At 71.0% G+C, this 114,973-nt stretch carries 102 protein-coding genes, 1 tRNA gene and 2 pseudogenes (1 of these 105 cut by a window edge); 67 read left to right on the top strand and 38 right to left on the bottom strand.

Annotation, left to right across the window (positions count from 1 at the left end; genetic code table 11):
- The 5 genes from ACFVYR_RS23610 to ACFVYR_RS23590 all read left to right on the top strand — a co-directional run.
- Positions 1–658, top strand: partial view of a TraR/DksA family transcriptional regulator gene (locus tag ACFVYR_RS23610; RefSeq protein WP_384255913.1) — the 3' portion only. The gene continues 410 nt to the left of window position 1, outside the view; only the last 658 of its 1,068 coding nucleotides appear in the window; its start codon lies off the left edge, out of view; its stop codon occupies positions 656–658.
- Positions 659–737: 79 nt separating this feature from the next.
- Positions 738–1,367, top strand: coding sequence for a signal peptidase II (gene lspA / locus ACFVYR_RS23605; protein ID WP_384255910.1), 630 nt, complete (start codon positions 738–740; stop codon positions 1,365–1,367).
- A gap of 64 nt (positions 1,368–1,431) precedes the next feature.
- The gene (locus ACFVYR_RS23600; protein ID WP_384255907.1) at positions 1,432–2,373 is read left to right on the top strand and encodes an RluA family pseudouridine synthase; all 942 of its coding nucleotides are present in this window, start codon (positions 1,432–1,434) and stop codon (positions 2,371–2,373) included.
- On the top strand, positions 2,370–2,840 hold the full coding sequence (locus ACFVYR_RS23595) for a GNAT family N-acetyltransferase (RefSeq protein ID WP_384255904.1): 471 nt from the start codon (positions 2,370–2,372) through the stop codon (positions 2,838–2,840). The genes ACFVYR_RS23600 and ACFVYR_RS23595 overlap by 4 nt, the downstream gene beginning before the upstream one ends.
- Before the next feature lie 171 nt (positions 2,841–3,011).
- A complete protein-coding gene (locus tag ACFVYR_RS23590) occupies positions 3,012–4,598 on the top strand; it encodes a Na+/H+ antiporter (RefSeq protein ID WP_384255902.1) in 1,587 nt (528 codons plus the stop codon).
- Between the two features lie 18 nt (positions 4,599–4,616).
- On the opposite strand, the gene ACFVYR_RS23585 is transcribed toward ACFVYR_RS23590, so the two are convergent.
- On the bottom strand, positions 4,617–5,726 hold the full coding sequence (locus ACFVYR_RS23585) for a mechanosensitive ion channel family protein (RefSeq protein ID WP_384255899.1): 1,110 nt from the start codon (positions 5,724–5,726) through the stop codon (positions 4,617–4,619).
- 43 nt (positions 5,727–5,769) lie between these two features.
- Here ACFVYR_RS23585 and ACFVYR_RS23580 point away from each other — a divergent pair, with 43 nt between their 5' ends.
- Positions 5,770–6,339 (top strand): dienelactone hydrolase family protein, encoded by a 570-nt coding sequence (locus tag ACFVYR_RS23580; protein WP_384255896.1) that lies wholly within the window; start codon positions 5,770–5,772, stop codon positions 6,337–6,339.
- A gap of 13 nt (positions 6,340–6,352) precedes the next feature.
- On the opposite strand, the gene ACFVYR_RS23575 is transcribed toward ACFVYR_RS23580, so the two are convergent.
- From ACFVYR_RS23575 to ACFVYR_RS23560, 4 genes are all read right to left on the bottom strand, one after another.
- Positions 6,353–8,020 (bottom strand): alkaline phosphatase D family protein, encoded by a 1,668-nt coding sequence (locus tag ACFVYR_RS23575; protein ID WP_384255893.1) that lies wholly within the window; start codon positions 8,018–8,020, stop codon positions 6,353–6,355.
- Between the two features lie 83 nt (positions 8,021–8,103).
- Positions 8,104–8,904, bottom strand: coding sequence for a DsbA family protein (locus ACFVYR_RS23570; RefSeq protein ID WP_384255890.1), 801 nt, complete (start codon positions 8,902–8,904; stop codon positions 8,104–8,106).
- Between the two features lie 42 nt (positions 8,905–8,946).
- On the bottom strand, positions 8,947–9,633 hold the full coding sequence (locus ACFVYR_RS23565) for a hypothetical protein (protein ID WP_384255931.1): 687 nt from the start codon (positions 9,631–9,633) through the stop codon (positions 8,947–8,949).
- Between the two features lie 76 nt (positions 9,634–9,709).
- Positions 9,710–11,038 carry a DUF2252 domain-containing protein gene (locus ACFVYR_RS23560; RefSeq protein ID WP_384255887.1) on the bottom strand — a complete coding sequence of 443 codons (1,329 nt, stop codon included), beginning with the start codon at positions 11,036–11,038 and terminating at the stop codon, positions 9,710–9,712.
- 201 nt (positions 11,039–11,239) lie between these two features.
- Between ACFVYR_RS23560 and dnaE the strand changes: the two genes are divergently transcribed.
- Entirely contained in the window at positions 11,240–14,782 is a 3,543-nt protein-coding gene (gene dnaE / locus ACFVYR_RS23555) for a DNA polymerase III subunit alpha (protein ID WP_384255884.1), read from the top strand.
- Positions 14,783–14,935: 153 nt separating this feature from the next.
- Here the strand turns inward: dnaE and ACFVYR_RS23550 are convergent, their stop codons facing one another.
- Positions 14,936–15,115, bottom strand: coding sequence for a hypothetical protein (locus ACFVYR_RS23550; protein WP_384255881.1), 180 nt, complete (start codon positions 15,113–15,115; stop codon positions 14,936–14,938).
- Between the two features lie 359 nt (positions 15,116–15,474).
- On the opposite strand from ACFVYR_RS23550, the gene ACFVYR_RS23545 reads away from it, so the two are divergent.
- The 4 genes from ACFVYR_RS23545 to ACFVYR_RS23530 all read left to right on the top strand — a co-directional run bounded on the left by ACFVYR_RS23545 (position 15,475) and on the right by ACFVYR_RS23530 (position 19,484).
- Positions 15,475–16,719, top strand: a complete 1,245-nt coding sequence (locus tag ACFVYR_RS23545; RefSeq protein WP_384255878.1) for an NYN domain-containing protein — start codon at positions 15,475–15,477, stop codon at positions 16,717–16,719.
- Positions 16,720–16,782: 63 nt separating this feature from the next.
- Complete coding sequence (locus tag ACFVYR_RS23540; RefSeq protein WP_384255875.1) at positions 16,783–17,817, top strand: ABC transporter ATP-binding protein; 1,035 nt, start codon at positions 16,783–16,785, stop codon at positions 17,815–17,817.
- An 85-nt stretch (positions 17,818–17,902) separates the two neighbouring features.
- Positions 17,903–18,727 carry an ABC transporter permease gene (locus tag ACFVYR_RS23535; protein WP_384255872.1) on the top strand — a complete coding sequence of 275 codons (825 nt, stop codon included), beginning with the start codon at positions 17,903–17,905 and terminating at the stop codon, positions 18,725–18,727.
- A gap of 34 nt (positions 18,728–18,761) precedes the next feature.
- Positions 18,762–19,484, top strand: coding sequence for a DUF2567 domain-containing protein (locus tag ACFVYR_RS23530; protein ID WP_384255869.1), 723 nt, complete (start codon positions 18,762–18,764; stop codon positions 19,482–19,484).
- A 157-nt stretch (positions 19,485–19,641) separates the two neighbouring features.
- Here the strand turns inward: ACFVYR_RS23530 and ybaK are convergent, their stop codons facing one another.
- The 4 genes from ybaK to ACFVYR_RS23510 form a co-directional block, all read right to left on the bottom strand.
- Positions 19,642–20,142, bottom strand: a complete 501-nt coding sequence (gene ybaK / locus ACFVYR_RS23525; protein WP_384255866.1) for a Cys-tRNA(Pro) deacylase — start codon at positions 20,140–20,142, stop codon at positions 19,642–19,644.
- A 54-nt stretch (positions 20,143–20,196) separates the two neighbouring features.
- A complete protein-coding gene (locus ACFVYR_RS23520; protein ID WP_384255863.1) occupies positions 20,197–20,943 on the bottom strand; it encodes an LON peptidase substrate-binding domain-containing protein in 747 nt (248 codons plus the stop codon).
- A 2-nt stretch (positions 20,944–20,945) separates the two neighbouring features.
- The gene (locus ACFVYR_RS23515; RefSeq protein ID WP_384255929.1) at positions 20,946–21,917 is read right to left on the bottom strand and encodes a hypothetical protein; all 972 of its coding nucleotides are present in this window, start codon (positions 21,915–21,917) and stop codon (positions 20,946–20,948) included.
- A 226-nt stretch (positions 21,918–22,143) separates the two neighbouring features.
- Positions 22,144–23,658: an oxidoreductase gene (locus tag ACFVYR_RS23510; protein ID WP_384255926.1), complete on the bottom strand. Its 1,515-nt coding sequence runs from the start codon at positions 23,656–23,658 to the stop codon at positions 22,144–22,146.
- A 217-nt stretch (positions 23,659–23,875) separates the two neighbouring features.
- Here ACFVYR_RS23510 and hisD point away from each other — a divergent pair, with 217 nt between their 5' ends.
- The 10 genes from hisD to ACFVYR_RS23460 all read left to right on the top strand — a co-directional run bounded on the left by hisD (position 23,876) and on the right by ACFVYR_RS23460 (position 31,611).
- Positions 23,876–25,207 carry a histidinol dehydrogenase gene (gene hisD, locus ACFVYR_RS23505; RefSeq protein WP_384255860.1) on the top strand — a complete coding sequence of 444 codons (1,332 nt, stop codon included), beginning with the start codon at positions 23,876–23,878 and terminating at the stop codon, positions 25,205–25,207.
- Positions 25,204–26,325: a histidinol-phosphate transaminase gene (locus tag ACFVYR_RS23500; protein ID WP_384255857.1), complete on the top strand. Its 1,122-nt coding sequence runs from the start codon at positions 25,204–25,206 to the stop codon at positions 26,323–26,325. Before hisD ends, ACFVYR_RS23500 begins: the two co-directional genes overlap by 4 nt.
- Complete coding sequence (gene hisB / locus ACFVYR_RS23495) at positions 26,322–26,915, top strand: imidazoleglycerol-phosphate dehydratase HisB (protein ID WP_384255855.1); 594 nt, start codon at positions 26,322–26,324, stop codon at positions 26,913–26,915. Before ACFVYR_RS23500 ends, hisB begins: the two co-directional genes overlap by 4 nt.
- A 3-nt stretch (positions 26,916–26,918) precedes the next feature.
- Complete coding sequence (locus ACFVYR_RS23490) at positions 26,919–27,083, top strand: hypothetical protein (RefSeq protein WP_384255852.1); 165 nt, start codon at positions 26,919–26,921, stop codon at positions 27,081–27,083.
- Between the two features lie 17 nt (positions 27,084–27,100).
- The gene (gene hisH / locus ACFVYR_RS23485; protein ID WP_384255849.1) at positions 27,101–27,745 is read left to right on the top strand and encodes an imidazole glycerol phosphate synthase subunit HisH; all 645 of its coding nucleotides are present in this window, start codon (positions 27,101–27,103) and stop codon (positions 27,743–27,745) included.
- Positions 27,742–28,479: a bifunctional 1-(5-phosphoribosyl)-5-((5-phosphoribosylamino)methylideneamino)imidazole-4-carboxamide isomerase/phosphoribosylanthranilate isomerase PriA gene (gene priA, locus ACFVYR_RS23480; protein WP_384255846.1), complete on the top strand. Its 738-nt coding sequence runs from the start codon at positions 27,742–27,744 to the stop codon at positions 28,477–28,479. The genes hisH and priA overlap by 4 nt, the downstream gene beginning before the upstream one ends.
- Entirely contained in the window at positions 28,476–28,877 is a 402-nt protein-coding gene (locus ACFVYR_RS23475) for a RidA family protein (protein WP_384255843.1), read from the top strand. Before priA ends, ACFVYR_RS23475 begins: the two co-directional genes overlap by 4 nt.
- On the top strand, positions 28,874–29,629 hold the full coding sequence (gene hisF / locus ACFVYR_RS23470) for an imidazole glycerol phosphate synthase subunit HisF (RefSeq protein WP_384255841.1): 756 nt from the start codon (positions 28,874–28,876) through the stop codon (positions 29,627–29,629). The genes ACFVYR_RS23475 and hisF overlap by 4 nt, the downstream gene beginning before the upstream one ends.
- 116 nt (positions 29,630–29,745) lie before the next feature.
- Positions 29,746–30,327 (top strand): ArsR/SmtB family transcription factor, encoded by a 582-nt coding sequence (locus tag ACFVYR_RS23465; protein ID WP_384255838.1) that lies wholly within the window; start codon positions 29,746–29,748, stop codon positions 30,325–30,327.
- Positions 30,328–30,339: 12 nt separating this feature from the next.
- Positions 30,340–31,611, top strand: coding sequence for an MFS transporter (locus ACFVYR_RS23460; RefSeq protein WP_384255835.1), 1,272 nt, complete (start codon positions 30,340–30,342; stop codon positions 31,609–31,611).
- A gap of 32 nt (positions 31,612–31,643) precedes the next feature.
- On the opposite strand, the gene ACFVYR_RS23455 is transcribed toward ACFVYR_RS23460, so the two are convergent.
- Positions 31,644–32,279 (bottom strand): TIGR03085 family metal-binding protein, encoded by a 636-nt coding sequence (locus tag ACFVYR_RS23455; RefSeq protein WP_384255831.1) that lies wholly within the window; start codon positions 32,277–32,279, stop codon positions 31,644–31,646.
- An 82-nt stretch (positions 32,280–32,361) separates the two neighbouring features.
- Between ACFVYR_RS23455 and hisI the strand changes: the two genes are divergently transcribed.
- The 10 genes from hisI (at position 32,362) to lgt (ending at position 41,059) form a co-directional block, all read left to right on the top strand.
- Positions 32,362–32,757, top strand: coding sequence for a phosphoribosyl-AMP cyclohydrolase (gene hisI / locus ACFVYR_RS23450; RefSeq protein WP_384255828.1), 396 nt, complete (start codon positions 32,362–32,364; stop codon positions 32,755–32,757).
- A gap of 11 nt (positions 32,758–32,768) precedes the next feature.
- Positions 32,769–34,286, top strand: a complete 1,518-nt coding sequence (locus tag ACFVYR_RS23445; RefSeq protein ID WP_384255825.1) for an anthranilate synthase component I — start codon at positions 32,769–32,771, stop codon at positions 34,284–34,286.
- 7 nt (positions 34,287–34,293) lie between these two features.
- Positions 34,294–34,941, top strand: a complete 648-nt coding sequence (locus ACFVYR_RS23440; RefSeq protein WP_384255822.1) for a TIGR02234 family membrane protein — start codon at positions 34,294–34,296, stop codon at positions 34,939–34,941.
- 110 nt (positions 34,942–35,051) lie between these two features.
- The gene (locus tag ACFVYR_RS23435) at positions 35,052–35,276 is read left to right on the top strand and encodes an HGxxPAAW family protein (protein ID WP_384255819.1); all 225 of its coding nucleotides are present in this window, start codon (positions 35,052–35,054) and stop codon (positions 35,274–35,276) included.
- A gap of 122 nt (positions 35,277–35,398) precedes the next feature.
- Positions 35,399–35,824 (top strand): DUF2752 domain-containing protein, encoded by a 426-nt coding sequence (locus tag ACFVYR_RS23430; protein WP_384255817.1) that lies wholly within the window; start codon positions 35,399–35,401, stop codon positions 35,822–35,824.
- Between the two features lie 141 nt (positions 35,825–35,965).
- Entirely contained in the window at positions 35,966–36,775 is an 810-nt protein-coding gene (trpC, locus tag ACFVYR_RS23425) for an indole-3-glycerol phosphate synthase TrpC (RefSeq protein ID WP_384255814.1), read from the top strand.
- A 305-nt stretch (positions 36,776–37,080) separates the two neighbouring features.
- On the top strand, positions 37,081–38,364 hold the full coding sequence (gene trpB, locus ACFVYR_RS23420) for a tryptophan synthase subunit beta (protein ID WP_384255811.1): 1,284 nt from the start codon (positions 37,081–37,083) through the stop codon (positions 38,362–38,364).
- Positions 38,361–39,176, top strand: a complete 816-nt coding sequence (gene trpA / locus ACFVYR_RS23415; protein ID WP_384255808.1) for a tryptophan synthase subunit alpha — start codon at positions 38,361–38,363, stop codon at positions 39,174–39,176. Before trpB ends, trpA begins: the two co-directional genes overlap by 4 nt.
- A gap of 63 nt (positions 39,177–39,239) precedes the next feature.
- A complete protein-coding gene (locus tag ACFVYR_RS23410; RefSeq protein ID WP_384255805.1) occupies positions 39,240–40,019 on the top strand; it encodes a DsbA family protein in 780 nt (259 codons plus the stop codon).
- Positions 40,020–40,111: 92 nt separating this feature from the next.
- Entirely contained in the window at positions 40,112–41,059 is a 948-nt protein-coding gene (gene lgt, locus ACFVYR_RS23405) for a prolipoprotein diacylglyceryl transferase (RefSeq protein ID WP_384255803.1), read from the top strand.
- A gap of 100 nt (positions 41,060–41,159) precedes the next feature.
- On the opposite strand, the gene ACFVYR_RS23400 is transcribed toward lgt, so the two are convergent.
- The 7 genes from ACFVYR_RS23400 to ACFVYR_RS23370 are packed head-to-tail and all read right to left on the bottom strand — an operon-like array spanning position 41,160 to position 49,003.
- Positions 41,160–41,999, bottom strand: a complete 840-nt coding sequence (locus ACFVYR_RS23400) for an HpcH/HpaI aldolase/citrate lyase family protein (RefSeq protein WP_384255800.1) — start codon at positions 41,997–41,999, stop codon at positions 41,160–41,162.
- Positions 41,996–43,183: a CaiB/BaiF CoA transferase family protein gene (locus ACFVYR_RS23395; RefSeq protein ID WP_384255797.1), complete on the bottom strand. Its 1,188-nt coding sequence runs from the start codon at positions 43,181–43,183 to the stop codon at positions 41,996–41,998. Before ACFVYR_RS23395 ends, ACFVYR_RS23400 begins: the two co-directional genes overlap by 4 nt.
- Complete coding sequence (gene rbsK / locus ACFVYR_RS23390; RefSeq protein WP_389612504.1) at positions 43,180–44,091, bottom strand: ribokinase; 912 nt, start codon at positions 44,089–44,091, stop codon at positions 43,180–43,182. The genes ACFVYR_RS23395 and rbsK overlap by 4 nt, the downstream gene beginning before the upstream one ends.
- Complete coding sequence (locus tag ACFVYR_RS23385; RefSeq protein ID WP_384255791.1) at positions 44,088–45,419, bottom strand: ADP-ribosylglycohydrolase family protein; 1,332 nt, start codon at positions 45,417–45,419, stop codon at positions 44,088–44,090. Before ACFVYR_RS23385 ends, rbsK begins: the two co-directional genes overlap by 4 nt.
- The gene (locus tag ACFVYR_RS23380) at positions 45,416–46,606 is read right to left on the bottom strand and encodes an ADP-ribosylglycohydrolase family protein (protein WP_384255923.1); all 1,191 of its coding nucleotides are present in this window, start codon (positions 46,604–46,606) and stop codon (positions 45,416–45,418) included. Before ACFVYR_RS23380 ends, ACFVYR_RS23385 begins: the two co-directional genes overlap by 4 nt.
- On the bottom strand, positions 46,590–48,104 hold the full coding sequence (locus ACFVYR_RS23375) for an ADP-ribosylglycohydrolase family protein (protein ID WP_384255921.1): 1,515 nt from the start codon (positions 48,102–48,104) through the stop codon (positions 46,590–46,592). The genes ACFVYR_RS23380 and ACFVYR_RS23375 overlap by 17 nt, the downstream gene beginning before the upstream one ends.
- On the bottom strand, positions 47,996–49,003 hold the full coding sequence (locus ACFVYR_RS23370; RefSeq protein WP_384255788.1) for an ADP-ribosylglycohydrolase family protein: 1,008 nt from the start codon (positions 49,001–49,003) through the stop codon (positions 47,996–47,998). The genes ACFVYR_RS23375 and ACFVYR_RS23370 overlap by 109 nt, the downstream gene beginning before the upstream one ends.
- A gap of 285 nt (positions 49,004–49,288) precedes the next feature.
- Between ACFVYR_RS23370 and ACFVYR_RS23365 the strand changes: the two genes are divergently transcribed.
- The 3 genes from ACFVYR_RS23365 to ACFVYR_RS23355 all read left to right on the top strand — a co-directional run bounded on the left by ACFVYR_RS23365 (position 49,289) and on the right by ACFVYR_RS23355 (position 56,378).
- Positions 49,289–50,020, top strand: coding sequence for a VIT1/CCC1 transporter family protein (locus ACFVYR_RS23365; protein ID WP_384255785.1), 732 nt, complete (start codon positions 49,289–49,291; stop codon positions 50,018–50,020).
- Between the two features lie 330 nt (positions 50,021–50,350).
- Positions 50,351–54,925 (top strand): glutamate synthase large subunit, encoded by a 4,575-nt coding sequence (gene gltB, locus ACFVYR_RS23360; protein WP_384255782.1) that lies wholly within the window; start codon positions 50,351–50,353, stop codon positions 54,923–54,925.
- Positions 54,918–56,378, top strand: coding sequence for a glutamate synthase subunit beta (locus ACFVYR_RS23355; RefSeq protein ID WP_384255779.1), 1,461 nt, complete (start codon positions 54,918–54,920; stop codon positions 56,376–56,378). The genes gltB and ACFVYR_RS23355 overlap by 8 nt, the downstream gene beginning before the upstream one ends.
- Here ACFVYR_RS23355 and ACFVYR_RS23350 read toward each other — a convergent pair.
- The gene (locus ACFVYR_RS23350; RefSeq protein ID WP_384255776.1) at positions 56,375–56,587 is read right to left on the bottom strand and encodes a hypothetical protein; all 213 of its coding nucleotides are present in this window, start codon (positions 56,585–56,587) and stop codon (positions 56,375–56,377) included. The genes ACFVYR_RS23355 and ACFVYR_RS23350 overlap by 4 nt on opposite strands.
- Positions 56,588–56,775: 188 nt before the next feature.
- On the opposite strand from ACFVYR_RS23350, the gene ACFVYR_RS23345 reads away from it, so the two are divergent.
- From ACFVYR_RS23345 to ACFVYR_RS23335, 3 genes are read left to right on the top strand one after another with little or no spacing between them, the layout of a single operon-like run.
- The gene (locus ACFVYR_RS23345) at positions 56,776–58,077 is read left to right on the top strand and encodes a sugar ABC transporter substrate-binding protein (RefSeq protein ID WP_384255774.1); all 1,302 of its coding nucleotides are present in this window, start codon (positions 56,776–56,778) and stop codon (positions 58,075–58,077) included.
- A gap of 38 nt (positions 58,078–58,115) precedes the next feature.
- Positions 58,116–59,111, top strand: a complete 996-nt coding sequence (locus ACFVYR_RS23340) for a carbohydrate ABC transporter permease (RefSeq protein ID WP_384255771.1) — start codon at positions 58,116–58,118, stop codon at positions 59,109–59,111.
- On the top strand, positions 59,108–59,941 hold the full coding sequence (locus ACFVYR_RS23335; protein ID WP_384255768.1) for a carbohydrate ABC transporter permease: 834 nt from the start codon (positions 59,108–59,110) through the stop codon (positions 59,939–59,941). The genes ACFVYR_RS23340 and ACFVYR_RS23335 overlap by 4 nt, the downstream gene beginning before the upstream one ends.
- A 32-nt stretch (positions 59,942–59,973) precedes the next feature.
- Here ACFVYR_RS23335 and ACFVYR_RS23330 read toward each other — a convergent pair whose 3' ends face one another.
- The gene (locus ACFVYR_RS23330; RefSeq protein WP_384255765.1) at positions 59,974–60,798 is read right to left on the bottom strand and encodes a chitosanase; all 825 of its coding nucleotides are present in this window, start codon (positions 60,796–60,798) and stop codon (positions 59,974–59,976) included.
- A 134-nt stretch (positions 60,799–60,932) separates the two neighbouring features.
- Here ACFVYR_RS23330 and ACFVYR_RS23325 point away from each other — a divergent pair, with 134 nt between their 5' ends.
- The 3 genes from ACFVYR_RS23325 (at position 60,933) to ACFVYR_RS23315 (ending at position 62,809) form a co-directional block, all read left to right on the top strand.
- A complete protein-coding gene (locus ACFVYR_RS23325) occupies positions 60,933–61,160 on the top strand; it encodes a hypothetical protein (protein WP_384255763.1) in 228 nt (75 codons plus the stop codon).
- A 22-nt stretch (positions 61,161–61,182) separates the two neighbouring features.
- Complete coding sequence (locus ACFVYR_RS23320; RefSeq protein ID WP_384255760.1) at positions 61,183–62,286, top strand: hypothetical protein; 1,104 nt, start codon at positions 61,183–61,185, stop codon at positions 62,284–62,286.
- A gap of 166 nt (positions 62,287–62,452) precedes the next feature.
- On the top strand, positions 62,453–62,809 hold the full coding sequence (locus ACFVYR_RS23315; RefSeq protein ID WP_384255758.1) for a hypothetical protein: 357 nt from the start codon (positions 62,453–62,455) through the stop codon (positions 62,807–62,809).
- Between the two features lie 8 nt (positions 62,810–62,817).
- Here the strand turns inward: ACFVYR_RS23315 and ACFVYR_RS23310 are convergent, their stop codons facing one another.
- Together ACFVYR_RS23310 and ACFVYR_RS23305 are read right to left on the bottom strand one after the other, a co-directional pair.
- Positions 62,818–63,585: an SDR family NAD(P)-dependent oxidoreductase gene (locus tag ACFVYR_RS23310; protein WP_384255756.1), complete on the bottom strand. Its 768-nt coding sequence runs from the start codon at positions 63,583–63,585 to the stop codon at positions 62,818–62,820.
- On the bottom strand, positions 63,582–64,526 hold the full coding sequence (locus ACFVYR_RS23305) for a tyrosine-protein phosphatase (protein WP_384255753.1): 945 nt from the start codon (positions 64,524–64,526) through the stop codon (positions 63,582–63,584). Before ACFVYR_RS23305 ends, ACFVYR_RS23310 begins: the two co-directional genes overlap by 4 nt.
- 421 nt (positions 64,527–64,947) lie before the next feature.
- Here ACFVYR_RS23305 and ACFVYR_RS23300 point away from each other — a divergent pair, with 421 nt between their 5' ends.
- From ACFVYR_RS23300 to ACFVYR_RS23290, 3 genes are all read left to right on the top strand, one after another.
- The gene (locus tag ACFVYR_RS23300; protein ID WP_055556530.1) at positions 64,948–65,151 is read left to right on the top strand and encodes a cold-shock protein; all 204 of its coding nucleotides are present in this window, start codon (positions 64,948–64,950) and stop codon (positions 65,149–65,151) included.
- A gap of 142 nt (positions 65,152–65,293) precedes the next feature.
- Positions 65,294–66,937 (top strand): DEAD/DEAH box helicase, encoded by a 1,644-nt coding sequence (locus ACFVYR_RS23295; RefSeq protein ID WP_384255751.1) that lies wholly within the window; start codon positions 65,294–65,296, stop codon positions 66,935–66,937.
- Positions 66,938–67,043: 106 nt separating this feature from the next.
- Complete coding sequence (locus tag ACFVYR_RS23290) at positions 67,044–67,967, top strand: pentapeptide repeat-containing protein (RefSeq protein ID WP_384255749.1); 924 nt, start codon at positions 67,044–67,046, stop codon at positions 67,965–67,967.
- Between the two features lie 58 nt (positions 67,968–68,025).
- Here the strand turns inward: ACFVYR_RS23290 and ACFVYR_RS23285 are convergent, their stop codons facing one another.
- Positions 68,026–68,949, bottom strand: coding sequence for a hypothetical protein (locus ACFVYR_RS23285; protein ID WP_389612490.1), 924 nt, complete (start codon positions 68,947–68,949; stop codon positions 68,026–68,028).
- 192 nt (positions 68,950–69,141) lie between these two features.
- On the opposite strand from ACFVYR_RS23285, the gene ACFVYR_RS23280 reads away from it, so the two are divergent.
- Positions 69,142–69,939, top strand: coding sequence for a S1 family peptidase (locus ACFVYR_RS23280; protein ID WP_384255743.1), 798 nt, complete (start codon positions 69,142–69,144; stop codon positions 69,937–69,939).
- A gap of 143 nt (positions 69,940–70,082) precedes the next feature.
- Entirely contained in the window at positions 70,083–73,208 is a 3,126-nt protein-coding gene (locus ACFVYR_RS23275; protein ID WP_384255741.1) for an endo-alpha-N-acetylgalactosaminidase family protein, read from the top strand.
- 47 nt (positions 73,209–73,255) lie between these two features.
- Here ACFVYR_RS23275 and ACFVYR_RS23270 read toward each other — a convergent pair whose 3' ends face one another.
- Entirely contained in the window at positions 73,256–75,007 is a 1,752-nt protein-coding gene (locus ACFVYR_RS23270) for a beta-galactosidase (protein WP_384255738.1), read from the bottom strand.
- A 165-nt stretch (positions 75,008–75,172) separates the two neighbouring features.
- On the opposite strand from ACFVYR_RS23270, the gene ACFVYR_RS23265 reads away from it, so the two are divergent.
- From ACFVYR_RS23265 to ACFVYR_RS23230, 8 genes and pseudogenes are all read left to right on the top strand, one after another.
- On the top strand, positions 75,173–76,081 hold the full coding sequence (locus ACFVYR_RS23265) for a helix-turn-helix domain-containing protein (protein WP_384255736.1): 909 nt from the start codon (positions 75,173–75,175) through the stop codon (positions 76,079–76,081).
- An 11-nt stretch (positions 76,082–76,092) separates the two neighbouring features.
- The gene (locus ACFVYR_RS23260; RefSeq protein ID WP_384255733.1) at positions 76,093–76,482 is read left to right on the top strand and encodes a chorismate mutase; all 390 of its coding nucleotides are present in this window, start codon (positions 76,093–76,095) and stop codon (positions 76,480–76,482) included.
- A 57-nt stretch (positions 76,483–76,539) separates the two neighbouring features.
- Positions 76,540–79,089: an aminopeptidase N gene (gene pepN, locus ACFVYR_RS23255; protein ID WP_384255731.1), complete on the top strand. Its 2,550-nt coding sequence runs from the start codon at positions 76,540–76,542 to the stop codon at positions 79,087–79,089.
- Positions 79,090–79,280: 191 nt separating this feature from the next.
- Positions 79,281–80,135: an NAD(P)H-binding protein gene (locus ACFVYR_RS23250; protein ID WP_384255728.1), complete on the top strand. Its 855-nt coding sequence runs from the start codon at positions 79,281–79,283 to the stop codon at positions 80,133–80,135.
- A 184-nt stretch (positions 80,136–80,319) separates the two neighbouring features.
- A complete protein-coding gene (locus ACFVYR_RS23245; RefSeq protein ID WP_384255725.1) occupies positions 80,320–81,753 on the top strand; it encodes a pyridoxal phosphate-dependent decarboxylase family protein in 1,434 nt (477 codons plus the stop codon).
- Complete coding sequence (locus ACFVYR_RS23240) at positions 81,750–83,189, top strand: lysine N(6)-hydroxylase/L-ornithine N(5)-oxygenase family protein (protein WP_384255722.1); 1,440 nt, start codon at positions 81,750–81,752, stop codon at positions 83,187–83,189. The genes ACFVYR_RS23245 and ACFVYR_RS23240 overlap by 4 nt, the downstream gene beginning before the upstream one ends.
- A 361-nt stretch (positions 83,190–83,550) precedes the next feature.
- Positions 83,551–84,237: pseudogene (locus tag ACFVYR_RS23235) on the top strand (IS5 family transposase); the annotation flags it as partial.
- Positions 84,238–85,027: 790 nt separating this feature from the next.
- Positions 85,028–85,690 carry a hypothetical protein gene (locus tag ACFVYR_RS23230; RefSeq protein WP_384255720.1) on the top strand — a complete coding sequence of 221 codons (663 nt, stop codon included), beginning with the start codon at positions 85,028–85,030 and terminating at the stop codon, positions 85,688–85,690.
- A gap of 597 nt (positions 85,691–86,287) precedes the next feature.
- Here ACFVYR_RS23230 and ACFVYR_RS23225 read toward each other — a convergent pair.
- Positions 86,288–86,362 (bottom strand): annotated as a pseudogene (locus tag ACFVYR_RS23225) (TetR/AcrR family transcriptional regulator); the annotation flags it as partial.
- Between the two features lie 274 nt (positions 86,363–86,636).
- Complete coding sequence (locus tag ACFVYR_RS23220) at positions 86,637–86,849, bottom strand: hypothetical protein (protein ID WP_384255717.1); 213 nt, start codon at positions 86,847–86,849, stop codon at positions 86,637–86,639.
- 104 nt (positions 86,850–86,953) lie between these two features.
- Here ACFVYR_RS23220 and ACFVYR_RS23215 point away from each other — a divergent pair, with 104 nt between their 5' ends.
- Positions 86,954–88,144, top strand: coding sequence for a GDSL-type esterase/lipase family protein (locus ACFVYR_RS23215; RefSeq protein WP_384255714.1), 1,191 nt, complete (start codon positions 86,954–86,956; stop codon positions 88,142–88,144).
- A 4-nt stretch (positions 88,145–88,148) separates the two neighbouring features.
- Here the strand turns inward: ACFVYR_RS23215 and ACFVYR_RS23210 are convergent, their stop codons facing one another.
- Positions 88,149–89,954 (bottom strand): bifunctional metallophosphatase/5'-nucleotidase, encoded by a 1,806-nt coding sequence (locus ACFVYR_RS23210; RefSeq protein WP_384255712.1) that lies wholly within the window; start codon positions 89,952–89,954, stop codon positions 88,149–88,151.
- A 128-nt stretch (positions 89,955–90,082) separates the two neighbouring features.
- Between ACFVYR_RS23210 and ACFVYR_RS23205 the strand changes: the two genes are divergently transcribed.
- Complete coding sequence (locus tag ACFVYR_RS23205) at positions 90,083–90,793, top strand: SIMPL domain-containing protein (protein WP_384255709.1); 711 nt, start codon at positions 90,083–90,085, stop codon at positions 90,791–90,793.
- 19 nt (positions 90,794–90,812) lie between these two features.
- On the opposite strand, the gene ACFVYR_RS23200 is transcribed toward ACFVYR_RS23205, so the two are convergent.
- Positions 90,813–91,643, bottom strand: coding sequence for an SDR family NAD(P)-dependent oxidoreductase (locus ACFVYR_RS23200; protein ID WP_384255706.1), 831 nt, complete (start codon positions 91,641–91,643; stop codon positions 90,813–90,815).
- Positions 91,644–91,750: 107 nt separating this feature from the next.
- On the opposite strand from ACFVYR_RS23200, the gene ACFVYR_RS23195 reads away from it, so the two are divergent.
- The 6 genes from ACFVYR_RS23195 (at position 91,751) to pyk (ending at position 96,266) form a co-directional block, all read left to right on the top strand.
- A complete protein-coding gene (locus ACFVYR_RS23195; RefSeq protein WP_384255703.1) occupies positions 91,751–92,611 on the top strand; it encodes a helix-turn-helix transcriptional regulator in 861 nt (286 codons plus the stop codon).
- A 345-nt stretch (positions 92,612–92,956) separates the two neighbouring features.
- Positions 92,957–93,475 carry an RNA polymerase sigma factor gene (locus ACFVYR_RS23190; RefSeq protein WP_384255700.1) on the top strand — a complete coding sequence of 173 codons (519 nt, stop codon included), beginning with the start codon at positions 92,957–92,959 and terminating at the stop codon, positions 93,473–93,475.
- Positions 93,476–93,480: 5 nt separating this feature from the next.
- Positions 93,481–94,104 (top strand): hypothetical protein, encoded by a 624-nt coding sequence (locus ACFVYR_RS23185; protein ID WP_384255697.1) that lies wholly within the window; start codon positions 93,481–93,483, stop codon positions 94,102–94,104.
- A 141-nt stretch (positions 94,105–94,245) separates the two neighbouring features.
- Positions 94,246–94,404, top strand: a complete 159-nt coding sequence (locus ACFVYR_RS23180) for a hypothetical protein (RefSeq protein WP_384255694.1) — start codon at positions 94,246–94,248, stop codon at positions 94,402–94,404.
- Complete coding sequence (locus ACFVYR_RS23175; protein WP_384255691.1) at positions 94,397–94,699, top strand: hypothetical protein; 303 nt, start codon at positions 94,397–94,399, stop codon at positions 94,697–94,699. Before ACFVYR_RS23180 ends, ACFVYR_RS23175 begins: the two co-directional genes overlap by 8 nt.
- 130 nt (positions 94,700–94,829) lie before the next feature.
- Positions 94,830–96,266, top strand: a complete 1,437-nt coding sequence (gene pyk, locus ACFVYR_RS23170; RefSeq protein ID WP_384255689.1) for a pyruvate kinase — start codon at positions 94,830–94,832, stop codon at positions 96,264–96,266.
- A 3-nt stretch (positions 96,267–96,269) separates the two neighbouring features.
- Here the strand turns inward: pyk and ACFVYR_RS23165 are convergent, their stop codons facing one another.
- Together ACFVYR_RS23165 and ACFVYR_RS23160 are read right to left on the bottom strand one after the other, a co-directional pair.
- Positions 96,270–97,028, bottom strand: a complete 759-nt coding sequence (locus ACFVYR_RS23165; RefSeq protein WP_384255686.1) for a helix-turn-helix domain-containing protein — start codon at positions 97,026–97,028, stop codon at positions 96,270–96,272.
- 110 nt (positions 97,029–97,138) lie between these two features.
- Positions 97,139–97,221, bottom strand: a tRNA-Leu gene (locus ACFVYR_RS23160).
- A 93-nt stretch (positions 97,222–97,314) separates the two neighbouring features.
- Here ACFVYR_RS23160 and ACFVYR_RS23155 point away from each other — a divergent pair.
- On the top strand, positions 97,315–97,971 hold the full coding sequence (locus ACFVYR_RS23155; RefSeq protein WP_384255683.1) for an ANTAR domain-containing response regulator: 657 nt from the start codon (positions 97,315–97,317) through the stop codon (positions 97,969–97,971).
- 79 nt (positions 97,972–98,050) lie between these two features.
- Here the strand turns inward: ACFVYR_RS23155 and ACFVYR_RS23150 are convergent, their stop codons facing one another.
- From ACFVYR_RS23150 to ACFVYR_RS23130, 5 genes are all read right to left on the bottom strand, one after another.
- Positions 98,051–98,767, bottom strand: a complete 717-nt coding sequence (locus tag ACFVYR_RS23150) for an ABC transporter ATP-binding protein (RefSeq protein WP_384255680.1) — start codon at positions 98,765–98,767, stop codon at positions 98,051–98,053.
- Complete coding sequence (locus ACFVYR_RS23145; RefSeq protein ID WP_384255677.1) at positions 98,764–99,588, bottom strand: ABC transporter ATP-binding protein; 825 nt, start codon at positions 99,586–99,588, stop codon at positions 98,764–98,766. Before ACFVYR_RS23145 ends, ACFVYR_RS23150 begins: the two co-directional genes overlap by 4 nt.
- Positions 99,589–99,591: 3 nt before the next feature.
- Positions 99,592–101,445 (bottom strand): branched-chain amino acid ABC transporter permease, encoded by a 1,854-nt coding sequence (locus ACFVYR_RS23140; RefSeq protein ID WP_384255674.1) that lies wholly within the window; start codon positions 101,443–101,445, stop codon positions 99,592–99,594.
- A gap of 5 nt (positions 101,446–101,450) precedes the next feature.
- Positions 101,451–102,380 (bottom strand): branched-chain amino acid ABC transporter permease, encoded by a 930-nt coding sequence (locus ACFVYR_RS23135; RefSeq protein ID WP_384255671.1) that lies wholly within the window; start codon positions 102,378–102,380, stop codon positions 101,451–101,453.
- 164 nt (positions 102,381–102,544) lie between these two features.
- Complete coding sequence (locus ACFVYR_RS23130) at positions 102,545–103,804, bottom strand: branched-chain amino acid ABC transporter substrate-binding protein (RefSeq protein WP_384255668.1); 1,260 nt, start codon at positions 103,802–103,804, stop codon at positions 102,545–102,547.
- Between the two features lie 523 nt (positions 103,805–104,327).
- Here ACFVYR_RS23130 and ACFVYR_RS23125 point away from each other — a divergent pair.
- Complete coding sequence (locus ACFVYR_RS23125) at positions 104,328–104,651, top strand: hypothetical protein (protein WP_384255665.1); 324 nt, start codon at positions 104,328–104,330, stop codon at positions 104,649–104,651.
- A gap of 40 nt (positions 104,652–104,691) precedes the next feature.
- Here ACFVYR_RS23125 and ACFVYR_RS23120 read toward each other — a convergent pair whose 3' ends face one another.
- From ACFVYR_RS23120 to ACFVYR_RS23110, 3 genes are all read right to left on the bottom strand, one after another.
- Complete coding sequence (locus tag ACFVYR_RS23120) at positions 104,692–105,087, bottom strand: hypothetical protein (protein WP_384255663.1); 396 nt, start codon at positions 105,085–105,087, stop codon at positions 104,692–104,694.
- Between the two features lie 87 nt (positions 105,088–105,174).
- Complete coding sequence (locus ACFVYR_RS23115; RefSeq protein ID WP_384255660.1) at positions 105,175–105,660, bottom strand: PaaI family thioesterase; 486 nt, start codon at positions 105,658–105,660, stop codon at positions 105,175–105,177.
- A gap of 49 nt (positions 105,661–105,709) precedes the next feature.
- Positions 105,710–107,989, bottom strand: coding sequence for an FdhF/YdeP family oxidoreductase (locus ACFVYR_RS23110; RefSeq protein ID WP_384255657.1), 2,280 nt, complete (start codon positions 107,987–107,989; stop codon positions 105,710–105,712).
- Positions 107,990–108,111: 122 nt separating this feature from the next.
- On the opposite strand from ACFVYR_RS23110, the gene polA reads away from it, so the two are divergent.
- The 4 genes from polA to ACFVYR_RS23090 all read left to right on the top strand — a co-directional run bounded on the left by polA (position 108,112) and on the right by ACFVYR_RS23090 (position 114,849).
- Positions 108,112–110,865, top strand: coding sequence for a DNA polymerase I (gene polA, locus ACFVYR_RS23105; RefSeq protein ID WP_384255654.1), 2,754 nt, complete (start codon positions 108,112–108,114; stop codon positions 110,863–110,865).
- An 880-nt stretch (positions 110,866–111,745) separates the two neighbouring features.
- Positions 111,746–113,506 carry a lytic transglycosylase gene (locus ACFVYR_RS23100; RefSeq protein WP_384255651.1) on the top strand — a complete coding sequence of 587 codons (1,761 nt, stop codon included), beginning with the start codon at positions 111,746–111,748 and terminating at the stop codon, positions 113,504–113,506.
- 168 nt (positions 113,507–113,674) lie between these two features.
- Complete coding sequence (locus ACFVYR_RS23095; RefSeq protein WP_363272393.1) at positions 113,675–113,809, top strand: SPW_0924 family protein; 135 nt, start codon at positions 113,675–113,677, stop codon at positions 113,807–113,809.
- 41 nt (positions 113,810–113,850) lie between these two features.
- Positions 113,851–114,849, top strand: a complete 999-nt coding sequence (locus tag ACFVYR_RS23090; RefSeq protein ID WP_384255648.1) for a DUF3068 domain-containing protein — start codon at positions 113,851–113,853, stop codon at positions 114,847–114,849.
- Positions 114,850–114,973: the final 124 nt, after the last annotated feature.

Here is a 114,973-nt window from a genome sequence, read left to right as displayed (position 1 = left end):
CAAGAAGAGCGCTGCCAAGAAGACCACGACCAAGAAGAGCGCGGCCGAGGCGGGACCGGAGACGGACCGCACCGCCGCGAAGCGCACGAGCAAGAGCACGGGCAAGAGCAAGAAGACGGTCGCGTCCGCGGCCGAGGATGCGGCTGAGGCCGCGGAGACGACGGGAGCCACGACGGTGGTTGCGAAGAAGACTCCGGGCACGGCGACAGCAGCGAAGACGCCCACGGCGGTGCCCAAGGCACGGGCGGGCGCGGCGGAGCCGGGTGAGCTCGCGGTCCGGCCCGGCGAGGACCCCTGGACTCCGCAGGAGGTCGACGAGGCCCGCACGGAGCTGCAGAGCGAGGCGCTGCGGCTGGGCAGCGAGATCGCGTCCTCCGAGGAGGCCCTCGCCGGCCTCATGCGGGACTCCGGGGATGGCGCGGGCGACGACGACGCGGACACCGGCACGAAGAACATCACGCGGGAGCACGAGATGTCGCTCGCGGCCAACGCGCGGGAGATGCTGGAGCAGACCGAGCGCGCCCTGGAGCGCCTGGACGCGGGGACGTACGGCCTCTGCGAGAACTGCGGCAATCCGATCGGCAAGGCGCGGATGCAGGCCTTCCCGCGCGCGACGCTGTGCGTGGAGTGCAAGCAGAAGGAGGAACGGCGCTACTGAGAGCACGGCCTGGGCACCGGGGGCCGTACGGGTGTGCCGTACGCTCTCCCCAGTCAGGTACCTAGGTTGAGGGACTCACGTGGCAGAGGCGGAGCGCATCATCGGTACGCCGGACATCCCCGAGGCGGCTGGGACGGAGCCGGAGCAGTCCGGCCAGGACTCCGACGGAACGGCGGCGGGCACGCCCGGCGACGCCGCGGGTCAGGACGGGCGGCAGGGCAGGGGCAGGCGCAGGATCGCCGTGCTGTTCGTGGTGGCCGTCTTCGCGTACGCCCTGGACCTGATCAGCAAGATGCTCGTGGTGGCGAAGCTGGAGCACCACGAGCCGATCGAGCTCGTCGGGGACTGGCTGCGCCTCTCCGCCATCCGGAACGCGGGCGCCGCGTTCGGCTTCGGCGAGGCCTTCACCGTGATCTTCACCTGCATCGCGGCCGCCGTCATCGTGGTCATCGCCCGGCTCGCCCGCAAGCTGTACAGCCTGCCGTGGGCGATCGCGCTCGGCCTGCTGCTCGGCGGGGCGCTGGGCAACCTCACCGACCGCCTGTTCCGCGCGCCCGGCGTCTTCGAGGGCGCGGTGGTCGACTTCATCGCCCCGAAGGGCTTCGCGGTCTTCAACCTCGCGGACTCGGCGATCGTCTGCGGCGGCATCCTGATCGTGCTGCTCTCCTTCCGCGGCCTGGATCCGGACGGCACCGTCCACAAGGACTGATGCCGGGGCCGGTGTGACGGGCCTGTGGTGCGGGAGTGTCGGTGGCCTCCTGCATACTCAATGGGTGAGCACGATTCCCGAGATCCGAACCCTGCCCGTGCCGGACGGCCTGGAGGGCGAGCGCGTCGACGCCGCCATCTCGCGCATGTTCGGGTTCTCCCGTACGAAGGCCGCCGAGCTCGCCGCGGCGGGGAAGGTCTCGGTCGACGGCTCGGTGGTCGGCAAGTCCGAGCGGGTGCACGGCGGCGCCTGGCTGGAAGTGGAGATGCCGCAGGCGCCCGCTCCGGTGCAGGTCGTCGCCGAGCCCGTCGAGGGCATGGAGATCGTGCACGACGACGACGACATCGTCGTGATCGTCAAGCCGGTCGGCGTGGCCGCGCACCCGAGCCCCGGTTGGACCGGCACGACGGTGATCGGCGGTCTCGCGGCGGCCGGGTACCGGATCTCCACCTCTGGTGCCGCCGAGCGGCAGGGCATCGTGCACCGCCTGGACGTGGGCACGTCCGGCCTGATGGTGGTCGCCAAGTCCGAGCGCGCGTACACCTCGCTCAAGCGCCAGTTCAAGGAGCGCACGGTCGACAAGCGCTACAACGCGCTGGTGCAGGGCCACCCCGACCCGATGAGCGGCACCATCGACGCCCCGATCGGCCGCCACCCGAACCACGACTACAAGTGGGCGGTCACGGCCGAGGGCAAGCCCTCCGTCACGCACTACGACCTGATCGAGGCGTTCCGCGCGGCCTCGCTGCTCGACATCAAGCTGGAGACGGGGCGCACCCACCAGATCCGCGTGCACATGTCGGCGCACCGCCACCCCTGCGTGGGCGACCTGACGTACGGCGCGGACCCGACGCTCGCCAAGCGCCTCGGCCTCACCCGCCAGTGGCTGCACGCCGTGCGGCTCGGCTTCGAGCACCCGGGCGACGGGCAGTGGGCGGAGTTCGAGAGCGAGTATCCGGACGACCTCCAGCAGGCGCTCGACCGGGTGCGGGCGGAGAGTTCGTGAGCGGAGTGACGGTCCGGGTCGCGGAGGGCACCGACGACCTGGAGGCCTGCTTCGCGGTCCGCGAGGACGTCTTCGTCACCGAGCAGCGGGTGCCCGCCGAGCTGGAGTACGACGCGTACGACGCCGGGGCGGTGCATGTCCTGGCCGTGCGCGAGGACGGCGTCCCGCTGGGCACGGGCCGGCTCCTCACCGGCGAGGCGGCGGCCGTCAAGAACGGCGGGCAGGCCGGGGTGGGCGCGCTCGGCCGGCTCGCCGTCACGAAGTCCGCGCGCGGCCTCGGCGTCGGGGCCCTGCTGGTCGGCGCCATCGAGGACGCGGCACGCGCGCGTGGCCTGACCGCGGTGGACCTGCACGCGCAGACACACGCCCTGGGCTTCTACGAACGCCTGGGATACGAGGTGTACGGGCCGGAGTTCCCCGACGCGGGGATCCCGCACCGGGCGATGCGCAAGTCGCTGGACCGGTAGCGTCACCGAGCCTGCCGGAACACTGGGAAAGGCATCGCGAGAGGCATCGCGCGAGGCATCGTGCCACGGCGCCGCGAGCACGACTCCGAGGGGCCATTGATCCGATTATTGGCCGACGCGTGGCAGGGTTGAGGTCTTGATCGTTCAAGTCTCGACGCCGGAGGGCACACCGTGGATCAACTGGCACTGGTGCTCATCTTGCTGCTCGGAGCCGTGCTCACCGTGCCACTGGGGGACCGGCTTGGGCTGCCCGCGCCGGTCCTGATGACGCTGGCGGGGATCGGCATGGCGCTGCTCCCGTTCGTGCCCAACGTCGAGATCCCGCCCGACTTCATCCTTCCGCTGGTCCTGCCGCCGCTGCTGTACGCCTCCGTGCAGCGCACCTCGTGGCGGCAGTTCACGGCCAACATCCGCCCCATCTTCCTGCTCGCCGTCGCGCTGGTGTTCGTGACGACGGCGGCGGTCGCCGCGATGGCCAACGCCATAGTGCCGGGGCTGCCGCTCGCGGCGGCCGTGGCGCTCGGGGCGCTCGTCGCGCCGCCCGACCCCGTCGCCGCGACCGCGGTCGCCGGGTCCCTCGGACTGCCGCGCAGGCTCGTGTCGATCCTGGAGGGCGAGGGGCTCTTCAACGACGTCACGGCGATCGTGCTCTACCACGTGGCGATCGCGGCGGCGATGAGCGGAACCTTCTCCCTGCCGTCCGCCGCCGGGCTGCTCGTCCTCTCGGGCGTGGTCGCCGTCGTCGTCGGCCTGGTGCTGGGCTGGCTCACCAACAAGCTGATGGGGCTGCTCGGCGACGCCACCCTGCAGACCGGCATGACGCTCCTCGTCCCGTTCGTCAGCTATGTCCTCGCCGAGGAGCTGCTCGGCTCCGGCGTGCTCGCCGTCCTGACCACCGCGCTCTACCTCGCGGAGAACGCCGTCGACGCCGACGACGTGCTCGGGCGGATCACCGGCCAGACCTTCTGGCAGATCGTCGACACCCTGGTCACCGGCATCGCGTTCGGGCTCATCGGCCTCGAACTACACAACGTCTTCGGCATCGCCAAGGGCCACCAGTGGCAGATGTACGGGTGGGGCGCGGCGATCGTCGCGGTCGTGGTCGGCGTACGACTGCTCTGGCTGCTGCCCGCGACCTGGCTGGCCAAGCGGCTGCACAAGCGGCGGGACGTCGACGAGGAGATCCCGACCACCTGGCGCGAGACCGTCGTGATGTGGTGGGCGGGGATGCGGGGCGTGGCCTCCGTGGCGCTGGCGCTCGCCATTCCGCTCAAGACGGACGACGGCACTCCGTTCCCCGCCCGCGACGAGATCATCTTCATCGCGTTCTGCGTGATCATGGCGACCCTCGTCGTCCAGGGGCTCACCCTGCCCTGGCTGGTGCGCAAGCTCAACGTACGCGCCGACGCCGACGCGGAGCGCGAGCTGGAGCGCACGCTCGCGCTGCGCGCCGCCAAGGCCGCCAAGCGGCGCCTCAAGGAGATCGAGGACGTCGAGGAGCTGCCCGACGACCTGTCCGAGCGGCTGCACCGCGGCGCCCTCGACATCGGCGCCAGGATCAGCCCCGACCTGCTCGACGACGAGCGGCGCGCCCGGTACGCCAAGCGCGTCGACCGGCTGAAGGCCGTCCAGCGCATCCAGCGCGACATGATGTCGGCCGCGCGCCACGAGGTGCTCGCGGCGCGCAGCGAACCCGGCGCCGACCCCGAGGTCGTCGACCGGGTCCTGCGCCACCTCGACGTACGCAGCCTGCGGTGACCGGCGCGCGGACCGGTGTCAGCCCCGGCCCGTGCGCGGCGCTTGGGGCGGGAACGGCTCGCGCCTGCGGTGGCCGTTGGCCGCCGGCGGTTCGATGGGCTCGACGGCCGAGACGGTGGTGACCCGCGGCAGCGCGTAGGAGTGGTGCTCGGTGAGCCAGCGGACCAGCTGCTCGCGCACCGTGACCCGCACCGTCCATATGTCGTCCGCGTCCTTGGCGGTGACCAGGGCGCGGACCTGGATGGTGCTCGTCGTGGTGTCCGTGACCGCGAGGCCCCAGTCCCTGCCGTCCCACGCCGCGCAGTCGCGCAGGACGTCGTGGAGCTTCTCGCGCATCAGGTTGATCGGCGCCGAGTGGTCCAGCTGGAAGAAGACGGTGCCGGTCATCTCGGAGCTGCCCCGCGACCAGTTCTCGAAGGGCTTCGACGTGAAGTACGAGACCGGCATGGTGATCCGGCGCTCGTCCCAGGTGCGGACGGTCAGGAAGGTCAGGGTGATCTCGTCGACCGTGCCCCACTCGCCGTCCACCACCACCGTGTCCCCGAGCCGCACCATGTCGCCGAAGGCGATCTGCAGCCCCGCGAAGAGGTTGCCGAGGGTGGACTGCGCGGCGACACCGGCGACGATGCCGAGGATGCCCGCGGAGGCGAGCAGCGAGGCGCCCGCCGCCTGCATGGCGGGGAAGGTGAGCAGCATCGCGGCGACGGCCACGACGCCGACGATCGCGGTGACCACGCGCTGGATGAGGGTCACCTGCGTACGCACCCGGCGCACCCTGGCCGGGTCGCGGTGCATGGCGGCGTAGCGCGCGTACGACGACTCGACGACGGCCGCCGCGATCCGCACGATCAGCCAGGCCGTGGAGCCGATCAGGACGAGGGTGAGGGCCCGGCCGATCAGCATCGAGTGGTCCTTGGTGAGCTTGGCCTCACCGTAGGACCCTCTCAGCAGCGCGGTGCACAGGACGACTTGCAGGGGGACGCGGCCACGGCGCAGCAGGCCCCACAGCGGGGTGTCGTGGCGCCGCTCGTCGGCCCGGCGCAACAGCACGTCGACCATCCAGCCGACGACCAGCGTGAGCACGACCGAGCCGCCGATCACGATCAACGGACGCAGTACGTTCTCCATGCCTCCGAGAGTAGGGGTACCGGCCAAATGGCACGATGGCCCCATGAACATCATGCTTTTCCACTCGACGTACGGGCAGCGGCCCGCGGTGCACGCGGCGGCCGACCGGCTGCGCGCCGCGGGGCACGAGGTCTGGACCCCTGACCTCTTCGAGGGCCGCGTGTTCGACGACGTCGAGGAAGGAAGGGCCTTCCAGGAGGAGCTCGGCAAGGACGAGCTCCTGAAGCGGGCGATCCTCGCCGCCGCGCCCTACTCGGAGCGTGGCCTCGTCTACGCCGGTTTCGCGCTCGGCGCCGCCACCGCCCAGACCCTCGCCCTCGGCGACGCGAAGGCGCGCGGGCTGCTGCTCCTGCACGGCACCTCCGACATCGCGGAGAACGCGTCCGTGGACGACCTGCCGGTGCAGCTGCACGTCGCCGAGCCCGACCCGTTCGAGTCCGACGACTGGCTGAGCGCCTGGTACCTGCGGATGGGCCGGGCGGGGGCCGATGTGGAGGTCTACCGCTACGCGGGCGCCGGGCACCTCTACACCGACCCGGACCTGGACGACTACGACGCCGAGGCCGCGGAGACGACGTGGCGCACGGCGCTCGGCTTCCTGGAGACGCTCTGACCGTCGCCGCGTATCAGCGCACCGGCGCGTCCACCCGCTCGACCTTCTGCGTGCCGCTGAGGGTGCGGTACGAGCGGAGCCAGGCCGAGGTCGCCCCGGGGTCGGTCCGGTCGGAGACGGCGTAGTAGTCCATCTGCGAGCGCTCGGCGGTGACGTCGAGCACTCCGTAGCCGTGCGCGTCCATGTCCAGCCACTTCACATGGCGGTTGGCGGCCCTGATGGCGCCCGCGGCCACCAGGGAGACCGTGTGCGGGGCGACGTGGAGCATGTCGTCGATGTTGTCGGAGCTCACCGAGGTGACCACGAACTCCGTGGCGGCGGAGGCCGAGAGCGGGTAGGTGGCCGCCTTGACCGGTACGTCGTTCGCCCAGGCCATGTGGATGTCACCGGTCAGGAAGACGGTGTTCCGGATCTTCCGGTCGCGCAGGTGGGCGATGAGTTCCTTGCGGTCGTCCGGGTAGCCGTCCCACTGGTCGGTGTTGACGGCGAGGCCCTCCTTGGGCAGGCCGAGCAGCTCGGCGAGGGGTTGGAGGAGGTGGGCCGGCAGCGAGCCGAAGGCGACAGGGGAGATCATCACCGAGGTGCCGACCAGTTTCCAGGCCGCGTCCGATGAGGCCAGGCCCGCCTTCAGCCAGTCGAGCTGGGCCCGCCCCGTGATCGAGCGGTCCGGGTCGTCGACCGCGCCGCTGCCGAATCCGGCCTGCTCGGAGCGGAAGGACCGCAGGTCGAGCAGGTGCAGGTCGGCGAGGCTGCCGTAGCGGACGCGGCGGTAGACGGTGCCCTCGGTGGAGGGGCGCACCGGCATCCACTCGAAGTACGCCTGCTTCGCCGCGGCCATGCGCCCGGCCCAGCCGCCCTCCGTCTCCGGGGAGTGGTTCACCGCCCCGCCCGACCAGGCGTTGTCGGCGAACTCGTGGTCGTCCCAGATCGCGATGACCGGATGCGCGGCGTGCATCGCCTGCGCGTCGGGGTCGGTCTTGTGGGCGCCGTGCCGGGTGCGGTAGTCGGCGAGCGTGGTGATCTCGTGCCGCGGCTCGTGCGGACGTACGACGTACTCGGCGGACGGGTACTCGCCGCTCCTGTACTCGTAGATGTAGTCGCCGAGGTGCAGGACGGCGTCGAGTTCGGAGCGGGCCGCGAGATGGCGGTACGCGGAGAAGTACCCCGCCTCCCAGTTGGCGCAGGAGACCACTCCGAAGCGGACGCCGGGCGCCGCGGCGTCGTGGGCGGGGGCGGTACGGGTGCGGCCCACGGGTGAGTGGACCGGGGATCCGCCGCCCGCGGAGAAGCGGTAGTAATAGGTGGTCGCCTGGCGCAGGCCCCTTACATCGGCCTTGACCGTGTGGTCGCCGGCGGCCCGTGCGGTGGTGCTGCCGCGTCCGACGATCCGGGTGAACCCCTTGTCCTCGGCCATCTCCCAGCTCACCTCGGTGTCGGGACCCTTGCCGGATCCCGGCACGGCCTCGGCGGTGGGCGTCACGCGGGTCCAGAGCAGGACACCGTCGGGCAGCGGATCTCCCGAGGCGACGCCGTGGTGGAAGGCGGGGCCGTCGGCGGCGTGCGCGGGTATGGAGGTGAGCGGTGCGGCGAGGGCGGCGCCTGCGGCTGCGGCCTTGACGACCGTACGGCGGCTCGGGGCAGGGGAGTTGAGCGACGAATGAAGATCGTTTTGACTGGTCACGGATGATGACGATACGGACCGGTCATCGCGCGAGGGGGACGAACTCCTGAAGTTCGCCCCCCTCTTGAGTGCTGTTCAGTCCGCTACTTCGTGACGCCCGCCTTCTTCAGGGCGGCCTTCCACGCGTCGGGGTTCTTCGGCGTCTCGACCACCTTCCCGTTGATCTTGATGGTCGGGGTGGACTCCACGCCCTTGGCCGCCTGGAAGGAGTCGCTCATCGTGAGGGCCCAGCGGTCGAAGGTCCCCTTCTCGACGGCGCTCTTGAACTTGTCGTTGTTCTTGAGGGCGTCCACGGTGTTCGCCACCTTGATCAGGTACGTGTCGTCGGCGAAGTCGTCGGCGCTCTCCTGGGGGTGGTACTTCGCCGAGTACAGGGCGCTCTTGTACTCCAGGAACGCGTCGGGGCTGACGTCCAGGGCGGCGCCGAGCGCGCTGAGGGCGTTCTTCGACCCGACGCCCGAGAGGTTGTTGTCGAGGAACGTCCCGATGGTGAAGTTCAGCTTGTAGTCGCCGTCCTTCATGCCCTTGTCGATCGCGGAGCCGATGGACTGCTCCATGGCCGCGCAACCGGGGCAGCGCGGGTCCTCGTACAGGTGGACCGTGTTCTTCGTGCCGGACTTGCCGATCGTGACCGTCGTGCCGTCCTCGCCCGAGGTGTTCGCGGGCTTGACCAGCTTCTTGTCCTTGGCCTCTTCCCAGTAACCCGGCTTGTTGGACTGCATGACGGCGTAACCGACACCGCCGGCTATCGCGAGGACACCGACGATGGAGACACCGACGATGACGGCGCGCTTGCGCTTCTCCCGCTTGCGCTCGGCCTCCTGCTGGGCGCGGATGCGCTCGCGGGCGGCGGACTTGGCGGCCTGGCTGTTGCGCTTGCTCATGATCGTTCTCTCCGTGTACGTGACTGCGTGGGGTGGCTGTGCTCAGGCGTGGACGGCCGGGCAGGGCGGTCCACGCCTCCCCACGAAGTGCACGAGCAGCCGCGTGCGCGCCGCCGGCAGGACCCGGCGGCCGGGGCGCGGCAGGCGGCGTACGGGCGGCCGGGACGTGGTGACCGCGGCGACCGCGATCAGCAGGGGCCGGAACGTGGCGGCGGCGACCGCGCGCAGCAGCTGGGCGAGGGCCCGCTCGCCGCGCCGCAGCCAGGCCGCCGCGACGAGGCCCACGCCGATGTGCGCCCCGAGTAGCAGCCAGGCGGCGCCGGGGTCCACGTCGGCGAGGAGCGCGGCGGCGTCGTGCCCCTCCGCGGTCATGCGGGACAGCGGGGTCCCGACGGGCGTCCCGCCGCACAGCACGTCGAGGCCGACGGAGCGCAGCGGGCCCGCGACGGGACCGCCGGCCTCCCCGTAGCAGACGTGCTGTCCCGCGGTGAACACCGTGTCGGCGGCCAGCTCAAGGGGGATCAGCAGGGCGGCGATCCGGCCGTAGCCGCGCTCGCGCCCCGCCGTCGCGTACGCGACGGCGAAGACGGCGGCGGCGATCCCCGCGACGGTGGCCGGCGGCAGGGGGGCACGGGACAGCAGCACGTGCGACGCGGCGGAGAGCGTCACGACGAGTGCCGTGAAGAGCGCCGCGCGCACGGCTCTGAGCTGGATCCCGGACATGTCCATCGTCCAGGAGTGTGCCATGTCTTCCTGTGGGGGCTCCTTAAAGGTGCCTTTGAATCGCCCCGGGGCGGCCGGAGGGCTACAGGCCCGGAATACGGCCGTTGCGGAAGAGGTCGACGAAGATCTGGTGGTCCTCACGCGCGCGCGCTCCGTAGAGGTGCGCGAAGTCCACGAGCAGCTCACCGAAACCGGCCTCGTCGGCCGCGATGGCGGCGTCGATGGCGCGCTCCGTGGAGAACGGCACCAGCTCCGAGTGGCCGCTCTCGTCGTCCGCGGCGGCGTGCATCGTGGCGGTGGCGCGGCCCAGGTCGGCGACGACCGACGCGATCTCGTCCAGGTCGTCGATGTCCGACCAGTCCAGGTCCACCGCGTACGGCGAGACCTCGGCGACCAGCTGTCCCGCGCCGTTCAGCTCGGTCCAGCCGAGCCACGGGTCGGCGTGCGCCTGCAGTGCGCGCTGCGAGATGACCGTGCGGTGGCCCTCGTGCTGGAAGTAGCCGCGGACGGCGGGGTCCGTGATGTGGCGCGAGACGGCGGGCGTCTGCGCCTGCTTGAGGTAGATCACGACGTCGTTCTCCAGGGCGTCGCTGTTGCCCTCGAGGAGGATGTTGTACGAGGGCAGGCCCGCGGAGCCGATGCCGATGCCGCGGCGGCCGACGACGTCCTTCACGCGGTAGGAGTCGGGGCGGGTGAGCGAGGACTCCGGGAGCGTCTCCAGATAGCCGTCGAAGGCGGCGAGCACCTTGTACCGCGTGGCGGCGTCGAGCTCGATGGAGCCGCCGCCCGGCGCGAAACGGCGCTCGAAGTCGCGGATCTCCGTCATCGAGTCGAGCAGGCCGAAGCGGGTCAGGGAGCGGGCGTCGCGCAGCGCGTCCAGGAGGGGGCCCTGGGCGGTGTCCAGGGTGAAGGGCGGCACCTCGTCGCTCTTGGCGCCGGTGGCCAGGTCGTGGATGCGCGCGCGGTAGGCCGCGGCGTAGACCCGCACCAGCTCGGTGATCTGCTCGTCGCTGAGCGCCTTGGAGTAGCCGATCAGGGCCACGGAGGCGGCGAAGCGCTTCAGGTCCCAGGTGAAGGGGCCGACGTACGCCTCGTCGAAGTCGTTCACGTTGAAGATCAGGCGGCCCTGGGCGTCCATGTACGTGCCGAAGTTCTCGGCGTGCAGGTCGCCGTGGATCCACACCCGGCCCGTACGGTCGTCGAGGTAGGGGCCGCCGTGCTGCTCGCGCTCCAGGTCGGCGTAGAACAGGCAGGCCGTGCCGCGGTAGAAGGCGAAGGCGGAGGAGGCCATCTTCCGGAACTTCACCCGGAACGCGGCGGGGTCCGCGGCAAGCAGCTCGCCGAACGCCGTGCCGAAGACGGCGAGGATCTCCTCGCCGCGCTGCTCAGCCGTGGGCTGCGGGACCGACATCGCTGGGTGCCTCCTGGTGCGGGGTGGTGCGTGACATGGGGGCGGACGCGCCGCCCCCTGGGGACGGCTGTTCCGTCCCTTCCAACGCTCGACCGTACCCCCGAGTGCCCGTCGGCTGTCAGTGCGCGGGATTAGACTTCGGCGCTGTCCCCCCAGACTGCCCGCAGCCTGTCACCCCTCGTTCGCCGGAGGCCTTCAACCGTGACCAAGCCGCCCTTCACGCACCTGCACGTGCACACCCAGTACTCGCTGCTTGACGGTGCCGCGCGGCTCAAGGACATGTTCGCCGCGTGCAATGAGATGGGCATGACGCACATCGCGATGTCCGACCACGGCAACCTCCACGGTGCGTACGACTTCTTCCACTCGGCGCAGAAGGCGGGCGTCACGCCGATCATCGGGATCGAGGCGTACGTGGCACCGGAGTCGCGGCGCAACAAGCGGAAGATCCAGTGGGGCCAGCCGCACCAGAAGCGCGATGACGTCTCCGGTTCGGGTGGTTACACCCACAAAACGATCTGGGCGGCGAACCAGAAGGGCCTGCACAACCTCTTCAAGCTCTCCTCGGACGCCTACGCCGAGGGCTGGCTGCAGAAGTGGCCCCGGATGGACAAGGAGACCATCTCCCAGTGGTCGGAGGGGCTGATCGCCTCCACCGGCTGCCCCTCGGGCGAGCTGCAGACGCGGCTGCGCCTCGGCCAGTTCGACGAGGCCCTGAAGTCGGCCGCCGAGTACCAGGAGATCTTCGGCAAGGACCGGTACTTCCTGGAGCTGATGGACCACGGCATCGAGATCGAGCGCCGGGTCCGTGACGGCCTCCTGGAGATCGGCAAGAAGCTGGGCATCCCGCCCCTGGTGACCAACGACTCGCACTACACGTACGCGCACGAGTCGACCGCGCACGACGCCCTGCTCTGCATCCAGACCGGCAAGAACCTCTCGGACCCCGACCGCTTCCGCTTCGACGGCACGGGGTACTACCTGAAGTCGACGGAGGAGATGTACGCCATCGACTCCTCGGACGCGTGGCAGGAGGGCTGCCGCAACACGCTCCTGGTCGCCGAGCAGATCGACACCACGGGGATGTTCGAGAAGCGCGACCTGATGCCGAAGTTCGACATCCCCGAGGGCTTCACCGAGGTCACCTGGTTCCAGGAGGAAGTCCGGCGCGGCATGGCGCGGCGCTACCCGGGCGGTGTCCCCGAGGACCGGCAGAAGCAGGCCGAGTACGAGATGGACATCATCATCCAGATGGGGTTCCCGGGGTACTTCCTTGTCGTCGCCGACTTCATCATGTGGGCCAAGAACAACGGCATCGCGGTCGGCCCCGGCCGTGGCTCCGCGGCCGGTTCGATCGTCGCGTACGCCATGGGCATCACCGACCTCGACCCGATCACGCACGGCCTGATCTTCGAGCGGTTCCTCAATCCCGAGCGCGTCTCCATGCCCGATGTCGACATCGACTTCGACGAGCGCAGGCGCGTCGAGGTGATCAGGTACGTGACCGAGAAGTACGGCGCCGACAAGGTCGCCATGATCGGCACGTACGGCAAGATCAAGGCGAAGAACGCCATCAAGGACTCCGCGCGCGTGCTCGGATATCCGTACGCGATGGGCGACCGCCTCACCAAGGCCATGCCCGCCGACGTCCTCGGCAAGGGCATCGACCTCTCCGGCATCACCGACCCCAAGCACCCGCGCTACAGCGAGGCGGGCGAGATCCGGGGGATGTACGAGAACGAACCGGACGTGAAGAAGGTCATCGACACCGCCAAGGGCGTCGAGGGCCTGGTCCGGCAGATGGGTGTGCACGCGGCCGGCGTGATCATGTCCAGCGAGCCGATCGTCGACCACGCCCCGCTCTGGACGCGGCACACCGACGGCGTGACGATCACGCAGTGGGACTACCCCCAGTGCGAGTCGCTCGGCCTGCTCAAGATGGACTTCCTGGGCCTGCGCAACCTCACCATCATGGACGACGCCGTCAAGATGGTGCGCAACGACAAGGGCATCGACCTGGAGATGCTCTCGCTCCCGCTCGACGACCCGAAGACCTTCGAACTGCTCTGCCGCGGTGAGACCCTCGGCGTCTTCCAGTTCGACGGCGGCCCGATGCGCTCGCTGCTCCGCCAGATGCAGCCCGACAACTTCGAGGACATTTCCGCCGTCTCGGCCCTGTACCGGCCGGGCCCGATGGGCATGAACTCGCACATCAACTACGCCGAGCGCAAGAACGGCCGCCAGGAGATCACGCCGATCCACCCGGAGCTCGAAGAGCCCCTGAAGGAGACGCTGGGCCTCACCTACGGCCTCATCGTGTACCAGGAGCAGGTGCAGAAGGCCGCGCAGATCATCGCGGGCTACTCACTCGGCGAAGCCGACATCCTGCGCCGCGTGATGGGCAAGAAGAAGCCCGAGGAGCTGGAGAAGAACTTCGTCCTCTTCCAGGCGGGCGCCCGGAAGAACGGCTACTCGGACGCCGCGATCCAGGCCCTGTGGGACGTCCTGGTCCCGTTCGCCGGATACGCGTTCAACAAGGCGCACTCCTCCGCGTACGGCCTCGTCACCTACTGGACCGCCTACCTGAAGGCGAACTACCCGGCCGAGTACATGGCCGCGCTGCTCACCTCGGTCAAGGACGACAAGGACAAGTCGGCCGTCTATCTGAACGAGTGCCGCCGCATGGGCATCAAGGTCCTCCCGCCGAACGTGAACGAGTCGGTGCACAACTTCGCCGCCCAGGGCGACGACGTGATCCTCTTCGGCCTGGAAGCCGTGCGCAACGTCGGCACGAACGTGGTGGACTCGATCATCCGCTCACGCAAGGCGAAGGGGAAGTTCACCTCCTTCCCCGACTACCTCGACAAGGTCGAGGCCACCGCCTGCAACAAGCGCACCACGGAATCGCTCATCAAGGCCGGCGCCTTCGACACGATGGGGCACACCCGCAAGGGCCTCACCGCGCAGTACGAGCCGATGATCGACAACGTCGTCGCGGTCAAGCGCAAGGAGGCCGAGGGGCAGTTCGACCTCTTCGGGGGGATGGGCGACGAGTCCGCCGGCGACGAGCCGGGCTTCGGGCTCGACGTGGAGTTCTCCGAGGACGAGTGGGAGAAGACGTACCTGCTCGCCCAGGAACGGGAGATGCTCGGCCTGTACGTCTCCGACCATCCGCTGTTCGGCCTTGAGCACGTGCTCTCCGACAAGGCGGACGCGGGCATCGGGCAGCTCACCGGTGGTGACTTCTCCGACGGGTCCGTCGTCACCATCGGCGGCATCATCTCCGGCCTCCAGCGCAAGATGACCAAGCAGGGCAACGCCTGGGCGATCGCCACCGTCGAGGACTTGGCCGGCTCCATCGAGTGCATGTTCTTCCCGGCGACGTACCAGCTGGTGTCGACCCAACTGGTCGAGGACGCCGTGGTGTTCGTCAAGGGACGCCTCGACAAGCGCGAGGACGTGCCGCGCCTCGTCGCGATGGAGCTCCAGGTCCCCGACCTGTCGAACGCGGGCGCCAACGCGCCGGTGGTGATCACCATCCCGACCGTCAAGGTGAGCCCGCCGATGGTCACCCGGCTCGGCGAGGTCCTCAGCCACCACCGGGGCAACAGCGAGGTGCGGATCAAGCTCCAGGGGGCGCAGAAGACCACCGTGCTGCGGCTCGACCGGCACCGCGTGAAGCCGGACCCGGCGCTCTTCGGCGATCTCAAGGTGCTGCTCGGCCCGTCCTGCCTCACGGGGTGAGGGGCCCGCGGACCGGTCCGCACGTGCCGCACGTGCCCGGCAGGACCGCACGCGCCCGGCAGGCCAAAGACAGACTCTGAGAGCCTGTGTCATGAGGGGCGCATCCGTCACCGGGTGCGCCCCTCATGTGTGCCTCAATACGCGTCAGTTGCCTCAGTTGTGACCGAAGCGACGCTGGTGCTTACGGGCAACATCCGCCGGGCTGCCCTGGGCCTGCGACTGCAAAGGCGACTGGGCCTCCGTGGCGGTCGACTTGGCCTGCTCCTGCGCCTGCTCGGCCTGCGAGGCGCGGTCCTGCTGGCTGCCCTGTCTGCGGTTCTTGTTCTTGGCCATAGTGATCTTCCTCCTGAAGGGGATCTGGGGGCCAGGTTGCGACCAGATTCACATATGGCAACAAAGTGCGCATTTCGGGGAATTACCGTGCGTCATAAGGCCCGTCGGGGAGCGAACCGCCGATGCGCCACGCCGAAGATCCAGTTCCGGCCGTTAACCTTCGCCGGGTCGGGCAGACTCGAAGGGAACCCGACGCGGACCCGCACCCCTGATTTGGTTGCCCTTACAGGGTGTCTTCGCGGGTCTTCGAGGGAACGTCCAGAGACCTCCGGGCACTGTTCTGGAACCACCAGGCACGTCGCACTGTTCTGGAACCTCCGGGCACGCCAGGGAACCTCCAGGGAAAGAGGGTGGACCGCGTGGATCGCTGCATCGTCCTGGTGGACGCCGGGTATCTGCTGGGTGCCGCCGCGAGCCTCCTCGCCGGCGAGCCGTCCAGGTCACGGATCACCGTCGACCACACCGCCCTCATCCTTGGCCTGCGCGAGCGCGCGGAAGCGGACACCGAGCGCCCCCTGCTGCGCATCTACTGGTTCGACGGCGCCCCCGACCGGGTGCCGCAGCCCGAGCACCGGCGGCTGCGCGTCATGCCGCGCGTGACGGTCCGGCTCGGCGCCCTGACCCGCAGCGACGGACGGTGGGCGCAGAAGGGCGTGGACGCCGCGATGCACGCGGAGCTCACCGAGCTGGCCCGCAACCGCGCCTGCTCCGACGTGGTGCTCGTCACCGGCGACGGCGATCTGCTGCCCGGCATGATGGCCGCCAAGGAGCACGGCGTCGCCGTCCACCTCTGGGCCGTGCAGGCCGCCGACGGCGACTACAACCAGTCCGAGGACCTGGTCGCCGAGGCCGACGAGCGCCGCGTGCTCGACCGGGCCTGGATCACCGAGGCCGTCCGCCCCAAGGAGCTCACCGGCAGCTGCGCGCCGCCGCCCGTGCCGCGCCCCGAGATCGCCGCGATCCTCTCCGCGCCGCTGCCGGAGTCCGCGCTCGCCGCCGCCGCGCAGCACGCCGAGGCGGAAGGCCCCGAACGGCACGCCGAACCCGCCGCCAACGGGCGGCAGGACGGCGAGCACCGCATCTCCGCGGCGGCCGCCAAGGGCGTGCCCACCCCCAAGGACCTGGCCGCGCTGCGCGGCCCCGGCACCCAGGCCGCCCAGCCCCCCGCCAACGCGACGCTGCGCTGGTCCTCCGACAAGGGCTGGGTCGAGCGCCCCGGGGGCGCGGCCGAGGGCCCCGAGGCCGCCGCCCTGCCGACCCTGGCCCAGCTGACGACGGCCGAGCAGCGCTGGGCCGACCGCGAGGAGGACATCACCACCGTCGGCGGCGACCCCTTCGAGGTCGGACAGGTGTTCGCGCGGCGCTGGATGTCGCGCCTCCCCGAACAGCACAACCTGCAGAAGCTGTCGACGATGTACCCCCGCATCCCGCACCGCGTCGACGGGGAACTGCTCCGCTACGCGGCACGCTTCGGCCTCCTCGCCCACAAGGACGACCAGATCGACGAGCACGACCGTTACGCGATCAGGGCCGGTTTCTGGCGCGAGGTCGACTCGCGGACGGCCGCCGAGCACGCGCCCGCCGGGGACCGTGCCGGTGACTGACACGGGGCGTACGGGGCGCCCCGGACGTCGCGCGTGCCCGCCGACCCCGTAGGCTCGTCCTTCGTGAGTACGCGCCCCGCACCGGCAGTCCGACAGGGACTCCGTCAGGAACACGGCAACGACGCCGTCTGCGCGGTGCGCGACCTGGTGAAGACCTATCCGGCCGCCCGCGCCCGGCGCGGCAGGCCCGCGACCCCCGAGGTCCGCGCCACCGACGGCATCGGCCTGACGGTCGAACGCGGCGAGATCTTCGGCCTGCTCGGCCCCAACGGCGCCGGCAAGTCCACCCTCGTACGCCAGCTGACCGGCCTGATGCGGCCCGACAGCGGCAGCGTCGAGATCCTCGGCCACGACATCGTGCGCCACCCCGAGCGGGCCGCCCGCATCCTCGCCTACCTGGGCCAGGAGTCCACCGCCCTCGACGAGCTGACCGTGTCGCTCGCCGTCGAGACGACGGCACGGCTGCGCGGGCTCGAACTGCCGCAGGCGCGGGCCGAGCGGGACGCCGTACTTGAGGAGCTCGACCTCACGGCGCTGGCGTCGCGGCCGCTGAAGAAGCTCTCCGGCGGGCAGCGACGGCTCGCCTGCTTCGCCACCGCCCTGGTGGGTGAGCGCCCGCTGCTCGTCCTCGACGAGCCGACCACCGGCATGGACCCCGTCGCGCGGCGCGCCGTCTGGGCGGCGATCGACCGGCGCAGGGCCGAGCGCGGGACGACGGTCGTGCTGGTCACCCACAACGTCATCGAGGCCGAGACCGTCCTCGACCGGGTCGCCGTGCTCGACCGGGGCAAGGTCATCGCCTGCGACAGCCCGGCCGGGCTGAAGGAGCAGGTCGCGGACGAGGTCAGGGTGGAGCTGGTGTGGCGGGAGCGGGCGCCGCTGCACGTCCCCGAGGTGGCCGCGCTGCGCTCCCTCGCCGTCGAGTCGGGCCGGCGCTGGTCCCTGCGCCTCGCGCCCGACGCGGCGCGGGCCGCGGTGGCGGCGGTCACCGGCGGGGCCGCGTTCGCCGCGCTCGACGACTTCACGCTGGCCACGCCCAGCCTGGAGGACGTCTACCTCGCGCTGGGCGGAAGCGGGCGGGGGCTGGTGAAGGCATGACTCTTCGTGCGACTTCCGTCCACCGGGCACCGAGCGGCGGGCGAACAGACAGCTGTCCGATCAGTCCGATCAGGAGGGGCATTCGGTGAGTGCGGTTCCCTTGGAGGCCGCCGTGCGGGCCGGCACCACCCGTGCGGAGCAGGAGGCCGGCGGGCCCGCGCCCCTCGGCCCCCCGGCCCGGCTGTTCCCGGCGCTCTGTGCCGTGTACCGGGCCCAGCTGTCCCGGGCCCGGGTCGCCCGGATCCCGCTGCTGTTCGTGGCGACCTTCCAGTCCGTCGGGATCATGATCCTGATGCGCGGCGTCGTCGACGGGGGTGGTGAGGCGCGGGCCGTGGTCGCAGGATCATCCGTGCTCGTCGTCGCGTTCGTCGCGCTCAACCTGCTCGCGCAGTACTTCGGGCAGCTCCGCTCCGACGGCGGCCTCGACCACTACGCCACACTGCCCGTGCCGCCCGCCGCCGTGGTCCTCGGGGCGGCGGCCGCGTACGCCTCCTTCACGGTGCCCGGCACCTTCGTCACGGCGATCGTCGGCTGCGGGCTCTTCGGCCTGCCGCTCACCCACCTGTGGGTGCTCGTCGCGGTGATCCCGCTCGCCGGCGCCGCCCTCGCGGGGCTCGGCGCGGCCCTCGGCCTGCTCGCGCCGCGGCCGGAACTGGCCACGCTCCTCGGCCAGATGGGCATGTCGGCGGCGCTGCTGCTCGGGGTGCTTCCGGCCGACCGGATGCCCGCGCCGCTGCAGTGGGCGAGGGACCTGCTGCCCTCGACGTACGGCGTGGAGGCCTTCGCCCGTACGTTCGGTCCGGATCCGGACTGGGCCGTGGTCGCTCTCGACCTGGCGGTCTGCGCGGGCGTCGGCGTGGTCTCGCTCGCCGTCGCCACCTGGGCCTTCCGCCGGGCAGCCGTCCGATGACGCGCCGCACAGGGAGTGCTGGCACGATGTGAGGGTGACCGCACCGCTGACACCCTCACAACCGCCGCACGACCACACCCCGCATGACAGGACCGCGCACGACCGGAGCCCGTACGACCCCTGGCAGGCAGCCGCGCAGCCGCCGGGAGCGACGTCCGCGCACGGTCCTCACGGATACGAGGAGGACGGTCCCGGCATGAAGAGCGAAGTGCGGCAGGCCGCGGTGATCCTGGTCGTGGTGGCCGTCAGCGGCCTGCTGCTCGGGGCGCTGTGGACATGGCTGGCGCCGCGGGTGCCGCTCATCTCCGACGGCAGGGCGGTGTACCTCAGGGACACCGAGGGCGAGCAGGCGATAGGCGTGGACGGAACGTTCACACTGCTGGCGCTCGGCTTCGGCGTCGTCTGCGGCGTCGTCGTGTTCCTGCTGCGCAAGCGCGGCGGCATCCCGCTCGTCGTCGGGCTCGGGCTCGGCAGCCTGCTCGGCGCGCTGCTCGCGTGGCGGGTCGGCATCTGGCTCGGTCCCGAGACGGACGTCGTGGCGCACGCCAAGTCACTCGGCAAGGGCGTCGTCTTCGACGCGCCGCTCGAACTGAAGGCCAAGGGGACACTCCTGGCCTGGCCGGTGGCGGCCCTTGCCGTGCACCTCGGCCTCACCGCGCTGTTCGGTCCGCGGGACCCCGAGCCGTATCCGGCGCCCTACGACGGACAGCACTACGTGGGGCCCCGCGGCGGCCGTCCCGAGGGCATGAACCCCTAGCCGGTGTCCAGCCCCTAGGCGGGACGCTTCCCGTGGTTGGCCTTGCGCTTCTTCGCCCGCCACTTCCGCATGCGCGTCTTCTTCGACATGCCCTCGGTACTAGTCCCGTGCGGGGCAGGTGTCGAGGGCGCTTTCACGTCGCCGTGGGCGCCCGGCCCTACGCCCGGCCGATCGGCGCGAGCACCGCGCCGGTCAGCTCCGCCAGGTCGCCCGGTGCCAGCTCCACCTCCAGGCCGCGGCGGCCCGCCGAGACGCAGATCGTGGCGTGCGCCGACGCCGAGTCGTCCAGGACCGTGCGCAGCCGCTTGCGCTGGCCGAGCGGGGAGATGCCGCCCAGCACGTACCCCGTCGTGCGCTCGGCGGCCACCGGGTCGGCCAGCACGGCACGCTTGCCGGACACCGCGGCGGCCAGCGCCTTCAGGTCCAGGGAACCGGCCACCGGGACGACGGCCACGGTGAGCTCGCCGTCGACCTCGGCGACCAGCGTCTTGAAGACCCGGTCGGGGGAGACGCCCATGGCCTCGGCGGCCTCCTCGCCGTACGAGGGGTGGGCGGGGTCGTGCTCGTAGGCGTGGACGGTGAAGTCGGTGCCCGCGGCGGTGAGCGCCACCGTCGCCGGGGTGCCGCCGGACTGCTGCTTCTTCTGCTTCTTCGCCAAGGTGCTCGCGCCTCGTGCCTTGTGTTCGGATGCGGGCCTACGTACGTACGTGCGTCAGTTCAGGCTGGTCGTCCCGCGCGTGAGGTCCGTCGCGGGCAGCGACGGCAGGTTCCGGATGATCGCGGTCTCGGAGCGCAGCAGTCCCAGCTCGTCCCGCAGCCGCGATGCGGCGTCCGGGGCCTCGAGGAGCCGCTGCTTGGTGCCGGTGTCCAGGACGGCCGCCGCGGCGACCAGGTACGACACGACGGACGGGTCGTCGGGCAGCTCCGCGCCGGTCGACAGCGAGCGCTCCCGCGCCCCGGCCAGCCGCTTCTGGTAGGAGCGGAAGGCCCGCAGCACCCCGTCGGCCAGCGCGCCCGCGCCGTCGCCGAGCTCGTCGGGCACCTCCTCGACCTCGGCGGTGAGGAACGCGCCCGAGGCGTCGACCGAGTGGATCCGGACCCGCGTGGTGCCGGTCGCGAGGACCTCGAAGCCGCCGTCGGCGCGCTCCCTGATGGTCGCCGCGTCCGCGACGCAGCCCATGGTGTGGAAGGCCTTGAGCGGTTCTTCGCCGAAGCCCGCGGCCGGGCCGTGGTCGGGCAGCGCCGTCGGATCGGGGAGGCCGGGCGCGCTCGGCGCCACCTCCAGGCCGTCGCGGATCGCGACGACGGCGAATTGACGCTGGTCCTCCTCGGAGGTCTTGAGCAGCTCGCGCATCATGGCGCGATATCGCTCCTCGAAGACGTTCAGCGGCAGCACGAGGCCGGGAAACAGCACCGAGTTGAGCGGAAAGAGCGGAAGCCGGGTGGTCACGACCGGCAAGCCTAATGCTCGCCGGAGCGGTGCGGTCCGCGCGGAGTGCGCAGCGGCGTCATCGACGCCACTTCGATGCGTACGCCGTCGCGCAGCTCCAGGAACTGGGCGAGCGGGTCGTCGGCCATCCGGTCCCAGGGAAAGGACGTCGCGTACGGCCCGATCAGGCGCAGCTGCTCCAGGGCGTCGTCCCAGCGCTCCAGGCGGACCAGGACGTACACCAGGAGGTTGCGGACCTCGGCGGGCCAGGGGTCCCCGGCCGCGTACTCCCGCGACAGGGCGATCGCGAGGTCGGCCGCCGCGTCGAGCCGCTCGCGCGGAACCTTCCCCGAAGGACTGGTGAGGTAGGCGAAGGCGGCCCGCGCGGGCAGGACCTGTATCAGCGAGCCGGGCAGCGCGTCGGCCGCGGCACGCTCGGCGAAGTCGAAGCACTCGCGGTGCGAGCCGTACCAGGCGGCCGACAGGTACTGCAGGGCGGAGGCGTGACAGCCGTAGTGGTACGAGGAGCGGCGCACCGCCTCCTCCCACAGCTGCTCGAAGACGGTGTGGGAGGCGTGGGTGCCGCGGGCGTGGTCGAGGGCGATGCGCCAGGGCACCGGGTCGCGCTGGTCGGCCTCGGCGGCGGCGTTGAGCAGCGGGCCCGCCTCGCGGAGCAGCTCGGCGCGGGCCGGTGACTCCCAGCCGCGCACGATCGCGAGCTCGGCCTTGACGAGCAGGGCGTCCGGGTCGTGCGGGCACGCGCTCAGCCAGTCGTCGAACCACTCGGGACGGGAGCGGGCGAACGCGGCCAGCCGCACGGTGTAGCGGTCGCGGTTCTCCCACTCGGCGGCCTCGCGAGTGGTGGCGAGGACCTTCGACGCGGGCCCGTAGTCGCCGCGGCCCGCGGCGACGAGCGCGGGGGCGAGCCGCTCGTCGGGCACGTCGAGGAGCACCTCGTCGTCCGGCGGCAGCCCGGTGGCAAGGCGCGGGGTGTGCCGGACCATGCGGGCGGTACGGATGAAGGCACGCAGCACCGTGCCCTCCTTTACGCCTCAACCGGCGCCGCTCGCGCGGGCTCGCCGGTCACCGTCGTGGTTGCTCGATCGTGGTCGCTGGGATGACGGTCCAGGGGCGGGGAAGGTTGCCTGCCGTCGCGTAACGGTTCGGCGGCCGGGCGCCGGATTCCGGCCGCGGGGCCCGCTCGGCGCGCCCCGCCTCAGAGACAGGCTCTCAGTTGCGGCGCAGCAGCCGGGTGGCGCCCGCCGCCACCGTCGTGGCCAGGATCCAGCCGAGCAGGATCAGCACGGTCGAGAACCACTGCCAGCCGCCGTTCAGCTGCCAGGCGGTGTCCTGGCCGAGGTTGATGACGGGCAGCAGCAGGTCGAGGGAGAACAGGGCGGGGTCCCAGTTCGGGTGCTCGCCCTCGTTGATCGCCGGGTGGTCGGCGCGCGAGAACGCCACCGCGCTGACCGCCCAGAGCACGGCCATCCAGACCGCGGCCCGGCCCGGCCGGTAGCCGTAGGCCACGGTCCAGTCCTGGGCGTACCCCCAGAGCTTCGCCGCCAGCGGCAGCGTCTCGCGGCGCCGGCGCTGCTTGGCGAGGAGCACCTCGCGGGCGTCCGCGTCCTCGCCGCCGTTGCGCAGGACGGCGGCGAGCTTCTCGTACGGCTCGGGGTTGTACTCGGCCGTCGCGGCCGCCACCCAGGCCAGGCGCCGGGCGAGCGGGAAGCTGCCCTGCGGCACGAGGTTCTCGTACGTGAACCCGCCCATCTGGAGGCCGCCGGGCCCCGGCCAGCTCGCCGCCCGGTCGATGAGGTTGACGACCCTGGAGCCGGACAGCACCACCTTCCCGCACTGCGGCGCCTCGCCGAGGAAGCGCAGCTCGGGCGTCTGGACGCGGCGCAGCGAGAGCTCCTGGTCGTTGTGGAGCGTGAAGCGGGCCTGCGCGAAGTCGATGGCGTCGCCGAAGCGGCCGTCGTCCAGACGGATGCCGCCCTCGCACTCGAAGCGCTGCACGCGGGTGCCGCGGGCCGGTGTCGTGCCGCTGGTCTGCGGCGGATTGCCGACGGCCGCCGGGGTCAGGTAGAGGGTGCGCTCGACGGTCAGCTGCGGGGCGTTGAGGGCGTGCCGCCCGTACTGGTTGATGAGCTTGCTGCCGCGCAGGCTGAGCGAGACGCCGATCTTCGCGCCGCGCAGGCTCAGCTCGCCGTGCGACTCCATCATCTCGGCCTGCAGGTCCTGCCCGACGGTGAGGCCGTCGCCGGTGATGGAGCGGCTGCGCCGGTCGCGGTAGACGATGGCCTGGTTCAGGAGCAGGTCGGTGCCGATGTGGGCGTCGGTGAGGCGGATGCCGTTGTGGATCCGGCAGCGCGGCAGGTGCAGGTCGCCCTCGGTGTGCAGCCGGGCGGCCTCGACGCGGGGGATCGAGCAGTCGACGAGCCGCAGCGTGGCGAAGCGCGTCTCGGGCAGCAGCACCTCCTTCTCGAAGCGGCAGTGCTTCATCTCGGTGTACGGCACGATCGTGCCGCCCGCGAGATCGAGCACATCGGTGATCTGCACGCCCGCGAGCTTCAGCGCGGAGACCCGTCCGGCGAGCGCGGGCGGCCCGTCGAGCAGCAGCCAGCAGACGATGCGCGCCCGCACGCTGCGCTCCGGGCCCCAGGGGTGGCCGCCGTGCGGATCGTCGGCGGCGGGGTCGCCGGACCTGAGGTCGTAGACGCTGCCGTTGCGGAAGGCCTGCCACATGCCGATCTCCGCGGCGGTGAGCCCGTCCGGCGGGTCGCCGGTGGCGTCGTCGACCACTGCTTTCGTCCTCCGCTCCGAGTGCGCGTCTCTCGCACACCTGTTTCATGCCCGCTCTGTGACCGGCTGAACGCTAGTGGTGAACGCTGTCTTGCGGGGTGCATATCAGCCAGTGATACGGGCGACCGGTACGGAAAGAACGTCTGAGAGAATTGGCCATGTGATCTCTCGAATCGATCTGCGCGGCGATGCCCTCACGGAGTTTCCGTCGGGTCCCGCCCTGCGCGCCCTGCTGCCCCGTGCCGACTTCGACGTCGCGGCCGCCCTGGAGAAGGTGCGGCCCATCTGCGAGGACGTGCATCATCGTGGCGACGCGGCCCTGATCGACTACGCGGAGAAGTTCGACGGCGTCCGCCTGGACCAGGTGCGGGTGCCCGCCGCCGCCCTCACGGAGGCCCTCGACGGTCTCGACCCGGCAGTGCGCGCGGCCCTGGAGGAGTCCATCCGCCGCGCCCGCGCCGTCCACCGCGAGCAGCGCCGCGCCCCGCACACCACGCAGGTCGTGCCGGGCGGCTCGGTCACCGAGAAGTGGGTGCCCGTCGAGCGCGTCGGCCTGTACGCGCCGGGCGGCCGGTCCGTCTACCCCTCGTCCGTGATCATGAACGCGGTCCCGGCGCAGGAGGCGGGCGTCGAGTCGATGGCGCTCGCGTCCCCGCCCCAGGCCGATTTCGGCGGCCTTCCGCACCCGACGATCCTCGCCGCCTGCGCGCTCCTCGGCATCGACGAGGTGTACGCGGTCGGCGGCGCCCAGGCCGTCGCGATGTTCGCGTACGGCACCGAGTCCTGCGCCCCCGCCAACATGGTGACCGGCCCCGGCAACATCTGGGTCGCCGCCGCCAAGCGCTACTTCACCGGCCGCATCGGCATCGACACCGAGGCGGGCCCGACCGAGATCGCGGTCCTCGCCGACGACACCGCCGACCCGGCGCACGTCGCGTCCGACCTGATCAGCCAGGCGGAGCACGACCCGCTCGCGGCCGCGGTCCTCGTCACCGACTCCCTCGCGCTCGCCGACGCGGTCGAGAAGGAGCTGGCGCCGCAGGTCGCCGCCACCAAGCACGTCGAGGACCGGATCGTGCCCGCGCTGAGCGGCCGCCAGTCCGCGATCGTCCTGGTCGACGGCCTGGAGCAGGGCCTTCGGGTTGTCGACGCGTACGGCGCCGAGCACCTGGAGATCCAGACCGCGGACGCCACCGCCGTGGCGCAGCTCGTGAAGAACGCGGGCGCGATCTTCGTCGGCCCGTGGTCCCCGGTCTCCCTCGGCGACTACTGCGCGGGCTCCAACCACGTCCTGCCGACCGGTGGCTGCGCCTGCCACTCATCGGGGCTCAGCGTCCAGTCGTTCCTGCGCGGCATCCACATCGTGGACTACTCCCGCGAGGCCCTGGCCGACGTCGCCCACCACGTCGTGACGCTCGCCGAGGCGGAGGACCTGCCGGCGCACGGCGCGGCCGTGAAGGCGCGGTTCGACTGGAAGGTGCCGGGCCAGTGAGCGACGTACGCATCGACGACCTGCCGGTCCGCGACGAACTGCGCGGCAAGTCCCCCTACGGCGCGCCCCAGCTCGACGTCCCCGTGCGCCTGAACACCAACGAGAACCCCTACCCGCTCCCCGAGCCGCTCGTCGAGCGCATCGCCGAGCGGGTCCGCGAGGCCGCCCGCGACCTCAACCGCTACCCCGACCGGGACGCCGTCGAGCTGCGCACCGAGCTGGCCCGCTACCTCACCCGCACCGCGGGCCACGAGGTCACCCTCGCCAACGTCTGGGCGGCCAACGGCTCGAACGAAGTCATCCAGCAGCTCCTGCAGACCTTCGGCGGCCCGGGGCGCACGGCCATCGGTTTCGAGCCCTCGTACTCGATGCACGGCCTCATCGCCCGCGGCACCGGCACCGGCTGGCTCTCGGGCCCGCGCCACGACGACTTCTCGATCGACGAGAAGGCCGCGTGCCGGGCCATCGCCGAGCACCGGCCCGACGTCGTCTTCATCACCACGCCCAACAACCCCACGGGCAACGCCGTCCCCGCCGAGACCGTCCTCGCGCTGTACGAGGCCGCGCAGGCCGCCAAGCCGTCGATCGTGGTCGTCGACGAGGCGTACGTCGAGTTCAGCCACGGCGACTCGCTGCTCCCGCTGATCGAGGGCCGGCCGAACCTCGTCGTCTCGCGCACCATGTCGAAGGCGTTCGGCGCGGCCGGGCTGCGCCTCGGCTACCTCGCCGCCCACCCGGCGGTCGTCGACGCGGTGCAGCTGGTGCGCCTGCCGTACCACCTGTCGGCCGTCACCCAGGCCACCGCGCTGGCCGCCCTCGAACACACCGACACGCTCCTGAAGTACGTGGAGCAGCTCAAGGGCGAGCGCGACCGCCTCGTCACCGAGCTGCGCGCGCTGGGGTACGAGGTGACCGACTCCGACGCCAACTTCGTGCAGTTCGGGCGGTTCGAGGGCGAAGGGGCCTCCCACGAGGTCTGGCGGCAGATCCTCGACCGGGGCGTCCTGGTGCGGGACAACGGCGTGCCGGGATGGCTGCGCGTGTCCACCGGAACCCCCGACGAAAACGACGCGTTCCTCGATGCGGTACGCGAACTCAAGAAGGAGCGAGACGCATGAGCCGCGTAGGACGGGTCGAGCGCACCACCAAGGAGACGTCGGTCGTCGTCGAGATCGACCTCGACGGCACCGGCAAGGTCGACGTGTCGACCGGGGTCGGCTTCTACGACCACATGCTCGACCAGCTCGGCCGCCACGGCCTCTTCGACCTCACGGTCAAGACCGAGGGCGACCTGCACATCGACTCCCACCACACCATCGAGGACACCGCGCTCGCGCTCGGCGCCGCCTTCAGGCAGGCGCTCGGCGACAAGGTGGGCATCTACCGCTTCGGCAACTGCACGGTCCCGCTCGACGAGTCGCTCGCCCAGGTGACGGTCGACCTGAGCGGCCGTCCGTACCTCGTGCACACCGAGCCCGAGAAGATGGCGCCGATGATCGGCGAGTACGACACGACGATGACCCGGCACATCCTGGAGTCCTTCGTGGCGCAGGCGCAGATCGCCCTGCACGTGCACGTGCCCTATGGGCGCAACGCCCACCACATCGTGGAGTGCCAGTTCAAGGCCCTGGCCCGCGCGCTGCGTTACGCGTCCGAGCGCGACCCGCGCGCGGTCGGCATCCTCCCCTCCACGAAGGGTGCGCTGTAACCCATGACCGGTCTGAACACCATCCTGATCGTCGTCGGCCTCTTCCTGATCGGCGGCATCATCTCGTTCGTCAAGCAGGGCATGCCGAAGAGCCTCATCACGCTGCTCTCCATCGGTGCCGCGATGTGCCTGGCGGCGGGCATCATGCGGCTCGACTACTGGAACTGACGGGAGGCGTACGCGACATGAGCACTCCTCGTAAGAAAGTGGTCGTCTTCGACTACGGCTTCGGCAACGTCCGTTCCGCCGAGCGCGCCCTGGCGCGTGCGGGAGCCGACGTCGAGATCACCCGCGACTACGACACGGCCATGGGCGCCGACGGCCTGCTCGTGCCGGGCGTCGGCGCCTTCGCCGCCTGCATGAAGGGGCTCAGGGAGGCGCGCGGCGACTGGATCGTCGGCCGGCGCCTGGCCGGCGGCCGCCCCGTCATGGGCATCTGCGTGGGCATGCAGATCCTCTTCGAGCGCGGCATCGAGCACGGCGTGGAGACCGAGGGCCTGGACGAGTGGCCCGGCACGGTCGAGCCGCTGAAGGCCGAGATCGTCCCGCACATGGGCTGGAACACCGTCCAGGCCTCCGCCGGGTCCTCGCTCTTCAAGGGCCTCGACGACGACGCCCGCTTCTACTTCGTGCACTCCTACGCCGTGCACGAGTGGTCCCTCGAAGTGGCGAACCCGGCGATGCGCGCCCCGTACGTGCACTGGTCCACGCACGGCGAGCCGTTCGTGGCCGCCGTCGAGAACGGCGCGCTGAGCGCCACCCAGTTCCACCCCGAGAAGTCCGGCGACGCCGGCGCCCAGCTCCTCACCAACTGGATCGGAACCCTGTGAGCATCCTCGAACTCCTTCCCGCCGTCGACGTCCGCGACGGCCAGGCCGTACGTCTCGTCCACGGCGAGTCCGGCTCGGAGACCTCCTACGGCTCCCCGCTGGAGGCCGCCCTCGCCTGGCAGCGGGCGGGCGCCGAGTGGCTGCACCTGGTCGACCTGGACGCGGCGTTCGGGACCGGCGACAACCGGGAGCTGATCGCCGAGGTCGCCGGGAGCATCGCGGGTGACGGCGTCAAGGTCGAGCTGTCCGGCGGCATCCGCGACGACGCCTCGCTGGCCGCCGCCCTCGCCACCGGCTGCACCCGCGTCAACCTCGGCACGGCCGCCCTGGAGACCCCGGAGTGGGTGGCCAAGGTCATCGCCGAGCACGGCGACAAGATCGCGGTCGGCCTCGACGTGCGCGGCACGACGCTGCGCGGCCGCGGCTGGACCCGCGACGGCGGCGACCTCTACGAGACCCTGGCGCGCCTGGACGCCGAGGGCTGCGCGCGCTACGTCGTCACCGACATCGCCAAGGACGGCACGCTCCAGGGCCCCAACCTGGAGCTCCTGCGCAACGTCTGCGCGGCCACGGACCGGCCCGTCGTGGCGTCGGGCGGTGTCTCCTCGCTGGACGACCTGCGCGCCATCGCCGAGCTCGTCCCGCTCGGCGTCGAGGGCGCGATCGTCGGCAAGGCGCTGTACGCGAAGGCGTTCACCCTCGAAGAGGCGCTCGCCGCGGTGGCGTCGTCATGAGCGACGTCGTACGCCGGGTGGGCTCGGGCGGCCCGTGGGAGGACGCCATCGGCTACTCCCGCGCCGTCGAGCTGCCCAACGGCCTCGTCCTGGTCTCCGGCTGCACCTCCGTGGTGAACGGCGTCATCGACGCGGGCACCCCGTACGAGCAGACCGTCAACGCCTTCCGGACCGCGTTCGACGCGCTGAAGAAGCTCGGCCTCGGCCGGGAGCACGTCGTCCGCACCCGGATGTACCTGACCCACGCGCGGGACGTCGAAGAGGTGGGCCGCGCCCACAAGGAGCTCTTCGACGACGTACGGCCCGCCGCGTCGATGCTGATCGTCTCCGGCTTCATCGACCCGAGCCTGGTCGTCGAGGTCGAGGTCGAGGCGTACCGGGGAGCCGAGGCGTCATGACACTCTCCGTACGCGTCATCCCCTGCCTCGACGTGGACAACGGCCGCGTCGTCAAGGGCGTCAACTTCCAGAACCTGCGTGACGCGGGCGACCCCGTCGAGATGGCCAAGGTGTACGACGCCGAGGGCGCCGACGAGCTCACCTTCCTGGACATCACCGCCTCCTCCGGCGACCGCGAGACCACGTACGACGTGGTCCGCCGCACCGCCGAGCAGGTCTTCATCCCGCTCACGGTGGGCGGCGGCGTCCGCACCGCCGAGGACGTCGACAAGCTGCTGCGCGCGGGCGCGGACAAGGTGGGCGTGAACACCGCGGCCATCGCGCGGCCCGAGCTGATCCGGGAGATCGCGGAGCGGTTCGGGCGTCAGGTGCTCGTCCTCTCGGTGGACGCCCGGCGCACCGCGTCGGGCTCCTTCGAGGTCACCACCCACGGCGGCCGCAGGTCCGCCGGGATCGACGCCGTCGAATGGGCACACCGGGCGGCCGAGCTCGGCGCGGGCGAGATCCTGCTCAACTCGATGGACGCCGACGGCACGAAGGACGGCTACGACATCGAGATGATCGAGGCGGTCCGCAAGCACGTCACCGTTCCGGTCATCGCCTCCGGCGGCGCGGGCAGGCTCGAGCACTTCCCGCCCGCCATCGCGGCGGGCGCGGACGCGGTGCTCGCGGCATCGGTCTTCCACTTCGGCGATCTGCGGATCGGCGAGGTCAAGGGGACGCTGCGGGAGGCCGGGTACCCGGTCCGGTAGACGAACTCTCCGCCGCCACGGCCTTCGGGCCGTGGCGGCGTTCTCTTGCCGAGATGCGAAAGATCTGTTGCGAAAGATCTGTTGCGCAATTATACTTTCATATCTACGTTGGGGGTATGGAGAACCGTCGCCGGATCACGGACATCGGCACCCTCAAGGCCTTCGGCCACCCGCTGCGGCTGAAGCTGTACAGCGCCCTGCGCGTGGCAGGCCCCGCGACCGCCTCGCAACTGGCCGCACAGGCCGACGAGGTCGTCTCGCTCGTCAGCTACCACCTGCGCAAGCTCGCCGAGCACGGCCTCATCGAGGAGGCCGGGACGCAGAGCGAGGATGGGCGGGAGCGGTGGTGGCAGGCGGCACAGGACACCCTCAGCTTCCGGCACGAGGACTTCAAGGACACCCCGGAGGGGGCCGCCACGCACGCGGCCGTCGTCCGCGGCCTGCTCGCCCACCGCAGGGAGCAGTACGAGACCTACCTGGACCAGCAGGCGGCCTGGGGCGCCGAGTGGCGCACCGCGGCGGACCAGTCGGACTTCCTCGCCCGCCTGAACCCCGCCGAACTCACCCGGCTCAACGCCGAGATCCACGCGCTGGTCATGAAGTACGAGGAGCAGGGCAAGGCCGCCGAAGCGGCGGGCGACACCGAGGGACGCGAGAACGTCGCCGTCCACCTGGCCAGCTTCCCCTTCCGGATCTGAGCGGCCGCCCCCGTGACCGCCGCGACACCGCTCGCCCCGGCCGAACGCCCCGCCCACCGCGACACCAACGTCCTGCGCTGGCTGAGCGCCTACACCGCCTCGATGGTCGGCGACGGCGTCTACTTCATCGCCCTCTCCTGGGCCGCGACCGCCGGCGGAAGCGCCGCGCAGGCCGGTCTGGTCCTCGCCGCCGGAGCCGTCCCCCGCGCCGCCCTCATGCTCGGCGGGGGAGTCGTCGCCGACCGCTTCGGACCGCGCCGCGTGGTCATCGCCAGCGACGCGGTGCGCTGCGCCGTGATCCTCTCCGCCGCCCTGCTGCTCCTCCTGACCACGCCCGCGATCTGGCTGCTCGCCGCCCTCGCACTGGTCTTCGGCGCGGTCGACGCGCTCTTCCTGCCGAGCGTCGGCGCGCTGCCGCCGCGCATCACCCGGCGCAGACAGCTGGGCCGGGTGCAGGGCATGCGGGGACTCGCGCAGCGCATCGCCACCGTGGCCGCGGCGCCCCTGGGCGGCCTCGCCGTCGCGCTCGGCGGCCCGGCGGCCGCGTTCGGCGCGGCAGGCGCGCTGTTCGCCCTCTCGCTGGCGCTCCTGACAGCCGTACGTCTGCGCCCGCTGCCCACCATCGCCGCCGCCGCCGCCACCACCGCCGACGACGAGGCGGCGGCGCGCGGCGGCCCGCCCGGACGCCAACTCGCCGACGGACTGCGGTACATCCGCGGCCACCGCGTGCTCGGCCCACTGATCCTCATGGCGGCGGTGATGGAGCTGGGCTTCTCCGGCCCCGCCAACATCGGCCTGGTGCTGCTCGCCGACGAGCGCGGCTGGGGCGCCGTCGGCATGGGGTGGATCGTCGCGGGCTTCGGCGCCGGAGCGGGTCTCTCCGCCCTCCTGCTCACCGTGCGCGGGCGCATACCCCGGGCCGGGGCGGTGCAGTCCTGCGGCGTCCTCGCCGGCTCGGCCGCCCTGGCCTGGATCGGCTTCGCGCCCTCGGTCGCGACGGCCACCGCGGGCGGGCTCTGCGTCGGCCTGTGCATCGGCCTCGGCGGCGCCCTGATCGGCGCGCTCACGCAGACCGTCGCGGACCCCGCCTACCTCGGCCGCGTCACCAGCGTGGCCGCCCTCTTCAGCATGGGCATGGCCCCGCTCTGCTACCCGGTCGTCGGCGCCGCGATCGGCGCGTGGGGCATCGAACCGGTCTACGCGGCCTGCGCGGCGCTGTGCGCGACAGGCGGCCTCATCGGCCTCTGCTCAACGCCCCTGCGCCGCGCCGAACTCCCGCGCTGACGCGGCACCTGCACCGACGCCGACGCGGCCTCTCAGAGCCCCAGCCGCTTCGTCTCGTGCAGGGCGGTGATCGCGTCCTTGTCACCGTCGAGACCGACGTCCGCGACCTCCTGCCTGCCGTACGCGAACAGCAGCAGCTCCGCGGGATCACCGGTCACCGTCACCACAGGAGCGCCCCGGTGCGCCACCACCGTCTGGCCGTCGGGACGGCGCAGGACCAGGCCCACCGGCGCCTTGCGGCCCACCAGGCGGGCCGTGCGCTCCAGACGGGACCACAGGGCGTCCGAGAAGACCGGGTCGAGCACGCGCGGCGTCCAGCCGGCCCGCGCGCGGCGCACGTCCTCGGTGTGGATGTAGAACTCGACGGCGTTCGACGCCTCGTCGATCTGCTTGAGCGAGAAGGGCGAGAACCGCGGCGGACCCGTTCTGATGAGCTGGATCAGCTCGTCGTACGGCTTCGCGGAGAACTCGGCCTGCACCCGCTCCAGGCGCCCGGCCAGCTGTTTGATCAGCAGCCCGCCCGCCGCGTCCGCGCGGCGTTCGCGCACCACGACGTGGGCCGCGAGGTCACGGGTCTTCCAGCCCTCGCAGAGGGTGGGCGCCCCGGGGCCCTCCGCCTCCAACAGATCGGCGAGGAGAAGTCGTTCACGCTTCGCATGGGTCGACATGACAGCCAGCCTACGACCGCGGCACCGGTCCGCCCAGTGGACGGCCATCAGAAGCCCCGCCGACGCGCGGCACAATGGGCCCATGACCAGCGTTCCGCCGCCCAGCAGCAACCTCGCCCCGGAGATCGCCGCGCGCCTCAGGCGCAGCGCCGACGGTCTCGTCCCCGCCATCGCCCAGCAGTACGACACCGGTGAGGTGCTGATGCTCGGCTGGATGGACGACGAGGCGCTGCACCGCACCCTCACCACGGGCCGCTGCACCTACTGGTCCCGCAGCCGCCAGGAGTACTGGGTCAAGGGCGACACGTCCGGCCACTTCCAGTACGTCAAGGAAGTGGCGCTCGACTGCGACGCGGACACCGTCCTCGTCCAGGTCGACCAGGTCGGCGCCGCCTGCCACACCGGCACCCGCACCTGCTTCGACACCGACGTGCTGCCCGTCCTCCGCGTGCCCGGCGCCGACGCGCCCGGTCAGTAGGGTCTGCTGCCATGGACCTCGAGACCTTCCGCAAGCTGGCCTCCGACCGCCGCGTCATCCCCGTCGGCCGCAAGCTCCTCGCGGACGGCGACACCCCCGTGGGCCTCTACCGCAAGCTCACCGCGGAACGCCCCGGCACCTTCCTCCTGGAGTCCGCGGAGAACGGCCGCGCCGGGGCCCTGTGGTCCCGCTACTCCTTCGTGGGTGTCCGCAGCGACGCCGCCCTCACCGTCCGCGACGGTGAGGCCCACTGGCTGGGCACCCCGCCCGTCGGCGTACCCACCTCCGGCGACCCGCTCGAAGCCCTGCGCGCCACCATCGGCATACTGCACACCCCGCGCGACGTGGTCAGCGCCCACGGCCTGCCGCCCTTCACCGGCGGCATGGTCGGCTACCTCAGCTACGACATCGTGCGCCGCCTGGAGAAGATCGGCCCCGGCGAGCGGGACGACCTGCGGCTCCCCGAGCTGACCATGCTCCTCACCAGCGACCTCGCCGTCCTCGACCACTGGGACGGCTCGGTCCTGCTGATCGCCAACGCGATCAACCACAACGACCTCGACACCGGCGTCGACGAGGCCTACGCCGACGCCGTGGCCCGCCTCGACGTCATGGAGGCCGACCTCTCCCGGCCGCTCTCCCAGCCCCCGGCCGCCCTGCCGCCCTCCGAGCTCCCCGAGTACACCGCCCTGTGGGGCGGCCTCCAGTACCAGGACGCCGTCGAGGACATCAAGGAACGCATCCGGGCCGGCGAGGCCTTCCAGGTCGTGCCCTCGCAGCGCTTCGAGACCCCGTGCACCGCGAGCGCCCTCGACGTCTACCGCGTGCTGCGGGCCACCAACCCCTCGCCGTACATGTACCTGTTCCGCTTCGACGGATTCGACGTCGTCGGCTCATCGCCCGAGGCCCTCGTCAAGGTCGAGGACGGCCGCGCCATGGTCCACCCCATCGCGGGGACCCGGCACCGCGGCGCGACGCCGCAGGAGGACCAGGCGCTCGCCGACGAACTGCTCGCCGACCCCAAGGAGCGCGCCGAGCACCTGATGCTCGTCGACCTCGGCCGCAACGACCTGGGCCGGGTCTGCGAGCCGGGCTCCGTCGAGGTCGTCGACTTCATGTCCATCGAGAAGTACTCCCACGTCATGCACATCGTCTCCACGGTCACCGGCCGCGTCGCCGCCGACCGCACCGCCTTCGACGTGCTCACCGCGTGCTTCCCGGCCGGCACCCTCTCCGGCGCCCCCAAACCCCGCGCGATGCAGATCATCGACGAGCTTGAGCCGTCCCGGCGCGGCCTCTACGGCGGCTGCGTCGGCTACCTCGACTTCGCGGGCGACTCCGACACCGCCATCGCCATCCGCACCGCCCTGCTCCGCGACGGCACGGCATACGTGCAGGCCGGAGCCGGGGTTGTCGCCGACTCCGACCCCGTCGCCGAGGACACCGAGTGCCGCAACAAGGCCGCCGCCGTGCTGCGCGCCATCCACACGGCGAACCGGCTGCACGACAGTTCGAGCCGTGAGGGATAGTGGACAGGTGACTTCTGCCGTACCACCGCCCCGTACCGAGGCCGAACCCGAGAGCCGGGCCCAGCGCAGCAGCAGGCGCAGCATCGCCGCGGCGCTGCTGCTCGGCGCCGTCGGCGCCGCCCTCGCGCTGCTCGCCTCCCGACAGGACTGGGCCCACGGCACCGCGTCGGTGGCCGGTGGCCAACTGCCGCTGTCCGCCAAGGGCAGCGACGTCACCGGCGTGCCAGCGGCCCTCGCCATAGTCGGCCTCGCCGCCCTCGTCGCCGTCTTCGCGGTCCGCCGCACCGGACGCGTCCTGGTCTCCCTGCTGCTCACGCTCAGCGGCGGGGGCATCGTGGCCGCCGCCCTGCTCGGCGCGGACGACAGCGGCGCCCTCGACGAGAAGGCCGCGACGGCCGCCGGCGACACCGCCGCCACCATCGGCGGCCTCTCCCACACCGGCTGGCCGTACGCCGCCGCCGCCGCGGGCGTGCTGATCCTGCTCGCCGGGCTGCTCGCGCTCACGTACGGCCGTTCCTGGCCCGCGATGTCGGGACGCTACGAACGCGACGGCACCCCGGCCCCCCGCAAGGCCCGCCGGGCCGTCGACCCTGAGCGGCCCGAGGAGCTGTGGAAGGCCCTCGACCGCGGCGAGGACCCGACGCGCGGAACATGACCCCCCGCGCTCGGGGCACCCGCGCGCGTACGGGACAATGTGACCGACCGTCGGGACGCGTGGCGGGCTTCCCACCCACCGCCGCGCACAGAGCAACGAGGAGCACATCAATGGCGGGCAGCCACGGACACACCCCGGCCGCTTGGACCGGATCCATCATCGCCTTCATCGGCTTCTGCGTCGCGGGCGCCTTCATGGTGATGGCCAACGTCCCCGGCTTCTGGGCCGGCATGGCCCTCATCGCCATCGGCGGCCTCGTGGGCGGTGCCATGCGCATGGCGGGCCTGGGCTCGGAGAAGCGTCCGCAGCGCCGGGCCGCCGGCTCCGAGAGCTGACCTCGCCGTACGGACAAGAGGCGGACCGGCAGGCGCCGGGGCCGCCTCTTTCGCGTCCGCGGACGCCGGGTCCCCGGCCGGGCCGCCGGGCGACGCGCCCGGGCGCGCGGCACAATGCACGGGTGACCGCCGAACCCGGGAGCGCCGCGCCCGCCGCCCTGACCCGCCTGCTCGTTCCCGCCGGTGTGCTCGCCTCGGTCCTCGGCGCCTTCGCCTACGTCGGCGCCGTCGACCCGAACGAACCCGGCCACTACCCCGCCTGCCCGCTGCTGCGCCTCACCGGCATCTGGTGCCCGGGCTGCGGCGGCCTGCGCAGCGCCCACGCCGTCGCCCACGGCGATCTCGCTGCGGCCCTCGGCGCCAACGCGCTCGCCGTCGCCGGATACGTCCTCTTCGCCGTGGTGTGGACCGCGTGGGTGCTCGGGGCCGTGCGCGGACGGCCCCTGCGGATCAATGCCGGACCCCTTCAGCTGTGGGGTTTCGGCGTCCTCGTCACGCTCTTCACCGTGGTCCGCAATCTGCCGTTCGGGTCATGGCTGCATCCCTGAAACCGCAGGCCGCGAGGGGTCGCGGCGGTCCAGGTCGTGGGACGGGTGTCAACCGGATGCGGGGGCTTCGCCCTCCTGCGGATACCATCGCAGTGACCAGCTTGAACGTCAGCTCAACCGTCAGGGAAGGGGGCCGCTCGCGTGAGTGTGCTCGACGAGATCATCGACGGAGTCCGTGCCGACCTCGCGGAGCGGCAGGCACGCGTCAGCCTCGACGAGCTCAAGGAGCGTGCGGCCAAGGCTCCCGCGGCCAAGGACGGCGCGGCGGCCCTGCGCGGCGACGGCGTCAAGGTCATCTGCGAGGTGAAGCGCTCCAGCCCCTCCAAGGGCGCGCTCGCCGCGATCGCCGACCCGGCGGGTCTCGCCGCCGACTACGAGGCGGGCGGCGGCGCCGTCATCTCCGTACTCACCGAGGAGCGCCGCTTCGGCGGCTCGCTCGCCGACCTGGAGGCCGTCCGGGCCAAGGTCGACATCCCGGTGCTCCGCAAGGACTTCATCGTCACCTCGTACCAGCTGTGGGAGGCCAGGGCGTACGGCGCCGACCTCGCGCTGCTCATCGTGGCCGCCCTGGAGCAGCCCGCCCTGGAATCCCTCATCGAGCGTGCCGAATCGATCGGCCTCACGCCCATCGTCGAGGTGCACGACGAGGACGAGGCGGACCGTGCCGTGGACGCGGGCGCCCGGGTCATCGGCGTCAACAACCGCGACCTGAAGACCCTGAAGGTCGACCGCTCCACCTTCGAGCGCATCGCGCCCGAGCTGCCGGACAGCGTGGTCAAGATCGCCGAGTCCGGTGTGCGCGGCCCGCACGACCTGATCGCCTTCGCCAACGCGGGCGCCGACGCGGTGCTCGTGGGCGAGTCCCTGGTGACCGGCGGCAACCCGCGGGCCGCCGTCTCCGACCTGGTCGCCGCGGGCACCCACCCGGCCCTCCGCCACGGACGGGGCTGACCCTCCTCATGGCCATCTCCGCCCGCCTCGCACCCGGCTGCCGCCCCCGCGGCTGCCGGGCGCCCGCGCGGCGCGTGCGGGGCCGGCGGGTGCGGTACCACATCGGTGCGGAGCCGGGCCAGATCCCCGGGATGCGATGGCGACGGCGCCCTGAGCGCCGACCGAGCTGAGGGCGCCCCTTCAGGGGCGCGGGGAACCGCGCGACCAGCCCACGCCGGGCGATGGTCGCGACGGAACCTGCTCCAGCTACGGCGACTGGGCGATCTCATGCCACACGCCAGCGTCAGCCATTGCGAGGTTTCCGCATGTCAAGCGAGTACTTCATCCCCGACCCGGAGGGTCGAATCCCCAGCGCCGAAGGGTACTTCGGCGCGTTCGGCGGCAAGTTCATCCCGGAGGCACTCGTCGCCGCCGTGGACGAGGTCGCCGTCGAGTACGACAAGGCCAAGAGCGACCCCGAGTTCGCCCGCGAGCTCGACGACCTCCTGGTCAACTACACGGGCAGGCCCAGCAGCCTCACCGAGGTCCCCCGCTTCGCCGAGCACGCCGGCGGCGCCCGCGTGTTCCTCAAGCGCGAGGACCTGAACCACACCGGCTCCCACAAGATCAACAACGTGCTCGGCCAGGCCCTGCTCACCAGGCGCATGGGCAAGACCCGCGTCATCGCCGAGACCGGCGCGGGACAGCACGGCGTCGCCACGGCCACCGCCTGCGCGCTCTTCGGCCTCGAATGCACCATCTACATGGGCGAGATCGACACCGAGCGCCAGGCCCTGAACGTGGCCAGGATGCGGATGCTCGGCGCCGAGGTCGTCGCCGTGAAGTCCGGCAGCCGCACCCTCAAGGACGCCATCAACGAGGCGTTCCGCGACTGGGTCGCCAACGTGGACCGCACCCACTACCTCTTCGGGACCGTCGCGGGCCCGCACCCCTTCCCCGCCATGGTCCGCGACTTCCACCGCGTCATCGGCGTCGAGGCCAGGCGGCAGGTCCTGGAGCGCGCCGGACGCCTGCCGGACGCCGCCGTGGCCTGCGTGGGCGGCGGCTCCAACGCCATCGGCCTCTTCCACGCCTTCATCCCGGACGCCGGTGTCCGCCTCATCGGCTGCGAGCCCGCCGGGCACGGCGTCGAGACCGGCGAGCACGCGGCCACGCTGACCGCGGGCGAGCCGGGCATCCTGCACGGCTCCCGGTCGTACGTCCTCCAGGACGAGGAGGGCCAGATCACCGAGCCCTACTCGATCTCCGCGGGCCTCGACTACCCCGGCATCGGCCCCGAGCACGCCTACCTCAAGGACAGCGGCCGAGGCGAGTACCGCGCGGTCACCGACGACGCCGCCATGCAGGCCCTGCGCCTGCTCTCGCGCACCGAGGGCATCATCCCGGCCATCGAGAGCGCCCACGCGCTCGCCGGTGCGCTCGACGTCGGCAAGGAACTCGGCAAGGACGGCCTGATCGTCGTCAACCTCTCCGGGCGGGGCGACAAGGACATGGACACGGCCGCGCGCTACTTCGGCCTGTACGACACGGACGCCGCCGTCGAGGCGGACGCGGCAGCCACCGCGGAGATCGAGGGGGACGCCAAGTGAGCGGCAACATCCAGCTGTTGGACGAGACCCTCGCGGCCGCGAAGACCGAGGGGCGCGCCGCCCTCATCGCCTACCTGCCCGCCGGGTTCCCGACCGTCGACGGCGGCATCGCGGCGGTCAAGGCCGCCTTCGAGGGCGGCGCCGACGTGGTCGAGGTCGGCCTGCCGCACTCCGACCCGGTGCTCGACGGCCCGGTCATCCAGACCGCCGACGACATCGCACTCAAGGCGGGCCTGAAGATCGCCGACGTCATGCGCACGGTGCGCGAGGCCTTCGAGGCGACCGGCAGGCCGGTGCTCGTCATGACGTACTGGAACCCGATCGACCGCTACGGCGTGGAGCGCTTCACGGCCGAGCTCGCCGAGGCGGGCGGCGCGGGCTGCATCCTGCCCGACCTGCCGGTCCAGGAGTCCGCGCTCTGGAGGGAGCACGCCGAGAAGCATGGCCTGGCCACGGTCTTCGTCGTCGCGCCGAGCAGCAAGGACGAGCGGCTCGCCACGATCACGGCGGCGGGCTCCGGCTTCGTCTACGCGGCATCGCTGATGGGCGTCACGGGCACCCGCGAATCCGTCGGCGAGCAGGCCCAGGACCTGGTGCGGCGCACCAAGGCCACCACTGACCTGCCGGTCTGCGTCGGACTCGGCGTCTCCAACGCCCGCCAGGCCGCCGAGGTCGCGGGCTTCGCCGACGGCGTGATCGTCGGCTCGGCCTTCGTGCAGCGGATGCTCGACGCGCCCGACAAGGCCGCAGGACTTGCCGCCGTGCGCGCGCTCGCCGGTGAACTCGCGGACGGGGTGCGCGCCCCCGCGTAACTCGTACGGGTGGACCTGGACCGGGGAGGCACGCTGGTGCCTCCCCGGTTCGTTTGGCCGGGTGTGAGCGAGAAGAACCGTGAGGGAAAGCGATCGGCCCGCGAGCGGCTGACGGAAGAGCGAGAGCGGCAGAAGGCCCGCGACAAGCAGCGCCGGGCGCTGATCGTCGGGGCCGCCGTGGTCGGGGTCCTCGGCCTCGCCGCCGTGGTGGGGTTGCTCGCCGCGGGCTCGGACGACGACAAGAGCGACTCGTCGGGCCCGGTGGCCGTGCCGAAGGGGGCGACAGGAAAGGACCGGCTGGCGCTCCCCGCGGGCAAGGACGGCGCCAAGTCGACCCTCACCGTCTGGGAGGACTTCCGCTGCCCCGCCTGCAAGGGCTTCGAGGACGGCTTCCGCTCGACCATCCATGAGCTCACCGAGAAGGGCCAGCTCAAGGTCGAGTACCACCTGGCGACCCTCATCGACCGGAACCTCGGCGGCAGCGGCTCGCTGCGCGCCGCGAACGCGGCGGCCTGCGCCCAGGACGCCGGCAAGTTCGCGCCGTTCCACGACGTGCTCTACAAGAACCAGCCGGCCGAATCCGACGACGCGTTCGGCAAGAACGACAAGCTGCTCGACCTCGCGGGCCAGGTCGACGGTCTGGTCACCGACTCCTTCAAGAAGTGCGTCGACGACGGTGCGCACGACAGCTGGGTCCAGAAGTCCAACAAGGCGTTCCAGGACGCGAAGTTGCGCGGCACCCCCACCGTGCGGCTCGACGGCAAGGACATCTTCGGCGACCAGCGGAACCCGGTGACGCCCCAGAAGCTGAAGCAGATGGTGGCGGAGGCGAACAAGAGCTGACGCCCGTGGCGCGGGGGCGGTGGTCCTGTTATGGATACGTAGCCGGACCGGTTGCCGCCCCCGACGCCCGGCACGGTAGCGTCGGACGCGTCATGGACCTTGCCTTCATTCCCAGTCCGTCGCGCGGTGTGGTCGAACTCGGACCCATTCCGTTGCGCGGCTACGCGTTCTGCATCATCATCGGCGTCTTCGTAGCCGTCTGGCTCGGCAACAAGCGGTGGGTCGACCGCGGCGGCCGGCCCGGCACCGTGGCGGACATCGCCGTGTGGGCCGTGCCGTTCGGCCTTGTCGGCGGCCGCCTCTACCACGTGATCACGGACTACCAGCTGTACTTCAGCGACGGCCGTGACTGGGTGGACGCCTTCAAGATCTGGGAGGGCGGCCTCGGCATCTGGGGGGCGATCGCGCTCGGCGCGGTCGGCGCGTGGATCGGCTGCCGCCGCCGCGGCATCCCGCTGCCCGCCTGGGCCGACGCGCTGGCCCCCGGCATCGCCCTCGCCCAGGCCATCGGCCGCTGGGGCAACTGGTTCAACCAGGAGCTGTACGGCAAGCCCACGGATCTGCCCTGGGCCCTGAAGATCACCTCGGCGGAGGACGGCCGGGTCCCCGGCACGTACCACCCCACCTTCCTGTACGAGTCCCTGTGGTGCGTCGGCGTCGCCCTGCTCGTCATCTGGGCCGACCGCCGCTTCAAGCTCGGACACGGCCGGGCGTTCGCGCTGTACGTCGCCTCGTACTGCGCCGGGCGCGGCTGGACCGAGTACATGCGGGTCGACGACGCGCACCACATCCTCGGCGTGCGGCTGAACGTATGGACCGCCATCGTGGTCTTCCTCCTGGCGGTCGTCTACCTCGTGCTGTCCGCAAGGAAGCGCCCGGGGCGGGAGGAGATCGTCGAGCCGGAGGCCCCCGCGGAGCCTGCGAACGCTGAGGCGAACGCTGCCACGAAGGACGAAGTGAAGGCCGACACCAAGGACGAGGCCAAGAGCGAGGCCGAGAGCGGGGCCAAGGGCGGAGCCAAGTCCGTCGACAAGAGCTGACGCTCCGGCTGTACGTCGAGGGGGCCGCCGGATCGAACGATCCGGCGGCCCCCTCAGCTGTGCGGCGGGCGAGGAAAGTCCGGCACCGGACGGAGCCGCGCTACCCCCGGCGGGCCAGAGCCAGCGCCAGGACCCTTCGGGCGCCCTCCACCACCGCCTTGTCCACGAAGCGGCCGTCGGCGAGTGCCAGCGCGCCCTCGTCCGTCGCCGCCGCCTTGGTGATCTCCTCCGCCTCCTCGATCTCCCGGGCGGTGGGCAGGTAGGCACGTTCGATCACCGGGAGCTGGCGGGGGTGGATCGCCGCGCGGCCGAGGAAGCCGAGGGCGCGGCCACGGGCGCAGGAGGCGGCGAGGCCGTCCAGGTCGCGGATGTCCGGGTGGACCGACTGGGCGGGCGGGACCAGGCCCGCCGCCCGTGCGGCCACCACCACCCGGGAGCGCGCCCAGTCGAGGCCCGCGTCCGCGCGCACGCCGAGGTCCGCGCGGAGGTCGGCCTCACCGAGGGAGATGCCGTGCAGGGCCGGGTGCGCGGTGGCGATGGCGAAGGCGTGCTCCAGGCCGAGCGCCGACTCGACGAGGGCGTGCAGGGCGGGGGCGCCGCCGTCGGCGGGAGCCGCGCGGTCGGCGACGCGGACGATCTCGGCGCGGGAGGCGACCTTGGGCAGGCGCAGGCCCGCCAGGCCCGGCAGCGCGGCGACGGCGCGCAGGTCGGCGTCGGCCAGCGGGCCGTCCAGGGCGTTGACACGGACGTGGACGGGGAGCGGCTGGGGCTCGGAGAGGAGTTCCGCGGTCGCCGAGCGCGCGTACTCCTTGCGGTCGGGGGCGACCGCGTCCTCCAGGTCGACGATCACGGCGTCGGCGCCCGCGTGGAGGGCCTTGGCGACCACGTCGGGCCGGTCCCCGGGAACGTACAGCCAGGTCAGGGGAGAGGGCGCGGTCACAGTGCGCCCTCCTTGCGCAGGGTGGTGATCTCCCGTTCGCGCAGGCCGAGTTCGGCGAGGATCGCGTCGGTGTCGGCGCCGTGCGGGCGGCCCGCCCAGTGGATCGCGCCCGGGGTCGCGGAGAGCCGGAAGAGGACGTTCTGCATGCGCAGGGGCCCGAGTTCCGGGTCGTCGACCGTGGTGAGGGTGTTGAGGGCCGCGTACTGGGGATCGGTCATGACGTCGCGTACGTCCTGGACGGGAGCGACCGCGGCCTCCGCCTTCTCGAACGCCTCGATCACCTCGGCGCGGGTGCGCCGGGCGATCCAGCCGCCGACCGCCTCGTCGAGGACGTCGGCGTGGCGCGCCCGGTCCGCGCCCGAGGCGAACCACGGCTCCGCGATCAGTTCCGGGCGGCCGACCAGCCGCATCAGCCGCTCCGCTACCGACTGGGCCGAGGTGGAGACGGCGACCCACTTGCCGTCCGCCGTGCGGTAGGTGTTGCGGGGCGCGTTGTTGGTGGAGCGGTTGCCGGTGCGGGGCTGGACGTGGCCGAGCTGGTCGTACCAGAGCGGCTGGGGGCCGAGGACGGTGAGGATCGGCTCGATGATCGCCATGTCCACCACCTGCCCCTCGCCCGTGCGGTCGCGGGCCGTGAGCGCGGTGAGCACCGCGTACGCCGTGGCCAGGCCCGCGATCGAGTCGGCGAGGCCGAACGGCGGCAGCGTCGGGGGTCCTTCGGGATCGCCGGTGATCGCGGCGAAACCGCTCATCGCCTCGGCGAGGGTGCCGAAGCCGGGGCGGCGGGAGCAGGGGCCGAACTGGCCGAAGCCGGTGACGCGGGTGAGGACGAGGCGGGGGTTGGCGGCGCTCAGCTCCGCCCAGCCGAGTCCCCACTTCTCCAGGGTGCCGGGGCGGAAGTTCTCGATGACCACGTCGGCGGTGGCGGCGAGCCGCAGCAGCGTGTCGTGGCCGCCGGGTGTCGACAGGTCGAGGGTCATGGTGCGCTTGTTGCGGCCGAGCAGCTTCCACCACAGGCCGACGCCGTCCTTCGAAGGGCCGTGGCCGCGGGAGGGGTCGGGGCGTGTGGGGTGCTCGACCTTGACGACCTCGGCGCCGAAGTCGCCGAGCATGGTGGCGGCGAGCGGGCCCGCGAAGAGGGTGGCGAGGTCGAGGACGCGGATGCCGGTGAGGGGAGCTGTCATGGCGTACGGCCCGCCTCGTCGTCGATCTCCTTGCGGTACGGCATGGACGCCGAGGCGCCGGGCCGCTGCACGGAGAGCGCGGCGGCCGACGAGGCCCAGGTCAGCGCCTTCACCACGGAGGCGCCCTCGGCCAGCGCCACGGCGAGGGTGCCCGCGAAGGTGTCGCCCGCGCCCGTCGTGTCGACCGCGGGCACCCGCGGGGCGGCCACCGTGACCGGTTCGGTGTCGCGGGCCGCGTACAGGCTGCCGCGCGAGCCGAGTGTGATGACGACCTCGGGGACCTGGGAGAGGAGTGAGCGGGCGGCGGCGGACGGGTCGTCGATGATGCCGGTGAGGGCGGCGGCCTCGTGCTCGTTGGGCAGCAACAGGTCGGTGGCGTCCAGGAGTTCGGGGGGCAGGTGTTGTGCGGGAGCCGGCGTGAGAACGGTGCGTACGCCGTGGCGGCGGGCGGCCCGCGCGGCGGCGAGCACGCCCTCGACCGGCACCTCCAGCTGGAGCAGCAGGGCGTCGGCGGAGGCGATGAGGCCCTCGTCGCCGGGGGTGAGGGCGGTGACGGTGCCGTTGGCGCCGGGGACGACGACGATCGCGTTGCCGCCGTCGTCGTCCACGACGATGTGGGCGGTGCCGGTCGGGCCCTCGACGGTGCGCAGCATGTCCGTGTCGACGCCGGAGTGTTCGAGGGCGGAGCGGAGCTGGGTGCCGTAGGCGTCGGTGCCCACCGCGCCGATCATCGAGACGGTGGCGCCCGCGCGGGCCGCCGCGACGGCCTGGTTGGCGCCCTTGCCGCCGGGGGCGGTGCGGAACTCGCGTCCCGTCACGGTCTCACCGCGCCGCGGGGCCTTCGCGACGTACGCGACGAGGTCCATGTTCGCGCTGCCGAGGACGGCGATGTGGGGGGTGGGGGTCATGAGTGGTGCGCCTCCCGGGCGGTGAGTTCTGCGAGGGTGTCGAAGCCGATGCCGTCGAAGTCGCCGACGGAGGTGGCGAGCCGGTTCTTGAGGGGCGCCGTCCAGTGGCCGGGGAGACGGTCCGGGTGCCCGGCGATGAGGCCCGCGACGGAGCCCGCGGTCGCGCCGTTCGAATCGGTGTCCCAGCCGCCGGAGACGGCGCGGGTGATCGATCCGGTGAAGTCGCCTTTGGCGTGGGTGAGGGCGGCGGCGAGGAGGGCGGCGTTGGGCAGTACGTGGACCCAGTGGTGGTTCGCGTACGTCTCGTGGAGCCGGTCCACCACGTCGTCGAAGTCCCTTGTGCGAGCCGCCAATTGCATGCCGCCGCTGACCGCGCGGGAGAGGCGGGAGTCCGCGGGTACGGTGGCGAGTCCCGCGCGCAGGCAGCCGTGGACGTCCGCGTGCCCGGCCGCCGCCTCGGCGATCGTCGCGGCCACGAACATCGCGCCGTACACGCCGTTCGCGGTGTGGGTCAGGACGGCGTCGCGGCGGGCCTGCCCGGCGGCGGCCGCCGGAGCGCCGGGGTTGGTCCAGCCGTGCAGGTCGGCGCGGATGAGGGCACCGATCCACTCGCGGAAGGGGTTGTGGTGGGTGGCGGTGTGCGGGGGCTCGATGCCCTGGAGGAGGTTGCGGTAGGCGACGCGCTCGGCGGTGAAGGTGCGGCCCGCGGGCAGCTCATCGAGCCAGAGCCGCGCCACGTCCGCCGTGGTGAAGGCCTTGCCGTGGCGCTGCAGCAGAAGCAGGTTGAGCAGCGGGTAGTTGAGATCGTCGTCCTCGGGCATGCCGTCGATGTTCTCGGCGAGGGAAGTGGCCGCGGAGCGCTTGTTCCAGGGGTACGCCGCCTTGAGCTCGGGCGGCAGGCCGCGCTCGGTGAACCAGGTGGTGAGGGGCCAGTTACCGGTCGCCCGGGCGAGGCCGCGGATGCCGTCGAGGGGCAGCTTCTCCACGGGTTTGCCCAGCAGGCAGCCGGCGGCCCTGCCGAGCCAGGCGGCGTGCAGCCGGTGCCGCAGCCCGTCCTCGTCGGGTGCCGCGCCGCCGGTGTCCGGCGCCGTGGGGACGGGCTCGTCGTGCCACGGCCCGGGCGCCAGTTCGTCAAGGAGCTGCTCCGCGAGGGCCCGCAGGCGGGCGGGGGCCGGGCCCGGTGACGCGCCCGCGCGGAGCGGGGCCGGGTGGCCGCCCGCCGCGAGCCAGCGGGCGCGCACCGAGGTGACGGCGCGCCCCTCCTGCTCGGCCTGGTGGAGCTCGTGGCCGATCAGGTCCTCCGGCTGGACCCAGGTCAGCCGGATCATCGCGTGGCCGTCAGGGCCGTGAACGCGGACTCGTGGGTACGCCGGCGGCGTACGTCCCTGGCGAAGATCTCCTCGGCCACCTCGGTCAGCGCCGCCGCCGGGGCACGCAGGTCGAGACGGCTGGCCTCGGCGACCTGTCCGGCCCACTCCGCGGGGACCGCCGCCTCGCCGCGCAGCGCGCCCACGATCGCGCCGCTCATCGTGGCGATGGAGTCGCAGTCGCGGCCGTAGTTGACCGAGGCGAGCACGGTGCGGCGGTAGTCGGCCTCGCCGACCAGGAGCATGCCGAGGGCGACCGGCAGCTCCTCGATGGCGTGCAGGCGGGAGGGGCGGCGGGCGCCGAGGGACGGGGCGCGGTAGTCGGGACCGACGGTGTCGAAGGGGGCGACGGCGGCGCGCAGCGGAGCCAGCGCCGCCTCGAAGTCCCGGTACCGCGCGGCGACTTCGGCCACCGCCTCGATCGCCGCACGCGTGCCGTCCTTCGCCAGACCGACGCACGCCTCGATCACCGAGTCCGTCGTGGCGCCCGGCGCGCAGGCCGCCGCCACCGCCGCCGCGAAGACGCCCGCCGCCTCCCGGCCGTACGAGGACTGGTGGGCGCCCGCGATGTCGAGGGCCTCGGCGTACGCGGCCCGCGGATCCGCCGCGTTGACCAGGCCGACCGGTGCCATGTACATCGCCGCGCCGCAGTTGACGATGTTGCCGGTGCCGGCCTCGCGCGGGTCGACGTGGCCGTAGTGGAGACGGGTGGCGAGCCACTTCTCGGCGAGGAAGATCCGGTGCAGCGGGAGCGCCTCGGCCTCCAGCTCCGGGATCCAGCGCGGGTTCGTCATCAGGTCGGGGACGAGGTGGTCGGCCACGGCGTAGGCGTCGAGGTGGTCGCGGACCGTGGCGTACACCCGGATCAGGGCGTGGGTCATCAGGGTGTCGTCGGTGACGTGCCCGTCGCCCTTGTGGTACGGCGCGATGGGGCGGGCCGTGCGCCAGCGGTCGCCGTTCCAGGGGCCGACGATGCCGCGCACCCGACCGCCGTGCCGCTCGGCGATCTGCTGGGGCGTGTACCCCTCGACGGGCCCGCCGAGCGCGTCACCGACCGCGGCGCCGACGAGGCTGCCCGTGATGCGGCAGGACAGGGAGGGCTCGGACGGTACCGGCTCGGAGGGCGGTTCATCAGTACGCGGCGTCATGGTCGTCATGTCGGGATTGTCCCCTTGGAGTGACCAGTTCCGTGTCTGCCAGATGCCCGGCGAGTTCCACCAGATCGGTGCCCGCGAGGCGGGGCAGGGCGCAGCCGGAGAGGGTGCGGCAGGCGTCGCGCCACGCCTCGGGGATCGCGGCCGCCGTCCCCAGTACGCCGGTGAGCGCGCCAGCCAGCGCGGGCGCGGAGTCCGCGACGCGCGACAGGCAGGCGGCGGCGGGCACCGCCTCGCCGATGCGGCCACGGGCCGCGGTCGTCAGGGCGAGGGCGACCGGGACGGTCTCGGCGGCGGCGATGCCGTAGCTGTAGACGTGGTCGACGATCTGGTGCTCAAGGAGCGGTACGAGGGCGAAGGCGCCGTCGTCCGCCTGGGCGCGGGCCATCTTCACGGCGTGCCGGGCGTTGCGGCCGATCTCCGTGTGCGCGGGGAGCTGGGCGAGGGCGGCGTCCACGGCGGTGTCGACGTCGGCGTCGGCGAGGGCGGCGGCGATCGCCGCCGCCATGGCGCGGGCGCCGTGCGTGCCGTCGCCGTCCTGGGTGTAGCGGGCGTCGAACTCCGCGAGGTCCGCGGCACGTTCGGGGTCGCCGGGGTGGGCCAGGGCGAGCACACAGGCGCGTACGCAGGCCGCGTCGTCGAAGTAGTGCGGGTTGTCGTGGCCGGTGGCGGGGGGCCGCAGACCGGCGGCAAGATTGCCGAGGCCCGCGCGCACGGAGATCCGGGCGCGCAGGGGCGGCACGGCGGACTCGACCTCCGGGGCGCGGGCCGCCGCCGCGGCGATCTCGGCGGCGAGGGTGTTCCAGGCGAGGTCCAGGGCCGCGCGGATCCGGCGGTCCGGGGACAGCCGCGCGTCCAGGGTGCCGTCCGCCGCGCGAAGCAGCGACTCGGCGGTGAAGGCCGCCCATTCGGCGTCGTCGGAGGGGCCGAGGCGCAGCGGTTCAGGGGGCTGGTTCAGGGCGATGGGGACGGGGAGGGTGGTCGTGGCGTTCTGCTCGGCGAAGGTGTCGAGCTCGCGGGTGAGCCGCCGTGTCCACTCGGGCATGCGGGACGCTCTGTGCCGCGCGGCGGGCCACCCGGCGGCGTCGCCTGCGGCGAGCCCGAGGAGGAGGGCTTCGGCGGTGCGGCTCCGCTCCAGAGCGGGCGCGGGTTGGTCTGTTGCGGTGCTGGACGGTGCGGGGCAAATGGGTGGGTGGGTGGGAAGGATCCGCCGCGGAGCGGCGGGGTTCGAGGTGTGGGGCGATGCGACGCCGGGGAGCGGCGGAGGCGAGCCGCACCCCGGCACCGGCGGAGGCGAGCCGCACCCCGGCACCGGCGGAGGCGAGCCGCACCCCGGCACCGCCGGAGGCGAGCCGCACCCCGGCCCGGCGGGGTCCCCTGGCGTCACGAGACCCCGCCCGCGGGGGCCAGGAGATCGGCCACGTCCAGGACGTGGCGCCCCCGCATGGAGGGAAGACAACTGCCCCGCACCGGCCCGATCGCCGCAGCCCAGGGCGCCGGGATCGCCGAGGCGCCACACGTGGCGCCGGAGAGCGCCCCCGCGACCGCCCCCGTCGTGTCCGCGTCCCGCCCCATGTTCACCGCGGAGAGCACCGCGCCGCGAAAGTCCCCGCGCGCCACCGCGTACGCCCCGAACGCGAGACCCACCGCCTCGGGCGCGAGGTCCGTCCAGGGGTAGCCGCCGATGACCACCGCGGAGCGGACCGCCCGCTCGCCCCGGTGCGCGACCGCCACCGCGCGCCGCAGGGAGCGAGCCGTCCAGCAGTCGTCCGGGATGACGGAGAGAGCCGCCGTCACGACGGCGTCCACCCGCGCTCCGCCCATCGCCGCCGCGACGCCCGCCGCCACCGCCTGGCCGCCGTAGATGCCCTCGCCGTCATGGCTGACGGAGCCGTCGACCGCGACGAGGCGGGCCGCCTCGCCGGGGCGGCCCGCGGCGAAGACGCCGAAGGGCGCGGCCCGCATCGCGAGACCGTCGCTCCACGCGTGCCGGTGCTGGGCGGAGATGGGCGCGGCCAGGCCCCTGCGCAGGTTCTCCAGGGTGCCGCGCTCGCTGAAGCCCGCGCCGCGGAACGGGCCCTCGTCCAGGTCGGCGATCCACTCGTGCCAGGCCGCCTCGACGTGGGCGACCGTCAGCGCGGAGCCGTGCCGGGCGAGGAGAAGGCCGGAGAAGATCGCGTACTCGGTGTCGTCCGTGCCCGCCGGGTGCTCGGCCACGTACCCCGTGATGCGGCCCCAGCGGCGACGGATCTCGGACGGCTTCATGTTCTCGGCGGGGGCGCCGAGCGCGTCGCCGACCGCGAGGCCGAGCAGCGCGCCGCGCGCCCGCTCGCGGAGGTCGTCGGCGCCGCCGGGCGCCGTGGCCGAGGGAACGCATGCGATGGACGCCATGCCGTGCCTCCCTTGTACGCGGACCCGCGCACACCCGCGCGAAGGTGCGCGGGTGTGCACGGACCGCTGGATGCGGTCCTTGCTGCATCCCTGCCACGCGAGACGCTCACACGAGCACGCATGAGCTCAGATCACCCCTTCGCCCGTCGCGGAGGCGCGTCCCGTGGCCGGACAACCGCCCCCACCACGGCGCGTTTTCGCAGGTAAGTACGGCCTTCCTTGCTGGCGGGAGATTTTTTTCGCGCGTACTTTCGAGGTGTCCGACCACGCACGAGGGGGCTCACCATGGCGATCATCGAGACCGAAGCGACGCTGCACGAGGCGCACCGCGACAACCACACCCACCGCGATGTGAACGGCGGCTGGCTGCGCCCGGCGGTCTTCGGCGCGATGGACGGGCTCGTCTCCAACCTCGCCCTGATGACCGGCGTGGCGGGCGGCTCCGTCTCGCAGCAGACCATCGTCATCACCGGTCTCGCGGGGCTCGCCGCGGGAGCCTTCTCCATGGCGGCGGGCGAGTACACCTCCGTGGCCTCGCAGCGCGAGCTCGTCGAGGCCGAACTGGACATCGAGCGCCGTGAGCTGCGCAAGCATCCCGCGGACGAGGAGCGCGAGCTCGCCGAGCTGTACGCCTCGCGCGGCGTCGAGCCCGGACTGGCCCGCGAGGTCGCCCGGCAGCTGTCCAAGGACCCCGAGCAGGCCCTGGAGATCCACGCCCGCGAGGAGCTCGGCATCGACCCCGGCGACCTGCCCTCGCCGACCGTCGCCGCGGTCTCGTCCTTCGGCTCGTTCGCGCTCGGCGCGCTGCTTCCCGTCCTGCCGTACCTGCTCGGCGCCACCGTGCTCTGGCCCGCCCTGCTGCTCGCGATGATCGGCCTCTTCGCCTGCGGCGCGGTGGTGGCCAAGGTCACCGCGCGGTCCTGGTGGTTCAGCGGTCTGCGGCAGCTCGCGCTCGGTGGGGCCGCGGCCGGTGTGACGTACGCCCTGGGCGGGCTGTTCGGTACGGCCGTAGGATGAGCCGCCGCAGGGGTATGCGAGAGCTCGCATAAGTTTCCGTTACTCGGCGGTTTCGAGTGGCTGATCGCGGGGCATGAGCCGTAAGCGCTGCGGGCAATGAGGCCTGCTTCGCTCAGGGCCTGTCCGAAGGCGGGCTCCCAGGGCCGTCGGTCACGGATCTGTCCGCAGGGTCCCCGCGAACCGCTCCCCACTCCGCGAGCGGTGTCCACATGGTGGAATGAGCTATCCGCTTTTCGAGAAGCGTTCCATCATGTAACCTGCACGAAATTTCGCCAGGGCCAACGTCGTCCCTCGCCTTTCACCAATGCCTCGACGACGACGGGAGTGCCGATGCGTACCCACGCCTGGTCGCCCATGGACGGTCGCCCCGCCCCCCAGGGGCTGTACGACCCCCGCAACGAACACGACGCCTGCGGTGTCGGGTTCGTGGCCACTCTGACCGGTGTGGCCAGCCATGAACTGGTCGAACAGGCGCTGACCGTACTGCGCAACCTCGAGCACCGCGGCGCCACCGGCTCCGAGCCGGACTCGGGTGACGGTGCGGGCATCCTGCTCCAGGTCCCCGACGCCTTCCTGCGCGAGGTGGCCGGATTCCAGCTGCCCGCGGCCGGCGCCTACGCCGTCGGCATCGCCTTCCTCCCGGTGGACACCGCCGGTACGACCGAGGGAGCCGTCTCACAGATCGAGACGATCGCCTCCGAGGAGGGCCTGACGGTCCTCGGCTGGCGCGACGTGCCCGTCGCCCCCGAGCTGCTCGGCGCCACCGCGCGCTCGACCATGCCCGTCTTCCGGCAGGTCTTCGTCGCCGACGGCGACACCACGGGCCTGGAGCTGGACCGCAAGGCCTTCCTGCTGCGCAAGCGCGCCGAGCGCGAGGCCGGGACGTACTTCCCCTCGCTCTCGTCCCGCACGATCGTCTACAAGGGCATGCTGACCACCGGCCAGCTGGAGCCGTTCTTCCCCGACCTGTCCGACCGCCGCTTCGCCACGGCCGTCGCGCTCGTCCACTCCCGCTTCTCGACGAACACCTTCCCGAGCTGGCCGCTCGCGCACCCGTACCGCTTCGTCGCGCACAACGGCGAGATCAACACGGTCAAGGGCAACCGCAACTGGATGCGGGCCCGCGAGTCGCAGCTCGCCTCCGAGCTGTTCGGCGCCGGGAACAAGAGCCTCGACCGCCTCTTCCCGATCTGTACGCCGGACGCCTCCGACTCCGCGTCCTTCGACGAGGTGCTGGAACTCCTGCACCTCGGCGGCCGCTCGCTCCCGCACTCCGTCCTGATGATGATCCCCGAGGCCTGGGAGAACCACGCCTCCATGGACCCGGCACGGCGCGCCTTCTACCAGTACCACTCCACGATGATGGAGCCCTGGGACGGCCCGGCCTGCGTCACCTTCACCGACGGCACCCAGGTCGGCGCGGTCCTCGACCGCAACGGCCTGCGCCCGGGCCGCTACTGGGTCACCGACGACGGCCTCGTCGTCCTCGGCTCCGAGGTCGGCGTCCTGGACATCGACCCCGCGAAGGTCGTCCGCAAGGGCCGCCTGCAGCCCGGCCGGATGTTCCTCGTCGACACCGCCGAGCACCGCATCGTCGAGGACGACGAGATCAAGGCGTCGCTGGCCGCCGAGAAGCCGTACCAGGAGTGGCTGGAAGCCGGCGAGATCGAGCTCTCCGACCTGCCCGAGCGCGAGCACATCGTGCACACGCACGCCTCCGTCACGCGCCGCCAGCAGACCTTCGGCTACACCGAGGAAGAGCTGCGCATCATCCTCGCGCCGATGGCCAAGACCGGCGGCGAGCCGCTCGGCTCCATGGGCACGGACACCCCCATCGCGGCCCTCTCCGCCCGCCCGCGGCTGATCTTCGACTACTTCACGCAGCTGTTCGCGCAGGTCACCAACCCGCCGCTTGACGCCATCCGGGAAGAGCTCGTCACCTCGCTGCACAGCTCGCTCGGCCCGCAGGGCAACCTGCTCGACCCGACCGCCGCCTCCTGTCGCAGCGTCACCCTGCCCTTCCCGGTGATCGACAACGACGAGCTCGCCAAGCTCATCCACATCAACGCCGACGGCGACATGCCCGGCATGAAGGCCGCGACGCTCTCCGGCCTCTACCGCGTCAGCGGGGGCGGCGCCGCCCTCGCCGCCCGCATCGACGAGATCTGCTCCGAGGCCGACGCCGCCATAGAGGCCGGCGCCCGCCTGATCGTGCTCTCCGACCGGCACTCCGACGCCGAGCACGCGCCGATCCCCTCGCTGCTGCTCACCTCGGCCGTCCACCACCACCTCATCCGCACCAAGCAGCGCACCCAGGTAGGCCTGCTCGTCGAGGCGGGCGATGTGCGCGAGGTCCACCACGTAGCCCTCCTCATCGGCTACGGCGCCGCGGCCGTCAACCCCTACCTGGCGATGGAGTCCGTCGAGGACCTCGTCCGCGCGGGCACCTTCCTGCCGGGCATGGAGGCCGAGCAGGCCATCCGCAACCTGATCCACGCCCTCGGCAAGGGCGTCCTGAAGGTCATGTCCAAGATGGGCATCTCCACCGTCGCCTCCTACCGCGGCGCCCAGGTCTTCGAGGCCATCGGTCTCGAAAGGGCCTTCGTCGAGCGGTACTTCAGCGGTACGACGACGAAGATCGGCGGCGCCGGGCTCGACGTCGTCGCCCAGGAGGTCGCCGCCCGGCACGCCAAGGCCTACCCGGCCTCCGGCGTCCCCTCCGCGCACCGCGCCCTCGACATCGGCGGCGAGTACCAGTGGCGCCGCGAGGGCGAGCCGCACCTGTTCGACCCCGAGACGGTCTTCCGCCTCCAGCACTCCACGCGCAACCGCCGCTACGACGTCTTCAAGCAGTACACGGACCGCGTGAACGAGCAGTCCGAGCGGCTGATGACGCTGCGCGGCCTGTTCGAGCTCAAGTCGGACCGCCCGTCGATCCCCGTCGACGAGGTCGAGCCCGCCTCCGAGATCGTCAAGCGCTTCTCGACCGGCGCCATGTCGTACGGCTCCATCTCCAAGGAGGCGCACGAGACCCTCGCCATCGCCATGAACCAGCTGGGCGGCAAGTCCAACACCGGTGAGGGCGGCGAGGACCCCGAGCGCCTGTACGACCCGGCGCGCCGCTCCTCGATCAAGCAGGTCGCCTCCGGCCGCTTCGGCGTCACCAGCGAGTACCTCGTCAACGCCGACGACATCCAGATCAAGATGGCGCAGGGCGCGAAGCCCGGCGAGGGCGGCCAGCTGCCAGGACACAAGGTCTACCCGTGGGTCGCCAAGACGCGTCACTCGACGCCCGGCGTCGGCCTCATCTCGCCGCCGCCGCACCACGACATCTACTCCATCGAAGACCTCGCCCAGCTGATCCACGACCTGAAGAACGCGAACCCGCAGGCGCGGATCCACGTCAAGCTGGTCTCCGAGGTCGGCGTCGGCACGGTCGCCGCGGGCGTCTCCAAGGCCCACGCGGACGTCGTCCTCATCTCCGGGCACGACGGCGGCACCGGCGCCTCCCCGCTGACCTCCCTGAAGCACGCGGGCGGCCCCTGGGAGCTCGGCCTCGCCGAGACCCAGCAGACCCTGCTCCTCAACGGCCTGCGCGACCGCATCGTCGTACAGACCGACGGCCAGCTCAAGACCGGCCGCGACGTCATCATCGCCGCGCTGCTCGGCGCCGAGGAGTTCGGTTTCGCGACCGCGCCGCTCGTCGTCTCGGGCTGCGTCATGATGCGCGTCTGCCACCTGGACACCTGCCCGGTCGGCATCGCCACGCAGAACCCGGCGCTGCGGGACCGCTTCTCCGGCAAGGCCGAGTACATCGTCAACTTCTTCGAGTTCATCGCCGAAGAGGTCCGCGAGCTCCTCGCCGAACTCGGCTTCCGCTCCATCGAGGAGGCCGTCGGCCACGCCGAACTCCTCGACACCGACAAGGCCGTCAGCCACTGGAAGGCGCAGGGACTCGACCTGGCACCGCTGTTCCACGTGCCGTCGCTGCCCGCGGGCGCCGTCCGGCACCGGATCGCGTCCCAGGACCACGGCCTGGAGAAGGCGCTCGACAACGAGCTGATCAAGCTCGCCGCCGACGCGCTCGCCGCGGCCGGCGTGGCGGACGCCCACCCGGTCCGCGCACAGGTCCCCATCCGCAACATCAACCGCACGGTCGGCACCATGCTCGGCCACGAGGTGACGAAGAAGTTCGGCGGCGCGGGCCTGCCCGACGACACCATCGACATCACCTTCACCGGATCCGCGGGCCAGTCCTTCGGCGCCTTCGTGCCGCGCGGTGTGACGCTGCGCCTGGAGGGCGACGCCAACGACTACGTCGGCAAGGGCCTCTCCGGCGGCCGCATCATCGTCCGCCCGGACCGCGGCGCCGATCACCTCGCCGAGTACTCGACCATCGCGGGCAACACCATCGCGTACGGCGCGACCGGCGGCGAGCTGTTCCTGCGCGGCCGCACCGGCGAGCGCTTCTGCGTCCGCAACTCCGGTGCGACGGTGGTCTCCGAGGGCGTGGGCGACCACGGCTGCGAGTACATGACCGGCGGCCACGCGGTCGTCCTCGGCGAGACCGGACGCAACTTCGCGGCCGGCATGTCCGGCGGCATCGCATACGTCATCGACCTCGACCGCGACAACGTCAACGCCGGCAACGCCGCGGCCGTCGAGCCCCTCGACGAGAGCGACAAGCAGTGGCTGCACGACGTCGTGCGCCGCCACCAGGAGGAGACGGGCTCCACCGTCGCCGAGAAGCTGCTCGCCGAGTGGGACACCGCCGTGCAGCGCTTCAGCAGGATCATCCCCACCACGTACAAGGCAGTGCTCGCCGCCAAGGACGCCGCCGAGCGGGCCGGTCTCTCCCAGACCGAGATCACCGAGAAGATGATGGAGGCGGCGACCAATGGCTGATCCCAAGGGCTTTCTGAACCACGGCCGCGAGGTCGCGCGGACCCGCCCGGTCGACGAGCGCGTCAAGGACTGGAACGAGGTCTACGTTCCCGGCTCGCTCCTGCCGATCATCTCCAAGCAGGCCTCGCGCTGCATGGACTGCGGCATCCCGTTCTGCCACAACGGCTGCCCGCTCGGGAACCTCATCCCGGAGTGGAACGACTACGCCTACCGCGAGGACTGGTCGGCCGCTCAGGAGCGGCTGCACGCCACGAACAACTTCCCGGAGTTCACCGGGCGGCTCTGCCCGGCCCCGTGCGAGTCGGCGTGCGTGCTCGGCATCAACCAGCCGCCCGTCACCATCAAGAACGTCGAGGTCTCGATCATCGACCAGGCCTGGGACCGCGGCGACGTCGCGCCCCAGGCGCCGGAGCGCCTCTCCGGCAAGACCGTCGCGGTCATCGGCTCGGGCCCCGCGGGCCTGGCCGCCGCCCAGCAGCTGACGCGGGCCGGACACACCGTCGCCGTCTACGAGCGCGCCGACCGCATCGGCGGCCTGCTGCGCTACGGCATCCCCGAGTTCAAGATGGAGAAGCGGCACATCAACCGCCGCATCGAGCAGATGCGCGCGGAGGGCACCAAGTTCCGCACCGGCGTGGAGATCGGCCGCGACATCGACGCGGCGAAGCTGCGCAGGCGCTACGACGCGGTCGTCATCGCCGCCGGCGCCACCACCGCCCGCGACCTGCCCGTCCCCGGCCGGGAACTCAAGGGCATCTACCAGGCCATGGAGTACCTGCCGCTGGCCAACAAGGTCCAGGAGGGCGACTACGTCACCACGCCCGTCTCCGCCGAGGGCAAGCACGTCGTCGTCATCGGCGGCGGCGACACCGGCGCGGACTGCGTGGGCACCGCCCACCGCCAGGGCGCGGCCTCCGTGACCCAGCTGGAGATCATGCCGAGGCCGGGCGAGGACCGCGCCCCGCACCAGCCGTGGCCGACCTTCCCCATGCTGTACAAGGTCACCTCCGCGCACGAGGAGGGCGGCGAGCGCGTCTACGCCGTCAACACCACGCACTTCGAGGGGGACGAGGAGGGCAACGTCCAGTTCCTGCACCTCGTCGAGGTGGAGTTCATCGAGGGCAAGCTGACCCCGAAGCCGGGCACCGAGCGCAAGATCCCCGCCCAGCTCGTCACCCTCGCCATGGGCTTCACCGGCACGGACCGCGAGAACGGCCTCGTGGACCAGTTCGGCCTCGAACTCGACGCGCGCGGCAACATCGCGCGGGACGCCGAGTTCCAGACGAACGTCCCCGGCGTCTTCGTCGCAGGCGACGCCGGCCGGGGCCAGTCGCTCATCGTCTGGGCCATCGCCGAGGGCCGCTCGGCGGCGCGCGGCGTGGACAGCTTCCTCACCGGTGCGAGTGATCTTCCGGCCCCGATCCGCCCGACGGACCGCGCCCTGACCGCCTAGCCCGTACGGTCTGCTTCCGTACGACCTCTCAGACGTCCCGTACAACGGCGTACGGAACTGAGCGGCGCCCGCCCCGTCCCCGACCGGACCCGGGCGGGCGTCGTGGCGTCCGGGGCCGCGTCCCACCGGTGGAGCCGGTCCAGGCCGAGCTCCTTGATCAGCACGACGCGGGAGAGCGCGAGCGCCGCGACGGGGACGCGGAACAGCACGGCGGCCGACGTGACGATGCGCCCGGACCGGTGAACGGGTGCGTTGCGTGGGGCGCAATGCTATGAGCGTATGTTGCGTCACTCGCAACCCTCATTACGGTTCGGCCGCTTATACCAATGGGTCTAGACCGCCTAGGCCCGGTGTGACCACAATCGCTCCCACCAATCGGAACCTGGAGGGGGCCGGCATGAATCGACGTGTCATCGCCGCTGGTTGTATCGCCATGAGTCTCGGACTGACCGCTACGGCGTGCGGTGGCGATGACGGCGACGACGGCGGCAGCGCCACCGACGGCAAGGGCAAGACCCTCACCGTATGGATCATGGAGGGGACCAACCCCGACGCGCGGCCCTTCTTCAAGGAGGCGGGAGACGCCTTCGAGAAGAAGACCGGCGCCAAGATCAAGGTCGAGTACCAGCAGTGGGCCACCGCCCAGAAGAAGTTCACCACCGCCATCGAGGGCGGCGCCGACCAGGTGCCCGACGTGGCGGAGGTCGGCACCACCTGGCTCCCGCAGTTCGCCGACGCCGAGGCGCTCGTCGACGTGACGGACGACGTGAAGAAGTCCGGCCTCGGTGACGACCTCGTCGCGGGCCTGAAGGACGCGGGAACGCTCGACGGCAAGCAGTACGGCATGCCGTGGTACGCGGGCGTCCGCTCGATCGTGTACCGCAAGGACATCTTCGAGAAGCACCACCTGAAGGCCCCCACGACCTGGAAGGAGCTGGAGTCCACCGCGAAGACGCTGAAGTCGAAGGAGCCGGACCTGGTTCCGTTCCCGGTGGCGGGCGGCGCGGAGATGTTCGCCATGCCCTTCGTCTGGGGCGCCGGCGGCGACCTCGCCAAGGAGGAGGGCGGCAAGTACACCGCCGCCATCAACTCCCCGGAGTCCATCAAGGGCATCGAGTTCTACACCGGCCTCGCCACCAAGGACAAGGTCTCCCCGGCCAAGGTCAACACCTGGACGGAGAAGGAGGTCGGCGACGCCTGGAACAAGGGTGAGGTCGCGATGTCCATCGGCGGCAACTGGACACCGAAGGCCATCACCGACAACAACCCCAAGCTCAAGGGCAAGCTCGGGGTCGTCCCGATCCCCGGTCAGAACGGCGGCATGTCCAAGTCGTTCCTCGGCGGCTCCTACCTCTCCACCTTCAAGTCGCACAAGCAGGCGCTGGCCTGGGAGTTCGTGAAGATGCTGACCACCGGTGAGTTCGCCGCCAAGTGGGCCGAGCAGACCAACTACTTCCCCGGCCAGAACTCCGAACTGAAGAAGATCGAGGCCAAGAAGGACCCGCTGGTCGAGCCGTTCGCCAAGCAGATGATCGAGGCCGGGGCCACCATGCCCAAGACCAAGGCGTACAGCGAGATGCAGGCCTCCAAGGTCGTTCCGGCCATGATCCAGTCCATCCTGACCGGCAAGTCCAGCGTCAAGGAGGCGGCGGACAAGGCGGCCAAGGACGTGAACGCGATTCTCGCGAAGGACAAGTGAACGAGGGCGAGTTCGGCACTGTGAAGGACGCGACTGTCGTGAAGGACACGCCCGTCGGCGGCGGGCCGAAGATCCCGGCCCGCCGCGGCCCCCGGCAACAGCCCGACGGCGGGGCACAGGCGGCCCTGCGCCGCAAGAAACTGATCACGAGCACCCGGCCCTGGCTGCTGCTCGCGCCGTCCCTCGTGGTCCTCGTGGGCCTGCTGCTCTGGCCGCTGATCCAGGTCGGCAAGCTCTCCCTGCAGGACTACGAGGTCAAGTTCGGCGGCGGCAAGGGCACGTTCACCGGCTTCGACCACTACAGCGACCTGCTCTCCAGCAGCCTGCTGTGGCAGACGGTCCTGCCCAACACCGTCTTCTTCGCCGTCGCCTGCGTCGGCCTCACCGTCGCGCTCGGCACCCTGGTGGCCCTGCTGCTCAACCGCCTCGGCGCCACCTGGCGGATGATCTGCTCGATCGCGATCCTCGCCGCCTGGGCGATGCCCGCGGTCACCGGCACGTACGTCTGGATCTGGCTCTTCCAGCCGCAGGACGGCATGGCGAGCCAGCTCGCGGGCTCGATCGGCCTGATCGACCCCGAGACCACCAACTGGTTCACCGAGCGCGGTCCGTTCTACGCCATCGCCACGCTCAACGTCGTCCACCACGGCTTCCCCTTCGTCGCCATCACCGTCCTCGCGGGACTCATGACGATCCCCAAGGAGCTGTACGAGGCGGGGGAGCTCGACGGGGCCAACGCCTGGCAGCGGTTCTGGAACATCACCGTGCCGACGATCAAGCCCGTCTTCCTCGTGGTGACCATCCTCTCCACCATCTGGGACTTCAAGGTCTTCACCCAGGTCTATCTGCAACCCGGCGGCGACGGCTCCAACGAGGACGTCTACAACCTCGGCGTCTTCTCCTACATCCAGGCCTTCGCCAAGAACGACTACGGCACGGGAGCCGCGGCCGCGGTCCTGCTCACCGTGCTGCTCCTGGCCATCACCGTCGTCTACATCCGCACGCTGTTCCGCCAGGGGGAGGAGGACCTGTGACCACCCGCCGCACCACTCTCGCCGCACGCGTCGGCCTGCCGGCCGCCGTCGTCGGCCTGCTCCTCTTCACGCTCTTCCCCGTCTACTGGATGATCTCCACGGCGCTCGACCCGAAGGCCTCCGTGCGCGGCTCGGACGTGCTGCCGAGCGGCCTGAGCCTCGAACACTTCGAGTTCGTCTTCGACAAGGGCAACTTCGGTACGTACCTGCTGAACTCGGCGGTCGTCGGCATCGCCACGATCGTCGCGGCCGCGCTGCTCTCGCTCTTCGCGGCCATCGCGGTGGCACGGTTCAAGTTCCGCTTCCGCACCTCCGTGCTGATCATGATCCTGATCGTGCAGATGGTGCCGCTGGAGGCGCTGGTCATCCCGCTCTTCATCCAGATGCGGGACTACGACATGCTCAACTCCCTGCTGGGGCTGAGCGTCGTCTACATCGCCCTCTCGCTCCCGTTCGCCATCTGGACGCTGCGCGGCTTCGTCGCCACCGTGCCCAAGGAGGTCGAGGAGGCGGCGTACATCGACGGCGCTTCCTGGCCGCGGATGTTCTGGTCGGTGCTGCTCCCGCTGGTGGCGCCGGGGCTCGTGGCCACCTCGATCTTCGCCTTCATCACGGCGTGGAACGAGTTCGTCTTCGCGTACACCTTCATGAAGGGCAGCGACAAGTACACGGCCGCCGTGGGCATCTACCAGTTCTTCGGTGAGAACTCGACGGCCTGGGGCCCGGTCATGGCCAGCTCCACGCTGGTCACCGTGCCGGTGATGATCTTCTTCGTGATCGTGCACCGGAAGCTCGGCTCGGGCCTGGCGGCGGGCGCGGTCAAGGGCTGAGCTGCGCCCGGACGGTGTACGGGGAAAGGGCCCTACGGCACCTTGTACGTATCCCCGTACACCTTCCAGGTCAGCGGCGTGTCCAGGCCCAGATTGCCGTCGTCGAGGAACTTCCGCTGCGCCGTGTCCACGCGCGAGGTGTCGCGGTGGGCCGCCTCCCGCTTCATCGCCCCGCGGCGGATGTCCAGGAAGACGTCGAGGTACGCCTTCTCCCCGCCGCCCCGGGACGGTGGGTCCGCCTTCTTCAGCGCCGCCGCGCGCAGGCCGTCGAAGCCGCGCGCGCCGGGGCCGTGCACGACCATCGCGTCGTAGTAGACGAACTGGCCGAGCGTGCCGAGCCCGTCGCGCCTGGCCAGGCGCACCGCCGGGTCGAAGTAGCCGCGGTCGCGCGCGCGGTCCTGCGCCGAACGGAACGCGGCCTTCGACGCCTCCGCCCGCCACGCGTCGGGGAAGCCGGGCGCGAGGCCCTCGTGCGAGTCGCTGCCGTCGACCTCGCGCAGGGCGGGCAGATAGCGGGCCAGGCCGTTGTCCGGGTGGTCCTTGGTGTAGCGCTCGACGAGGGCAAGCAGGTCGTGGGTGCCGGTGCAGAAACCTATGATCCCCGCCGTGTAGCCGCGCCCGTCGCCGATGTCCTCGACGTAGCCGTACTGGCCGCGCCAGTCGAGCGTCGAGTTCTCCGCGCTCGACACCAGCTTCTGGGCGAGCTCCTTCTTCGCGGGCGCGGCCAGCCCCTGCCCGCCGTGCTGGGGGTCGCCGCTGCCCGCGCCGTCGCCGTGCGAGCCGCCGCCCAGGGCGTAGGCGGCGACGGCGGAGGCCAGGGCGAGGGCGACGAGAAGGAGGAGACCGGCACGTTTCATCCGCGCAAGATTACGTGGGCATGACCGGCGGCACGGCTCCCAGGCCCCCGCCCGCCGCCACTATTGACTAAAAGTCAGTTCGGCGTCAGTCTCGGGACCCGTACCCAGCCGTGGGGTCAGCCCTGGGAGGCGACGTGGACACCGGAGCACGGGCACAACACGAGCGACTCGGCGCGGAACTGCGCGACCAACCACCCGAATCCTTCCGGGAGTTGGATCCCGAGCAGCTGGCGGCGCTGGCCGACGCGCTGGAGCGGCAGCGCGAGAGCCGCGCCGCGGGACTGAACGAGGCCGCCGAAGACGCGCTCGCACTCGTGCCCGCGCTGGCCCGCGGCCCCGTCCGCCGCATTCTCTTCCGATAGCCGAGTGGAGCGAGGAGTCAGCATGGACAAGCTGCGCGGCAGGGCCGAGACCCGCAAGATCGCCCACCTGCTCGACGTCGAACCCGACACGCTCGCCTTCCTCCAGGCGCTGCCCGTCGAGGACGTACGCCGATTCCGCGCCCAGAGCGTCGCGGCGCTCTTCGACCGGGCGCCCGACATGCTCGACCGGATCGCGTCCGCGACCAAGCTGGTGCCTGCCGGAGTGGCCGCCGCCATCTCGCAGAAGGCCCTCGGCCCGCGCCTGGCCGCCGCCGTCGCGGGACGGCTCGAACCCGCGCGCGCCGCCGACATCATCGAGAAGCTGCCGGTCTCCTTCACCGCCCCGGCCTGCGCCCACCTCGACCCGCGCCGCATCGAGGGCATCGTCGGCCGGCTCGACGAGGACCTGCTCGTCCGCATCGCCGTGGCGCTCGCCGAACGCGGCGACCACCTCACCATGGGCCGCTTCGTCGGCCACCTGCCCGACCCCGCGCTGCGCCGCATCCTGCCGCAGGTCGACGACGCCGCCGTGCTGCGGACGGGCTTCGCGATCGACGTGCCCGAACGGCTCGGCCACCTCATCGAGCTGATGGGCCCCGACCGGCTCGCGTCGGTCATCGGCTCGGCGTCCGCCGACGGCCTGTGGCCCGAGGCGCTGGCCGTCGCCGGCATGGTCACCGGGGAGCAGCGCGGCCGCATCGCCTCGCTCACCGCCGCACAGCCGCAGCACCGCCTCGACTCCCTGGTCGCCACGGTGGCGGAGCAGGACCTGTGGGAGTCCCTGCTTCCGCTGGTCGCGCTGCTCGGCGACGAGGAGCGGCGCACGGTGGCCGAACTGCCCTCGCTGCGGGACGCGGACGTGCTCGGCGGGGTCGTCAGGGCCGTCGTGGCCACCGGGCTGTGGGCGGAGTTCCTGCCACTGGTCGACGTGCTGCCCGCTCAGTCCCGCAAGGCCGTCGCCGACACCGCGGGGGCGCTGCCCGAGCCCGCCCTTGACGCGCTGGCCAGGGAGGTCGACAAGCAGGACCTGTGGGAGCTGGTCATGCCCCTCGTCGAGCTGATGGACGATACGGCGAAGACCCGGATCTTCGCCCTGCCCGCCTTCCAGGACCAGGCCGGAGGGTAACCCGCACAGCGTACGAAGAATCGATGCGGCAGCACCGCACGGGTGACACCGCGTGTCCCGGGGCCGCCGAGCGGGGAGAGCGCCTGGCGGACCCGTCGACTCCCGTACGGGTCCGGCCACCCACCCCGCCGGACCCCGCGTCCGGCGCCGGACCGAAACGGACCCCATGCGCCTGCGCCACACCGTCGCCGCCGCCCTCGGCGCGCTCGTCCTCGTCGTCACCCTGCCGACCTCGGCGAACGCCGCCGAAGGCGACTTCTCGTACAAGTTCGTGGGCCTCGACGGAACCCCCCGGAAGGCCACGCTCCACGACCCGCAAAGCCCCGGCTGCGCCACGCTCCCCGAGGTCGCGGACCCCGAGGCCTCCGAGCCCGCGTTCGCCCCGCACAACGACACCGACACCTGGGTGATGGTGTTCACCGAGCCCGACTGCACCGGCGACTCCTGGACGCTGCGCCCGCACGGGCACCCCGCATCGGACCGCCTCAAACTGCGCTCGGTGCACTTCACCGGCCGCCACTGAACCGGCCCTCACCCCGTCGTCGACCCGCCGTCCACGGTGAACTCCGCCCCCGTGACGTACGACGACGCGTCCGACGCAAGGAACAGCACGAGAGCGCCGACCTCCTCCGGGCGGCCCATCCTGCCCAGCGGCAGATGCGAGAAGTCCCGCCCGGCGGAGGCCGCGGAGATCATCGGGGTGTCGATCACCCCCGGATGCACGGAGTTGACCCGCACCCGGTACTTCGCCAGGTCCAGCGCCGCCGACCGGGTCAGGCCCCGCAGCCCGAACTTCGACGACCCGTACGCCGCGTGCCCCGGGATGCCGACGAGACCGGCCGTCGAGGACACGTTCACCACCGAACCGCCGCCCGCCTCCTTCAGCGCGGGCAGCACCGCCTGGATGCCCAGGAAGGGCCCCAGCAGATTGACCCGGAGCACGGTCTCGAAGTTCTCGCGCGTCTCGTCCTCCACGGACGCCGTGCGCCACAGCGCGGCGTTGTTCACCAGGACGTCGAGGCGCCCGAAGGCATCGAGCGCACCCGCCACGGCCGACGCCCAGTCCGCCGCGTCGCTCACGTCGTGCCGTACGAACAGCCCCTGGTCCCCCAGGGAACCGGCCACCGCGCGCCCCTCCTCCTCGCGTACGTCCGTCACCACGACCCGCGCCCCCGCCTCGGCGAAGAGCCGGGCCTCCGCCGCGCCCTGGCCGCGGCCCGCGCCGGTGATCAGGACGGTCCTGCCGTCCAGGCGGTAGGCGGTCCTCGGCGTCTCGCCGCGGGAGTCCGCCGGGTTCATCGGCCGACCAGCTCCTCGCGCAGTCGCAGGACCGTGCGGGCGTCGAGCCCGAGCCCCTTGGTCAGGTACCCCTGGAGACCCCCGTACCGCTTCGTCGCCTCGTCGAGCGCCGTGCCGAGGTAGTCGGTGCGGACCTCCTGGAGCGGGATGATCAGGTCCGGGTTCTGCATGAGGCCGCCCTGTTTGAGCGCCTCGCGCAGCCGCGCGTCGTACGCGGCCCGGTAGGTGTTGGACGCCAGGTAGTCGCCGGTCGCGGTCCGGTCCGGCACGCCGACCAGGCGCAGCAGCAGATATGTCGTCCAGCCGGTGCGGTCCTTGCCCGCGGTGCAGTGGTAGAGCAGTGGTGAGCCGCCGGCCGCGATGTCGCGCAGGGTGGCGGCGAACTGCGCGCGGTTGACGTCGTCGGTGACGAAGGTGCGGTAGACGTCCCGCATGAACGCCGCCGCCCTGCCGTTGCCCAGCATCTCCTCCTGCTTGACCGGGTCCTTGGAGGCGATCGCGGTGAGCAGCCGGGTGAACAGGCCGTTGTCGGTGATCGGCCGGGAGACCGCGGCGACCCCGGCGGGCAGCCGGTCCGCGCCGTCGTACTGCACCTCGGCGGGCACCCGGAAGTCGACGACCTTCGTCAGGCCGAGCCCGGCGAGGGTGCGCAGATCGGTGTCGGTGAGCTTGCCGAGGGCGTCGCCGCGGAAGACCCGGCCGTAACGGACCTGCTCCCCGTCGTACATGCGGTAGCCGCCGACGTCCCGCACATTGACCGCGCCCTGCAACGGAATGTGACGCACGGTGTCGGCCGGGGACCGGGGCGCGGTGGCCGCGGTGGCCGCGGTGGGTGTGCCGGGTGCGGCGATCCCGGCGGGGGACGCCCAGGCGGGCAGGGTGCCCAGGGCAACCGCGGCGATCACGAGTCCGGTCGCGGTACGGGTACGAGAGATGCGCATCGGTCCGCCTTCCCATGCTTCCCATCGGCCCAACCAAGCGATTGTTCGGCAGGGGGACGAAGGTAGCGAGGCGCCGTTGAGCGGGGAAGGGGCGCGCTCGGGAAACTGACGAATGGTCAGTTCTGTACAGCGGCGGGTGCGAGCGCGAGCGCGGGTGCGGGCGGGCGGCGGTCGGGGTGTACGGGGCGTAAGGTAGGTGTGAGGCGTACGCGTCTCGCGGGTCCGGGAACACGCGGGCGCGTGAGCGTGTTAGGCTTTTAGTGTTGCAGTTTTGGTACCCATGAACTTTATGTGCGCCTGACGGGAATGCTCCGAGGGCGCATTATTGTTTTTCCGGTTCTCTCCGGTATGGGGTCATTGCAGCGCTGGAGATTCGCAATTCGGTGTTTCTCCATTCACTGCCCCTGTTGAGGAGATTGACATGGCAACCGGCACCGTTAAGTGGTTCAACTCGGAAAAGGGCTTCGGCTTCATCGAGCAGGACGGCGGCGGCCCCGACGTCTTCGCCCACTACTCGAACATCGCGTCCTCCGGCTTCCGTGAGCTCGTCGAGGGCCAGAAGGTCTCCTTCGAGGTGACCCAGGGCCAGAAGGGCCTGCAGGCCGAGAACATCGTTCCTGCCTGATCGCCGCAGCGCGCGAACCTCACAGCCGAGGCCCGCACCGGAAGGTGCGGGCCTCGGCTTGCGCTGTCATCGGGCCCGACGGGCCCAGAGCCGCACCGGCTCAGAGGTCCGGAAAGTCCAGCGACCAGGAAGGCATTACTGCATGAACCGCTCCGAACGCCCGGCGCGCCCCGCCCGCAAGCGTCCCGCCACCGCAGGCGGAAAGGGCCGGCCGAACGGCCAGGCGAAGGGCTCCGCGCATTCTTCGCAGTCCGCGAAGAAGTCCGGCGGACGCAGGCCCGTGCAGGGCGGCGAGTTCGCACTGCCCGAGAGCATCACGCCCGCGCTGCCGGCCGTCGAGGCCTTCGGTGACCTGGACATGCCCGAGGCCCTCCTGAAGACGCTGGCCTCCCAGGGCGTCACCGAGCCCTTCCCGATCCAGGCGGCGACGCTCCCGAACTCCCTCGCCGGGCGCGACATCCTCGGCCGCGGACGCACCGGCTCCGGCAAGACCCTCGCCTTCGGCCTCGCCCTCCTGGCCCGCACGGCCGGGCACCGCGCCGAGTCGAAGTCCCCGCTCGCCATGGTCCTGGTTCCCACGCGCGAGCTGGCCCAGCAGGTCACGGACGCCCTCACCCCGTACGCCACCTCGGTGAACCTCCGCATGGCCACCGTCGTCGGCGGCATGTCGATCACCCGGCAGTCCGGGACGCTGCGCCGCGGCGCCGAGGTCCTCGTGGCCACCCCCGGCCGCCTCAAGGACCTGATCGAGCGCGGCGACTGCGACCTGTCCCGGGTCCGTACGACCGTCCTCGACGAGGCCGACCAGATGGCCGACATGGGCTTCATGCCGCAGGTCACGGCGCTGCTCAAGCAGGTCGAGCAGGGCGGCCAGACAATGCTGTTCTCGGCGACGCTCGACAAGAACATCGACCGGCTCGTACGGATGTTCCTCACCGATCCCGTCGTGCACTCCGTCGACCCGTCGGCGGGCGCGGTGACCACGATGGAGCACCACGTGCTCTACGTCGCCGACGAGACGGACAAGAAGGCCGTCGCCATGCGCATCGCCGCCCGCGAGGGCCGCGTGATCATGTTCCTGGACACCAAGCGCGCGGTGGACCGCTTCACCAAGCGGCTGCTCGCCAACGGCGTACGCGCCTCCGGGCTGCACGGCGGACGCTCGCAGCCGCAGCGCAACCGGACGCTCGACCAGTTCAAGACCGGCCAGGTCACCGCATTGATCGCGACGAACGTCGCGGCGCGCGGCATCCACGTCGACGACCTCGACCTGGTCGTGAACGTCGACCCGCCCACCGACCACAAGGACTACCTCCACCGGGGCGGACGCACCGCGCGGGCGGGGGAGTCGGGCAGCGTCGTCACCCTCGTGCTCCCCGACGAGAAGCGTGAGATGACGCGGCTCATGTCGGACGCGGAGATCAGCCCCAACACGGCGCGCGTCTCGTCCTCCGACGAGGAGCTCGTACGGATCACCGGGGCGCGGGAGCCCTCGGGCGTCCCGGTCGTCATCGAGACGCCGCAGCCGCAGCAGCAGCAGCCGTCCGCGCGGCCCGGCTCCGCCCAGCGGCGCCGTCGGCCCCGTGGGAGCGGGGGCGCCGCGGCCGGTCAGGGCCAGGGCCAGGGGCAGCGCAGGGTTCCCCGGCAGGGTCAGGGCCAGAGTCAGGGTCAGGGTGGCGGCCAGGCCAGGAGCGGTTCCGCCGGATCCGGTGGCGGCGCCGGCGGTCGTGCCCGTCGCGGTCGCGCCGGTGGCGGCGCTCAGGGAGGCCGCCGCTCCGCGGCGTGACGCAAGCAGGAACTGATCCACACCGCCCGCAGCCGGTCCTTCCGGCTGCGGGCGGAACAATGACGTGACGTACCACCGCACAGCCCGGCACCGAGGAGCCCGCCCGATGACACCGGAGCGACCGGAGCGCGAACCCGCCGCCCTGCCCCGGCACCTGCCCCTGCTCGACGACGACCGCGCGGTCCTGCGCGCCGACTGCGGCAGCTGTTTCGGGCTGTGCTGCGTGGCCCTCACCTTCGCCAGATCCTCGGACTTCGCGGTGGACAAGGGCGCGGGCACGCCCTGCACCAATCTCCGGGCGGATTTCCGCTGCGGCATCCACCGCGACCTCCGGGACAAGGGGTACCGGGGCTGCACGGTGTACGACTGCTTCGGAGCCGGGCAGCGCGTCTCCCAGTCCACCTTCGAGGGCCGCGACTGGCGTCAGGATCAGGCCACGGCACGCCAGATGTTCGAGGCCTTCCCGGTCATGAGGCAGCTCCACGAACTGCTCTGGTACGTGACCGAGGCGCTCACGTACCCGCAGACCCGGCCGATCGCCGCCGACCTGAGGCGCGCCCTCGCCGCGACGCAGCGGCTGGCCGGGGGCACCCCCGAGGCCGTGGTCGACACCGACGTGGCCGCCCACCGCCAGGACGTCAACAAGCTCCTCCTGCGCACCAGCGAACTGGTCCGCGCCGAGCACCAGGGCGCGGGCGGCAGGGGCGGAAAGGGCGCCAGGAACGGTAAGGGCGGTAAGGGCGGCAAGAAGAGCCGCAGGGGCGCCGACCTCATCGGCGCGCGGCTCAAGGGCGCCGTTCTCAGGGGCGTCGATCTGCGCGGCTCGTACCTCATCGGCGCCGACCTGCGCGACGCGGACCTGCGGGCAGCCGATCTGATCGGCGCGGACCTGCGCGACGCGGACCTGCGCGGCGCCGATCTCACCGGCGCGCTCTTCCTCACCCAGTCGCAGGTCAACGCGGCCAGGGGCGACGACCGCACCAGGCTCTCCGACTCCCTCCACCGCCCCGGACACTGGTCCGCCGCCTGACACGGGCAGCCTGATACGCGGCTGCCCGCCCGTTGCCGACGCCAAGGGAGGGGCCCCGCTACGTGTCGCACTCCAGCACCGTCCGGCACAGCGTGCACCGCGCCCGCATCCGCCCCCGCGCCGGCACCCGGATCCGCTGGTGGCAGGCGGGGCAGGGGAACGTCACCCGCAGGGTGCCGCCGCCGACGGAGAAGGAGTAGTCCCCGCCCGTTCCGCCCGCCGCGACCGCGCCGCCGTGGTCCCGCGCGTACCGCCGGTCCTTCGCGTACCGCCGCCGCCCCGCCCACCCGGCGGCCGTCAGCGGAGGCTGCTGCTCGTCGCGGCGCGCCTGGGCGAGACCCTTGGTGTACGCCGTGTACGCCTGCGCGCTGGTGAACCAGGTCTCCGGAGCCTCGCCGAACGCCAGCGCCCGCTTGGCCAGGACGTAGCCGAACTCCTCCGGCGTGAGGTAGCCGAGCTTCTGCGAGGACGCGCCGTCCTCGCGGTAGGCGTCGAGCAGCAGCCAGCCCGCGCCCAGGTAGGCGGTGGCGGTGTCGGTCAGGATCTCGTTGTCGCGGGTGCCGGGGAACGACAGGTCGAGCCGGTGCAGGTAGACGTGCATGACCTCATGGGCGAGCGCCGCGCCGATGTCTCTGCGGTGCGTGCGGAAGCGGTCGTTGAGCTCGATGAAGTACTCGGATCCCGCGGCGAGTTCGACGTACGCGGCGTGCTCCATCTCGCGGAAGCTGACGATCATCCGGGCGTCGGGCAGGCGCAGGTGCCGCACCATCTCGCGGGCCACCCGCTGCACACCGAGGTACAGGTCGTCCTGGTCGCTGAAGGCCACGTCGGCGGGGGCGACGCTGGTCTCGAAGGTGTGGACGGTGTCGTACGAGAGGCGTCTGTAGAGCGCGGTGACAGCGGCGCGCACGGTCTCCAGATGGGGGTAGCCGTGCACGACTGGACCGCCGCCGACCGCCACGTCCGCACCCCCTGAAACCACGCACCGGGCACTGCAACCCTGGCCCACTGTACGGGGGTTGCCCCGCCCGGAGCGGGCCCGCGCGACACGTCGTGGCCGGAAACCGCCCCTTGTCCTGAGCGGACACCGATCTCCATAATCCGCAACAACGCTTTGGCGGGCACATGCCATGACGCCCGTACGACTCATGAACCCCCCACCTAGGAGAGTCAGTTGAAGACCAAGCTGCGTGGAGCCAAGAGAGCCGCCGCCCTCGGTACGATCGCGCTCGCCGCCGTCAGCCTTCAGCCCGTCGCCGCCCAGGCGGCCCCGAGCCCGGGCCCGAAGCCGGGCGAGAGCGTCGTCGGCGGCACCCGTGCCGCACAGGGCGAGTTCCCGTTCATGGTCCGTCTGTCGATGGGCTGTGGCGGCGCTCTGTACGCCAAGAACATCGTGCTGACCGCCGCCCACTGCGTGGACGGCTCGGGGAGCAACACCAGCATCACCGCCACCGGCGGAGTCGTGGACCTCCAGAGCTCCTCCGCGATCAAGGTGAAGTCCACCAAGGTCCTCCAGGCCCCCGGCTACAACGGCAAGGGCAAGGACTGGGCGCTCATCAAGCTCGCGAAGCCGATCGACCAGCCCACCCTGAAGATAGCCACGGACACCAAGTACAACACCGGCAACTTCACCATCGCGGGCTGGGGCGCGGCCAGGGAGGGCGGCGCACAGCAGCGCTACCTCCTCAAGGCGACCGTCCCGTTCGTCAGTGACGCCGACTGCAAGGCCGCGTACGGCGATGACCTCACGCCCGGCGAGGAGCTCTGCGCCGGCAAGCTCGCCGAGGGCGGCACGGACACCTGCCAGGGCGACTCCGGCGGCCCCATGTTCCGCAAGGACGACGCGGGCCAGTACATCCAGGTCGGCATCGTCAGCTGGGGCAACGGCTGCGCGCGGCCGAAGTTCCCCGGCGTGTACACCGAGGTGTCGACCTTCGCGCGCGACATAGAGAAGGCGGCCTCGACGCTCTGAGCGCAACGGCGGGACGCCCACGGCCACGGCGTCCCGCCCGCCCGGAAGTTAGTCCAAGACCTGTCCCCCCTTTGTCCATGGGCGCCCCCGTCCCACCCGGCCATCGTGATCGGCACCGATTCCGTCCCCTGGAGGAGTGCCGCATGCCGCCGTCAGACAGGTCAGGACCGAGCCGCCGAGCCGTGGTCGCCACCGGTGCGGTCGCCGGGGTGGGGGCCGCGCTCGGAGCGGGCGGAACCGCGTTCGCCGGGGGTACGCGGAGCGCTCAGGGCGCCCCCGGCAGGCCCCTGCCCGACGAGGTGGTCCTGCGCTCGGCCGACCTGGACGTGCGCGTCGCCACCGCCTTCCCGCGCGTCGTCTCCTACACGGACCGCGCGAGCGGCGCCGTACTGCACGGCCGGCGGGACGCCGTCACCACGGTCCTCATCGACGAGGCCGCGCACACCCCGCAGGTCACCGCCACGACGGGCGGATCCCGCGCCGCGTACGTGCTGGCCTTCGACGGCGGCACCCGGATCGACGTCGAGATCGCGGTCGAGGGCAGGCAGGTCCACTGGCGCGTCACGAGGATCGCGGACACCGACGCGCTGCGGGTCGGCACCCTGCGGATCCCCGGCCTCGCCCTGCTCTCCGTGCGCAGCGACCAGCCCGGGGCCGCTCTCCTCGCCGCCAAGGTGCAGCTGGACAAGGCCAAGAGCGGCGACACCCTCGTCCGTCCCGCCGCGGACACCCCCGCCGAACCGCCCACCGGCTGCGCCTACGCCGTCGTGGCACACGACAGGATCGGCGGAGCCATCGAGACCAACACCGTCTACGACAAGCCCACCAGCGAGGCGGGCACCACCTGGGAGAACGGCCGCCTGTGGCGCGAGACGGTGCGGCACGACGCCGGGAACGCCGACTACGTAGAGGCCCGGTTGAGCCCGGGACAGTGGACATACCGCGCCGCGACCGCGCCCGTGCACGCCACCGAACCCCTGCCCTACGCCACTGTCGTCATCACCGGCGACCGGGGCGGCGACGGCAAGGTCGACTGGCAGGACGCGGCGATCGCCTTCCGCGACATCATGGTGACCCCGCGCGGCGCCGACGAGCAGCACCTGCGCGTCGTCCCGCACATCCCGTTCAACTTCGCCTCGCAGGCCACCAACCCGTTCCTCGCCACGCTCGACAACGTCAAGCGGATCCACCTGGCGACCGACGGCCTGCGCCAGTACACGCTCCTCAAGGGCTACCAGTCCGAGGGCCACGACTCCGCCCACCCCGACTACGCGGACAACTACAACACGCGCGCGGGCGGCCTTACAGACCTCAACACCCTGGTCCACGAGGGCAAGAAGTGGAACAGCGACTTCGGCGTACACGTCAACGCCACCGAGTCGTACCCCGTGGCGAACGCCTTCTCCGACAAGCTCGTCGACAGGAAGAACGAGCAGTGGGACTGGCTCGACCAGAGCTACCGCATCGACCAGCGCCGCGACCTGGTCTCCGGGGACGTCATCAAGCGCTTCGCCGACCTGCGCGCCCAGACCGACCGCGGCCTGAACACCCTCTACATCGACGTGTTCCGCGAGTCCGGCTGGACCTCCGACCGCCTCCAGCGGGCCTTCCGCGACCAGGGCTGGACCGTCACGTCGGAGTGGGGCCACGGCTTCGAGCGCTCCTCCCTCTGGTCGCACTGGGCCACCGAGACCGACTACGGCGGCGACACCTCGCGCGGCCTCAACTCCCGGCTGATCCGCTTCATCCGCAACCACCAGAAGGACGTCTTCGCCGACAAGTGGCCCACCCTGCTCGGCGCCGCCCGCATGGGCAACTTCGAGGGCTGGGTCGGCAAGACCGACTGGCACGCCTTCTACGACCTGATCTGGACCCACTCACTGCCCGCCAAGTACCTCCAGGCGAACCCCATCAAGAGCTGGGACGAGCACGAGATCACCTTCTTCGGGGCGACGAGGACGACGGTCTCCGACTCCACGGGCGTGCGGCGCATCACCACGGACGGAAACGTCGTCTACGAAGACGGCCGCTACCTCCTCCCCTGGGAGCCCCGCAAGGCACACGATCCCGCCAAGCTGTACCACTACAACCCGGCGGGCGGCGCCAGCACCTGGCAGCTCCCGCGCGCGTGGGCACGCCGCTCCAGGGTGGCGCTCTACCGGCTCACCGACCAGGGACGGGTCTTCGAGTCGTACGTCTCCGTAGCGGGCGGCAAGGTCACCGTCGAGGCCGACCCGAAGCAGCCCTACGTCCTCTACCGCGAGCGCGCCGCCGCCCTGCCCGACCCCAAGTGGGGCCAGGGCACACCCCTGCACGACCCGGGCTTCCACTCCGGCTCCCTGAAGGGCTGGACGGTCAGCGGCCCCGCCACCGTGCGGCTCAGCGACCTCGGCGACCACGAACTGGTCATCGGCGCGGGCGCCGCGGCCTCCGTCGGCCAGCGCCTCACCCGCCTGAAGGCCGGGACGTACGTCGCGTCCGTGCAGGTCGAGGTCGGCGAGAAGCCGGGGGAGCGGCGCAGGGCGTCCCTGGAGGTGCGCACCGCCGACGGCGTCACCGCCGCCAACTTCACCGAGACGTCCACGGCGGGCAACTACGTCGCCGCCGACCGCAAGCACGGCACCCGCTTCCAGCGCATGTTCACGTACTTCACCGTCCCCGAGGGCGGCGGCAGGGCCGAGCTGACGCTGCGCGCCGAGGCGGGCCACGCGCGCGTGCGCTTCGACAACGTACGGATCGCCGCCACCCGGCGCCCCGCGAAGCGCCCCCGCGCCACCCTCGCCCACGAGGACTTCGAGCACGTCCCGCAGGGCTGGGGCCCCTTCGTGAAGGGCGACGCGGGCGACGTCACCGACCCGCGCACCCACATCGCCCAGCGCCACGCCCCGTTCACCCAGCGCGGCTGGAACGGCAAGGCGATCGACGACGTCATCGACGGCACCAACTCCCTGAAGTCACGCGGCGAGAACACCGGCCTGGTCTACCGCACGGTCCCGCACACCGTCCGCTTCGCACCGGGCAAGCGCTACCGCGTCTCCTTCCGCTACGAGAACGAGAAGGCGGGCCAGTACGCCTGGATCACCGCGGTCGACGACCCGTCCCCCCACGAGAGCGACCGCAAGGACCTCCCGGCCGCCACCGAACCCACCACCCTCACCTACGAGTTCACCGCCCCCGCCGAGGGCGAGGCCTGGGTCGGACTGCGCAAGACGGGCGAGGACGGCAAGGCGGAGTTCGTCCTTGACGCGTTCGAGGTCAGCGAGGTGTGAGGCGCGGGGGGTGGGGGGGGGCTGACTCGACCGCCCCCACCGCCGACTCACACCAGCCCCACCCGCTCCCCGGCCCCCTCCAACTCCAGCACCCACACCTCATTCGCCCCGTCCCGCAGCACAGGGCCGGGCACGTACAGCGACATCTGCGGGCCCACCGCCCAGTAGCGCCCCAGGTTGAAGCCGTTGACCCACACGAACCCCCGCGTCCAGCCGGGGAGCTCCAGGGACGCGTCGCCGGGGGAGCCGACCTCGACCGTGCCCCGGTACAGGCCGGGCCGGCCCTCGCCGGGGCCGGCCGAGGGGACCCCCCGTACCGCCGACGGCACGTCGAACGCGTCGAGCCGCAGGCCGCGTGCCCGCACCCCGTGCAGGTACTGCCGTTCGTGCAGGACGCCTCCGGTGATGCCCTTCGGCTCGCCCGTCCGGGGCCCGTAATTGACCCTCCCCAGGGACTCCACCCACAGCTCCACGCGCGCGTGCCCGGCGACGGGCGTGCTCAACGCCGGGGTGCCCTCGGTGAGGACACCGGCGCGCTCCCCGTCGACGTACACCACCGCCCGGTCCCGAAGGCCCCGCACGCTCAGCGGGTACGGTTCGCGCGGCCCCGGCACCGTGACGGCGTACCGGACCAGACCCCGGTCCACGTCCAGCTCCTCGAACGTGGGCGGGACGGCGTGCTCCGCCTCGGGGCCGCCCAGCCAGTCCAGGACCGTGTCCAGGGGGGCCCAGTCGGTGAGGACGGCCGACGCGGGAGCGCCGAGCGCCGGGAGCGGCGGGGGCGGCTCCGGCAGGGGACCGGACGCGTACTCCGCGAGAACCTCACGGAAGGCCCAGAACTTGGGCGTCGCGCGGCCGAACTCGTCGATCGGCGCGTCGTAGTCGTACGAGGTGACGTCGGGCTGCAGCTCGCCGTCGTGCAGGGCGCCGCCGCCCCGGTTGGCGCCCGCCCAGCCCGCGAAGTTCGTCCCGCCGTGCGCCATGTAGAGGTTCACCGACGCCCCGCACTCCAGGATCTCGCGCAGCGCCGCCGCCGCGTCACCGGCGTCCCGCACGACATGCTCTGCGCCCCAGTGATCGAACCAGCCGCACCAGAACTCCATGCACATCAACGGGCCCCTGGGCCGGTGCCTGCGCAGCGTGCCGAAGCCCGCCCGGGCGCCCGAGCCGAAGTTGGCCGTCGCGAGGACGCCCGGGACCGACCCGCCGGTCAGCATGTGGTCCTCGGGGCCGTCCGAGGTGAACAGGGGGACCGTGACGCCCTCGGCGCGCAGCAGGCCGGCCAGGTGGCGCAGGTACACCTGGTCCGAGCCGTAGCTGCCGTACTCGTTCTCGACCTGCACCATGATCACCGGGCCGCCGCCCGCACCGCCGTGCTGGCGCGGCACGATCTCCCGCAGCAGCAGGCGGAACCACCGCGCCACGTGCCCCAGATACTCCTCGTCACGAGTACGCACGCGTGCCCCCACCGCACCGGTCAGCCAGTGCGGCAGGCCGCCGTTCTCCCACTCCGCGCAGATGTAGGGCCCTGGCCGGACGATCGCCCAGAGCCCCGCCTCGCGCGCCGCGTCCAGGAACCGGCCGACGGCCCCGACGTCACGGCTGTCACCGGGGCGCGGCTCGTGCAGGTTCCACGGCACGTACGTCTCCACGCAGTTGAGGCCCATCGCCCGCAGCATCGCCAGACGATGGCCCCACTGCGCCTCGTGCACCCGGAAGTAGTGCAGCGCCCCGGAGAGCAGCCGCACCGGCCGCCCGTCCAGCTCGAAATCGTCCTCGCCGACCCTGAACCCGTTCATCGCGTCCTCTCGCTCACGTACCGCCCGCCCACGATTGCCCCTGGCGGGCGGCAGGGTCCATGGACAAAGATCGGGTCCGGTTGGACGCAGCGAGACAGGACGAACGCGTCCGGCGACGCACCGAGCGGGCCGGGCCCCGGCCCGCACCGGAAGGGACGCACGCGGATGTACCACACCTGGATGCGGTATTTCACCCCGAGCCCGGCCCACCACCGGCTCGGCCTCGCCTGCCTCGGCGTCGGCCTGCAGCACGGCCTCCTGCCGACCGTGGGCCCGCGCACCCTCGACCACCACGTCGCCGTCGTCATCAGCGCGGGCGGCGGCTGGTTCCGCGGCGCCGACGGGCGCCGGACCACCGTCACCGCGCCCGCCCTGATCTGGCTCACCCCGGGCACGCGCCACCACTACGGGCCCGACCCCGAGACCGGCTGGGACGAGTGCTTCGTCGACTTCACGGGCCCCGCCACCGACACGTACACCGAACTCGGCTACATCGAACCCACCCGGCCCGTCGTACCGCTCTCCGACGCGGCCGGCGCCCGCGCCGCCGTCGCCCGCATCGCCCGCGCGGCCCGCCGCGGCAACCCCCTCCTGGAGGTCGAGACCGGCGCCGCCGTCCACGAACTCCTCGTCGCGCTGCGCCGCGCCCGCGCCGACATCGCCCCCGACGGCGACCCCGTGCTCCAGGCCCTGGCCCGCGACGCCTTCCAGCCCCTGTCCGTCGCCGAGCACGCGGCCCGGCACGGCATGACCCCCGCCGAACTGCGCACCGCAGTGCGGCGCGGCGCCGGCTGCAGCCCCAAGGACTACCTCCTCGGCATCCGCCTCGGCCGCGCCAAGGAACTCCTCGCCGCCACCGAGCTCCCCGTCGCCGCCGTCGCCCGCCGCGTCGGCTACGACGACCCCGCGTACTTCTCCCGCCTCTTCACCCGCCGGGTCGGCACGGCGCCCGTCCGCTTCCGCGACCAGCAGGGCAGGGCCGTACCCGGCGGCTGGTCCCAGCAGATACCCGACCCCGACCACCCGCCGATCCTGCGCTCCTGCGCCGATGGCGGGCCCGCACCGGCAACGTAGGCTCGTGGCCCATGACCACCAGCCACACCAGTGACGAGAACAGCGACGGCACGCCCGCGGTCGCGGACGAGACGGTGCGCGCCGAGCTGTCCCGGCTGCGCGACAGCATCGACAACATCGACGCCGCCGTCGTCCACATGCTCGCCGAACGCTTCAAGTGCACCCAGCAGGTCGGCCACCTCAAGGCCCAGCACCACCTGCCGCCCGCCGACCCCACTCGCGAGGCCCGCCAGATCGCCCGCCTGCGCCAACTGGCCGAGAACGCGAAGCTCGACCCGGCCTTCGCCGAGAAGCTGCTCAACTTCATCATCGCCGAAGTGATCAGACACCACGAGCAGATCGCGGAGGGGCCCGTGAGCGGCGACGGGACGGCTCCGGCGACGACGCCGACCACGGACTGATCCGTCCCCACCCCACGCCCCTGCACCGACCCGCCCGCCATCAGGCAGCATGACCCCATGCCCGTACTGACGCGCGACGAAGCGCAGACCCGTGCCCAGCTCATCGACGTCCACCGGTACACCGTCGAGCTCGATCTGAGCCGGGCGGCCGATCCCGCCCGCGACACCTTCGACTCCCGGACCGTCATCCGGTTCAGCGCCCGCGCCGACGGCGCCACCTTCGTCGAGCTCAAGCCCGCCGAGCTGCGCTCCGTCACCCTCGACGGGCGGCCCGTCGACCCGGCGGGCCTGGCCGACAACCGGCTCGCGCTCGACGGGCTCACCGCGGGCGAGCACGAGCTGCGCGTGGACGCCGCGATGCGCTACTCCCGTACCGGCGAGGGCATGCACCGCTTCACCGACCCCACCGACGGCGAGACGTACGTCTACACGCAGCTCTTCATGGAGGACGTGCAGCGCGTCTTCGCCGCCTTCGACCAGCCCGACCTGAAGGCCGTCTTCGAGTTCTCCGCCACCGCCCCCGAGGGCTGGACCGTCCTCGCCAACGGCGTCACCGACCACCTCGGTGGCGGGACGTGGCAGGCCGCGGCCACGCCGCCCATTTCCACCTACCTCGTCGCCGTCGCCGCGGGCCCCTGGCACTCGGTGCGCACCGAACACCGCGGACTGCCCTTCGGTATCCACTGCCGGCGCTCCCTCGCCCCCTTCATGGACGCCGACGCCGAGGAGATCCTCGACGTCACCCGCGCCTGCTACGACCGCTACCACGAGAAGTTCGACGAGCCCTACCCCTTCGACTCCTACGACCAGGCGTTCGTCCCCGAGTTCAACGCGGGCGCCATGGAGAACCCCGGCCTCGTCACCTTCCGCGACGAGTTCATCTACCGCTCCGCCGTCACCGACACCGAGCGGCAGACCCGCGCCATGGTCATCGCCCACGAGATGGCCCACATGTGGTTCGGCGACCTCGTCACCCTCACCTGGTGGGACGACATCTGGCTGAACGAGTCCTTCGCCGAGTACATGGGCTTCCAGACCACCGCCGAAGCCACCTGCTTCACCGACCCCTGGACCGACTTCGGCGTCGCCCGCAAATCCTGGGGATACGACGCCGACCAACGCCCCTCCACCCACCCCGTCGCCCCCGACCCCGACGCCGTGCCCGACACCGCGTCCGCACTGCTCAACTTCGACGGCATCTCGTACGCCAAGGGAGCAAGCGCCCTGCGCCAGCTCGTCGCCTGGCTCGGCGAGAAGGACTTCCTGGCGGGCATCAACATCCACTTCGCGCGGCACAAGTTCGCCAACGCCACCCTCGCCGACTTCATCGACTCCCTCGCCCACGCCACCGACCGCGACGTGCACGGCTGGGCCGAGGCGTGGCTGCGCACCACCGGCGTCGACACCCTCACCCCGAAGGTCTCCCACAGCGGCCGTGCGTGGACGCTCACCGTCGACCGCGACGGCGGCCCGAGCCATGACGCGGGCCCCGGCCACGGCGGCGGACGCCCCCACCGCATCGCCGTCGGCGTCTACGACCGCGACCTCGCGGACGGCCGCTCCCTGGTCCTGCGCGAACGCTTCGAGACGGACATCCCGGCCACCGACGCCACCCCGCGCGACGGCGGGCGCCCCGCCCTCATCGTCCTCAACGACCAGGACCTCACCTTCGCCAAGATCCGCCTCGACGAGACCTCCCGGGAAACCGTTCTGCGGAGCCTCTCCGGCGTCCCGGACGCGCTCACCCGCGCCGTCCTGTGGAACAGCCTGCGCGACATGGTCCGCGACGGCGAACTCGAAGGCGCCGCCTACCTGGAGGCCGCCCGCGCGCACCTGCCCGAGGAGAGCGACCTCGCCATCGTCCAGGGCGTCCTCGCCTTCGCCACCACCCACATCGCCCACCGCTTCGCCACCCCCGGGCAACGGCCCGCCGCCCTCACCCTCCTCGGCGAACTCTGCCGCGACCTGATCCGCCGCACCGAGGACGGCTCCAACCCCGGCCTGCGCCTGACCGCGGTCCGCGGCGCCATCGACGTCGCCACCCAGGCGGCGCCCCTCCAGGCCTGGCTGAGCGAGGGCACCGTACCCGGCGGCCCCGAGCTCGACCCGGAGCTGCGCTGGCGGGTCCTCGGCCGGCTCGCCGCGCTCGACGCGACCGACGAGGCCGCCATCGCGGCCGAGCTGGAGCGCGACCCGAGCGCCACCGGCCGCGAGGGCGCGGCACGCTGCCGGGCCGCGCTGCCCGACGCGGCGGCCAAACGGGCCGCCTGGGAGGCCATGTTCGCCACCGACGAGCTGTCGAACTACCTCTTCACCGCCACCGCCCAGGGCTTCTGGCAGCCCGAACAGGCCGACCTCGTAACGGAGTACGTCCCGCGCTACTTCGAGGACGCGGTCGCCCTCGCCGCCCGACGCGGGCCCGCCATGGCCGAGGCGGCGGGCCGCTACGCCTTCCCGCTGCCCTTCGTCGACGCCGAGACGCTCCGGCTCGGCGAACGGTGCCTGCGCGACGCCGACCCCACCCCCGCCCTGCGCCGCAAGCTCGTCGACCAGCTCGATGACCTGGCACGGGCACTGCGCGTACGGCAAGGAGCGGAGAAGGGCTGACGGAGGCGGACGGGGGGCGTAGGACCTGATGCCTACGCCCCCTGGTCCCCCGCGACTGGTCCCATACGACGATCCGGGACCCCGCGGACCCGGCCTAGGGTGAAACGGAAGCCGCTCAGGACCCGCCCGACCGGCCCCCGGCACCAGGACCGGAGCAGACCGGCCGGGCCGCACCAGCAAGGAGCCACCCCGTGATCGTCGTGACCGGTGCCACCGGAAACGTGGGCAGCGCCCTCGTCACCCAGCTCATCGCCGAACGCGTCCCCGTACGCGCCCTCAGCCGCGACCCGCGGCGCGCGGACCTGCCCGCCGAAGCGCACACCGCCCGCCTCGACCTCACCGGCGACCTGCCCGAACCCGCCGAACTCCGTGCCCTGTTCGACGGCGCGACCGGCCTCTTCCTGCACGCACGAGCCGTGGGCGAACACACCGCGGCCCTCCTCGAAGCGGCCCGCGCACAGGGCGTCCGGCACGTCGCCGTCCTCTCCTCGGGCATCATCCAGGACGGCGCCGACACCACCCACCCCATCCACGTCCAGCACGCCCGACTGGAAGAGCACGTACGCGACAGCGGCCTCGACTGGACGTTCCTGCGACCCAACGCCTTCGCCACCAACGCGTTCCAGTGGGCGCCCCAGATCCGCACCGGCGACACCGTCCGCGGCCCCTTCCCGGACGCCGTGACCGCCCCCATCCACGAGGCCGACATCGCCGCCGTCGCCGCCCGCGCCCTCCTCGACGAAGGCCACCGCGGCGCCGTCCACCGCCTCACCGGCCCCGCCCCGGTCACCACCGAGGAGCAGGTCCACACCATCGGCGCCGCCCTCGGCCGCACCCTGCGCTTCGTCGACGTACCCCCAGAGGACGTGGGGCCCGACCTCTTCCCGCACGTACCGCCCCACATGCTCCCCGCCCTCCTGCGCTCCTTCGGCGACGCGGTCGGCACCGAACCGGAGATCACCACCACCGTCAAGGCCGTCACCGGCACGCCGGCCCGCACCTTCGAGGAATGGACGGCCGACCACAAGGACGCCTTCCGCTCCTGACCATCCAAAGGCGCGCCCGTACCAACACGCCCCAGCGGCCCGCCCTAGCACCCCGCCCCGCCCCCACACGTTTCCTCCGTACGGCAATACCACTTTCGGGTTCCCTCGCGCCGGTATCCAGGCGCACCGGGCCGCGCGACGTACAGGCTGGTGCCCCTGTACGCGCGCACCCGAAGGACCGCCCATGAGCACCCCGCCACCCCTCGCCGGAGGCGCCCAAGGCCCCGACGCCCTGCGGCCGTTGCTCGCAGCAGCCCTCGAAGGCCTGTACACCGGCACGGCCGCCCGCCACGGCCCCCTCCCCGCCGGCGGCCCCGAAGCCGTCGCCGACCGCGTCCGCGCCGCCGCCGAACCGGTCCTCCCCGAACACGGCACGGGACCCGAGGCGGCCCTGCGCACCCTCGTCCACACCCTCGCCGAAGGCGCCGCCGACCCCGCGGACCCGCTCTGCGCCGCCCACCTGCACTGCCCACCCCTCGCCGTCGCAGCCGCCGCCGACCTCGCCGCCTCCGCCCTCAACCCCTCCATGGACTCCTGGGACCAGGCACCCGCCGCGACCGCGCTCGAAGCCCTCGTCACCCGCGCCCTGGCCGCCGAGATCCACGACGGCGGCGACGCCCTCGTCACCACCGGCGGCACCGAGGCCAACCAGCTCGCCCTCCTCCTCGCCCGCGAAAGCCCCACAAGCCACGGCCCCCTGCGCCTCCTCACCGGCGAGAACGCCCACCACTCCCTCGCCCGCGCCGCCTGGCTCCTCGGCCTCCCCGACCCCGTCGTCGTACCCGCCCCCGCGGGCACCCTCGACCCCGCCGCCCTCGACGAAGCCCTCACCGAACTCGGCGGCCCACCGGGCACCTTCCTCGTCGCCGCCACCGCGGGCACCACCGACGCCGGACTCATCGACCCCCTCGACGAGATCGCCGACCTGTGCGCCGCCCACGGCGCCCGACTCCACATCGACGCCGCGTACGGCGGAGGACTCCTCTTCAGCGACACCCGCAAGGAACAGCTGCGCGGCCTCAACCGCGCCGACACCGTCGCCCTCGACCTGCACAAACTCGGCTGGCAACCCGCCGCCGCCGGCCTCCTCGCCGCCCGCGACCCCCGCGACCTGCACGCCCTCGCCCACCGCGCCGACTACCTCAACGCCGACGACGACACCGAAGCGGGACTCCCCGACCTCCTCGGCCGCTCCCTGCGCACCACCCGGCGCCCCGACGTACTCAAGATCGCCGTCACCCTCAAGGCCCTCGGCCGCACCGGACTCGGCGCCCTCGTCGACCAGGTCTGCGACCGGGCGGCCGAGTTCGCCGCCCTCATCGACGCCCACCCCGCCTTCGAGCTCTACGACACCCCCGCCATCAGCACCGTCCTGTTCCGCCCCACGAACGCCACCGACGACCACATCGCCCACGTACGCAGACGGCTGCTCACCCAAGGCACCGCCGTACTCGGCCGCGCCGACCTCGACGGCCGCCGATGGCTCAAGGCCACCCTCCTCAACCCCCACACCCGGCCCGGCGACCTCGCCGCACTCCTCAAGCTCGTCGAAGAACCCGACACCGCACCCACCGCCGCGCCCGCCCCCGACCACGTGGAAGGAACCACCCCCCGATGACCGGCACACCCGACCACCCCCGCCCCCGGCCGCTCACCACCCCCGAAGACCCCCGCGACCTGGTCGGCATCGGCATCGGCCCGTTCAACCTCTCCCTCGCCGCCCTCGCCCAGCCCCTCGGCGAACTCGACACCTCCTTCTACGAACAGCGCCCCGACTTCCACTGGCACCCCGGACTCCTCATCGACGGCGCCACCCTCCAAGTCCCCTTCCTCGCCGACCTCGTGACCCTCGCCGACCCCGCGAACCCCTGGTCCTTCCTCAACTACCTCAAGACCCGCGAGCGGCTCTTCCCCTTCTACTTCGCCGAGCGCTTCCACATCCAGCGCGCCGAATACGACGCGTACTGCCGCTGGGTCAGCGAGAACCTCACCGGACTCCACTTCGGACACCAGATCGACGCCGTCCGCTGGAACCCCGAACGCGGCCTCTTCGAAGTCGACTTCACCCAGCTCGACACCGACGGCGAAGCCGAAGCCCTCGGACGCACCTACACCAAGAACATCGCCCTCGGCATCGGCACCGCCCCCCACATCCCCGAACCCCTCAAACCCCTCACCGAAGCCCCCACCGCCCCCGTCATCCACTCCGCGGACTACCTCCACCACCGCGACCTGCTGCTCAGTGCCGAACACATCACCGTCATCGGCTCAGGGCAGTCCGGCGCCGAGATCTTCCTCGACCTGCTTCGCGCCCGCCCCGCGGGACAGGAGAGGATCCACTGGCTCGCCCGCACCGAGGCCTTCGCACCCATGGAGTACTCCAAACTCGGCCTGGAACACTTCACGCCCGACTACACCCGCTACTTCCACGCCCTGCCCGAAGCCGTCCGCGACGGCCTCGTCCCGCACCAGTGGCAGCTCCACAAAGGCATCGACGCCGACACCATCGCCGCCATCCACGACGAGCTCTACCGCCGCACCCTGCACGGCGGCTGGCCCGACGCCGTCCTCACCCCCGGCGTCCGCGTACGCACCGCGGGCCGCGTCGCCACCACCCGCGTCGAACTCCACCTCGAACACCTGCAACAGGGCACCCGCTCCCGGCTCACCACCGACGCCGTAGTCCTCGCCACCGGCTACCGCGAGCGCCCCCTGGACCAGCTCCTCGCCGGCCTCGACCCCTACATCCGCAGGGACTCATCGGCCCGCCCCCGCATCGACGAGCAGTACCGCCTCGTCCTCGACCCGTCCGTCACCGGATCGGTCTACGTACAGAACGGCGAACGCCACACCCACGGCGTCGGCGCCCCCGATCTCGGCCTCGCCGCCTGGCGCAGCGCCACCATCCTCAACTCCCTCTCGGACGACGCCCCCTACCCGCTGCCCGACCGCACCGCGTTCACCACCTTCGGCCTCCAGAGCTCCGAACGCCGTACCGGCACCGCGGGCCGCATCGGCGAACAGCGCGGAAACCTCGTACGTCTCAAGAGCTGACATCCCCCGCCGCCAGCTCCCCGACCCGCGCCACCACCCCGCCCGACCTCGGACACGACCACACCGCGACGCCCGCCACCACCCCGGCCGCCAGCGGATGCGTGTCCGGGTGCGCCGGGCACTCCGGCCACACGGCGGGCGCCAGCTCCGCGCACAGCGCCTCGACCGCCCAGTCCGACGCCTGATCCGCGAACTCCGCCGTCAGTAGTTGTCTTTGAACTCTGGCCGTTAGGCACTGGCGGCTGGATGATCTGCCGTGTGGGGGCTGGCGGGACAGTCCGGCGGTATTGCCGGGAGTGTGGTGATCCGCTGCCGGTGACGATGGCGGCAGCCGTGGTGTTCTGCTCAAGTCGGTGCAGGAAAGTGGAGGCCCCTGCCTGCGGACTTCCCACCCTGGCAGACCGTCTACGGGTTCTTTGCGCGATGGAACCGGGCCGGAGTGGTCACCTTCATCCGCGACCAGCTGCGGCGCCACATCCGCACAGGCAAGGGCCGCTGCCCGTTCCCGGTGACGCTGATCGTCGACTCCCAGTCCGTCAAGGCGGCCTCCACCGTCGGCCGGGACAGCCGCGGCTACGACGCGGGAAAAAAGATCAAGGGACGTAAGAGACACCTCGTGGTCGACACCTTGAGCCTGCCCGTGATGATCACGGTGACGGCGGGCGATGTCCGCGACGAGACCATCGCCCGCGACCTGCTCTGGCGCCTGCGGCTCACCCACCCACAGATCACCCAGATCTGGGCGGACTCCGCCTACGCGCGTGACCTGCTGCCCTCCTGGACCGCAGGCCATCTCTGGATGACCCTGCGGCCCGTGCTGCGACCCAAGGGCACTCGTGGTTTCGTCGTCCTGCCCCGGCGCTGGAAGGTCGAGCGCTCCCTCGGCTGGATCATGAACGCCCGCCGCAACGCTAGGGACTATGAGCGGCTTCCCCAACATGCCGAAGCCCATCTGAACTGGGCGTTCATCACGCTCATGACCAGGCGCCTGACCCGAAAAGGGCACCACACCCCGAGCTGGACAAAGGAGCTGCGGCCCGCCGCTAGTTGATCCCCCCGGCCCTCAACTGCCCCGATCGCGCGGGTCATCAGCACGGACCCTGGCCACCGCTGTTGACGGCGGTAATTTTCGCGGTGCTGCCGCTAGTGCTCTGAACATGCATCGAGTTCCCGTTTTCCAGGGCGTGACAACTCATACGAACAAAGCGTTCTACCCAAGAATTCCCAGGAGCCCAAGATTCGCTAGGGCATGGAGCCCTAGACCAACCAGGTACGTGACAGTGTTGAGAAGGTCCACACCAGTCTCCTTCGTTATCGCTGCTCAGTGCGCGGATGGGACGTGTAGTAGCTGCCCCTGGCTTGACCTCGTTACGCGCCTATCACTCGAAATGAGGAACTGTCAGATACGGCTGTACTGGCGGCTGGCGGCGCTTGGGCCAAGACGGGGGTATTCGCGATCATCGGCTTTCTGCCATGCCGTACAGCACTGGCCGTAACCCTTGCAGAAACGCGGTCGCGGAACGGCTACCTCTGCCACACGGGCTCTGAAAAGCAGCGTTGAGGAAGAGAGACACCTACTCATGGCCGCAACTGACGGATTCCCAACCCGGCTTGTTCGCTCTGGCACCGCCGTGATGGCAGACCGTGTGGTGATCTATGGGGTGTTGTTACATGAACTGCGGATAACCGTCATGACGGTTGAACTAGGTTGATCAAGCACTCACCGCTCAGCACGGACGGTGAGGGCAAACAGGACACTTCCCGGTGCGGCGCCGCCCGACCAGCGGAGCCGTGCCGTGCGCGCGAACAGATCCATGACCGTGAAGGGGAACCACTCCATGCGTAACACCACCCACCGCCGCAGCGCCCTGCGTACTGCAGCCGTTTCGGTCCTCGCCGGTACGGCGCTCCTGGCCCCGGCGGCAGCCGCTCTGGCGAGCACGCCCGCCACGGAGCGGCCCGCTGCGGCGCGGAGCGTTGCCGCCAAGCCCGTGAAGATTGACATCGGTGCCGGCGTCACCATCCCGGTCAAGGATGGCAAGCCGTACTACAACGGCAAGGCCCTCAAGCCGGGCCAGACGGTCGACGACGGCATCTACCTGCACCTGAGCGCCGACGGTAAGCGCCTGTACAGCAAGACGCAGGGCGGTGGCACGCCGTACGCCATCTGGGACGTCAAGACCGGCAAGAGCCTCGGCACCCAGAAGAACAGCCCCACCGCCGCGGTGAAGCCCGCGCTGACCGCCAAGCCCTCGGCGACCTCCGTAAAGGCATGGCAGGAGCTGCGCGTCAGCGGCAAGGCCACCGGCATCAAGGCAGGCGCCAAGGTCGGCCTGCAGCAGAAGCAGCGCGGCACGTGGAAGACGCTGCCCGCCTCCACGACCGTCAACAAGTCCGGCGCGTACACCCTGCGCGTCAAGCTCGGCCTCAAGGGCAAGAACGAGCTGCGCATGCAGAGCGGCTCCACCGTGTCGCCCGTCTTCACGGTGACGGTCCGCTGACACACACGGCTGCAGAGGCATGGACGTACGGATAAGCGCGGCCGTACGGACCACCGAGGCGCCCGCACCCCGCGCGCGTACACGCCCCCCACCCCTGTGAGCAGCCACTCTCACGGCAACTGCGGCGAGGTACGCCCGCAGCGCGCAGCGGCCCGCGTCGACCCCCTCGATGATCGCCACGGGCGCGGCCGGCGACTGGCGCGTCCCGTACGAAGCCCGGTACTCGGTTCCCGGACCGTGGCTAGTAGGGGGTCCACTGCGTGCCCAGGGTGGGACCTGGGGCTGGCCGCGGCGGGGTCCTCGTACGGCGCGCCGCGGGCGTCACCGCTCACCCCGGGTGACGCCCGCCACCGGAGTCATGTCGCGCGTTTGCCAAGCCGTCGGCGCCGCGCGCTCGGTGGGACAACCGTAGGCTCTCCGGCCTCCACGGCCTCGACCCAGTCGCCGTCGGACGCCCGCTCGGCGGCCGTCCGCGTACGCGGGTCACGTATCGGGATCTCGATGTCAGGGCCCTGCCCCAGCGGGCGCCGTGGCGTGCTCATGGAAGCAGTGTGACCCCAGTCCGGTGATGGCAGCGCACCGGAGCCTGTGCTCTGAGCGGACCGCGGTCTCGTTCGTCGGGTCCGACTCGAAGACCAGACGGAACGCGCCGCCCTCGTTCTCGACGTACGCGCGCCAAGAGCAGCCCGGCGGCCGCAGCACGGCGGGTACCTCCAGCACCGGCCGCCCGGTGCACCCGCGAGGCGCGCCGCGCGTACCCCGATTCTGGCTTCCATCAGTACGACGCGGACCGGGTCGCCGTAGTGCTCGGACAGCGGTCTCGCTTCCCGCGGCCGCCGCCATCGCCACCGGCAACGGATCACCACACTCCCGGCAATACCGCCGGGCCGCTCCACCATCCCCCACACCGCAGAGCATCCAGCCGTCTCTGCCTCACGGCCAGAGTTCAAAGACAACTACTCAGAGCCTGTGTCATATCCCCGGCCCCCTCGGCGCCGAAGCGCACGACAAGACCCGCGCCCGAACCGTCCGGCCCGTACAGCGCGACGTACTCCCCGAACTGCGGATCCCGCTCCTCCCGGACGACGGGGCGCACCGCGCACGTCGCCGACAGATCACGGAGCACCGGTTCCAGAGCTGCGGCAATTACCGAATCCATGGGGCGAATTGTCCCCGCCCAAGCGCCCACACGCCGCCGAATATTCCTGCGAGAAAAACGCCCCGCCGCGAAATACCGGACCCGCCCGCCCGGTTCAGGCGATCATGACCACCGACACCACAGCCTCCTGGACCGCAGCCTTCCGCTCCGCCGTCGTCAGCTCCCACGAAAGCATCGAACTCCTCGAACGACGCGGCTTCGCCGGCCACACACTCCGCCAGATCATCCGGCTTGACGGCGGCGGCACCGCCGTCCGCGTCCACCTCAGCAACCGCTACGGCAAGGAACCCCTCCACATCGGCGGCGCCCGCCTCGCCAGACGCACCGAAGGAAGCGGCATCGACGCGGACAGCGATACGCCGGTCCGCTTCGGCGGCGCCGAGGACTTCACCGTCCCCGTCGGCGAGGACGCCGTCAGCGACCCCGTCGAGCAGACCGTGCGGGCCGGCGACGAACTCGCCCTCACCCTCTGGCTGCCCGACGACACCGGCCTCTCCACCTACTCGGCCGTCCCCCTGCGCACCGGCTACGCCGTACCCGGCAACGCCCTCACCGCGCCCACCCTCCACGGCACCGAAGGCCTGGAGGAACTCGCCACCCGCCACTTCATCAGCGGCGCCGACGTCCTCGCCCCCACCCGCACCCCCATCACCGTCGCCTTCGGAGACTCCTGGTTCGAAGGCACCGGCACCACCCCCGACACCGACCACCGCTTCCCCGACCTCCTCAACGACCGGCTGCGCGCCGCGGGAAGCACCGGCTGGGTCGTGAACCAAGGCCTGTCCGCCAACCGGCTGCTCACCGACGAGGTCGGCGAACACGCCCTGGCCCGACTGCGCCGCGACGTCCTCGACGTGCCCGGCGTCACCCACGTCCTGGTCCACTTCGGCCTCAACGACCTCGGCATACCCGGCCAGGAGGCCTACCCCGACCCCGCACCCGTCCCCACCGCCGCCGACCTCATCGCCGGCTTCACCGCCCTCGCCGACCGCCTCCACGCGGCAGGCCTCACCGCCACCATCACCACCGTCGGCCCCTACAAGGACACGGTCTACGAGGGCTACTCCACCCCCGAAGGCGTCGCCGTCGCCCGCGAGGTCAACGACTGGATCCGCAGCGGGAACAGCCCCTTCGACGCCTACGCCGACTTCGCCGCCGCCGTCGCGGACCCCGCCGACCCCGACAGGATCCACGACGACTACGACAGCGGCGACGGCCTGCACGTCAACGACGCGGGCGCCCAGGCACTCGCCGACGCCGTCGACCTGGCCACCCTGGGAATCCAGCAGCCGTGACGGCCTAGAACACCGGCGTGCCGTCCCGGGTCAGCTTCCAGTCCACCGACGCGAACCGACCCGGGTCGACCGTGCCCTTCGCCTTCACCCAGCCGATGATCGTGTTCCGGATCTCCTCGGAATTCGCCCACAACTGCTTGGCGCCCGCGATGTGCGGGAAATTCCCGCCACCGCTCGCCCGGTAGTTGTTCACCGCGAGCACGAACTCCGCCTTCGGATCGATCTCCTTGCCCTCGAACGCCAGCTTGACGATCCGCGACCCCACCGGCTTCGCGATGTCCACCTCGTACGTCACGCCCCGCACCGCGTCATAGTTGTAGTCCGGGATGTTGTCGGCGTTCGTGAGCTTCTCGGGGTCGACCGGACCACCGGCAGGAGTACGCACGTAGTACCGCGCCGAGAACTCCAGATAGTCCTTGAGCTGCGCGCCCGTGAGCAGCCGCGCCTCCAGCGTGTTCTCGAACGGATAGAGCCCCGCCGCGTCCTTGATCGTCACATCGCCCGCCGGGATCCGCGCCGTGCGCGAGAAGCACGAACCCTGCGAAAGCACCGGCAGCGCCGCATACGCGCCACCCTTCAGCGCCGCCGCCACCGTCTCCGTCTGCACCAGATTGATCAGATCGATGATGGCGACATCCTTGTACGGGCCCTCGGCCGTGCTCATCGCCGCCGTCGACGTGCCGATCACCTGATTCACGTACGCGACGACCTTCTTGTGCTCGTCCGCCAGCAGCCGTGTGATCTTCTTGTCCTCGGCCGCCGTGTTGGAGTTCAGAACCTTCGCACCGGCCCGCTCCACCGTCCAGCGGCCCTTCGCCCACACCAGATCGAAGTCGAACAGCGTGAGGCGCTGCCCCCACTTCAACGGCTCGGAAAGGACGATCTTCTTCCCCGTCTTCTTGTTCTCCACGAAGTACTCGGGAATCTCCGTGTGCGCGTGCCCGACCAGAATCGCGTCGATCCCCGGCACCTGCTCCGCCACCAGACCGGCCGCGTTCTCGACGTACGGCAACTGATCACCGTACGACGACGTGCCGCTGGAACCCGAGTGCGCCGACACGATCACCACATCCGCACCCATCGACCGCAGCTTCGGCACCCACTTCGCCGCCTGCTCCTCAAGGCCTGGGAACACCATCTTCCCCTGCACATTCGCCTTGTCCCAGATCGCGATGCCCGGATTGGTCAGACCCAGCACCGCCACCTTCACCTCCCGGCCGTGCGGCGTACGCAGACGCTTCATGAAGTACGGCGGGAAAGCGGGCTTCGCCGTCCTCGCGTCCAGCGCGTTCGCACCGAGCAGCGGAAAGTCGCACTGCTCCTCGAACTTGCGCAGCACCGGAATACCGTAGTTGAACTCGTGATTGCCGAGCGCCGCCGCGTCGTACCCGATCGCATTCATCGCCTGCGCCATCGGATGCACCGGACCGTGCTCGGCGGTGATCGGATCGACCTTCGCGTAGTAGTACGAGAGCTGCGTGCCCTGAATCGTGTCGCCCGCGTCGATGAGAAGGGTGTTGCGGCGACCCTTCTCCTTCCGGACCTGATTCACCAGCGTCGAGATCTTCGCCAGGCCCACATCGTTGTGGTCCTTGTCGTCGAACTCCTTGTCCGTGAAGTAGTCCCAGTTGAAGACATTGCCGTGCAGATCCGTCGTCCCCAGCACGGTGAACGAGTACCGCTTCTCGCGCCGCCCGCCCTCGCGCGACTCACCGGCCTCCGCGGCCGGTGCCACGGCCGCGCCCGTCACCGCCAACCCCACACCCGTGGCAGCAGACGTACCCAGGAACTTCCGGCGGTTCAGCGGCATTTCCGTACTCCTCAGTCGACCGACGTAACGCGCGTAGATTCTGACCCCGGCCACCCGGCCCGCAACAGACCTTCCAGGTTTCGATCCGGTGACTGTCCGGTGCGCCCACCCGGTGCGAGAGTGACCGCATGGACACCGCACCCACCCCCCACGGCACCCCCGACGCCCCCCGACTCGCCGTCCGCGGCGAAGCCCACCTCGAAGTCGACCCCGAGATCGCCCGCATCAGCATCACCGTCAACGCCCGCGGCACCGACCGCCGCGACGCCCTGAACGACCTCACCCGACGCAACGCCGCCGTCCTCGACCTCATCAAGGCCTACGGCGACACCGTCGAAAAACTGGAGACCGGCGCCTTCTCCATCAGCCCCGAACTCACCAGACACGGCCGAGGCGACCGCGTCCGCGCCTACCACGGCCGCGTCCACACCACCGCCGAACTCACCGACTTCACCGCCCTCGGCGAACTCACCACCCGCATCGCCGACCTCGACCTCACCCGCGTCGAAGGCCCCTGGTGGGCCCTGCGCCCCGACTCACCCACCCACAGCCAGGCCCGCCGGCAAGCCGTCCGCGAAGCGGTCCAGCGCGCCCGCGAATACGCCGACGCCCTCGGCACCCACCTCGCCGCCCTCATCGAACTCGCCGACATCGGCGCCGACAACCCCACCCCCGCGTACGGCTACGGCAGCCCCGCCGGCGCCATGCGTTCCATCGCCTACGGCGGCGCCCCCGACCTCCCCGAGAACGCCGCCCCCCTGGACCTCGAACCCCAGCGCCAGCACGTCTACGCCCAGGTCAACGCGCGGTTCACCATGGTTCCCCCGGATCTGCGGTAGCCGGTGGGCCCCGCCCCGCTCAGGCCAGCATGCCGCCGTCGACCGGCAGCACCGCGCCCGTGACATAGGAAGCACGGTCGCTCAGCAGCCACGCGGCGGCCTCCGCGATCTCCCGCGGAGCGGCGGCACGACCCAACGGCGTCCGGGCATTGAGCTGATCGATGGTGCCCGGCGACCGCTCGTCCCACTCCAACAGCATCTCGGTGAGCGTCGTCCCGGGCGCCACCGCGTTGACCCGGATGCCCTCGGGGCCGTACGTCGCGGCCGCCGACGCCGTCAGACTGTTCAGCGCCCGCTTCGCCGCCCCGTACGCGGGCAACTGCGGATTGGCCATCAGAGCGCCGACGCTGGACGTGTTGACGATGGCCCCACGCCCGGACGTCGCACGCATGGCCGCGACCTGCGCCGCCATCGCCCACCACGGCCCCTTCACATTGACGGCGTAGACACGGTCGAAATCGGCCTCCGACAACTGATCCATCGGCCCCGGCGGCTGCCCCGTCGCACCATTGTTGAACGCCACGTCCAACCGGCCGTACACCTCCACACAACGCTCCACCGCCGCCCGCACACTCACCGGATCGGCCAGATCGCACACCACATACTCCGCGCTGCCCCCGCCCGCCCGGATCTCCTCCGCCACCGCGGCGAGCTGACCCTCCGTACGCGCCGCCAGAAGCACCCGCGCACCCTCCCCGGCGAACAGCCGCGCCGCCGCCGCACCGATGCCACGACCGGCACCCGTGACGAACGCGACCTTGCCGGCGAGCAGACCGGCACCCGGATCGGACGGAACCGGCGCAGATGTGAGCGATGTGCTGTTGCTCGTGTTGTTCCTCGTGTCGTTCATGGAGCCGAGCCTGCGCCCCGCCACCCACCTCATCCAGGCACCAGCAGTACCTGGCTGAGCCCGCCCCGGCGCAGGTCCACGCAGGTCAGCTCGTCCACACTGGTCACGTGGAACGACGTCAGCAACGAGAACTCGGCGATTTCCTGCGCAGCCGACGGGAGCGGATCACCCCCGCCGACGTGGGACTGCCCGCCGGACCGCGCCGCCGCACCCCCGGCCTGCGCCGCGAAGAAGTGGCACAGCTGGCCTACATCTCCACCGAGTACTACACCCGCCTGGAACAGGCCCGCGCCCCACACCCCTCCCGCGAAGTCCTCGCCCACGTCACCCGCGCCCTGCGCCTCTCGGACGTCGAACGCGACCACCTCCACCACCTGGCAGGACTCCCGCCAGGACCGCCGCCAGGACCCTCCCGAGAAGTACGGCAGAGCATCGTCGAACTGCTGGACAGGCTGCCCGGGGCCGCAGCGGTCGTCCTGTCCGCCACGTACGAGGTCATCGCCTGGAACCCGCTGGCCACCGCCCTCATGGAGGACTTCTCCGCCCTGCCGCGGCCGGCCCGCAACCTCATCCGTCGCACCTTCCTCGCCCCCTACCGGCACGGCCGGCGGCTGTACGGCGTCACCGACGCGGACGAGTTCGCCCGGACCTCCGCCCAGCACCTGCGCACCGCCGCCGCCCGCTACCCCGACGATCCGGAAGTGACCGGTCTCGTCGAGGAACTCCTCAACGGCAGCGAGGAGTTCGCCCACCTCTGGGCCGCCCACGACGTCACCGACCGGCCCACCCTGTGCAAGACCTTCGAGCACCCCCTCGTCGGCCCGGTCACCCTGCGCTGCGACGTCCTGGACATCACCGACCGGGACCAGCGCGTGGTCGTCTACACCGCAGCGCCCGGCTCGCCGTCGGAAGAGGCGATGCGGCTGCTGTCGGTCGTCGGCACGCAGACGATGAATGTGCCCGGTTGACGCCACCGATCGACCTGATGTTCGGGTGAGCTGTGTTCGGACAAAGTCACCCGTACGTGTCTGCGGGGCCGTCGCGCACATCGCCCTCGCGTGTGACTTGAGCCACACGCGCCGCTGATATTGGCGTAGACCTTGCACCATGCGCAACGGCGAACCCTATGGTCACGCTCCGTTACCCACGAGTATGTGGTGACGTTGTGCAGTGTTCAATGATCACTACGTAATATTCGCTTCTCCACGCATGCGTGTTCGCCCACTTCGAGCGGTTGAGTAACCCTCACCAGTGGGCGACGGGACAAGAGTTGACGGTCGCCCTTCGCTTCAAGCCCTCCATGAAGAGGACTCATGCCCGAAGATGTCCACGCGGAGGACGGCAGCAGCCCAGTAGCCGAGTCCGTGCTGCCACTGCCGCTGGAATTCGAAACGCTCTACCTGACCAACCAGGAAGCGTTTCACGCCTACGCGTTGCTGCGACTCGGCACCAACGGCGCTGCCGAAGACGCGGTGCACCGCGCGTTCCTGGAAATCCTGCAGCACTGGAACGCACTGATCGAAGAGAGCGACGTACAACAGCAGACGTGGGCGATCCTCCGACGGGTCGTCATGTCACAGACCCTCAGAGCCTTCCGCAAGCGCCTGGCCCTGCTGCCCAGCGACATCGGCCTCTTCCGGGCCATGAGCAACCTGCCGCCACGCCAGTTCGACGTCATCGTCCTGCGCTACGTCCTGCAGTACGACACCAACAGGATCAGCGGATACATGGGCGTCACGCCCAGCACCGTCGACTATCACTGCCGCAAGGCGAAGGAGCGGCTGGAGCCCGCCGTGGCCTCACACATCAAGACCCAGGGGGACCGGGAATGACAAAGATGGAGACACTACTGGCACAGGTCGGCACGGAACTACGCACCCGACGGCGCCCGTTCGACGTAGCAGCCGGACTCCGCCGCCTCGCCGAAGACGCCGGCTACATACCCCAGACCAGAGAAATGCCACCCGTCGCACGAGCCCGCCGCCAACTCACCGCAGTGGTCCGCGGCACACTCGACCAGACCGGCGCGGCCATCCACATCGAACGCCTCGCACAAGAAATCGGCGAAGACGGCCCCGACGGCAACCGCACACCACTCAAAGACCTCGACATCGGCGGCGCACACGTATTCGCCTGCATGCTCCACCTCGCCGACCACCCCGAAAGCGCCCAGTTCTGGTGGCAACTCGCCGCAGGCGCCGGAAACCGCACCGCCGTCCACTGCCTCTACCTCCACCACCTCGGACGCGGAGAAAACCCCGAAGCCACCCACTGGCTCGGCCAGCTCCAGCACTGCCACGACGACACCCTCACCGACCACTTGGCCCACGGCACCCGCGAACCCGGCATCACCGCCGAAGTGGCCCGCCTCGCCGCCCGCGACGACACCGAACCCGTCCTCGTCTGCCGCCCCGAACGCGAAATCGCCGACCGCCTCCAGCACTGCGCCCAACAGCACTGACCCCACCGACCGCACCCCACCAACCACACCCCACCAACCACACCCCCCGCCAACCACAAAGAGCCTGCCAAGCGGTCCCGGTTCCTACGCCACCGACCGCCGACAGGCTCCCCAACAGGCACGCCCCCAGGAGGACCACCCATGCCGCAGCCTAAGCCGAAGCCCGCACCCGCCACCAGCGCCCCACCGGCCAAGAGCCGTCGCAAAGACGCCGCCACCCACCTCCTGCGCGGCACCTGCTACGGCCTCGGCACCGGCCTCGTCAGCCTCGCCGCCCGCTGGATCCAGCAACATGACTGACCACCACGACAGGGGCTCCTTCGCCCGCTGGCTGCTACGCCACTACCGACTCGCCGGATACGACACCGACGACGTCGAAGCGCACATCCGCATCGTCGTCACCGCCGCCGTCGCCCTCGACACGGGACTCACCCCCGAACAGACGACCGCACTCGCCCACACCCTCGCCGTCACACCACAAGAGATCACCGACGCCTACGCCACCGAGATCCGCCAACGCACCCTGGAAAAGATCCTCGCCCACCCCGGCCTCGCCGAACTCGACACCCACCTCGACCACATCACCCGCTGGTAATACAACGGAGCCGCTCATCGGAGCGGCTCCCCGCACAATTCAACACTTGTCAACACCCCTTCACGCAAAGGTTGTTGAGTAGTCACCCCCGACCAATTCTCTACCCGCCGGTAAGCCCTAGGCTCGAACCATGCGCCGAGCAAAAATCGTCTGCACCCTGGGACCCGCCACCGACTCGTACGACCAGATCAAGGCACTGGTCGAAGCCGGAATGGACGTCGCCCGCTTCAACCTCAGCCACGGCACCCACGCCGAACACGAGGAGCGCTACCAGCGCGTGCGAAAGGCCTCCGAGGAGACCGGACGCAGCGTCGGCATCCTCGCCGACCTTCAAGGCCCGAAGATCCGCCTCGGCCGCTTCAGCGAAGGACCCGTACTCCTCGAACGCGGCGACGAGTTCACCATCTCCGTCGAAGCCGGCATAGAGGGCGACCGCCAACACTGCGGCACCACCTACGACGGCCTCGCCGACGACGTCACCACCGGCGAACGCATCCTCGTCGACGACGGCAAGGTCACCCTCGAAGTCACCTCCGTCATCGGCCCCCGCGTCACCACATCCGTCATCGAAGGCGGCATGGTCTCCGACCACAAAGGCCTCAACCTCCCCGGCGTCGCCGTCTCCGTCCCCGCCCTCAGCGACAAGGACGAAGCAGACCTCCGCTGGGCCCTGCGTTCAGGCCTCGACATCATCGCCCTCTCCTTCGTACGCAGCGGACGCGACATCGAAGACGTCCACCGCATCATGGACGAAGAAGGCCGCCGCCTCCCCGTCATCGCCAAAGTCGAAAAGCCCCAAGCCGTCGACAACATCGAAGACATCGTCGCCGCCTTCGACGGCATCATGGTCGCCCGCGGCGACCTCGGCGTCGAAATGCCCCTGGAACAAGTCCCCATCGTCCAGAAGCGCGCCATCAAACTCGCCAAACGCAACGCCAAACCCGTCATCGTCGCCACCCAGATGCTCGACTCGATGATCGACAACTCCCGCCCCACCAGGGCCGAAGCGAGCGACGTCGCCAACGCCGTCATCGACGGCACCGACGCCGTCATGCTCTCCGGCGAGACCAGCGTCGGCAAATACCCCATCGAGACCGTCAAAACCATGGGCCGCATCGTCGAAGCTGCCGAGGAAGACATCCTCGCGAAGGGCCTGCCGCCGCTCACCGAACGCAGCAAACCCCGCACCCAAGGCGGCGCCGTCGCCCGCGCCGCCGCCGAAATGGGCGACTTCCTCGGCGCCAAGTTCCTCGTCGCCTTCACCCAGTCCGGCGACACCGTCCGCCGCCTCTCCCGCTACCGCTCACCCATCCCGCTCCTCGCCTTCACCCCCGACAAGGCGACCCGCTCCCAGCTCAACCTCACGTGGGGCGTGGAAACCCTCCTTGGCCCGCACGTCGACTCCACCGACGCGATGGTCGAGCAGGTCGACGAACTGCTGCTCAAGAGCGGCCGCTGCGACAAGGGCGACACGGTGGTCATCACGGCGGGCTCCCCGCCGGGCGTCCCCGGTTCGACGAACCTGGTCCGCATTCACCACATCGGCGAGGACGACAGCCCGGAGTAGGCGTCAGTACTTCGGGCCGATGTGGGTGTCCATGAGGGCGACGTCGTCCTTACGGGCCACGGAGATGTTGTACGGGTTGCCGTGGCGGGTGCAGTGCGTCCAGCTGACGCCGAGCTTGTCGAGGGTGTCGGTGAAGAGTTCCCTGATGTCGTCCGACTTGTTGGTGAAGAAGTACCGGGGGTATTCGTAGCGCTTGCGCTCGCCGCGTACGAGGCGGGTGGTCCAGTTGGTGATGCGGCAGCCGTCGGAGTGGACGAGCCCTTTCACGAAGTCCCACGGGTGGGCGTCGACGATCTCCTGCTGCCAGGGTTCGAGGGCGATCTTCCGGTCGTGCTTCTTGCCGGGGCCGTGCTGGGGGAACATGCACCACAGGTGGTTCGAGTAGACCTTCACGTTGCGGCAGCCGGTCCGGCGGACACGACATACCGAGTTGTCGGGGAACACCGCACGCATGGCTTCTTCGCAGAGGTCCATGAGCCCGGGCCACGCCTCGGCGCAGACGATCATCAGGCTCGGGACGCGATGGGCGGAGTACCGGATGATGTGTCCGTCACCGAGATAGAGGCCCAGGAGGTAGGAGTACGTGCCTTCGTCGAGCTCGCGACCATCGCAGCGAGGACACTTCGGGTCGTGCCTCCCTGGGCACTCTCCGCGTTTGGCCCGGTCCATGTGCTTCCAGTAGCCAATGGTGCCGAGTGGAACGTTCAGCTCGCGCGCGACCTGAGCATTCTTGGCTCCGCCGCGCAGCAGAGTGAGAGCCATCTGTCGTACTTCAGTGCCGTGGAACATGCGGCCACTTTGTGCCACCGGTCATGGCCGTGTGTAACAGAAAGCGGAGATCCACGAGAACGTGAACCTCCGCTTTACGGCGGTGCCGGGTGCGGGATTCGAACCCGCAAGCCCTCTCAGGCAGAGGTGTTTGAGACCTCCGTGTATACCGTTCCACCAACCCGGCCAGGCGCTGCCGGAAGTGTACCGGGTCACCGCGTGCCATCGCAGCTAGGTACCCTGCAAGGGCAGCGCACCTGCCATGAACGAGGAGCCCCCCGTGACCGCCCCCGAGTCGCCCCAGCCCACCGACGCGTCCGACGACGACAAGTCGCACGTGCCTCCGCTGACGACCCGCGTCGTCATCGCCGAGGACGAGGCCCTGATCCGGCTCGACCTCAAAGAGATGCTCGAGGAAGAGGGCTACAGCGTCGTGGGCGAGGCCGGTGACGGTCAGACGGCCGTGGAGCTGGCCCGTGAGCACAAGCCGGACCTGGTGATCCTGGACGTGAAGATGCCCGTCATGGACGGCATCTCCGCGGCGGAGAAGATCGCGGAGGAGTCCATCGCCCCGGTGCTCATGCTGACCGCGTTCTCGCAGCGCGACCTCGTCGAGCGCGCGCGGGACGCCGGCGCGATGGCGTACCTCGTGAAGCCCTTCAGCAAGACGGACGTCGTCCCGGCGATCGAGATGGCCGTCTCGCGCTTCACGGAGCTGAAGACGCTGGAGAAGGAGGTCGCCGACCTTTCGCAGCGCCTGGAGACGCGGAAGCTGGTGGACCGGGCGAAGTCGATCCTGCAGACGGAGTACGGCCTGACGGAGCCCGCCGCGTTCCGGTGGATCCAGAAGACGTCGATGGACCGTCGTCTTTCGATGCAGCAGGTCGCGGAGGCGGTCATCGAGGACGCGGAGGAGAAGAAGGCGTCCAAGGGCTAGGTCCCTGGTCCGGAGTACGTACGACGAGGCCCGCACCCCCGGCTCGGGGTGCGGGCCTCGTCGTATGCGGGGCAGGCGTTCAGTCCTCGCCCAGGTACGCCTTCCGCACGGACTCGTCGTGGAGGAGGTCGCCGCCGGTTCCTGAGAGGACGATCCTGCCGACTTCCATGACGTGGCCGTGGTCGGCGAGGGAGAGCGCGGCCTGGGCGTTCTGTTCGACGAGGAGGATCGTCGTGCCGTTTGCCTTGAGTTCGGCGATGGTCGCCATGATTTTCTGCATCATGATCGGGGAGAGGCCCATGGAGGGTTCGTCGAGCATGAGCAGTTTCGGCTGGGACATGAGGGCGCGGCCCATGGCGAGCATTTGTTGTTCGCCGCCGGAGAGGGTGCCTGCGGCTTGCTTCTTGCGTTCGCCGAGGATGGGGAAGAGTTCGTATGCCCGCTTGATGTCCTTTTCGATGCCTGCTTTGTCGGTGCGGAGGTAGGCGCCGAGGCGGAGGTTGTTCTCGATGGTCATGCGGGGGAAGATGTGGCGGCCTTCGGGGGAGTGGGCGAGGCCTTGGGCGACGATTTGGTCGGCGCGGTATTTTCGGAGGGGTTTTCCGTTGAATTTGATGGAGCCGCCGACCGGTTTGAGGAGGCCGGAGAGGGTGCGGAGTGTGGTGGTTTTGCCTGCGCCGTTGGTGCCGATGAGGGTGACGACTTCGCCTGCTTCGACTTTGAAGGAGATTCCTTTGACGGCTTCGATCTTGCCGTAGGCGACGCGGAGGTCCTCGACCTCGAGGAGTGTGGTCATGAGTTGTTCTCCTCGAAGGGTTCGCCGAGGTATGCGGCGATGACGCGGTCGTCCTGTTGCACGGTTTCGCTGGTGCCTTCGACGAGTTTTTCGCCTTGGACGAGGACGGCGACGCGGTCGCAGAGGTTGAAGATGAAGCGCATGTCGTGCTCGATGACGAGGACGGCGATGCCCATGTCGCGGATGGCGAAGACGAGTTCTTCGGTGGTGCGGGTTTCTTGGGGGTTCATGCCGGCGGTGGGCTCGTCGAGGAGGAGGAGGCCCGGTTCGCTGGCGAGTGCTCGCGCGATTTCCAGTTTGCGTTGTTCGCCGTAGGGGAGGTTGCGCGAGAGGTGTTCTGCTTTTGCGGCTAGGCCGACGAATTCGAGGAGTTCCATGGCGCGGGCCTTGGATGCGGCTTCCGCCTTGTGGAATCCGGGGCCGCGCAGGAGTGCCGACCAGAGGCCTTCTTTTGTGCGGGTGTGGCGGCCGACGAGGACGTTTTCGAGGACCGTCATGTTGGCGAAGAGGCGGATGTTCTGGAAGGTGCGGGCGATTCCTGCGGCGGTGACTTTGAAGGATTTGGCGGGGAGGATGTGTCCTTTGTAGCGGACTTCGCCTTCGGTGGGGATGTAGAGGCCGGTGAGGCAGTTGAAGAAGGTGGTTTTGCCTGCGCCGTTGGGTCCGATGAGGCCGACGATTTCGCCGGTGTTGACGGTGAGGTCGACGGAGCGTACGGCGGTGAGGCCGCCGAAGCGCATGGTGACGCCGCGGGCGTCGAGGACGGTCTCGCCGGCTCGGGGGGCCGGGGTGGGGTCCTTTTTGGTGGTGTCCGTGGTCATGGGTCAGACCCCCGTCTTGCTGAGGGCCGCGGGCGGCGGCGTCTCGCCGGGTTCGAGTTCGGCCTCGTGGAATTCGAGTTGGCGGCGGCGGTTGGGGATGAGGCCTTCGGGGCGGAATCGCATGAGGAGTGCGAGGGCGAGTCCGAAGGCGAACAGCTGGTAGTCGCCGAGGAATTGGAGTTTGTTGGGGATGAGGTAGAGCAGTGAGGCGCCGACGAGGGGTCCGCTGATGGTTCCCATGCCGCCGAGGACGACGGCGGCGAGGAGGAAGGCGGAGTTGGGTGGTACGGAGTTGGCGAATTGGTACTGCTCGGGGGTGACGGTGTAGGTGACGTGGGCCTGGACGGTGCCCGCGAGGCCTGCGAGGGATGCGCCGAGGGCGAAGGCGATGAGTTTGACGCGGAAGCCGTTGATGCCCATGGCGAGTGCGGCGGTCTCGTCTTCGCGGATGGCGACCCAGGCGCGGCCGATGCGGCTGTCTCCGCTGCGTCGGAATACGAGGACGACGACGAGGGTGATGAGCAGCATCAGGAAGAAGTAGTTGGCGAAGCGGCCGATGGTCTGGCCGAGGATGCTGTGTTCCACGCCGAAGTCGAAGCCGAGGATTTTGAGGTTGGGGATGGAGGAGATTCCGTTGGATCCGTTGGTGATGTCGGGTCCTGAGGAGCCGTCGCTGTTGTTGGCGGCGAGGCGGAAGATTTCGCCGAATCCGAGGGTGACGATGGCGAGGTAGTCGCCGCGCAGGCGGAGGGTGGGGGCGCCGATGAGGACGCCGAAGACGAGGGAGGCGCCGGCGCCGACGAGGATGGCGCCCCAGAAGGGGAGGTGGATGTCGAAGGGGGAGGAGGGGCTTCCGGAGACCATGGATGCGGCGTAGGCGCCGACGCCGAGGAAGGCGACGTATCCGAGGTCGAGGAGTCCTGCGAGTCCGACGACGATGTTCAGTCCGAGGGCGACGGTGGCGAAGATGAGGATGTAGACGCCGATGGTGGCGTATTGGTCGTCGCTTTGGGTGAAGGGGAATGCGGCGGCGGCGAGGAAGGCGCCGATGAGGGTGATGTTGCGGTGGCGTGCGGTGTAGGTGGAGATCTGTGCGACGAGTCCTGCTTTGGTGAGTGCGGCGAAGCCGAAGGCGACGGTGATGAGGAAGCCGATGAAGAGTTCGTCGTATTCGGTGCCGATGCCGTAGGTGAAGACGAGCAGGCCGGTGGCGAGGGCCGCGATGATGATGAGGATTTCGAGGTATGAGTTGAGCTTGCGGGGCGGGGCCGGGGTGTCTGCGGCGAAGGCGCCCTTGATGATGATGCGGCTGTTGCGGGCGCGGTGTTTGTACTGTTCCCAGGTGCTGTCTTCTTCGTCGACCGGGTAGGTGTGGGGTCGTTTGAAGGGGAGGGCGAGGGCGCCGGTGAATGCGGCGAGGGTGGCGATGGCGACGATCCAGCCGCCGGGTTCGAGGTTGGCGAGTCCGCCGAGCTTCTTGGCTATGGCGAAGAGCGTGTACCAGGCGGTGGCGAAGGCGGCGAGTGCGGCGTATTTGAGGGCGGCGTCGGCTCCGGCGGGGGCGAGGGCGCGCAGGCCTTTGGTGCCGTAGGAGGCGAGTCCGTAGAGGGTGGTGAGGGCGCCGGCTATGAGGACGAGCCATTGGAGGCCGCCGGGGTAGCCGTAGACGGTGAGGTCGCCGGGGAATGCGGAGGTCCAGGTCCAGGCGAGGAACGCGGAGATGACGGTGAGGGCGCCGCCGCCGGTGGCGAGTGCGCGGGCGGGGCCGGTGGGGAGGGGGATGAGTCCGGTGTCGGGTGCCTCTTTGGCCGGGTTCTGCGGGTGGGGGGCGTCGGCCGGTGTGGTGTGTGTGGTCATGGTGGTTACGCCCTGTCCGCGACGCGCTCGCCGAGTAGGCCTTGGGGCCTGACGAGGAGGACGATGATGAGGAGTACGAAGGCCCAGACGTCGGCCCAGGACTGGCCGCCGAGTTTGTCCATGCCGGGGACGTCGTTGATGTAGGCGGTGGCCATGGATTCGGCGAGGCCGAGGACGACGCCGCCGATCATGGCGCCGTAGATGTTGCCGATGCCGCCGAGGACGGCGGCGGTGAAGGCTTTGAGGCCGAGGATGAAGCCCATGCGGAAGTCGATCTGGCCGTATTTGAGGCCGCGGGCGACGGCGGCGATGCCGGCGAAGGCGGCGCCGATGGCGAAGGCGACGACGATGACGCGGTCGGTGTTGATGCCCATGAGTTTGGCGGTGTCGGGGTCTTGTGCGGTGGCTTGCATGCCGCGGCCGATGCGGGTCTTCATGACGAAGTAGCCGAGGGCGACCATGCAGATGGGTGCGGTGACGAGGAGGAAGATGTCGCCGGGTTGCATGGTGACGGAGCCGATGTGGATGGAGCCGCCGGGGAGTTCGGGGAAGGAGCGGGCCGATTTCGCCTCGGGGTACCAGGCCCAGACGGCTTGCTGGAGGGCGAGGGAGAGGCCGATGGCGGTGATGAGCGGGGCGAGGCGTGGTGCTTCGCGCAGGGGGCGGTAGGCGAAGCGTTCCGCGCCGACGGCGATGGTGGTGGAGACGAAGATGGCGCCTATCAGCATGAGGGGGACGGCTGCCCACATGCTGGTGCCGTCGGGGAGCCAGAGCCAGACCGTGAGGGCACCGAATCCGCCGGTCATGAAGATCTCGCCGTGGGCGAAGTTGATGAGCTGGACGATGCCGTAGACCATTGTGTAGCCGATGGCGATGAGGCCGTACATGGATCCCAATAGCAGGCCGTTGACCAGCTGTTGCGGCAGTTCGTGCACCGCAGGTCCTCCGAGTCTTTCGTTGTCGTACGACCGTTTCGCGGTGGCTCGTCGGCCTGCGCGCGGTCGCACGCTCCTGGTGACGAGTGCGACGGATGCGACGCCGCGCGGGGCGCTGGTGTGTGAGCGCCCCGCGCGGTCTGTCGTGGGCTGCGGGTGGTGCGTCAGTTGGATCCGGCGTAGGTGCCGGATTCGACGGGCTTCCAGCCGGTCTTGGGGTCGGTGGTCTTGACCTGGTAGACGGTGAGCTGCTTGTTGGTGGCGTCGCCGTATTCGTCGAAGGAGACCTTGCCGGTGACGCCGTCGAAGGTGACGTCCTTCATGGCGTCGATGACCTTGGTGCGGGCGTCCTTGGAGTCGGGGAGTTTGCCGTCGTTGTCGTCGACGACCTTTTTGACGGCTTCGATGATCGCCCAGGCGCTGTCGTAGGAGTAGCCGCCGTAGGCTTCGTAGGCTTCCTTGAAGCCGGCCTTCTTGTAGTTGGCGATGAACTCCTTGGCGGAGGGGAGTTCTTCGACGGGCTGGCCGACGGAGGTGGCGTAGTCGCCGATGCCTTGTTTGCCGGAGAGTTTGATGAAGTCGGCGCTGTAGATGCCGTCGCCGCCGACGAGGGGGGCTTTGGATCCGGCTTGTTTCATCTGCTTGCTGAGGGGTCCGGCCTGGGGGTATTCGCCGCCGTAGTAGACGAGGTCGGCGTCGGAGTTGCGGATCTTGGTGGCGACGGCGCCGAAGTCCTTGGTGTCGGGGTTGATGTGTTCGGTGCCGACGACCTTGCCGCCGAGCTTGGTGAACTCGTCCTTGAAGGTGGCGGCGAGTCCGGCGCCGTAGGTCTTCTTGTCGTCGACGACGAAGACCTTCTTCTTCTTGGCCTTGTTGTAGAGGTACTGGGCGGCGAAGGGCCCTTGGATCGCGTCGGTGGTGGCGGTGCGGAAGTAGGTCTTGTAGGGCCGCGCCTTTTTGCCGCCGTTCCAGTCCGGGCCCTGGGTGAGGGCGGGGTTGGTGTTGGCGGGGGAGACCTGGACGAGTTTGGCGTCGTCGAAGACCTTCTGCATGGATTCGGCGACGGAGGAGTTCAGGGGGCCGACGGCTCCGAGTACTTCCTTGTCGGCGACGAACTTGGTGGCGTTGGTCTGTCCTGACGAGGGCTGGCCCTGGTCGTCGAGTGCTTGGATCTTGAACGTGACTCCGTCGACGTACTTCTTCTCGTTGGCCTGCTTGGTGGCGAGGTCGACGGAGTTGCGGATGCCGAGGCCCAGTGCGGAGAGTTCACCGGTCAGGGGCGCGTCGACGCCGATGACCACGGTGGTTCCGCCGCCGTCGGCCTTGTCTCCGTCGTCCTTGTCGTCGCGCGAGCCACAGGCGGTGAGGGTGAGAGCCCCCGCGGTGAGTGCAGCGGTGATGGCTATGAGCGAACGTTGACGCACGATCAGTCCTTTCCCCTGGCACGGCTGTCCCTTGTTGGGATGCCGAGTCGAGCGCGGAACCGAACTGACAGGAATCCGGTGGGCGCGGTGACTGGCCGTGACTCTAAGGGTGGCTTTGTTCCTGGTGGAGTGGTCGGGCCAAGGCTGTGACGCTCTTGTTATGCCACGGAGTATTCCGGGCTGGAACACGGGGGGCGGTTGGGGCTGAATATGGCCTTGTTCGGTGGATCTCGACGTATCCGCATGCTGAGAATCTCCAGGGCAACTGGCAGGACTGTAAAGCCTTTTGACTCATGACAGTGGTGTTCGTGGGCATGCGGCGGTGAGAGCCCCGGAAAGATCATTCGCGTATTCCGGACCCAGGATGTAACTCTGCCTCTCGTTTGCGCGCGTATTACGCAGAGTTACTTCCAGGAAAGGGAGGCTGGCATTCCGGGGCACTTCTCCGCATTCGCGAATGTGCATCGTGATGATCAACTTCCGGGGTGATCCCGATTTCAGCGTGAAAGGGGCGGGAGGGGATGTGCTGACTGAAAGAGCCGCCGACGGCTGGGCCACCCGCCGGACGGTCACCGGCGGTCCCGACTCCTGCGCGAACGCGATGCCGAAGGTGAAGCTCCGGTCGCCGGCCCGCGGGTGCGAGATCCCGCCCGCGTACGTCACCGACACGCTCTGCGACGGCCAGGGCGGGCCCGGCGGGGGCGGCTCGGGCGGTGGCTGCGGGCGGGTGAGGAAGAGGGTGAGGCCGGCGGCGCAGGCGAGGGCGGCCGCGGCGGCGATGCCCGCGGTGCGGCGGCGGCGCCGGTGCGGGAGGAGCCGGGCCGGGGGCGGGGGGACGGGCCGGTGATCGTAGGTGTCCTCGCCCGGTTCGACCGGGCCGATGGCGTTCACACCCACGGCCCGCCGCTCGGCCCGCCGTGGCGGTACCGCTCGGCGCACCGCTTGCGCGCCTGACCGGCTATCGAATCCCGGCCGGCGGCGGCCGATTCCCGCCTGCGCTCGGTGCGCGCGGCGTCCAGGATGTCGCGCAGGATCAGGTACTGCCCGTTGGACAGACCCATCGACTGGTAGTCGCCGTACCCGGGGTCGCCCGAGTCGTAGATCTGCCGCGCCCACTTGGTGATGATCGTCGTGCAGAGGGCGGCGGGGGGCGTGGTGCCGGCGGCGGGGCCGGAAGTGGCGCCGGGACGGTCGTCGGATCCGGCGCTCTCGCATCCGGTGGAGAGGGGGGCGGCGAGGGCGGCGGTGAGGGCGAGCGCACAGAGCGATATCCGGTGCGTCATGGGGAGACGCTAGTGCGCAGCCGCCCACTCCGACAATGAGCCTGCGCCCGCCCCTTCTGAAGCCTGCCGGCTGTTGCGGGCGCCGGGTCAGCCCGCCGAGGCGACGGAGCCGGTCTCCGGGGTGGCGTCGCGCAGCATGCAGGTCAGGCGTGCGCTGCACACCCGCTTGCCCTGGTCGTCGCTGATCACGATCTCGTACGTCGCCGTGGAGCGGCCCCGGTGCACGGGCGTGGCCACGCCGGTGACCAGGCCGGAGCGGGCTCCGCGGTGGTGCGTGCAGTTCAGGTCGACGCCGACGGCGAGCTTGTCGACGCCGCCGTGCAGCATCGCGCCGACCGAGCCGAGGGTCTCCGCGAGCACCGCGGACGCGCCGCCGTGCAGCAGCCCGTACGGCTGGGTGTTGCCCTCGACGGGCATCGTGCCGACGACACGCTCCGCCGAGGCCTCCAGCACCTGCACGCCCATGCGGGTGCCGAGGTGCCCCGCCGAGAACAGGGAGGGCAGGTCGACGCCGAGCGCGGCGTACTCGTCGATGACCTCCTGCGGGAACTTCACGCTGTGCTGCTCACCCATCGGCCCGGCTCCGTTCGTTCGGCTGCGTCACCTGTCGCTGAGCGAACGCTCAGTCGAGGGCCGATTGTTCCAGGCGTACGACGACGGACTTGCTGGCAGGGGTGTTGCTGGTGTCCGCGGTGGCGTCCAGCGGCACCAGGACGTTGGTCTCGGGGTAGTACGCGGCGGCGCAGCCGCGGGCCGTCGGGTAGTGCACGATCCGGAAGCCGGGTGCGCGGCGCTCCACGCCGTCCCGCCATTCGCTGACGAGGTCGGCGTACGTCCCTTCGGCGAGGCCGAGGTCCGCGGCGTCGTCGGGGTTGACCAGGACGACGCGGCGGCCGTTCTTGATGCCGCGGTAGCGGTCGTCGAGGCCGTAGATGGTGGTGTTGTACTGGTCGTGGGAGCGCAGTGTCTGGAGCAGCAGCCGTCCTTCGGGGAGGGCCGGGTACTCGACGGGGGCCGCCGTGAAGTTGGCCTTGCCGGTGGCCGTGGGGAAGCGGCGTTCGTCGCGCGGTGCGTGGGGGAGGGCGAAGCCGCCGGGGTGGGCCACCTTGGTGTTGAAGTCCTCGAAGCCGGGGATCACGCGCGCGATGCGGTCGCGGACGGTGGCGTAGTCCTTCTCGAACTCCTCCCAGGGTGTGTGCGACGCGCTGCCGAGGACGCGCCGGGCGAGGCGGCACACGATGGCGGGTTCGGAGAGCAGCTGCTTGCTCGCGGGCTTGAGGCGCCCGCGTGAGGCGTGCACCATGCCCATGGAGTCCTCGACGGTCACGAACTGTTCGCCGCTGCCCTGGACGTCGCGTTCGGTGCGGCCGAGGGTCGGCAGGATCAGGGCGCGGGCGCCGGTGACGGCGTGCGAGCGGTTGAGCTTCGTCGAGACGTGCACGGTCAGGCGTGCCTTGCGCATCGCGGCTTCGGTGACCTCGGTGTCGGGGGAGGCGGCGACGAAGTTGCCGCCCATCGCGAAGAACACCTTGGCCTCGCCGTCGCGCAGGGCCCTGATGGCGCGGACGACGTCCAGGCCGTGGTGGCGGGGCGGCGTGAAGCCGAACTCCTTCTCCAGGGCGTCGAGGAAGGCGGGCGCGGGCCGCTCGAAGATGCCCATGGTGCGGTCGCCCTGCACGTTCGAGTGGCCGCGGACGGGGCAGACGCCCGCTCCGGGGCGGCCGATGTTGCCGCGCAGCAGGAGGAAGTTGACGATTTCGCGGATGGTGGGGACCGCGTGCTTGTGCTGGGTGAGGCCCATCGCCCAGCACACGACGGTGCGCTTGGAGGCGAGGATCATGCGCAGGGCTTCCTCGATGCGGGCACGCTCCAGACCGGTGGCCTTGAGGGTGTCGTCCCAGTCGGCGGCGGCCGCGGCCTCGGTGAACTCCTCGTAGCCGTGCGTGTGTTCGCGGACGAACTCCTCGTCGACGGCGCCCTCCGTCTGCAGGATGAGCTTGTTGAGGAGGCGGAAGAGGGCCTGGTCGCCGCCGAGGCGGATCTGCAGGAAGAGGTCGGTGAGGGAGGTGCCCTTGAGCATGCCCTGCGGGGTCTGGGGGTTCTTGAAGCGCTCCAGGCCGGCCTCGGGCAGCGGGTTGACCGTGATGATCTTCGCGCCGTTGTTCTTGGCCTTCTCCAGGGCGGAGAGCATGCGCGGGTGGTTGGTGCCCGGGTTCTGCCCGGCGACGATGATCAGGTCCGACTTGTAGAGGTCTTCGAGGAGGACGCTGCCCTTGCCGATGCCGATCGTCTCGGTGAGCGCGGAGCCCGACGACTCGTGGCACATGTTGGAGCAGTCGGGGAGGTTGTTCGTGCCGAGTTCGCGGGCGAACAGCTGGTAGAGGAACGCCGCTTCGTTGCTGGTGCGGCCCGAGGTGTAGAACACGGACTCGTCGGGGGAGTCGAGGGCCGCGATCTCCTCGGCGATGATGTCGAAGGCGCGCTCCCAGGAGACCGGCTCGTACCGCTCGCCGCCCTCCGGCAGGTACATGGGGTGGGTGAGGCGGCCCTGCTGTCCCAGCCAGTACCCACTGCGGGTGGCGAGGTCGGCGACGGGGTGCGCGGCGAAGAAGTCGGGGGTGACGCGCCGCAGCGTGGCCTCTTCGGCGACCGCCTTCGCGCCGTTCTCGCAGAACTCCGCCTTGTGCCGGTGGTCCGGCTCGGGCCAGGCGCAGCCGGGACAGTCGAAGCCGTCCTTCTGGTTGACGCGGAGCAGCGTCAGCGCGGTGCGGCGCACGCCCATCTGCTGCTGGGCCACCCGCAGCGTGTGGCCGATGGCGGGCAGGCCCGCGGCGGCGTGCTGCACGTCGGCGACCTGCGGCGCGTCCTGGACCGGATCGCCCTTGGGCGGCTTGCTTGCCATGGTCGGCTCCCCTTCGAGCACGTGTGTGAGCTACGTCTCCGATCCTCCCACGCGGCACTGACGGAGGGGGCGTGGGCCGGGGTTGGGCCTCAGTGTCAGTGGGGCGTGGCAGGATCGGGGACGTGGCAGAAACAGCAGCGAAGAAGAAGTCCGAGACCGCGGTGGCGAAGGGCCGGAAGGCCGGCGGTGAGCAGCGTCCGCGCCTGATGCTCATGGACGGGCACTCCCTGGCGTACCGGGCGTTCTTCGCGCTGCCCGCGGAGAATTTCACGACGGCGACGGGCCAGCCGACGAACGCGATCTACGGCTTCGCCTCCATGCTGGCGAACACGCTGCGTGACGAGGCGCCCACGCACTTCGCGGTGGCGTTCGACGTCTCGCGCAAGACGTGGCGTTCCGAGGAGTTCTCGGAGTACAAGGCGAACCGCTCCAAGACCCCGGACGAGTTCAAGGGGCAGGTCGAGCTGATCGGCGAGATGCTCGACGCGATGCACGCGGTGCGTTTCGCGGTCGACGGCTTCGAGGCGGACGACGTGATCGCCACGCTGGCCACGCAGGCGGAGGCGGCCGGCTTCGAGGTGCTGATCGTCACGGGCGACCGGGACTCCTTCCAGCTGATCACCGACCACGTGACGGTGCTGTATCCGACGAAGGGCGTCTCGGAGCTGACGCGCTTCACGCCGGAGAAGGTCGTAGAGAAGTACGGGCTGACCCCCGCCCAGTATCCGGACTTCGCGGCGCTGCGCGGCGACCCGTCGGACAACCTGCCGGGCATCCCCGGTGTCGGTGAGAAGACCGCCGCGAAGTGGATCAACCAGTTCGGTTCGTTCGCCGACCTCGTCGAGCGCGCCGACGAGGTCAAGGGCAAGGCCGGGCAGAACTTCCGCGACCACCTGGAGGCGGTCAAGCTCAATCGCCGCCTCACCGAGATGGTGCGTGACGTCGAACTCCCCAAGGACGTCGCCGACCTGGAGCGCGTGGCGTACGACCGTACGGCGCTCGCGATGGTCCTCGACACCCTGGAGATCCGCAATCCCTCGCTGCGTGAGCGCCTGCTCGCCGTCGACCCGGGTGCGCAGGAGGCCGAGCAGGCCCCGGCCGAGCCGGGCGTTGAGCTGGACGGCGCGGTGCTCGGCGCGGGCGAGCTCGCGCCGTGGCTGGCCGAGCACGGCAAGGTGGTCCTCGGCATGGCCACGGTCGACACCTGGTCGCTCGGTACGGGCACGGTGACCGAGGTCGCGCTGGCCGCGGCGGACGGGGCGGCGGCGTGGTTCGACCCCTCGACCCTGGACGAGGCCGACGAGAACGCGTTCGCGGCCTGGATCTGCGACCCCACCAAGCCGAAGGTCCTGCACAACGCCAAGGGCGCGATGCGGGTCTTCCCGGAGCACGGGTGGACGGTGGACGGCGTGACCATGGACACGGCGCTCGCCGCGTACCTGGTGAAGCCGGGCCGCCGCTCCTTCGCCCTGGACGCGCTCTCCCTGGAGTACCTGGGCCGTGAGCTGGCGCCCGCCGCGGCGGCCGACGGGCAGCTCGCCTTCGGTACGGAGGAGGACGACCGGGCCGAGGCCGACTTCCTGATGTCGCAGGCCCGCACCATCCTCGATCTGGGTACGGCCTTCGGGGAGCGGCTGACGGAGGTCGGCGCGAGTGATCTGCTCGCCGACATCGAGCTGCCGACGTCGGCGCTCCTGGCCCGCCTGGAGCGGCACGGCATCGCGGCGGACCGCGGCCATCTGGAGTCGATGGAGCAGCAGTTCGCGGGCGCGGTGCAGCAGGCCGTGAAGGAGGCGCACGCCGCGGCGGGCCACGAGTTCAACCTGGGCTCGCCCAAGCAGCTCCAGGAGGTCCTCTTCGGCGAGCTGAACCTCCCCAAGACGAAGAAGACGAAGACCGGTTACACCACGGACGCGGACGCGTTGGCCTGGCTCGCGGCCCAGACGGAGAACGAGCTGCCGGTCATCATGCTCCGCCACCGTGAGCAGGCGAAGCTGCGCGTCACCGTCGAGGGTCTGATCAAGACGACCGCGGCGGACGGCCGCATCCACACCACGTTCAACCAGACGGTGGCGGCGACGGGCAGGCTCTCCTCCACGGACCCGAACCTGCAGAACATCCCGGTCCGCACGGACGAGGGCCGGGCGATCCGCCGCGGCTTCGTCGTGGGCGAGGGTTTCGAATCCCTCATGACCGCGGACTACAGCCAGATCGAACTGCGCGTGATGGCGCACCTCTCCGAGGACGAGGGCCTCTTGGAGGCGTTCTCCTCCGGTGAGGACCTGCACACGACGGTCGCCTCGCAGGTGTTCGGCGTCGAGGGGTCCGCGGTCGACGCGGAGATGCGCCGCAAGATCAAGGCCATGTCGTACGGCTTGGCGTACGGGCTGTCCGCCTTCGGCCTCTCCCAGCAGCTGAACATCGACGCGGGCGAGGCGCGTGCGCTGATGGACACGTACTTCGAGCGGTTCGGCGGTGTACGGGACTATCTGCGCCGCGCCGTCGACGAGGCGCGCGCCACCGGTTACACGGAGACGATGCTCGGCCGCCGCCGGTACCTGCCCGATCTCAACAGCGACAACCGCCAGCGCCGCGAGATGGCCGAGCGGATGGCTCTGAACGCGCCGATCCAGGGCACGGCCGCGGACATCGTCAAGATCGCCATGCTGAACGTCCACGGTGCGCTCACCGCGGCGAAGCTGGACTCGCGGATGCTGCTGCAGGTCCACGACGAAATCGTCCTGGAGATCGCGCCGGGCGAGCGGGCGAAGGTGGAGGAGCTGGTCCGCAGGGAAATGGCGGGAGCGGTGGCCCTGCGGGCGCCGCTGGACGTGTCGGTAGGGGTCGGCCCGAACTGGGAATCCGCCGCGCACTAGTCCCTCCCGGGATGGGGGGGCGGTGTGGGGTGGGTGGGGTCCGGGGGCCTGTGTCGGGTGCGGGTGGATTGTGGCTCGTCGCGCAGTTCCCCGCGCCCCTCGGGGGCGTTGCGGTGTGGGCCCTGGGTGCGGGTGGGTCGTGGCTTGTCGCGCAGTTCCCCGCGCCCCTTGTGGGGTGTCGCGGTGCGGTCTTGCCTGTCGGCCCGCTGTGGCTGCTCGCGCCGTTCCTCGCGCCCCCATGCGGCCCCGCCAGGGGCGCGAGGAACGGCGCGCTCAACCACGGACGTATGCGCGGACGAATGAGCGTGTCCAGCCCCCCAGGGGCGCGAGGAACTACGCGACCAGCCACAATGCACCCGCAGGCAGGATGAGCCCGCCCGCCCCCTCAGGGGCGCGGGGAACTGCGCGCTCAACCACCACGCACCCGCAGGCAGGATGAGCCCGCCCAGCCCCCCAGGGGCGCGGGGAACTGCGCGACAAGCCACGGTGTGCCCGCGGTCGGGGTGAGAGCTGAGGCCCCCACGCAGGGGGGCGCGGGGAACTGCGCGACAAGCCACCGCGTGCCCGCGGTCGGGACGAGAGCTGAGCCCCCTGACGCGGTCGCGGGACAACACCCCCCGGCTCCGCCAGGAGTGCGTACCATCAACCGCATCGCCAAGCCCCGCCCCGCGCCACGTAACAGACCTGTCGCGACCACAAGGCCAACTGGTAAAACCGGGCACGAACGGGTGTCTGGGTGCCCGAAGTTGTCGTAGTGTCGCCTGAGTCGACCCGCAGGAAGTACGAGCGTACGACAGCAAGCGTGTACGAGCGGAAAAGCGCGTACGCGAAGGTGGGGGCGGCGAGCAGAAGTCGTCACAAGGGGAGGGGTGGCTCGGTCATGGCGCCGGTAATCGGCAGGCGGCTGCGCAGAGGAACGGTGACCGCCGCGGTGGCCGCGGCAGCGGTGGCGGCTCTGGCCGCGTCGCAGGCCCCAGGCGTGACGGACGTACCGAGAGACGAGCCGGCGGCAGGCGCATCGGACGCCACCCCGCCGCCCGGCGACGGCTCCGCGACCGGCAACTCCCCCTACTACACCGACCTGCCGCGCCTGCACAGCCCCGTCCCGCCGAACAGCGGTGACAAGGAGGCCGAGGCGGGCCTGCCGGCCACCGTCCTGGACGCGTACAAGAAGGCCGAGCGCGCCCTCAACGCCGACAAGCCGGGCTGCAACCTGCCCTGGCAGCTGCTCGCCGCCATCGGCAAGGTGGAGTCGGGCCAGGCCCGCGGCGGCCGCGTCGACGCGGACGGCACGACGCTCGAGCCGATCCTCGGCCCGCCCCTGAACGGCATCGGCTTCGCGAAGATCACCGACACCGACAAGGGCGCGTACGACGGGGACACGACGCACGACCGTGCCGTCGGCCCCATGCAGTTCATCCCCTCGACGTGGGCCACCTCGGGCCGGGACGGCAACAACGACGGCAAGAAGGACCCCAACAACGTCTACGACGCGGCGCTCGCCGCCGGCTACTACCTCTGCGCGGGCGACCGCGACCTGGCCGTCGAGGACGACCTGCACGCGGCGATCCTGAGCTACAACCACTCCGAGGAGTACCTGAACACGGTCCTGTCGTGGCTGGAGTACTACCGCAAGGGCACCCACGAGGTGCCCGACGGCTCGGGTGTCCTGCCGGACGACCGCAGCGACCACCGGTTCCCGGGCCTCGGCTCCGGCCTGACGTCGCCTCTCTCCCCCACGCCGAAGCACAAGCCCGGCAACAAGCCCGGCTCCGAGAACCCCGGCAACAACGGCAACGGCAGCCACAAGCCGAAGCCGCCGCGCGAGGGCGAGGGCAGTCACAAGCCCGCCCCGTCGCCGGCCGTTGTCGACGTTCTGACGAACGCGGGGACAGGCGATCTCGTCGCGAGGACGGGCGACACCTTCACCGAACGCGTCGCGGTGCGCGCGGAGTCGAAGTCGGGTGACTCCGTGCCGAAGACCACGGTGAAGTTCCGCGTCGTCGGCGCCACGGACACCCGCTTCGAGGGCGGCGCGAGGAGCGTCACCGTCACCACGGGCGCCACCGGCAAGGCCACCGCCCCCAAGCTCGTGGCCGGCGAGAAGGCGGGGAAGTTCAGCGTGCTGGCCACGGTCGTGGGCCACCGCGCGGTGCCCGGCGTCGACTTCGACGCGGAGGTCACCGCACGGCAGGCCGACGCGCTCGCAAGGACCACGGACAAGCCGCTGGTCTGCGCACCGGGCAAGGCGTTCGCCGACCGGGTCGAGGTCAAGGCGACGTACAAGGGCAGGGCGGCCGACGGCGTCGCGGCCACCGCCACGATGATCAAGTCGGCGACGGACGCGAACGCCAACGACAAGGGCCCCTACTTCAAGGGCGTGGACGGCAAGCCGGTCCGCACGCTCCAGGGCCTCAAGACGGACGCGAACGGCGTGCTGAGGCTCCCGAGGATGTACGCGGACGACGCGGCGGGCACGTACCTCCTGCGCATCGTCACGGAGGGCGGCGCCACCCTCACCGTCGAACTGAAGGTGGTGGCCGCCGCGGAGCCCGACACGACGCCCACACCGTCGACCTCTACGAGCCCCTCCCCGAGCGGCACGCCGAGCGCCTCCCCGAGCGGCACGCCGAGCGCCTAGCCGTACGGCCGCGCGGCCACCGCGCAGCCTCCGACCGCCCCTTCGCCACCCACGGCGAGGGGGCGGTCCGTGTTTGTGCAACGTGTTCTCATCTCGCCGTTCCGTTGCTACGGTGCCCGCCCTGACGCCCTATCAGTTCCGGCCGCACGCCGAATCGGGAGGCCCCGCATGCGCGCCCTCATCGCCGCAGCCACCGGCCTCGCCGTCGCGCTGGCACTGGTCCTGACCATCACGGCGATCGGCGCCCCACCGGGCGAGACGTCACCCGAGCCGCTCCTCACCACCGTCCCCGAGCACCCCTAGACGCACACCCACTGCCCACAGCCGTAGGGAGGGCCGCCGCGATGCGCCGCAAGGCCAGCCTCGTCCTGCTCGCCTTCGCCGTGTTCTGCACGGCCATGTCCCCGCTCATGCGCTGGTACGCCTTCCCCCGCCTCGCGAAGATCCCGCCGAGCCAGTACCAGGAAGCGGTCCTGGAGGCGGACGATCCGACCCTCATCGACTACGGCACCATGAAGGCCAAGAAGATCGACAAGGTCACCATCGTGCAGACCCTCAAGGGCAACGTGGAGGCTTCGGAGAAGATCGAGAAGAGCGCCGACCGCGACGTCGTCGTCTGGGACGCGCTCTCCTACGTCCAGGACGACAAGGGCAAGATGGTCTCCAAGATCCCCGAGCGGTACATCTTCGACGCGCACAGCCAGGAACCGGTGCACGCCACGGGCGAGATGGTCGACGGCGACGCGGTCAAACGCGAGGGCATCGAGTTCAAGTGGCCGTTCCTGACCGAGAAGCGGGACTACGAGTACTTCGACGCGCAGGCCCGCATCACCCGGCCCATCCACTACAAGGGCACCCAGGACTTCCGCGGCCTGAAGGTCTACTACTTCGAGCAGACCATCCCCTGGACCAAGGTGCCCTTCCCCAGGACGATGCCCGTCAAGGGCATCACCGCCCAGTCGCTCGCCAAGACCGGCACCACCCGCTGGTACACCACTGTCCGCAAGTTCTGGGTCGACCCGACAACCGGAGCACCCGTCTACGGAGAGGAGATCCAGCGCAACGAACTGCGCGGCGGCACCCTCCTCGGCGGTCGCGACAAGGTCACGGTCTTCGCCGGGCACGTGAAGATGCGCGAGGACTACATCAGGGACACCGTCGACCTGGTCAAGTCCCAGCGCGTCCTGGTCCTCCTGCTGACCTCGTACCTGCCCTGGGGCTTCCTCGTCCTCGGCACGCTCCTGCTGGCCCTCTCCCTCTGGCTGGAGGCCCGCAGCCGCAGGCCGGACGACCCGGCACCGGCGGCCGCGAAGGACCCCGCACCGGAACCGGTGGGCGCCTAAGCTTGTTCTTTTTCTTCCGGGCTCGAACGGTGTCTCGAACTGGGTCGCTCACCAGGGGGTTTGCCGGACGTGGGGGCGGCCTTCGTCTGATCCTGTGCTCCGACCAAGGTGCACGTGACCGAGA

Origin of the sequence: Streptomyces sp. NPDC058284 (assembly GCF_042881135.1) — a bacterium.
In the GTDB taxonomy this organism is placed as follows: Bacteria; Actinomycetota; Actinomycetes; order Streptomycetales; family Streptomycetaceae; genus Streptomyces.
Note: the sequence above shows the minus strand (reverse complement) of the source record. Positions and strands in the feature narration are given on the sequence as shown.

Coding starts and splice junctions, on each gene's coding strand:
- ACFVYR_RS23585 (WP_384255899.1), bottom strand. CDS start 5,726: ATGGAGAACGTACTGCGTCCGTTGATCGTGATCGGCGGCTCGGTCGTG.
- ACFVYR_RS23580 (WP_384255896.1), top strand. CDS start 5,770: ATGAACATCATGCTTTTCCACTCGACGTACGGGCAGCGGCCCGCGGTG.
- ACFVYR_RS23570 (WP_384255890.1), bottom strand. CDS start 8,904: ATGAGCAAGCGCAACAGCCAGGCCGCCAAGTCCGCCGCCCGCGAGCGC.
- ACFVYR_RS23565 (WP_384255931.1), bottom strand. CDS start 9,633: ATGGACATGTCCGGGATCCAGCTCAGAGCCGTGCGCGCGGCGCTCTTC.
- ACFVYR_RS23560 (WP_384255887.1), bottom strand. CDS start 11,038: ATGTCGGTCCCGCAGCCCACGGCTGAGCAGCGCGGCGAGGAGATCCTC.
- ACFVYR_RS23550 (WP_384255881.1), bottom strand. CDS start 15,115: ATGGCCAAGAACAAGAACCGCAGACAGGGCAGCCAGCAGGACCGCGCC.
- ACFVYR_RS23515 (WP_384255929.1), bottom strand. CDS start 21,917: ATGGTCCGGCACACCCCGCGCCTTGCCACCGGGCTGCCGCCGGACGAC.
- ACFVYR_RS23510 (WP_384255926.1), bottom strand. CDS start 23,658: ATGTGGCAGGCCTTCCGCAACGGCAGCGTCTACGACCTCAGGTCCGGC.
- hisB (WP_384255855.1), top strand. CDS start 26,322: ATGAGCCGCGTAGGACGGGTCGAGCGCACCACCAAGGAGACGTCGGTC.
- ACFVYR_RS23490 (WP_384255852.1), top strand. CDS start 26,919: ATGACCGGTCTGAACACCATCCTGATCGTCGTCGGCCTCTTCCTGATC.
- hisH (WP_384255849.1), top strand. CDS start 27,101: ATGAGCACTCCTCGTAAGAAAGTGGTCGTCTTCGACTACGGCTTCGGC.
- ACFVYR_RS23475 (WP_384255843.1), top strand. CDS start 28,476: ATGAGCGACGTCGTACGCCGGGTGGGCTCGGGCGGCCCGTGGGAGGAC.
- hisF (WP_384255841.1), top strand. CDS start 28,874: ATGACACTCTCCGTACGCGTCATCCCCTGCCTCGACGTGGACAACGGC.
- ACFVYR_RS23465 (WP_384255838.1), top strand. CDS start 29,746: ATGGAGAACCGTCGCCGGATCACGGACATCGGCACCCTCAAGGCCTTC.
- ACFVYR_RS23455 (WP_384255831.1), bottom strand. CDS start 32,279: ATGTCGACCCATGCGAAGCGTGAACGACTTCTCCTCGCCGATCTGTTG.
- hisI (WP_384255828.1), top strand. CDS start 32,362: ATGACCAGCGTTCCGCCGCCCAGCAGCAACCTCGCCCCGGAGATCGCC.
- ACFVYR_RS23445 (WP_384255825.1), top strand. CDS start 32,769: ATGGACCTCGAGACCTTCCGCAAGCTGGCCTCCGACCGCCGCGTCATC.
- ACFVYR_RS23435 (WP_384255819.1), top strand. CDS start 35,052: ATGGCGGGCAGCCACGGACACACCCCGGCCGCTTGGACCGGATCCATC.
- trpB (WP_384255811.1), top strand. CDS start 37,081: ATGTCAAGCGAGTACTTCATCCCCGACCCGGAGGGTCGAATCCCCAGC.
- lgt (WP_384255803.1), top strand. CDS start 40,112: ATGGACCTTGCCTTCATTCCCAGTCCGTCGCGCGGTGTGGTCGAACTC.
- ACFVYR_RS23395 (WP_384255797.1), bottom strand. CDS start 43,183: ATGACAGCTCCCCTCACCGGCATCCGCGTCCTCGACCTCGCCACCCTC.
- rbsK (WP_389612504.1), bottom strand. CDS start 44,091: ATGACCCCCACCCCCCACATCGCCGTCCTCGGCAGCGCGAACATGGAC.
- ACFVYR_RS23385 (WP_384255791.1), bottom strand. CDS start 45,419: ATGATCCGGCTGACCTGGGTCCAGCCGGAGGACCTGATCGGCCACGAG.
- ACFVYR_RS23380 (WP_384255923.1), bottom strand. CDS start 46,606: ATGACGCCGCGTACTGATGAACCGCCCTCCGAGCCGGTACCGTCCGAG.
- ACFVYR_RS23370 (WP_384255788.1), bottom strand. CDS start 49,003: ATGGCGTCCATCGCATGCGTTCCCTCGGCCACGGCGCCCGGCGGCGCC.
- ACFVYR_RS23365 (WP_384255785.1), top strand. CDS start 49,289: ATGGCGATCATCGAGACCGAAGCGACGCTGCACGAGGCGCACCGCGAC.
- gltB (WP_384255782.1), top strand. CDS start 50,351: ATGCGTACCCACGCCTGGTCGCCCATGGACGGTCGCCCCGCCCCCCAG.
- ACFVYR_RS23355 (WP_384255779.1), top strand. CDS start 54,918: ATGGCTGATCCCAAGGGCTTTCTGAACCACGGCCGCGAGGTCGCGCGG.
- ACFVYR_RS23345 (WP_384255774.1), top strand. CDS start 56,776: ATGAATCGACGTGTCATCGCCGCTGGTTGTATCGCCATGAGTCTCGGA.
- ACFVYR_RS23330 (WP_384255765.1), bottom strand. CDS start 60,798: ATGAAACGTGCCGGTCTCCTCCTTCTCGTCGCCCTCGCCCTGGCCTCC.
- ACFVYR_RS23320 (WP_384255760.1), top strand. CDS start 61,183: ATGGACAAGCTGCGCGGCAGGGCCGAGACCCGCAAGATCGCCCACCTG.
- ACFVYR_RS23315 (WP_384255758.1), top strand. CDS start 62,453: ATGCGCCTGCGCCACACCGTCGCCGCCGCCCTCGGCGCGCTCGTCCTC.
- ACFVYR_RS23310 (WP_384255756.1), bottom strand. CDS start 63,585: ATGAACCCGGCGGACTCCCGCGGCGAGACGCCGAGGACCGCCTACCGC.
- ACFVYR_RS23305 (WP_384255753.1), bottom strand. CDS start 64,526: ATGCGCATCTCTCGTACCCGTACCGCGACCGGACTCGTGATCGCCGCG.
- ACFVYR_RS23300 (WP_055556530.1), top strand. CDS start 64,948: ATGGCAACCGGCACCGTTAAGTGGTTCAACTCGGAAAAGGGCTTCGGC.
- ACFVYR_RS23295 (WP_384255751.1), top strand. CDS start 65,294: ATGAACCGCTCCGAACGCCCGGCGCGCCCCGCCCGCAAGCGTCCCGCC.
- ACFVYR_RS23290 (WP_384255749.1), top strand. CDS start 67,044: ATGACACCGGAGCGACCGGAGCGCGAACCCGCCGCCCTGCCCCGGCAC.
- ACFVYR_RS23275 (WP_384255741.1), top strand. CDS start 70,083: ATGCCGCCGTCAGACAGGTCAGGACCGAGCCGCCGAGCCGTGGTCGCC.
- ACFVYR_RS23270 (WP_384255738.1), bottom strand. CDS start 75,007: ATGAACGGGTTCAGGGTCGGCGAGGACGATTTCGAGCTGGACGGGCGG.
- ACFVYR_RS23265 (WP_384255736.1), top strand. CDS start 75,173: ATGTACCACACCTGGATGCGGTATTTCACCCCGAGCCCGGCCCACCAC.
- ACFVYR_RS23260 (WP_384255733.1), top strand. CDS start 76,093: ATGACCACCAGCCACACCAGTGACGAGAACAGCGACGGCACGCCCGCG.
- pepN (WP_384255731.1), top strand. CDS start 76,540: ATGCCCGTACTGACGCGCGACGAAGCGCAGACCCGTGCCCAGCTCATC.
- ACFVYR_RS23245 (WP_384255725.1), top strand. CDS start 80,320: ATGAGCACCCCGCCACCCCTCGCCGGAGGCGCCCAAGGCCCCGACGCC.
- ACFVYR_RS23240 (WP_384255722.1), top strand. CDS start 81,750: ATGACCGGCACACCCGACCACCCCCGCCCCCGGCCGCTCACCACCCCC.
- ACFVYR_RS23230 (WP_384255720.1), top strand. CDS start 85,028: ATGCGTAACACCACCCACCGCCGCAGCGCCCTGCGTACTGCAGCCGTT.
- ACFVYR_RS23220 (WP_384255717.1), bottom strand. CDS start 86,849: ATGGATTCGGTAATTGCCGCAGCTCTGGAACCGGTGCTCCGTGATCTG.
- ACFVYR_RS23215 (WP_384255714.1), top strand. CDS start 86,954: ATGACCACCGACACCACAGCCTCCTGGACCGCAGCCTTCCGCTCCGCC.
- ACFVYR_RS23210 (WP_384255712.1), bottom strand. CDS start 89,954: ATGCCGCTGAACCGCCGGAAGTTCCTGGGTACGTCTGCTGCCACGGGT.
- ACFVYR_RS23205 (WP_384255709.1), top strand. CDS start 90,083: ATGGACACCGCACCCACCCCCCACGGCACCCCCGACGCCCCCCGACTC.
- ACFVYR_RS23200 (WP_384255706.1), bottom strand. CDS start 91,643: ATGAACGACACGAGGAACAACACGAGCAACAGCACATCGCTCACATCT.
- ACFVYR_RS23190 (WP_384255700.1), top strand. CDS start 92,957: ATGCCCGAAGATGTCCACGCGGAGGACGGCAGCAGCCCAGTAGCCGAG.
- ACFVYR_RS23185 (WP_384255697.1), top strand. CDS start 93,481: ATGGAGACACTACTGGCACAGGTCGGCACGGAACTACGCACCCGACGG.
- ACFVYR_RS23180 (WP_384255694.1), top strand. CDS start 94,246: ATGCCGCAGCCTAAGCCGAAGCCCGCACCCGCCACCAGCGCCCCACCG.
- ACFVYR_RS23175 (WP_384255691.1), top strand. CDS start 94,397: ATGACTGACCACCACGACAGGGGCTCCTTCGCCCGCTGGCTGCTACGC.
- pyk (WP_384255689.1), top strand. CDS start 94,830: ATGCGCCGAGCAAAAATCGTCTGCACCCTGGGACCCGCCACCGACTCG.
- ACFVYR_RS23165 (WP_384255686.1), bottom strand. CDS start 97,028: ATGGCTCTCACTCTGCTGCGCGGCGGAGCCAAGAATGCTCAGGTCGCG.
- ACFVYR_RS23150 (WP_384255680.1), bottom strand. CDS start 98,767: ATGACCACACTCCTCGAGGTCGAGGACCTCCGCGTCGCCTACGGCAAG.
- ACFVYR_RS23145 (WP_384255677.1), bottom strand. CDS start 99,588: ATGACCACGGACACCACCAAAAAGGACCCCACCCCGGCCCCCCGAGCC.
- ACFVYR_RS23140 (WP_384255674.1), bottom strand. CDS start 101,445: ATGACCACACACACCACACCGGCCGACGCCCCCCACCCGCAGAACCCG.
- ACFVYR_RS23120 (WP_384255663.1), bottom strand. CDS start 105,087: ATGACGCACCGGATATCGCTCTGTGCGCTCGCCCTCACCGCCGCCCTC.
- ACFVYR_RS23115 (WP_384255660.1), bottom strand. CDS start 105,660: ATGGGTGAGCAGCACAGCGTGAAGTTCCCGCAGGAGGTCATCGACGAG.
- ACFVYR_RS23110 (WP_384255657.1), bottom strand. CDS start 107,989: ATGGCAAGCAAGCCGCCCAAGGGCGATCCGGTCCAGGACGCGCCGCAG.
- ACFVYR_RS23100 (WP_384255651.1), top strand. CDS start 111,746: ATGGCGCCGGTAATCGGCAGGCGGCTGCGCAGAGGAACGGTGACCGCC.
- ACFVYR_RS23095 (WP_363272393.1), top strand. CDS start 113,675: ATGCGCGCCCTCATCGCCGCAGCCACCGGCCTCGCCGTCGCGCTGGCA.
- ACFVYR_RS23090 (WP_384255648.1), top strand. CDS start 113,851: ATGCGCCGCAAGGCCAGCCTCGTCCTGCTCGCCTTCGCCGTGTTCTGC.